This is a genomic window from Pseudolysinimonas yzui (assembly GCF_014653215.1).
In the GTDB taxonomy this organism is placed as follows: domain Bacteria; phylum Actinomycetota; class Actinomycetes; order Actinomycetales; family Microbacteriaceae; genus Pseudolysinimonas_A; species Pseudolysinimonas_A yzui.
Window position 1 is genome coordinate 1 of the sequence record NZ_BNAI01000008.1, and the last position, 91,367, is coordinate 91,367.

Here is a 91,367-nt window from a genome sequence, read left to right on the forward strand (position 1 = left end):
CCGCAGCCGCGATGTTGCCACCCCCACGATCCAACGCCTCGAAAAACCGAGCCTTCAACTCCTCAAAAACCACGATCCCCGCAACTCCCAAAAACTCAGGGTGTTGCGGGGATCGCTAGAACCCGCGAAGGACGAGGGGCTCTTTCGGGCAAATAGCCGTACTACGGGGTCGGGGTGGGCGTCGGGGTCGGGTCGGACTCGGAGAAGTCGGCGTTCTCGGCGACGAAGGCCGCGAACGCGGACGGGTCGTCGAGGGCGCCCGTGTAGCGCACGCCGTTGACGAGGATCGTCGGGGTTCCGAATCCGCCGGTCGACGGGTTCGCGAGGTCGGGGTCCGAGGTGGCGCGGTCGGTGGCAGCTTCGACCCAGCCGGCGTAGCGCTTCTCGCCGATGCAGGCGGAGATCTCGTCGTCGAGGGCGCCGGCCGAGTCGAGGATGTCGCGGATCTCGTCGTCGGTGAGACCCTCGGTCTGCTCGGCGGGCTGCGCGGCGAACAGGGCCGCGTTCGCGTCGAGGAAGGCGTTCGGCTTCGAGACGGCGACACAGGCCATCGCGTTGGCCGCGCGCGTCGGGTACTCGCTGTCGAGGAACGCCCGGTCGAGGATCGCGATCGGATGCACTTCGAGCGTCGCGTACCCGGCGGCCACGAGCTCCGCGATCTGCGAAGCGTTGGTCGTCTCGAACTGGTTGCAGTACGGGCAGCCGTAGTCGAGATAGATGACGATGCGCGCCGGAACGTCGTAGGCGTCCGGGTCGGTGGGCACCGGCGTTCCGTCCGCGGGGACCGAACCGGTCTGCACCGCTTCGATCTCGCCGTCGGCGTTGCCGGTGAAGAGGATGCCGTCGCTGGCCATGTTGGCGGGGCCGGGCCCGGAGGGGCGGGTGGCGAGCCAGATGCCGCCGCCGATCGCGGCGAGCAGCGCGACGACGCCGACCGTCGCCCCCACCCGGATCAGGATGCGGTTGCGCGCCTGAGCCTTCAGCCGGGCTTCACGCTCCAGCCGGGCGAGTTCGCGCGCCTGTTCCCGGCGCTGATCTTTGGTGAGACGTTCTTGAGCCACGGTTGGCACCCTATCGGCAGTGATCCTATGGAAATGCTCTACAGGTACCGCAGCACGTCGAGTCGCAGCTGGGCGATGAGCGCGACGACGGCGTAGCAGACGATCGTCACCGGGATCGCCCAGGAGCGCAGTGCCCGACCGAAGCCGGTCACGCGATCGCCGAACGCGCCCTCGGCGAGGTTGCGTGCGGTGACGATCCAGAACAGCGGGATGGTGACCGACCAGACGAGCATGCACCAGGGGCACAGCGTGCCGAGCACGAAGATGCTCTGCGAGATGAGCCAGATCACGAAGCCGAGGGCGCCGGCGAGCCCGACGTTGAACGCGATCCAGAACCAGTTCGCGAACCGGGCACCGGCGAGCAGGCCGACGCCGACGGCGATCGGCGCGACGAACCCGCCGAGGCCGAGGATCGGGTTCGGGAAGCCGAACACCGCACCCTGCCAGGAGTCGAGGTTCTTGCCGCATTGCACGAGCACGCTGAAATTGCAGTCGAGGTCGGCTTCGGGGTTGACGAGCAGCAGGAACTTGTCGACGGTGAGCGAGAAGGATGCCCACCAGCCGAGGGCTCCTGCGACGATGAGGAAGATCGCCAACGCGATCGGGCGGCGCGGGGCGAGAGTGTCGGTCACGTGGTGATTATCGCAACCCGCAGGGGCGACTTAACCGGGACCAAGGTCCCGGGCGTGCGATACTGGACCGTAAGCCGACCGGGCCGCGCCCGGTCGCACCGTACAAGCTTTCCGGGCATACCGGGCCACGAGTGCCGAACGCCGCTCCAGTCGAGCACGAATCGCGCACCGTGTCGGACGCCAGTTCCGAGTCGCCGTGAGAGGGCGAGCGTCGTGAGAGGACGCAAGCGACCAGAACACCGTTCAGGGGAACGGCGGTCGCATCCAGACTTTCATTCGCGGACCGCAGGAGGTCCGCTCGAGATGTACCGGCGGGTAGCGCGGCACCTCCGGCCGAGGAGTGCACCAGCGATGGTGAAAAGGGAAGCGCCGAAGAGCGCGAACAGTCACGTTTCCGCAGACGGTCCCACCGGGTTGAGTCCCGAGGATCTGACGCCGCCGGTCGAGAAGCCCAAGCGCGGGCGCAAGAAGGCGGAAGAAGCGGTGGATGCCGCTCCCGCGGTCGAGAGCCCCGCAGCCGAGAAGAGGCCGCGCGGTCGCAAGAAGGCCGCCGACGCCCCCACGGAGGCTCCGGAAACCGCGGCAGCCCCGGCATCCGCGTTCTCGCTGATGTTCCAGGCCCCGCCGCTGCCGACCCCGGTGATCGGCGCGAACGGCCCCGAAGACGACGACGAGGCCCCTGCGGGCGGCACCGCGTCGCGCCGCACGCGCAGCCGTCGCCGATCGGGCGAGGGCCCGCGCGAAGGCGACGACGCCCCCAACACGACGGTGCGGGTGCGCCAGCCGCGGCAGGCACCGGTCATCACCGAGCCGCAGCGGGTCAAGGGTTCGACCCGTCTCGAAGCGAAGAAGCAGCGCCGCCGCGACGGTCGGGATGCCGGACGCCGCCGCCCGGTGATCACCGAAGCCGAGTTCCTCGCCCGCCGCGAGAGCGTCGACCGGGTGATGATCGTGCGCAGCAAGTTCGGCCGCATCCAGATCGCCGTGCTCGAAGACGGGGTGCTCGTCGAGCACTACGTCGCCCGCGCGCAGGACGCCAGCCTCATCGGCAACGTCTACCTCGGGCGGGTGCAGAACGTGCTGCCGTCGATGGAGGCCGCCTTCGTCGACATCGGTCGGGGCCGCAACGCCGTGCTGTACTCCGGCGAGGTCGACTGGGATGCCGCCGCAGCTGCCGCCGAGGGCGACGGCAACAAGAACCAGGCCCGCCGCATCGAGCTGGCGCTGAAGCCCGGCGACAAGGTGCTGGTGCAGGTCACGAAGGATCCGGTCGGCCACAAGGGTGCGCGGCTCACGTCGCAGATCTCGCTGCCCGGCCGGTACCTGGTCTACGTGCCGAACGGCTCGATGAACGGCATCAGCCGCAAGCTTCCCGACACCGAGCGGGCGCGGCTGAAGAAGATCCTCAAGGAGGTGCTGCCCGACGAGAACGGCGTCATCGTGCGCACCGCCGCCGAGGGAGCCACCGAAGAGCAGCTCACCCTCGACGTGCAGCGTCTGATCAGCCAGTGGGCCGAGATCAGCCGCGCCGTCGAGACGCAGCCGGCTCCCGCGCTGCTGCACAGCGAGCCCGACCTGCTGCTGAAGATCGTGCGGGATGTCTTCAACGAGGACTTCCACAAGCTGGTCATCGAAGGCGAGGATGCGCTCGACACGATCTCGGGCTACCTCGGCGCGGTCGCTCCCGACCTCGTCGAGCGCGTGGAGAAGTTCGACGGCGATCGCGACTCGTTCGACGAGTACCGGGTCAGCGAGCAGATCGACAAGGCGCTCGAGCGCAAGGTGTGGCTGCCGTCGGGCGGGTCGCTCATCATCGACCGCACCGAGGCGATGACCGTCGTCGACGTCAACACGGGCAAGTTCGTCGGCTCGGGCGGCAACCTCGAAGAGACGGTCACCCGCAACAACCTCGAGGCCGCCGAAGAGCTCGTCCGGCAGCTGCGGCTGCGCGACATCGGCGGCATCATCGTCGTCGACTTCATCGACATGGTGCTCGAATCGAACCGTGACCTCGTGCTGCGGCGACTCGTCGAATGCCTGTCGCGCGACCGCACCAAGCACCAGGTCGCGGAGGTCACCTCGCTCGGCCTCGTGCAGATGACCCGCAAGAAGCTCGGACTCGGGCTCATCGAGTCGTTCAGCGAGAACTGCGAGACCTGTGCGGGTCGCGGCATCATCATCCATCACGATCCGGTCTTCAAGCATCGTTCGCCGGTCGGCGACAACCCCGGCGGGTCGAACTCGTCGGGCGGGTCGTCGCGCAGCCGTCGCGGTCGCGGTGGCGGCGGGGGTGCGGTCGCGAGTGCGGGCGTGAAGAACGGCGTCGGCGGAGTCGGCACCCACGCGATCACCGAAGACGTCAAGAACGCGCTCGCGCAGATCGCCAAGAGCACCGTGCCGACCTCGGGCGAGGGCCACCACACCGCCAGCCACGCGGCGCACACCCCCGACGAGGTCGCCGTCGCGGCGGCCGAGGCAGCCATCGAGATTCTCGACATTCCGCTGCAGAAGGCACCGCGCCAGGGTCGCAAGGTCAGCACGACGGATGCCGAGAGCATCCTCGGTTCCGTGCTGGAGGCGCTGCCCGAGCCGAAGCAACCCGGCCAGGGGCGCCGCGGTTCGCGCCGCGCGTCAACGGGCGGCACCGTCACCCCGTCGGCCGCGTCCGAATGAGCACCCCGGCGGACCCGGCGGGGGACGATCTCGTGATCGTTCCGCCGCCGCCACCCGCCGACGCCCCGGCACCGCCGGCGGAGACGCTCACGCCGATCGTGCTGCCCGCCGGGGCCCCGACCCGCAGCCCCGTGCTGCTGCTCGCCGTGGCGATCGCTGCGGCCGCCGGGTTCATCGTCAACCTCGCCGGCCTCGTCGGCTTTCCGCACAACGCCCCCGTCGAGCAGATCTACGCGCTCGGCATCTCGGTCGACCTTCTCGCGATCGTGGTCGTCTGCGGCCTCGGGGCGCTCATGTCGCGGCGCGGATATCCGCTGCGCGCCGAGACGCCGCTGACCGTCGTCGCGCTCGCGTTCGCGGTCGGTGCGGCCCTGCTCTGGATGGTGGCCGGCGGCATCGCCTCCGTCATCCAGCTGTTCACCGCGGAGGGCGGACGCTACATGTACGCCAGCGCGGGCCTCTTCTTCGGGGGCGCGATCTGGGTGCTCGCCGTCGTGTTCGGCGCGCACGGGTACCGCCGGGGCGGCACGCCGCGCAACAACGCGCTGGCGATCGCCGCCCTCGCCCTCGCCGGCGGGCTCGCCGGCTACGCGATCTTCTCGTCGCTGACCTACGGTCTCGGGTTCACGAACTGATCCGATTCCGGGTCTCGCCGTCGCGCCGGGGCCCCCACTAGGCTGCGGTCACCACGACCGAGGAGAGCCTTGTGACCGATCCCGCCGCGCCCGCTCCCGCCACGCCTCCCGCTGCGACGATGAGCGATCCCTCGAAGGTGCTGCATCGCGCGCCCGTTTCGCGCACGTTGCGTCCCGCCCTGATCGCGATCGCGATCGCGTGGGCCGTCACCATCGTGTTCCACCTCGTCTACCTGATCCGCGAGTTCCTCTGGATCATCAACGACGGCCCCGAATACCTGCCGAACGCCTTCGGCGATTTCGGGGAGGGCGCGATTCTCGAACCGCTCCTGTTCTTCGCGGGCGCGGGCGCCCTGCTCGTGGTGCTGCTCCCGATCCTGACCGAGACCCGCCTGCTGACCGTCATGATCCGGGCCGCGCTCGCCGGGCTCGGCGGTTTCGTCGTGCTGAGCGTGCTGGGACTGATCGAGGCGATCGGCGAGGCCGTGGCCTACGGTTTCGAGTTCGGCTACTTCGTCAACGACTGGTTCGGCTACCCGCTCGTCGTCGCCTTCGACCTGACGACTCTGCTCGTCATCGGGGCAGTCGTGTCGTGGCTGTTCGCGTCGAAGAAGGCCGGCGCGGCCGCTTAGTCGACCTGGGGGCGGTGGCGCGCACGCTTGTCGCGCTGCCGCACCCGCAGGCCCGACGCCTGAAGTCGCCGCAGCAGCTCCCGCCCGGTCACGGGTTCGGCACCGAGCGCGACGAGGTCGTCCCAGCGGCGCAACGGAACGTCGTAGTGATCGTTGTCGAAACCGCGCTCCGGGATGCCGGCCGCCGCCGCGAACGCGTGCAGTTCGGCGTAGGACTCGTCGCTCACCAGGTGCGCCCAGAAGGTGTCGTGTGCGGGCCAGATCGGCTCGTCGATCAGCACCGTCATGGGGCGATCCTACGAGCGTCGATAGGGTGGCGGCATGACGGACCGGGAACTCGCGAAGGCACTACAGCGCCCCGGGGCCCTGCCACCGTTTCTCACCGCGCTCGGTATCTTCCTGACCCTCGTTGTGCTGGGGTTCCTCGGCGCGACGTTCTCGGCGCTGTCGGTCACGACTCGGGTCGACTATCCGGGGGAGTTCTTCCTGCAGATTTGGGGGTCGCAGCTCGCCTCGGGACTCGCCGGCCCGTTGCCGATCGCCCTGGGGGCCTTCGTGTGCTTCTGGCAGATCGCGCCGATCGCGCCGAACCTCCGTCTCGCCCACGTCGTGACCCGAGCCGTCCTCGCAGGGCTGGCGGGCACGCTGCTGTTGTTCCTGGTCGGGATCGTCTGGTGGCTGCTGACCGGATTGTTCGCAGCGGGCAGCGAGTCCATCGGTCTCGGGTTGTACGAGCTGACTCCGGTCTGGCCTTCGCCGCTGTACGTGCTCTTCCAAGCGCTCGCGACATTCGTGCAGGTGCTCCCGGTACTGGTTCTCGGCGCGGTTCTCCTCTGGGGATGGCTTCAGCGGCACCCGCCGAAGGAGCGGCTCACCGGTACTCTCGACGAGGTTTGATACTTCGCCGGAAATGCGGCTAAACTCGACCTTTGGTGTGCGCCCCGGCAGGTGCCGGGCCTCCGTCTCAACGGGGTAGTCACCCAACTCTCTTCCAACAAAGGATTACTCGTGGTCTACGCAATCGTGCGCGCCGGTGGGCGGCAGGAGAAGGTCGAAGTCGGCACGGTGGTCGTTCTCGACCGCATCGCCGCCGACAAGGACGGCAACATCCAGCTCACTCCCGTGCTGCTGGTCGACGGCGACACGATCACCCACGACGCCAAGGCGCTCGCGAAGGTGACGGTCACCGCTGAGGTCGTCGGCGACGAGCGTGGCCCGAAGATCGTCATCCAGAAGTTCAAGAACAAGACCGGGTACAAGAAGCGCCAGGGTTTCCGCGCCGACCTCACCCGCGTCAAGATCACCGGCATCAAGTAGAGGATCGCAAGAGATGGCACACAAAAAGGGCGCTAGCTCCACCCGCAACGGTCGCGACTCGAACGCGCAGTACCTCGGCGTCAAGCGTTTCGGCGGCCAGGTCGTCAAGGCCGGCGAGATCATCGTCCGCCAGCGCGGCACCCACTTCCACCCCGGCGCCAACGTCGGCCGTGGCAGCGACGACACCCTGTTCGCCCTCGCGGCGGGTGCTGTGGAGTTCGGGGCGAAAGGCCGTCGCAAGGTCGTCAACATCGTTCCGGCGGGCTGACGCCCTCCACGATTCAGTTTTCGCGAAGGGCGGGCTACGGCTCGCCCTTTCGCTTTGTCCGCAGGATGACAGGTAAGGAGTGACCGGATGACGACGTTCGTCGACCAGGTGACCCTCCACCTGCGCGCAGGACACGGGGGCAACGGCTGCGTGTCGGTGCGCCGCGAGAAGTTCAAGCCGCTCGCCGGCCCCGACGGCGGCAACGGCGGCCACGGCGGCGACATCACGCTCGTCGCCGACCCGCAGGTGACGACCCTGCTGAGCTACCACCGCGGCCCGCACCGCTCGAGCGGTAACGGTGGCCCCGGAATGGGCGACCACCGGTCGGGCGCGAACGGCGAGGCCCTCGACCTGCCCGTCCCCGTCGGAACCGTCGTCTCGTCCGCCGACGGCGAGGTGCTCGCCGACCTCGACCAGCCCGGCATGCGCCTCGTCGTCGCACCCGGCGGCCAGGGCGGTCTGGGCAACGCGTCGCTCGCGACCACGAAGCGCAAGGCTCCCGGTTTCGCCCTGCTCGGCACCCTCGGGTGGGAGGGCGACGTCGTCCTCGAGCTGAAGACCGTGGCGGATGTCGCGCTCGTCGGGTTCCCGAGTGCGGGCAAGTCGAGCCTGATCGCCGCGATGTCGGCCGCCCGGCCGAAGATCGCCGACTACCCGTTCACGACGCTGCACCCCAACCTCGGTGTCGTCGAGGCCGGGTCGTCGCGCTACACGGTCGCCGACGTGCCGGGACTCATCGAGGGCGCGAGCGAGGGCAAGGGCCTCGGCCTGGAGTTCCTGCGTCACGTCGAACGCTGCGCCGCCCTGCTGCACGTCATCGACTGCGCCACCCTCGAACCCGGTCGCGATCCGCTGAGCGACCTCGACGTCATCCTCGGCGAACTCGCCGCCTACCCGGTGCCCGACGGGCAGGTGCCGCTCATCGAGCGTCCCCAGCTCGTCGCTCTCAACAAGGTCGACGTTCCCGACGCCCGGGATCTCGCCGAGATGGTGAAGCCGATGCTCGAGGAGCGCGGCTACCGGGTGTTCGAGATCTCCGCGGTGAGCCACGAAGGATTGCGCGAGCTGTCGTTCGCGCTCGCCGAGCTCGTGGATGCCGACCGGGCTGCGAAGATCGCGGCGGCCGCGATCAAGCCCCGCATCATCCTGCGTCCGAAGGCGATCGACGAGTCGGAGTTCACGATCCGGGTCGAAGGCGGCACCGAGACGCTGTACCGGGTGCTCGGCGCGAAGCCGGAGCGGTGGGTGCAGCAGACCGACTTCAACAACGAGGAGGCCGTCGGCTTCCTCGCCGACCGGCTCGCGAAGCTCGGCATCGAGGAGGCGCTGTTCGCCCACGGCGCCGTGCCCGGCTCGGCCGTGGTCATCGGCCCGGGCGACTCGCGGGTCTTCGACTGGGAGCCCACGCTCACCTCGGCCGCCGAACTCATCACCAGCCCGCGCGGCACCGACGCCCGGTTCGACGACAACCGTCGCCGCACCAGCGCGGGTCGGCGTGAGGAATACAAAGAGCGGATGGATGCCAAAGCCGCCGCCCGCGCCGAGCTCGAGGCCGAGCGCGACGCCGGCATCTGGGACACGGATTCGGAAGTACGGGAGGGCGAGTGACGCGGGACGCGGTACTCGGTGCACGGCGCATCGTCGTCAAGGTCGGTTCGTCGAGCGTCAGCGGAGCGAACGTCGGCCAGATCGATCCCCTCGTGGATGCGCTCGTCGCGACCTATCAGCGCGGCGTCGAGGTCGTGCTCGTGTCGTCGGGGGCGATCGCGAGCGCCATCGCCTCTCTGAACCTCGACGGCCGCCCTCAGGACCTCGCCACGCAGCAGGCCGCCGCGGCGGTGGGACAGAACGTGCTCATGTGGCGCTACCAGACCTCGCTCGACCGCTACGGCATCCTCGCCGGTCAGGTGCTGCTCACCGCAGGCGACCTCGAGAACCCCACCCACCGCAGCAACGCCCAGCGCGCGATGGAGCGGCTGCTCGACCTGCGCATCCTGCCGATCGTCAACGAGAACGACACGGTCGCGACGCAGGAGATCCGCTTCGGCGACAACGACCGCCTCGCCGCCCTGGTGGCGGAGCTGATCGGCGCCGACCTGCTCGTGCTGCTGTCGGACATCGACGCGCTCTACACCCGCCCGCCCGGCGAGCCGGGCGCCCGGCCCATCCCCTACGTGCCCTTCGACGACGACCTGTCGGGCGTGGAGCTCGGCGACATCGGAGCAGCCGGAGTCGGAACCGGGGGAGCGGGTACCAAGATCGCCGCGGCGAAGCACGCCGCGGCGACCGGTACCCCCGTGCTGCTCACCTCGACCGCGAATGTCGCTCTCGCCCTCGCGGGCGGCGAGACCGGCACCTGGTTCCAAGCGCAATCCCAGGCGATCGCGGAGTAGCCGAGGTCAGCGAGCGGCGGCCTTGACCGTGGCACCTCCGGCCATCGCCGGCGCGGTGAGCCACCCGGCGATGACATCGAGCGACCGGCGAGCGCCTTCGGTCCAGGGGAAGTTCAGGTGGGCGTGCTGCACCCCGCTCTCCTCGAGGTACGTGACGTCGACGCCGGCCTCTTCGAGCAGACGGGCGAAGTGCTCACCGTCGGGCGCGAGGTGGTCGTACTCGCTCGTGATGATGAGGGTGCGCGGCAGTCCGCTCAGGTCGGCGATCGCCGGCGTGAGGTAGGGGTCGTCGCTGTGCTCGAGGGGGGCGCCCGTGTAATTCATCCAGATGAACCCCACCATGGGAGCGTTGAAGGCGGTCGTGGGAGCAAGGGTCTGCCACTTCTCCTGCTGCTCCGGAGTTCCCTCCGGTACGACGTGGTGGAACAACGAGAACGGCACCACGAGGGCAGCGGGCAGCGCAAGGCCGGCATCCCGACGACGCAGCGTCGTGGCGACCGCCATGTTGGCGGCGCATCCGCCCCCGCCGAGGGCGAGGTGCTCCGGGTCAATGCCGAGCTCGACCGCGTGATCGTGCACCCAGCCGTACGCGGCGGCGTAGTCGTCGAGCGGTGCCGGGTAGCGCACCGTTTCGGAGACCAGGCGGTAGTCGATCGTGACGACGACTCCTCGCGTCCGGTGCACGATCTCTTGAGCGAACGCGTGCGATCCGGGGTCGTCGATGGTGCCCGACGCCCAGCCGCCGTCGTGCGCCCACACCAGTCCGACGCCCGAGGTGACCTTGCCTGCAGGGCGGTAGATGCGGATCGGCACTCCACCGTCGGGCGTGTCGACGGTGCGGTCCTCGATGTCGACGCCGGCGGGCGGGGAGTACCCGACGGGAGGCGCAAAGGCCCCCAAGAACGTCGCGATGGCGTCCGGATTCCCGATCAGGTCGGTGAACTGCACGTCGCGGATCTTGTCCTGGAGGGCCTGGAAGTAGGGCTCAAGAGGCATGGGTGTACTCCATTCGTCATTGAAGGGTTGAGGTGGGACGGGGAAAGGATGCGAGCGTCAGGTGGATCGGCCGGCGCGGACGGTGTCCGACGGCAGCACGCCGAACTTCCGCCGGTACTGCTCGGCGAAACGGCCGAAGTGATAGAACCCCCAGGTCGCGGCCACGTCTTGCACGAGCGCCCGACCGCCGGAGGCGAGCAGGTCGGCGTGCACGCGTTCGAGTCGTCGCGCCCGAACGTAGGCCATCGGTGAGAGCCCCACTTCCTCGTGGAATGCCGACTGCAAGGCCCGGATGCTGACGGCGGCGGCCCGGGCGATGTCCGGTCCGGTGAGTGGGTCGGCCAGGTGCTCGTGGATGTGGTCGAGTGCCACCTGCACGTAGCGGCGGGAGATCATCCTGTCGGTTTGGAACAGGCCGTCGAGGTGATCGTGGGGGACGGCCAGCAGGAGCTGGCTCAACACGTAGGACTCGAGCTGCGCCCGCACGAGCGGGGAGTCAGCGAGACCGCCGGCCCGGGAGACTTCGCTGCGCAGGTGGGCGATCGCCGCGAGCAGGCTCTGGCCGCGCGGCGACCCGGTGTCGAATCCCAGCTCGAAGTCGATCGGACGTTCGATCGGATGACCGAGCAGCGCCGAGAGCTGGCCTTCGAGACTGCCGCGCGGGATCTTGATCGCGTACTGCACGGCATCCGGACTCCAGCGCACGGTGCGCGACTCCTGCGGAACGAACATCGCCCCGTTGCCGCCGCGGACCGTCTCGGTGCGCCGCGACCCCTGAGCGACGTCGGTGCCGCCCGAGAGGGTGAGGTTGACGTGGTACGCGGACTGCATCGGCGGAACCAGCACGTCGGTGTCGGCCCCCATCCTCAGGTGCCCGAGGGTGAGTCGCGCGGATTGCACGTACCGCATCTTGAAGTTGAGGGCTGTCTCGCGGGACCGCAACCGGTGCGGCACGTACACGTCGGTGAGCAGGTGGTTGGCCTCATCGACGTCGCGCGTGGCGACGACACGTTCGATCGTGGTGCTGTCGAGGTTGTGTTCCATCACCACCGCTCCTTCGCGACTCGCTTTCGGGGATGCTATTCCCCGAACCGCAACGGCGCCTACCGATTCGGCAAGCGGGGCTCGAATGGGACACCGGCCCGCGCGTTCCGGACAGCGGCCGTCGCTCGCGGCGCTCACCGGATGCCAGAGCGCGTGGGGAGGATTGTCGCCCCGGCGTCGACGGCCTGGGATGGCTGCATGTCGCGAGAGTCCGGCGCCCGAACCCTGGCGCAGAAGGTGTGGGAAGCCCATCGGGTGAGCGAGGCCCGTAACCCGGGCGAACCCGACCTGATCTACGTCGATCTGCACCTCGTCAACGAGGTCACCAGCCCGCAGGCGTTCGACGGGCTGCGTCAGTCGGGCCGCCCGTTACGGCGCCCGGATCTGACGATCGCGACGGAAGACCACAACACGCCGACGCTCGAGATCGACAAGCCGATCGCCGATCCGATCAGTCGGCTCCAGATCGAGGCGCTTCGGGCGAATTGCCGGGAGTTCGGCATCCGTCTGCACTCCCTCGGAGATGCCGAGCAGGGGATCGTGCACGTGATCGGCCCGCAGCTCGGGTTGACGCAGCCGGGCATCACGGTCGTCTGCGGCGACAGCCACACGAGCACCCACGGCGCGTTCGGGGCGATGGCGTTCGGGATCGGCACGAGCGAGGTCGAGCATGTGCTCGCCACGCAGACACTGCCGTTGAAGCCGTTCAAGACGATGGCGATCACGGTCGAGGGCACGTTGCGTCCGGGGGTGACTGCGAAGGACATCATCCTGGCGGTGATCGCGAAGATCGGCACCAACGGTGGCCAGGGCTATGTGCTGGAGTACCGGGGTAGTGCGATCCGCGCGCTGAGCATGGATGGCCGGATGACGATCTGCAACATGTCGATCGAAGCCGGTGCCCGCGCGGGCATGGTCGCGCCGGATCAGACGACGTATGACTATCTGAAGGGGCGTCCGCACGCGCCGCAGGGTGCTGATTGGGATGCCGCGGTCGCCTACTGGCAGACCCTGGTCACGGATGACGATGCGGTGTTCGATGCGGAGGTGTTCCTCGACGCCAACGAACTGGAGCCGTTCGTCACCTGGGGCACCAACCCGGGTCAGGGCGTGTCGCTGAACGAGAGCGTGCCCGACCCGAAGTCGATGGTCGACCCGAACGAACGCGCCGCCGCCGAGCGGGCGTTGGAGTACATGGCGCTCGAAGCCGGTACGCCGATGAAAGACATCAAGGTCGACGCGGTGTTCATGGGCTCGTGCACCAACTCCCGGCTCGATGACCTGCGCACGTTCGCCTCCATCATCAAGGGTCAGAAGAAGGCCGACCACGTGCGGGTCATGGTCGTTCCCGGGTCCGCGCGGGTGCGACTCGAGGCCGAGGCGGAGGGCATCGACAAGATCGTCGAAGAGTTCGGTGGGGAGTGGCGGTTCGCCGGCTGCTCGATGTGCCTGGGCATGAACCCCGACCAGCTGGCTCCCGGGGAACGCTGCGCGTCGACATCCAACCGCAACTTCGAAGGCCGCCAAGGCAAGGGCGGACGCACCCACCTGGTCTCACCCGTCGTCGCCGCCGCGACCGCGATCCGCGGCACCCTCTCGGCGCCGTCGGATCTCGATGATCGAGTAGCCGACGAAGTCGGCGTGTCGAGATCAGGCTGAGGGCGGGAAGGACCCTGCCTGCGACAGCATCGACGGCACCGTCTTGCCGAGTTCGGCGCTCAAGAAGTCCGCGATGGGCAGCACCGCCAGCAGGTTCCATCCGGTGCTCATCCCCATCCGCTCGACGAGGTAGATGAGGTCTTCGGTCGCGATGTTGCCGGTAGCGCGCGGGGCGAACGGGCAGCCTCCGATGCCGCCCGCGCTCGCGTCGAGCGTCATCACGCCCGCGTCGATCGCGGCGGCCGCGTTCGCGTAGCCGGTGTTTCGGGTGTTGTGAAAGTGGAAGCGCAGGGCCGTCTCGTGGGTGGAGCGGAAGCCGTCGGCGAGCGAACGCACCTGCGTGGGCACCCCGACTCCGATCGTGTCGGCGAAGCAGATCTCGTCGGCACCCGCGTCGGCCGACCGGCGCGCGAGGTCGAGCACCCGCTCTGCCGCGACTTCGCCTTCGAACGGGCACCCGAAGGCGGTCGCGATCGACACCGTCGTGAAGAGCCCAGCAGCACGGGCGTCGCGCACGACGTCGATCGCGGCGGCGAGGCTCTCGTCGGTGCTCGCGTTCTGATTGCGCTGACTGAACGTGTCGCTCGCGCAGACCACGACGTTGACCTCGTCGACTCCCGTAGCGAGGGCGCGGTCGAGGCCGCGGCGGTTGAGTACGAGCCCCGCGTACGAGACCCCCGCCTGCCGCGGCACGCCGGCCATGACCTCCTCGGCATCCGCCATCGCCGGCACCAGCCGGGGGTGCGCGAACGACACCGCCTCGATCCGCGTCGCACCGGCCGCGACGAGGCGCGACACGAGGTCGACCTTCGCCGCCGTGCTCAGGATGACGGACTCGTTCTGCAGGCCGTCTCGCGGACTGACCTCGACGACCTCGACGTGCATGGTGCCTCCCGGGGTCACAGCACAGCAGACGCGGAGCCGACTGTCGAGAGCCGTCGACCGGATCGTGCGCGTGTCGGACGTCGGGACCGCGTCGCGCGGATAGCTAGCCGGTGAGCCTCGGTGGAGACTACTGAGGAACCTTCCCCACGAATCGAATGAGGACGACGATGTCACGGACGACGACGCTGAGGTCCTTCGCGGCGCACATCGATGGGCAGTCGGTGAGCGCGCAGAGCGGCCGCACCTATCGCTCGATCGACCCGTTCACCGGCGAGCCGTGGGCCGAGGTGCCGGACTGTGACGCGACCGACGTCGACCTCGCCGTCACGGCGGCCCGACGCGCGCTGCAGGGGGAGTGGGCGCGGTACACTGCGACGCGTCGCGGCAAATTGCTGCACCGGCTCGGCGAACTGATCGCCCGGGATGCGGCGGAGCTCGCCGAACTCGAGACGCGTGACAACGGCAAACTGCTGCGCGAGATGGTCGGCCAGATGGCCGTGCTTCCCGAATGGTTCACCTACTTCGGCGGGCTCGCCGACAAGGTCGGCGGCAGCGTCGTGCCGACCGACAAGCCCAACTTCCTCGTCTACACCCGTAGCGAGCCGGTCGGCGTGGTCGCCGCGATCACGCCGTGGAACTCCCCGCTGCTGCTGCTCAGTTGGAAGATCGCCCCCGCCCTCGCCGCCGGGTGCACGATCGTCGTCAAGCCGAGCGACCACACCCCGGCGTCGACCCTCGCGCTCGCCCGGCTCATCGACGAAGCCGGTTTCCCGCCCGGGGTCGTCAACGTCATCACCGGCTGGGGCCCGGAGACCGGTCAGGCCCTCACCAGCCACCCGGGCGTCGACCGCATCGCCTTCACCGGCTCCACCGAGGTCGGGCGCATCATCGCCCGCACCGCCGCCGATCGGCTCACCCGCACGAGTCTCGAGCTCGGCGGCAAGTCGGCGCACATCGTCTTCCCCGACGCCGACATCGACTCGGTCGTCAACGGAATCGTCGGTGGGGTGTTCGCGGCCACGGGTCAGACCTGCATGGCGGGGTCGCGGGTACTCGTGCACGAGGACGTCGCCGAGGCGATCACCGAGAAGCTGGTCGAGCGCACCTCGCGGATCAAGCTCGGCGACCCGATGCTGCCCGACACCGAGATGGGTCCCGTCGCCAACCAGCGGCAGTTCGACACCGTGACGAAGCACTTCGAGTACGCCGTCGAGGATGGCGCGACGATTGCCTACGGCGGTCGCGTCGACCCCGAGCTCGGTGGGCTGTTCGTGCAGCCCACGATCCTCACCGACGCGACGCTCGAGATGCGGGCCGTCTCGCAGGAGATCTTCGGGCCGGTGGTCGCGATCACCACCTTCAGCGACGAGGCCGACGCCATCGAGATGGCCAACGGCACGGAGTTCGGTCTCGCCGGCGCGGTGTGGACCAACGACATCCGTCGCGGGCATCGGGTCGCCGCGGCCATTCGTGCCGGCACCGTCTGGATCAATGCCTACCGCGTGGTCGCCCCGCAGGTGCCGTTCGGCGGGTTCGGGCTGAGCGGCTGGGGACGCGAGAACGGCGCCGCCGCGATCCTGGACTACACCGAGTCGAAGTCCGTCTGGGTCGAGCTGAGCGGCGCGACCCGCGATCCCTTCGTGCTCGGATGAGCGAGCCGTCGGGTCCGCCGACCGGGGGAGCCACCCCGGCCGGTCCGCTCGCCGGCATCCGGGTCATCGAACTCGGCCAGGTGATCGCGGGACCGTTCTGCGGCCAGCTGCTCGGTGACCTCGGGGCCGACGTCATCAAGGTCGAGCCGCCGGGCACCGGCGACGTGCTGCGGCAGTGGGGCGGCGGCGACGCACCCGGGGGAAGCGTCTGGTGGCAGGTCGCCGGACGCAACAAGCGCAGCGTCACGATCGACCTCCGTCAGAAGGAGGGCCAGAGCCTCGTGCGCGAGCTCGCGACGCAGGCCGACATCCTCATCGAGAACTTCCGCCCCGGAACGCTCGAACGCTGGGGCCTCGGCTGGGAGACGCTGCACGCCGCCAACCCGGGGCTCATCGTGGTGCGGGTGAGCGGCTACGGCCAGACCGGACCCTTCGCCCCGTTGCCGGGATACGCCGCCGTCGGCGAGGCGATGGGGGGACTGCGGTCGCTCGTCGGCTACCCCGACCGTCCGCCGGTGCGGGTCGGGGTGAGCCTCGGTGACTCGCTCGCCGGGATGTTCGCCGCGCTCGGCGCGCTCGCCGCCCTCGAGTCGCGACGCTCGACCGGGCAGGGGCAGGTCGTCGACTCGAGCATCTACGAGTCGGTGCTGGGGATCACCGAGTCGCTCGTCGCCGACTGGTCGGCCCTCGGCGTTCGTCGGGAACGCACGGGCCCCATCCTGCCGAAGATCGCTCCGAGTAACGTCTACCCGGCGGCCGACGGCGATGTCATCGTCGCGGCCAATCAAGACAGCGTCTTCGTGCGACTGTGTGCGGCGATGGGTCGGCCCGAGCTGGCCGACGACCCCCGGTTCCGCGACCATCGGGCCCGTGGCGAGCATCAGGCCGAACTCGACTCGCTCGTCGGCGAGTGGACGGCCGGACTTCCTGCCGACGAGCTGTTGAAGCTGCTTCGGGATGCCGCCGTGCCGTCGGGTCTGCTCTACGGACCCGACGACATGTTGGCCGACGAGCACTACCGTTCGCGCGAGTCGATCGTCGAGGTCGACACCGACGGATATGGGACGGTGGCGATGCAGGGGGTCTTCCCGCGGATGTCCTCCACCCCGGGCAGGGTGCGCTGGCCGGGTCGGTCCCTAGGCGCGGACACCGACGAGGTGCTGAGGGATGTGCTACACCTGCCTCCTGAGACGGTGTCACGTCTTCGCGACGCGGGTGTGATCTGAGGGCGGTGAGCAGGGTGACCGAGAGTGCGGCGATCAGTCGGTACGGCCGCTTCGAACGTGCCCAGGAGATCGCCGCCTACGAGGGCTTGCGCGACCTCATCCTGTCTCGAGCGATCGCGGCCGGTGAGCCGCTCGCGGTCGAGCGGCTCAGCGACGACCTCGACGTCGAACCGGAGCAGTTGCGCACCGCCATCACCCAACTGGCCAGCGAACTGCTGGTCGTGCGGGACGAGTCAGGCGAGTTCTGTGTCGCGCCGGTGACCGCCGAGATCGTCACCGAACTGTTCGACGCCCGCACCGTGATCGAGATCGGCGCGATCGACGCCCATGCCGCACGGATCGACGACCGCGAACTCGCTGTGCTCGACCGCCTGGCGCGCGAACTCGCGGGCATCGTCGCCGAACCGCTGCCCGATCTGGAACGCTTCCTCGAGGCGAGCCACGACTATCACGCCCACGTCGTCGGGCTGGCGCGATCGGCCCCGCTGAGCGCCGCCTATTTGCGCCTCGGGATCTCGCGGCTGTGGCGCGCGTCGATCGCCGACCTCGACTGGTGGAACCTCTTCGACGTGCGGCATCACGGCGAGCTCACCGAGGCGCTGCGCTCCCGGGATGTGGCGCGCGCGAAAGCCCTGGTCTATGAGCACCAGGAACAGGTGAAGCGCCTCGTGCACGACGTCATCGACCGCACCGGCGGCAGCCTGTAGCTCTAGCCTGCGTCCTTCGGCACGAGCGGGATTGCGGCCGCGGGAGCGAGGGCGAGTAGCGCGAACGCGGAGGAGAAGCCCGTCAGCGCGATGAGGGCGCCGACGGCGGGGGCGACGATCGCGGAGGCGATGTACTGGCCCGTGTTCTGCGTGCCCAGGGCGCGACCCGACCAGTGCGCCCCGGCGATCTCGGCGACGGCAGTGAACGCCAGCCCGTTGTCGGCGACGCTCACGCACGAGGCGAGGATGTAGAACACCGCCACGGCGGGTGCCCAGTGCAGTTCGCCGGCGGCCGCGGTGAGCAGCAGCAGCGGGATGCCGGCGAGCGCGACCCAGCGCAGCGGACGCAGGCGGCTGCCGAGCCGGTCGCTCAGCACTCCGATCCCGACGCGACCCCCGGCACCCAGCAGCTGGGCGCTCGCGACGACGATTCCGGCGGCGACCGGATCCCACCGCTGATCGACGATGAGCCACACCAGCCCGAAGGTGGCGAGTGCGTACTGCGGCACGACGAGAAGCGCCGACACCAGATGGATGCGCGCCAGCGTCGCATCGCCACGGTAGGGGTTCGCCGGGCGGCCCTCGGCATCCACCAGCCGCGCCGGCCACAGCGGGTTGACGATGAACATTGCGCTTGCGACCGCGGCCACCGCGACGACCGACGCCCCGACGATGAGGGGCGGCGCGATCTCGCCGCCCGCAGCCAGGGGCGGCACGATGAGCGCACCGGCCGCCGTGCCGAGGGGGAGTGCCGTCTGGCGCAGGCCCATCGCGAGCCCCCGACGCTCCGGAGGGAACCAGCCGATGACGACGCGTCCACTCGTCGCACTGGTCGCCGCCGCCCCCACGCCGCACAGCCCCAACGCGAACGCGAGCGCGACGTAGCCGTCGGCCGCGGCAGCGGCGATCGAGGCGCCGGCACCCGCGACGGCGACGACGAGCCCGGTGACCAGGATGACCCGCTCACCCCACCGGTCGGTCGCCGCGCCCCACAGGATGAGCGTCAGCAGCACCCCGACGTTCGGCGCCGTCGCCAGGAGCCCGGCTTCCGCGAGCGAGAGCCCGCGCTCGGTGTGCAGCAGCGGGATGAGGTACGCCGGCGTCGAGACCAGCAGCGCCGTCGCCGCCTGCGACCCACCCCCGACGGCGAGCATGAGCCACGGCCTCGGGGTGCGCAGGGAAGACATCCCTCCCATCCTGGACCCTCGGCAACTCCGAATCCTGCGGGTGGGGAACCGATGCGCCGGTGGCGGACACTACAGAGTGTGGGTCAGGGAACCGAGAGCATTGGGGATGCCGACGCGGCTGAGTGGGCGCGTGCGGTCGGCGGGGACGGGGAGGCCTTCGGGCGCATCTTCGACCGGCACCGCGATCGCGTTCTGCGGCATGGGCTGCGGCTCGCGCCGACCCCAAGCGACGCGGACGACCTCGTCGCGATCACCTTCTTCGAGGCGTGGCGCAACCGGGAACGTGTCCGCGTCGTCGAGGGGTCGGTGTTGCCCTGGCTTCTGGTGACGGCGACGAACGTCGGTCGCAACCTCCGTCGCAGCGCGGGTCGCTACGCAGCGCTGCTTGAGCGGCTGCCTCCCGGGGAGCATGCCGCCGATCCGGCCGACCACGTGGCTGCGCACGACGTCGCCGCGCGGCTCGCCCACCTGTCACTCGCCGATCGCCAGGTGCTCACGCTGTGCGTCCTAGAGGGCTACTCCGAACGCGACGCCGCTGTCGCGCTCGGTGTCGCACCAGGCACCGTCAAGTCCCGTCTCTCCCGTGCTCGGCGCCGCCTGGCGTCGGCTCTCGCCTCGCAAGGAGGTCACGATGAACCCTGAATCCAGCGATCGCGACGAAGTCCTCCGCCGACTGCTCGTCGCTACCGTCGATGCCGGCTCGGCACCACGTCGGCGTCGATGGCAACTGCCCGTGGCGTCAATCGGTGCCTTCGCCCTTGCCGGGGCTTTGACCGGTGGCGCGCTTGCGACGACTCGCGAGCTCAGCGACTACGGGGCCGTTGTCGAGGTTGACGTCCCGGCGTTTGTCTTCGACGACGCCGAGGTCCTGGGGAGTCCGGTCGTCTTCACGGGCCGGGACGACGCCATCATCGACATCGGAAGCAGACCGGACGGTGCGACTGCGCTGGGGATCGCTCTGTACTGCCTCGAGCCTGGCTCCTACGAAGTTCGGTTCGACGGGACGTTCACCATGGGCACCGAATGCACGTCGACATCATCCGGCCCCGACTCCGGCGGCGGCGGGTACCAGCCGTTCGAGGGTGACGGTCCCCATCAGGTCTCAGTCATCTCGAATTCCGGGCGTTACGTCGTCTGGGTCGGTTGGGTCGACCGACCCGCCGATCCGGAACCGTCTGCCGAGTATCGCGCAGCGATCGCGGACGGAGTCGTCACGCGCGAGGAGTATGTCGCCGGGTTTGAACGATACGTCGCATGTCTCTCGGACGTCGGCGTGGAGTTGATCAACGTGGACACCTCCACAGACATCTTCGACTTCTCCATTCCGGGTGCGGCGGTCGATTCAGGACTCGAGCACCGCTGCTACCGGTCCGAGTTCTATGAAATCGACATGCTGTGGCAGGTCTCGCGCGAACCGAATTGACGCGGGGAGCAAGCCGTCCAACATGTGCGCGGGTAAGCTCGCGCGCATGTCCGACACCCTGGTCGCCGCCTCACTCACCTCGAAGCTGGAGCGCGCCCGCGTCGCCGCACGCACGCTGGCGACCACGGCATCCGGGGCGAAGGATGCCGGTCTCGAGGCGATCGCGAGAGCTGTCGAGACGGGGGCTTCGCGCATCCTGCCGGCCAACGAACTCGATCTGGCGAACGGACGCGAGAACGGCCTCTCGGCGGGGTTGCAGGACCGCCTCAAGCTCGACGAGAACCGGCTGAGGAGTCTCGCAACCGCCGTTCGGGATGTCATCGCCCTTCCCGATCCGGTCGGCGAGGTATTGCGCGGGTCGACTCTTCCGAACGGGTTGCTGCTCAGCCAGGTTCGCGTGCCGTTCGGGGTGGTCGGTGCGATCTACGAGGCCCGGCCGAACGTCACGATCGACATCGCGGCCCTGGCGCTGAAGAGCGGCAACGCCGTCGTGCTGCGCGGGGGATCGGCGGCCGAGAACACCAACCGGGTGCTCGTCGAACTGCTGCAGGAGGCGCTGGAGAGCGCCGGGCTGCCGGGCGACGCGGTGCAGACGATCGACGAGTTCGGCCGTGACGGCGCGAAGCAGCTCATGCAGGCCCGCGGGTACGTCGATGTGCTCATCCCGCGCGGTAGCGCGCAGCTCATCGAGACCGTCGTCACCGAGTCGAAGGTGCCGGTGATCGAGACCGGTGCGGGCGTCGTGCACCTCTACCTCGACGAGAGCGCCGACGAGGCGATGGCCGTCGACATCGCCGTCAACGCCAAGGTGCAGCGCCCGAGCGTCTGCAACGCGCTCGAGACCTTGCTGGTCGACAGCCGCTCCGCCGAACGGCTGCTGCCACCCGTGCTCGCCGCGCTGCGTGAGAAGGGGGTCACGCTGCACGCCGACGAGCGCGCGCGGGCGATCTTCGCGGATGCCGTGGCCGCGACCGATGAGGACTGGGCGACCGAGCACATGAGCCTCGACCTCAACGTGGCCGTCGTCGACGACCTGGATGCCGCGCTCGCGCACATCCGCAGGTACTCCACCCACCACACCGAGTCGATCATCACGAACGACCTCGGCCGCGCGGAACGGTTCCTCGCCGAGGTCGACTCCGCCGTCGTCATGGTGAACGCCAGCACCCGGTTCACCGACGGGGGAGAGTTCGGGTTCGGCGCCGAGGTCGGCATCTCGACGCAGAAGCTGCACGCGCGCGGACCGATGGGGCTGCCGGAGCTGACCAGCACCAAGTGGCTCGTGCGCGGCGCGGGCCAGGTGCGCGGCTAAAGTGGGTCGCATGTCGCTGTTTACGCTGCTCCCCACCGAGGTCCATGAGGAGCTCGCCGAGCTGGTTCTGCCCACCTGGGCGTTCCCGGCGATCGCCGCCGGGATCTTCCTGCTGCTCGCCATCGTGACCTGGAGTTACCGCGACGTGCACCACCGGCACAACGACAAGACGTCTGCCGATGCTTCGTCCCCTCAGGACGCACACCACTAGGTCCTGACGGTGACCGAGGGCGCGGTGCGCCGACCGCGCGTCGGCGTCATGGGCGGCACCTTCGACCCCATCCACCACGGCCACCTCGTGGCCGCGAGCGAGGTTCAGCAGAGTTTCGACCTCGACGAGGTCATCTTCGTGCCCACCGGGCAGCCGTGGATGAAGGAGGCGGTCTCGTCGGCGGAGCGTCGCTACGAGATGACCGTCATCGCCACGGCATCCAATCCCCGGTTCTCGGTGAGCCGCGTCGACATCGAACGCGGCGGCCCGACGTTCACGATCGACACCCTGCGCGACATCCGTCGGGATCGGTCGGATGCCGAGCTGTTCTTCATCTCGGGGGCCGACGCGGTGGCCCAGATCCTCGATTGGAAGGACGTCACCGAGCTCTGGGAGCTCGCCCACTTCGTCGCCGTCTCACGTCCTGGGCATCCCCTGAGTATTCGCGGATTACCAGAGCAGCGCGTAAGCTCCCTTGAGGTACCCGCACTGTCAATCTCATCCACTGATTGCCGGCAGCGAGTCGGCCGGGGTTTCCCGGTGTGGTACCTGGTTCCGGATGGTGTCGTGCAGTACATCTCCAAGCATCACCTGTACCGGGGCCCCGCTATCGGAGATAGGGCATGACGACATATCAGGATCCGCCGCTGCAGTCGCGGCGCGCGGTCCGGCAGGGCGAGAGAGTCGATTCGTCGGCGCAGCCGTTCGCCCCGCCGCAGACGCCGCGCACCGCTGCGGGCGCTGGTGAGCCGCTGAGCTACGTCACCCAGAACCGCCCTCCGCTTCCCGGCTACGACACCGCCCCGCCCCGCGGGCGCCGGTCGTCGGTGCCCGAGCCTCAGACGCCCCTGCAGCACACGCCGCAGCAGCAGGCACCCGAGCAGCAGGCACCCGAACAGCAGTCGGCCCAGGTGCAGGTGCCCGAACCGCAGGCTCCGCAGTCGTTCCGCCCCCGGGATTTCAGCCCCGAGGCGCGCACCGCTCCGCCCGCGTGGGCACCCGAGTACGACCGCGACAACGGGGTGCTCGACCACCACACCCAGGTTCGCGCTTCCCTGCCGCCGCAGAACGCCGGCTCCCTCGCCGCGTCACTCGCGAGCGAGCCGACCGAGCAGACGCTGACCCGCCGCGAGCTGCGCGCGATTCGCGACACGCACGGCATCACCGCGGCGCCGACCGACGCCACGCCCGTCGTCGCCGAGCCGACCCCCTACCCGCAGCCTGCGGCGTATCAGCCTCCCGCCGCGCCGCCCCAGCCCGTCGCGCCGCCCGCTCCGGTGCCCTCGACGCAGCTCGACTCCGCGATCGCGGAGTTCGACGCGCTCGCCGGCCGTTCGCCGAGCGCCGAACCCTCGACATCCCGTCGCGGAGGGCGCCGCGCGGCCCCGCAATCCGACATCGCCCCCGAAGACGGCCTCGGTGTCTTCGACACGATGCGCGACGCACCCGCCGTCGTTCCCGCACCACAGCCGGCACCGGCTCCGACGGCCTACCCGCCCGTCGCGCAGCCCGTCGCCCCGCAGCCGGTCGCGCAACCCGCCGCGCCGCAACCCGTCGCCCCGCAGCCCGCTCCGGTGGCCCCGCAGCCCGCTCCGGTCGAGCAGTCCCCCGTCGCTCCCGAGCCCGCCCCGATGGCTCCCACGCAGGTCCAGCCGTCCGCATTCGCCGAGCCGGTGACGCCGACGACGGGCGAGCGACCCATCGGACACTGGACGACGCAGTCCGACATCGACGACCGCACCCAGATCAACGAGTCGACGATCTCCCGTCGCGTCGGATCGGGCGCGATCACGACGAGCGCCCTCGTGCTGCCGCAGATCCCCGGGCACAACATGTCGACCGGTGAGGTCATGCTCACCGACTCCATCAGCCTCCCGAGCGCGCTCGCGTCGACCGGGGCGCACACGCCGATCGACGAATCCGACATCGACCACCTGCTCGACCCCGGCGATCACCAGCTGGTCAACACCGACTCGGTGCCGATCCGCGCGATCAAGGCCGTCTCGAGCCACACCGGGTCGCGCGGTCAGCTCATCGCCAACGCCAAGCCCGCCCAGGCCAACCGAGCGCTCACCGCCCTGATCGTGTCGGCATCCGGCATGGTCGTCGTCGTCGTGACCCTGCTCGTCGTCGCCCTCGCCACGAAGGTCATCTGATTCTGCACACCGAAGGACACCGTGGCGGCCTCTGAACGCGCCCGCGAACTGCTGCGCGTCGCAGCTCACGCCGCCGACGCCAAACAGGCGGAAGATCTGGTCGCTCTCGACGTCTCGGGCCCGCTTCCGCTCACCGACATCTTCCTGCTCGCCACCGGGCGCAACGAGCGCAACGTGATGTCGATCGCCGGCGAGATCGAAGACAAGCTCATCGAGGCCGGGGCGAAACCGCTGCGCCGTGAGGGCCGGTCGGAGGGTCGCTGGGTGCTGCTCGACTTCGGCGACCTCGTCGTGCACGTCTTCCACGAGGAAGACCGCATGTACTACTCGCTGGAGCGGCTCTGGAAGGACTGCCCGGTCATCCCCCTCGACGTGCCTGCAGCCACGGACGCAGCGCGCGCGTGACGAACGGCATCGCCAGGTAGGTCATCACCGGCGTGACGAGCACGACCGCGACGAAGGCTCGCGCCCAGAGCGGCCATTCGGGGATGACAGCTCCGAGCAGCGCGTTCGCCCCGAGGCTCAGCGGGTAGAACACCAGGAAGATCGCCACCATCTGCTTCCAGCGCGGCGGTGCCGGGGGAGCGGAGGGGATGACCTCCACCGATGCGGGTGTGTCGAACCAGCCCTCGATGCCCGTGCGACGCACCTGCGTGCCGTCTTCGACGAGACCCCGGGCGGATGCCACCCACCAGGCGCGCTCGGGCGACCGTTCCCATGCGGCGAGACTCTCGGCATCCGCGAACCGGAAGAGCATGTGCCATTCGGGGCTGTCGGGGTCGGGACGGATCCAGCCGTTGCCGAGGAAGCCCGGACTCTGCCGCAGCAGGTCCTCGCCCGCGCGCGCCCACGCCGCGACCTCCTTCGCCCGTTCGGGGTCGACGTGTCGGGTGATCGCGACGGTGATGGGCTCGCTCATGCATCCATCCTGGGCCTCCCACGCGATTCGCGGGGCCACGCCGGTGTTGTAAGCTGATCCGGTTGTCCCGCTCGCGGGGCGGCGCTCATCACACGATGGGTCTGTGGCGCAGCTGGTAGCGCACCTGCATGGCATGCAGGGGGTCAGGGGTTCGAGTCCCCTCAGATCCACCAAAAGAGGTTCAGGTCACGGGGCCGTTCCGCTTCCCTCTCGGCGGCACCCGCTCGCCATCGCCACGGGCCGCCGAGCTGAAATTCGTCGGCGCCATCCGGACATGATCAGGGTGAGACCCGAGAATCGAAATGTGAGAGACGTGACCGACGCCGAGCGCGAGAAGCTCTTCCGAACACTCGCCGTGCTCGTCGTCGAGCCGGTGCGGCGGTACCTCGCGCGTCGCACCGATCCGGCCACCGCCGAAGACGTGCTGAATGAGACGCTGCTCGTCTGCTGGCGGCGGCTCGACGAGGTGCCGCGATCGCCCGAAGGCGCCGTGAGCCACGACGCGGTGCCGTGGGCGATCGTGGTGGCGCGCAATCTGCTCTCCAACGCCCAGCGAGCGGACCGGCGACGGACGCGGCTCGTGGGAAAGATCATCGCGCTCGACCCCCCCGCATCCGTCATCGAGGAGTCGCCGCACGACGACACGGCAGAGGCCGAGCTGGTGCGCGACGCACTCACCCGGTTGCGCTCGGCCGACGCCGAGCTGTTGCGCCTCTGGGCCTGGGACGGCCTGGAGAGCCCGCAGCTGGCGACCGTGCTCGGCATCAGCGCGAACGCCGCCGCGATTCGCCTGCACCGCGCAAAGACCCGTCTGCGGGCGGAACTCCTCAACTCGCGGCCGCTCGTGAAATCCGCCTCCCCTGCCGGACATGTCGAGGCAGAGAAAGGGGGCGAAAATGCACGACGATGACCACCAGCTGCGCGAGCAGCTCCGCGGCACTGACCCGGCGCGCGAACTCGCTCCCCTTCCGCCGACGTGGCTCGACCACAGGATGGAGCAGATCATGACCGACCCGACCGCTACCGCGGCTGCACCCGTTACCCCGCCGAAGGCGCGACGCGTGTGGCTGCCCGTTGCCGCCGCCGCGGCGCTCGTCCTTGCCGCCGCCGTTGCCGTGCCCCTCGTGCTCGGAGGAGCGCCCACCACCGAGGTGCTCGCCCACCCGAGCGACACCGGTACCGTGGCCGGCAGTTGCCTTCCGGTGACCCCTGAGGGCCTGATCGCGCAGGAGAAGGCTTTCGCCGCACACGTGATCGCCGTCGAGGGTGAGAAGGTGACGCTGGAAGTCACGGAGCGCTTCGTGGGGGAGGTCGCCGATCGCGTCGAGGTGACGCAACCGGACGCGATCGACAGCGACTTCTCGAGCGTTTCGTTCGAGTTGGGCGAGTCCTACCTGATCGCGGCCGGTGACGGGACGATCCGGGGATGCGGACTCAGCGGTACCGACAGCTCTGAACTGCGCGCCATCTATGAAGCTGCATTCGGTGGCTGACCGATCGTCTCCCGTCGGCTGATCGGAACGCGCTCCCGGCGGGCAGATCCATCGCCGAGTCCCGACGGGCCGTTACCCTAGGGCGCATGAGCCCGGGACGGCAGAGGCTCGATCCGGTGGACGAGGCGAATCTGGTGCTCGACCGTGCCGGGCAGGTGAACGTCTTCCTCGTCGCCGGCCTGCTCGGTACCGGCGGGTTCGTGGGCCGCGAGGGTGATCCCGACATGGCGGCCCTTCGTCGGGCCGTCGCCGAACGGATCGCCCTGCTGCCGGAGCTACGCACGACGGCCGTGCCGGCCGGGCGGCGGCACGTGTGGGTCGAGGCGGTTCCCGATCTCGAGCATCACGTGCGGCTCGTCGAGGCGGTCGACGGCCTCGCGGGCCTCGAGCGCCGATGCGGCGAGCTGATGAGCCGGCCGCTGGGGTTGGACCGCCCCCTCTGGGAGTTGCTGATCGTGCCGGGGGCCGCCGCGGGTCGCGTGGGGATGATCTTGCGCATCCATCACGCGATCGCCGACGGGATGGCGGCCGTCGAGATCGTGCGGCGCCTGTTCGACGGTGCCGAGCCCTCTCCGCCGAGCGCGGAGACCCACACGAACCGGGTCGAGGCACGGCCCGCGCTCGAGCGGCTCGCCTACGGGTTGCGCCGTATGAGGCTCACCGTCAGCGGGCGCGAGGTGGGGCGCACGGTGCTTCTCGGCCAGCGCACTCCCCATCGCGGTGTCGCGTTCGTCGACGGCGACCTGACGGCTCTGCACGAGCGGCTGCGCTCGCGCGGAGTCACGGTGAACGATGCCCTGCTGGCATCCGTCGCTTCCGGGTACCGCGCGGCGCTGCCGGTGGCCGGCGAGCCGATTCCGGCCCGACTGCCCGTCTCGGTTCCGGTCGCCCTTCGCCGCCGGGGGTCGTCGGCGAATCAGGTGGGCGTCATGCTCGTGCGGCTGCCGCTCGGCGAGCCCGACCCCGACGAGCGGTTGCGCCTCATCGCCGCCCAGACCCGGGCCGAGAAGGGCCCGGCGCGCGACCAGGGCACGCTGGAGTTCATGCGCGGGCCGCTGGGCGCGCGCTTCATGAACAGCATCGCCCGGCGGCAGCATCTCGTCGGCGGGTTCGTCACGAACGTTCCCGGGCTGGTGAATCCGGTCAGCCTGGCGGGAGCCCCGGTCGTCGCGATCTGGCCGGTCGCGGTGCTGGCCGCCAACGTTCGCCTCGGTGTCGCCGCAGTCTCCTATGCGGGGCGGTTGGGATGCGGCATCCATTTCGATGCCGAGAACGTGCCCGGCGTCGAGTTCGCGAAAGGAATGGCGGCTGAGCTGACGCGTTTGGGGGCGTGATGGAGGTCGTCAACGCCGGGGCCGCCCATCGGGTCGTGGCAGCACGGCGGCGGAGAAGAAGCAGAGCGCACGTTGGGTTCTTCCCGAGAATGTTGCGGCAAGCGTCTTCTCGAAAGGTAGGCTCCTTGTGCCCTGTTTGGGGGTAGACCGGGGGGTTTTCGTTGCCCGCTCGCAACTTCCAGCAGACAGGGTCGGGAAGTCCCGCCAACNGCGTCCCGAGAATGTTGCGGCAAGCGTCTTCTCGAAAGGTAGGCTCCTTGTGCCCTGTTTGGGGGTAGACCGGGGGGTTTTCGTTGCCCGCTCGCAACTTCCAGCAGACAGGGTCGGGAAGTCCCGCCAACTTCGAGCATTGGGAGATCCATGTCTACGAAACCTCGACGCCGCGTGCTCCTCGCCGCGGCGACAGCCACCCTCACGGTCGCCGCGTGCACCGTGCCGAGCCTCGCGATGGCAGTGCCGCCATCCGGGCCCAAAGCCGATTTCACCCTCACCGTGCTGCACGGCAACGACATGGAGTCGGCTCTCCTGCCGATCACGGGCACCGACGGCGGCAGCTACGGCGGAGCCGCGCGGTTCGCCGAGCTCTTCCAGCAGCTCGAGCAGTACGCGTGGGAAGCCGATCGGGCGCCCGGCCAAGCCGGCAAGCGTGGTGTGATCACGATCTCCGCGGGTGACAACTTCCTGCCCGGGCCGAACCTGTCGGCGAGCGAAGACTCCGGGGTCGCCAACTACGACGCCCAGGCCTTCTCGGCCGTGGGATTCGACGCGTCGGCGCTCGGAAACCACGACTTCGACCTCGGGCCCGACTACCTCGCCGACTGGCTCGGCGACGTGAGCAGCGACACGGCGTTCGTGTCGAACAACCTCGGCTTCGAGGCGGAGCCGCAGCTGCTGGCCCGAGTCGAAGACGGCACGATCGTCACGAGTCACGTCGAGAAGGTCAAGGGCGAGCGCATCGGCATCATCGGGCTCACGACACCCGATCTGCCGCAGCTGACGAGCCTCGGCGACGTGACCGTCGACCCGGCGCTCGCCGAGATCGCGAACGCGCAGGCGGCCGCGTACGCCGAGGCGGGCGTCGACAAGGTGATCCTCGTCTCGCACCTGCAAGACATCGACAACGAGCGAGCGCTCGCGGGAGAGCTGACCGGCATCGACATCATCATCGCCGGCGGTGGCGGCGAGGTGCTGGCGGATGCCGACGACCCGATCGTGCCCACGGGCGCGACCCGGTATGGCGACTACCCGGTGGTCGAGACGGATGCTGACGGCGAAGAGGTGCCGATCGTCACGACCACCGGGCTCTACCAGTACGTCGGTCGCCTCGTGGTGACCTTCGATCGGGAGGGCGAGATCATCTCGTTCGACGAGGAGCTGTCGCGAGCCATCCCGGTCGCCGCTCAGGGCCCCGACGCCGTCGACCCCGATCCGACGGTGCTGGCCAACGTCGAGCAGCCGGTGGCCGCCTACGTGGCCGGCCTCGCCGAGACGGTGATCGCGCAGACCGCGGTTCCGCTCGACGGGATCCGTAACAACGTGCGCAGCCGCGAGACGAACCTCGGTGACCTGGTCGCGGACTCGCTCGTCTACGCGGGGCAACTCGCCGCGCTCGACGTCGGCATCACGGCGCCGATCGTCGGCCTGCAGAACGGCGGCGGCATCCGCAATGCCTCCGTCATCCCGGCGGGCGACATCACGCTGCTCGACACCTACACGGTGTTGCCGTTCCCGAACTTCGTGGCCGTCGCCCCCGATCTGCCGATCGCGACGTTCGTCGCCGTAGTCGAGCACGGCGTCTCGGGCGCCGTGAGCGGTGACGTTCTGCAACCCGACGGCCGGTTCGGTCAGGCCGCGGGGTACAGCTTCACCTACGACGCCAGCCGGCCGGTCGGCGACCGCGTGGTCGACCTCGTGCTCGACGACGGCACCGTCATCGTCGCCGGGGGAGTGCTCGCCGCCACGGCGCCGGCCACGATCTCGTTCGCCACGAACGACTTCACGTTCCGCGGCGGCGACGGCTACCCGCTCGCCGGCGTGTCGTTCGTCGTGCTTCCGTACACCTACCAGGAGGCGTTCGAGACCCACCTCATCGACGGGCTCGGCGGCGTCGTCACGGCCGCCGACTACCCCGTCGGGGGCGAGGGCCGCATCGTCGAAGTCGACTGACGCATCGACGACGGGGAGGCGTTCCGCTGCGGCGGGGCGCCTCCCTTGCGCGGGCCGGCCACCCCTAGGGTGGTGACGGCAGACGCCGGGATCGGAGGCAGGGATGCGAGTCGCGGTCTACAGCGCGAAGCCCTACGACGTGCAGTTCCTCACCGCGGCGAACGCCGGCCACGGTCACGATCTGGCGTTCCTGGAGGCGAGGCTCTCGGTCGAGACGACGCCGCTGGCGGCCGACACGGATGCCGTGTGCGCGTTCGTGAACGACGACCTCGGCGCGGCGGTGCTAGAGCAGCTGGCCGACCTCGGGGTGCGGCACATCGCCCTGCGCTCGGCGGGGTTCAACCACATCGATCTGCGAACGGCGGAGCGCCTCGGCATCCCGGTGACCCGCGTACCCGGGTACTCGCCCTATGCGGTCGCGGAGCACGCCGTGGCGCTGCTGATGGCCCTGGTGCGCAAGACCCACCGGGCGTACAACCGGGTGCGGGAAGGCAACTTCTCGCTCGTCGGGCTCACCGGCTTCGACCTCCACGGCAAGACCGTCGGGGTCGTCGGCACCGGCCAGATCGGGGCCGTCTTCGCCCGTATCATGCTCGGTTTCGGGTGCCGGGTGCTCGCCTTCGACCCGTATCCGAGCGATGAGTGCCGGGCGCTCGGCGTGCAGTACGTCGAGCTGGAGGAGTTGCTGGCCGAGAGTCACATCGTGTCGCTGCATCTGCCCGTCACCCCGCAGACCCGGCACCTGATCGATGCCGACCGCATCGCGCTCATGCGCGACGGCGTCACCCTCATCAACACGAGTCGCGGTCTGCTGGTCGACACGCTCGCGGTGATCGAGGGGCTCAAGAGCGGCAAGATCGGGCTGCTGGGCCTCGACGTCTACGAGGAGGAAGCCGACCTGTTCTTCGAAGACCTCTCGGACCGCGTGCTGTTCGACGACGTCTTCACGCGCCTGCTCACCTTCCCGAACGTGCTGATCACCGGCCACCAGGCGTTCTTCACCGTGGAGGCGCTCGAGAACATCGCGTCGACGACGATCGGCAACCTCACCGCAGCGGAGCGCGGCGAGCCGCTGCCCAACCGCGTGGTCGTCGACTGAGCCGTCCGGGTTACAGCCCCTGCGCGAGGCGGTAGTAGGCGGCGTTCCAGCGCAGCTCGCGCGCGAACTCCTCCGTCGTGGTGTTCTCGTCGATGACGAGCAGTTCCACGCCCGACATCGCGGCGAAGTCGCGGAACACATCCACCCCGACCTGCGTCGACATGACGGTGTGGTGTGCTGCTCCGGCCTGCAACCACGCGGATGCCGAGGTGCGGAAGTCGGGACGCGGCTTCCACACGGCGTGGCCGACCGGCAACTTCGGCATCGGCGCGGGCAGCGGCACGTTGTCGACGACGTTCGCGACGAGCCGGAAGCGTTCCCGCACGTCGGACAGGGCGACGACGATCGCCGGGCCGGGGTCGGCGGTGAAGACCAGCCGCACCGGGTCGTCTTTGCCGCCGATGCCGAGCGGGTGGATCTCGAGGCGCGGCTTCGTCGTGGTGAGCGAGGGCGAGACCTCGAGCATGTGGGCGCCGAGGATGAGCTCGTTGCCGGGCTCGAGGTGGTACGTGTAGTCCTCCATGAGGGAGGCGCCGCCGGGCAGTCCGGCGCCCATGACGGCGGCGGTGCGCACGAGGACGGCGGTCTTCCAGTCGCCTTCGGCGCCGAAGCCGTAGCCGTCGGCCATCAGGCGCTGCACGGCGAGGCCCGGCAGTTGCCGCAGGGCGCCGAGGTCTTCGAACGAGTCGGTGAAGGCGTGGAAGCCGCCCGCCTCGAGGAACCCGCGCAGGCCCGCCTCGATGCGAGCGCCTTCGCGGAGCGCGTCGTGGCGCTCGCCACCGACGAGCAGCTCGGGCACGACCTCGTAGGCCGTGAGGTATTCGGCGACCAACTCGTCCACCGCGGCGTCCGAGACGGCGGCCACGGCATCCACCAGGTCGTTGACGCCCCAGGTGTTGACCTGCACGCCGAGGCGGATCTCGGCCTCGGTCTTGTCGCCCTCGGTCACCGCGACGTAGCGCATGTTGTCGCCGAAGCGGGCGACGCGCATGCCGCGGGTGGCGGCGCGACCGGCGGCGGCGCGCGACCAGACCCCGACGCGCGCCGTGACCGCCGGGTCGGAGACGTGACCGACGACCGTGGTGCGCGGGATGCCGAGGCGGGTCTCGATGTACCCGAACTCGCGGTCGCCGTGCGCGGCCTGGTTAAGGTTCATGAAGTCGAAGTCGATCTCGCCCCACGGCAGGTCGACGTTCGCCTGGGTGTGCAGGTGCAGCAGCGGCTTCTGCAGGGCGTCGAGCCCGGCGATCCACATCTTCGCGGGGCTGAAGGTGTGCATCCAGGCGATCACGCCGATCACGTCGTCGTCGGAGTTGACTTCGAGCATCGTGCGGCGGATCGCGTCGCTGTCGGTCAGCACGGGCTTCCAGACGACGGTGACCGGGATGTCGGCCGAGTCGGCGAGACCGGCCGCGACCGCCTGCGACTGGGTGGCGACCTGGCGCAGCGTCTCTTCGCCGTACAGGCCCTGGCTGCCGGTGAGGAACCAGACGGTCTTCGTCTTCAAGTCGGGAACGATGGAGCGGCTCATTTCGGTGTCCTTCGGTGCAGTGATCGTGGAAATCAGAGAGCGGTGACGGCGGCGCGTTCGACGGCGAGGCCCGCGCGGTAGCGGTCGAGGTAGGCGGCGTAGCCCGCGACGTCGTCGACGCCGGGTTCTACGGTGCGGGATTCGGTCGACGCGAAGACGCGGTCGCGCAGGTACGCGTCGAGGTCTCCGCCACCCGAGGCGGCGAAGGCGGCCAGCACGGCGACGCCCCACGCGCCCCCCTCGGCGGCGCTCTCGGCGACCTCGACGGGGGCGTCGAGCGCGGCCGCGAGGAAGCGCTGCGCGACCCCGGCGGTGCGGAACATGCCGCCGTGCGCCGACATCCGGTCGAGCTTCACGCCCTCTTCGGCGAGCACCTGCATGCCGAGGCTGAGGGTGCCGAACACGCCGTAGAGGTGGGCGCGCATTGTGTTGGCGAGGGTGAGCCGGCTGTCGGGGGTGCGCACGAACAGCGGACGCCCCTCGGTGAGCCCGGCGATCGGCTCGCCCGCGAGATGGTTGTAGGCGAGCAGCCCCCCGGCATCCGCCGCGCCGTCGAGAGCCTCCGTGAACAGCACCTCGTAGGTGGCGTCGATGTCGACGGCGAGCCCGGCGGCTTCGGCGAAGCGGTGGAACATCCCCGCCCAGGCGGCGAGTTCGCTCGCGCCGTTGTTGCAGTGCACCATCGCGACCGGGTCGCCGGAGGGCGTCGTCACGACGTCGAGTTCGTGGTGCACGTGCTGGAGGGGGCGTTCGAGCACGACCATCGCGAAGATGCTCGTGCCGGCGCTGACGTTGCCGGTGCGCGGGGCGACCGCGTTGGTCGCGACCATCCCGGTGCCGGCGTCGCCCTCGGGCGGGCAGAACAGGGCGCCCGGCTGGAGGGTCCCGGTGGGGTCGAGCAGCGCGGCGCCGGCGGCGGTGAGCTCGCCCGCGGGCTGCCCGGCGACGAGCACCTCGGGCAGCAGGTCGCGCAGCGGCACGTGAAGGGCGGCGAGGCGGTCGTAGCGCGCGAGGAAGTCGGCGTCGTAGTCGGGGGAGGCGGGGTCGATCGGGAACATCCCCGACGCGTCGCCGATGCCCAGCACCCGACGCCCGGTGAGCGCGAAGTGCACGTACCCGGCGAGGGTGTTCACCGACGCGATCTCGGGCACGTGCGGCTCGGCGTCGCGCACCGCCTGGTGCAGGTGGGCGATCGACCAGCGCAGCGGGATGTTGACGCCGAACAGGCCGGTCAGCTCGGTCGCCGCGTCGCCCGTCGAGGTGTTGCGCCAGGTGCGGAACGGCACCAGCAGCTCATCGTCGGCGTCGAAGGCGAGGTAGCCGTGCATCATCGCCGAGATCCCGATCGCGGCGAAGCCGGTCGGCGTGACGTCGAAGCGGCGCCGCACGTCGGCGACGAGATCCGCGTAGGCCGCCTGGAGCCCCGCCCAGACGTCGTCGAGGGCGTAGGTCCACACGCCGTCGACGAGCTGGTTCTCCCACTCGTGCGATCCGCTGGCGATGACGGTGGCGGGGTCATCGCCGATCAGGCACGCCTTGATGCGGGTGGAGCCGAGCTCGATGCCGAGCACCGCGCGGCCCGAAGTGATGGCGTCAGCGCTCATCGCCGTTCGTCCTCCTGCTGTCCGTAGACGTTCTGGTAGCGCGCGTAGAGCGCGTCGATCTTCTCCTGCGGAATCGGGATGACCTCGCCCGCCTGCCGGGCGAGGTGCACGCTGCGGGCGGCGTCCTCACACATGACGGCGGCCTTCACGGCATCCTTCGCCGTCACGCCGATCGTGAACGGCCCGTGGTTGCGCATGAGCACCGCGCGCGACCGGTGGCCGCGCAGGGTCTCGACGATGCCGCGGCCGATCGAGTCGTCGCCGATGACCGCGAACGGGCCGACCGGGATGGGTCCGCCGAACTCGTCGGCCATGCCGGTGATGACGCAGGGGATCTCTTCGCCGCGCGCCGCCCAGGCGACCGCGTAGCTCGAGTGGGTGTGCACGACGCCGCCCACCTCGGGCATCTCGCGGTAGACGTAGGCGTGCGCCGCGGTGTCGCTCGACGGGCTGCGCTCGCTGCCCGGAGTGCCGGGCACGACCTCGCCGTCGAGAGTGCAGAGGATCATGTTGTCCGGCGTCAGGTCGTCGTAGGCCACCCCGGAGGGCTTGATGACGAAGTAGTCGGTGCCCGGCACGCGACCCGAGACGTTGCCGCCGGTCCAGACGACGAGGCCGTAGCGCACGAGTTCGCCGTGCAGAAGCGCGACGTCGGCACGCACCGCCGCGATCGCGGCCTCGACGGCGTTGTCGTTCATCGCATCCTCCTCGACAGTAAGGCGATGTTATCGCTCACATGGTCGGATGCAAAGTCGCCGTCGATGACCGCACCACGAGGGTCGGGGCGATGGAGGTCGCCTCCGGGTCGGGCTCGCGGCCCTCGAGGCGCGCCACGAGGTCGCTCACCGCGCGGCGGCCGACCTCCTCGAAGTCCTGATGCACGGTCGTGAGCGGCGGCAGGCTGTGCGCCGACTCCGGGATGTCGTCGAAGCCGACGACGCTCACGTCGCCCGGCACGGCACGGCCGAGATCGGCGAGCGCGTGCATCAGGCCGAGCGCCATCTGGTCGTTGCCGCAGAGCACCGCGGTCGTCGCGGGATCGAGCGCGGCACCGGCCGCGTACCCTGAGTCGGCCGTCCAGTCGCCGCTGAGGCGGGGGAGCAGCGGCACCCCGGCCGCGGCGAGCTCGTCGTCGACGGCATCCCGCCGGGCGACCGCCTCGAGGTAGTCGGCCGGGCCGGTGAGCTGCTGGATGTTGCGGTGCCCGAGCTCGAGCAGGTGACGGGCCGCGAGCCGGGCGCCCGCCCGCTGGTCGACCGCGATCGCGCCGGCGGCGTCGACATCGCCGGTCTGCAGCAGAGCCGTCGGGATGCCCGGGGGGACGACATCCAGCTCGTCGGTCACCACGCGGTACGGCGCGATCACGACGAGCGCCTCGATCGACTGGTCGAGCAGGAACTGCAGGCTCGCCCGCACCGCGTCGGTCTCGACGAGGGTGCTCGTGATGAGGGCGTGGTAGCCCGCGGCCCGGGCGGCCCGCTCGATCGCGTGCAGGCTGCTCATCGGCCCGAAGTCCGCCGTCGCCGGAACCAGCACCCCGATCGCCCGACTGCGGCTCGTGACCAGGGCCCGTGCGGCGCGGTTGGGCCGGTAGCCGAGCTCCGCGATCGCGGCGAGCACGCGCTCCCGGGTCTCCGGGCGGATGCCGGCGAAGTCGTTGAGCACCCGCGACACGGTCTGGTGCGACACGCCGGCGCGCGTCGCGACGTCGTACATGCTCGGCGCACGCCGCGTCGTATCGGTCACGGCGGTCAGGCTACCCGTTCGGCCCCTGGCCGGTGTCGGAAGGTCGCCGTAGGGTCGAACCATGACGCAGCCGTCCTCGACCCCTGCCGCCAGCCATCCCGCTCCGCCGCCGAACGGCATGCGCACGTTCCTGGGCGTGCTCGTCAACACCGCCATCGCGAACGTCACCACGAGTTACCTCTGGTTCGGGCTCACCTTCTGGGTGTACATCGAGACGCGCTCGGTGCTCGCCACCGGCATCATCGGCGGCGCGTACATGCTCATGATCGCGCTGTTCGGCATGGTCTTCGGCTCGATCGTCGACCGGCACCGCAAGCACGTCGCCATGATCTTCGCGAGCGGCACCACCCTCGTGGCGTTCGCGATCGCGGGGGTGCTCTACCTGCTGTTCCCCGAGAGCGCGCTGCTCGACCTCGGCGGCCCGTGGTTCTGGTTGTTCGCCGGCATCATCCTGTTCGGCGGGGTCATCGAGAACATGCGCAACATCGCACTCTCGACGACCGTCACCCTGCTCGTGCCGGTCGAGCGGCACGCCAACGCGAACGGCCTCGTCGGCACCGTGCAGGGGCTCGCTTTCATGGTGACGAGCGTGTTCTCGGGGTTGTCGATCGGCATCCTCGGCATGGGCTGGACGCTGCTGCTGGCGATCGTCTTCACGACGCTCGCGTTCATCCACCTGCTGTTCCTGCGCATCCCCGAAGCGAAGCCCGAGGTCGCCGAGAGCCAGCCGATCATCGACGTGCGCGGTGCGCTGAGCGCGATCCGGCTGGTGCCGGGGCTGTTCGCGCTCATCATCTTCTCGACGTTCAACAACCTCATCGGCGGCGTCTACATGGCGCTGATGGACCCGTACGGGCTCGAGCTGTTCCCCGTCGAACTGTGGGGCGTCGTGTTCGCAGTCGCCTCGACCGGGTTCATCATCGGCGGGCTCTTCATCGCCAAGTTCGGCCTCGGCAAGAACCCGATCCGCACGATGCTGATCCTGGTCATCGTGATGGGGGCGCTCGGTGCGCTGTTCACGATCCGCGAGTCGTGGCTGCTCTATGCCGCCGGCATCTGGCTGTACATGACGATCATCCCCGCCGTCGAGGCGTCGGAACAGACGGTCATCCAGAAGGTCGTGCCCTTCGCCACCCAGGGGCGGGTCTTCGGGTTCGCGGCGGCGTTCGAGGCCGGGGCGGCGCCGATCACGGCGTTCCTCATCGCCCCGATCGCGGAGTTCGTCATCATCCCCTACATGAACGAGCAGGGCGGCGAGCAGACCTGGGCGTGGCTGCTCGGCGAAGGGGAGGCGCGGGGCATCGCGTTCGTGTTCCTGGTCGCGGGGCTCGTGATGATCGTGTTCGCGCTGCTCGCGTTCTTGACCCGGTCGTACCGCACGCTGTCGGCGACCTTCCAGGGTCAGACGGAGTCGGTGATGCCCGACGAGGTCGACGGCGCCGACCTCGACGCGGAGTCGTCGGCGACGCGCTGACCCGGTTCGGCCGCGCCGCCCTCGCTGCGCCACTCGTCGGCCGCGAGGTCGTCGGCCGCAGCGGTCGCCGCGACCTTGCGTGCCTGGAGTTCGTCGAGCAGTTCCCGCAGGCGTCCCATGGTGTCAGGCTCGGCTCGAGCGGCGGGTGATCGCGTCGCGGCCGCCGTAGCCGCCCTGGCGGCGGGCCGCGAGAAACGCCTCGTTCCAGCGCAGTGCGGCCTCTTCGCGGCGCTTCGTCTCGATCGCCGTGAGCAAGGTGCGGGTCGAGACGGGAGGCAGCATCTCTCCACGGTAGGCGCTGTGCATGTGCGGGCTCCCAGGTTCAGTGCAGCACGACGGGCTGCAGGGTGTCGTCGCGCGGCAGTTCGTCGGCGACGGCCAGCACCCGCAGATCCGCGACGCGCACCGGCAGGTCGCCGCGGGCCGAGAGGAAGGCGATGTCGGCGGCATCCCGGCCGGTCGCGATGCGCACCAGGCTCTGCCGTGGGGCGAGCGTCGTGGCGTCGACCACGTGCCAGACCCCGTCGATCGCGGCCTCGGCGACGGCGTGGAAGTCCATCGGCGACAGGCCCGGGGCGTAGACGCCGACCACGCGGGCCGGCACGTCGAGTGCGCGCAGGAAGGCGACGACGAGGTGGGCGAAGTCGCGGCACACCCCGCGGCGCGACAGCAGGGTGCGTACCGCGCCGTCGGTCGGCAGGCTCGAGCCGGGAACGTAGGCGATCCGCACGCCCACCCAGCTAGCGACGGCGGCGAGCAGTTCGGCACCGCGCAGCCCCGAGAACTCGGCGACGGCGATGGGGCGGAGGATGTCGGACTCGCAGTACCGGCTGGGCCGCAGGTAGCGGATCTCCTGCATCGCATCGAGGTCGGCGGCCGGGGCGGTGCCGGCCACGGCGGCGGAGTACTCGACGTGCACCCGGCCCGGCCCGACGTCGAGCACGTGGAGGCGACCGCCGTGGATGTCGTCGAGCACCGTCACGGGCAGCACCCGACCCGACTGGGTGGCCTCGAAGCGTTCGGTGGCGCCGTACCCGGTGGCGACGGCGACGGCGAGGGCGAGATGGGCCGGCCCGTCGGATTCCAGGTCGAGGGTCACGGTCACATCGCGTCGCATGGTGCATCGTCGCAGTCGCACCTGAACGACCGGCGCGGAATGGAAGAACCCCGCCCACTTCACGTGGACGGGGTTCGTTCGGTATGCGGGGCTATCAGCCCTGCTGGATGTTCGACGCCTGAGGACCCTTGGGGCCCTGCGCGACGTCGTACTGGACCTTCTCGCCCTCGTTGAGGTCGCGACGTCCGCTACCGGCGATCGCGCTGAAGTGCGCGAACACGTCGGGAGTGCCGTCGTCAGGGGCGATGAAGCCAAAGCCCTTGTCGGCGTTGAACCATTTGACGGTTCCAGTTGCCATGATGTTGTTCTTCTCTCTACTGCGGTAAATCCTGATCGAAGTGATCAGGGTCCGGTCTGCTGACCGGGTCAGGTGCGTCGGTATCGACCGACGACCGGACAGGTGAAGGGGTCGCGCGCGAAGCGCCCGACCCGGGTGAGGTACTCGATGACGTCCGCGTAGGCGCGGGGGATCGAGGTCTCGGTATAGGGGATGTCGAGGGTGCGGCAGTGCTCGCGGACGATGCGGCGGGTCTTGGCGAGGTGCACGCGGGCCATGTTGGGGAACAGGTGGTGCTCGACCTGGTAGTTGAGCCCGCCGTAGATCGCACTGGCGAAGAAGCCGCCGCGGATGTTGCGGGAGGTGAGCACCTGCTTGGTGAAGAAGTCGAGCTTCGCGTCGCGCGCGATGATCGGCATGCCGATGTGGTTGGGCGCGAACGCCGCCCCCATGTAGAGCCCGAAGACCGCGATCTGAACGCCGAGGAAGGCGAAGGCCATGCCGAGCGGCAGAAACCAGAAGGCGGCGCCGAACACGATGGCGAAGCGGATGGTGAGCAGAATGAGCTCGAAGACGCGGCCCTTGACGCCCCGGCGGGTGAGCAGCCACTGGTACGACTGCACGTACAGGTTGAGGCCTTCGAGCGTCAGCAGCGGGAAGAACAGCCAGCCCTGACGCTTGTTGATGATCGCCATCAGGCCGCGGGCGTTCGTCGCCTTGTCGTCGGTGAAGGCGATGATGTCGCCGGCGATGTCGGGATCCTTGCCGACCTGGTTGGGGTTGGCGTGGTGGCGGGTGTGCTTGTTCATCCACCACGAGTAGCTCATGCCGACGAGCAGGTTGCCGACGAGTCGGCCGATCCGATCGTTCGCCGGGCCCGAGGCGAGCACCTGGCGGTGTGCGGCCTCGTGCGAGAAGAACGCGAACTGGGTGAAGAGGATGCCGAGGGCGGCCGCGATGAGCAGCTGCAGCCAGCTGTCGCCGAGCAGCACGAAGCCGGCGCCGGCGGCGGCGAGCGCGAGTCCGAGGCCGGTCATCAGGGTGATGTAGAACCAGCGGGCCCGACGGAGCAGACCGGTTTCGCGGATGACCTGGGCGACGGCGGTGAACTGGCGTGCCGGATCGACCTTCGCGTCTGTGCGAGGGGTGGTGGATCGGATCGCCCCGAGCGATGCGGCGCCCAACGGGACGGCGGGGTTCGAGATCTGTGAATCCATCCGATCGGCGGCCCACCCGGAAGGGGTGAAGGCCGTGCATACGCCAAGGGCAAACGCCGATCGCTGTCCCCAGCCTAGGGGGTCGGGCTGGGAATCGGCCCTGCGTCATCCGAACCACCCGAAGAAGGTGTGGGCGCGGTCGCCGAAAATGCCGGAAGATCATCATGTGAACGATCACGCGCCCGACCGGGTCGACCCTGAGCTGGGTCGTGGCCGGGCTCCGAACATCCGCGATGTCGCCCGGCTGGCGGGGGTTTCGTACCAGACGGTCTCGCGGGTGCTCAACGATCACCCCAGCATCCGGCCCTCCACCCGGGAGCGCGTGCTCGAGGTGATCGCCGAGACCGGCTACCGCCCGAACCCCGCGGCCCGGGCGCTCGTGACGAGCCGCTCGCGCACGATCGGCGTGCTCACCTCGCAGAGTTTCCAGTACGGCCCGGCGACGAGCATCGCGGCGATCGAGATCGCGGCCCGGGATGCCGGCTACCGCTCGAGCGTCACGTCGATCGCGTCGACCGACGTCACGTCGATCCGCGCGGCGCTCGACTACCTGATGAGCCAGTCGGTCGAAGCGCTCGTGGTGATCGCCCCGCAGCAGCGGGTGCTCGAGGTCATCGCCGAGATCGCCCCCGACGTGCCCTACGTCACGCTGCAGACCGCCGATCTCGCCGACGGACACGGGATGTCGACCGACCAGACCCTCGGCGCGCGGCTCGCCACCCGGCACCTCATCGAGCTCGGGCACACCGAGATCCTGCACATCTCCGGCCCCCAGGACTGGATCGAGGCCGAGGCCAGGATGCAGGGCTACCTCGAGGAGATCGACGCCGCCGATCTGCGCACCCGGGCCCCGATCCTGGGTGACTGGAGCGCGCACTTCGGCTACTACGCGGGTCTCGAGCTGCTGCGCTTCCGCGACTTCTCCGCGGTGTTCGCCAGCAACGACCAGATGGCGCTGGGCTTCATGCACGCCTGCCGCGACATGGATCTGCGGATTCCCGAGGACATCAGCCTCGTCGGTTTCGACGACATCCCGGAGGCGGCGCACTTCGCCCCGCCCCTCACGACGGTGCGTCAGAACTTCTCGGAGATCGGGCGGCGTGCGGTCGCACTGCTCATGGCCGAGCTGCGCGGCGCGGTGCCGGATCACGACCTCGTCGTTCCCGAGCTCATCGTGCGGGAGTCGACGGCGGCTCCGCCACCCGGCATGCGGGGCTGACGCCTCGCAGGTCACGTTCCGGTCACGGGTGCTCTTTCGGGTTTGCGGATGTGACCGTTTCGTGTTTAGCATGGGCCGTCTCGTGTGACCGGTCACATGAACGATCACATCCCGAGGCGAGAACGGTTTCGAACAGACGATGGAGTCACACGTGAGTGAGCGGCAAGCGGTGCGTGCGGGAATCCCCGGCGCGTCGACCGACTTCACCCCGGAACTCCAGGTCACCATCGCCCGCGTGCGGGAAGACGTCGCCGCCCTGCACGCCGAACTCGTGCGCTACGGGCTCGTCGTCTGGACGGGCGGCAACGTGTCGGCGCGCGTGCCCGGTGCCGACCTGTTCGTCATCAAGCCGAGCGGCGTCTCCTACGACGAACTCGCCCCCGCGAACATGATCCTCTGCGACCTCGACGGCGCGATCATCCCCGACACCCCCGGCGCCGACCGCGCCCCGTCGAGCGACACCGCGGCCCACGCCCACGTCTACCGGAACATGCCGGAGGTCGGCGGGGTCGTGCACACCCACTCGCCGTACGCCACCGCCTGGGCGGCGCGCGGCGAAGCGATCCCCTGCGTGCTCACCGCGATCGCCGACGAGTTCGGCGGCGACATCCCGGTCGGCCCCTTCGCGGTCATCGGCGACGCCTCGATCGGTGAGGGCATCGTCAGCACGCTCACCGGGCACCGCTCGCGCGCCGTGCTGATGCAGGGCCACGGGCCGTTCACGATCGGCTCCGACGCGCGGGACGCCGTCAAGGCGGCCGTCATGGTCGAGGATGCGGCGCGCGCCGTGCACCTCGCCCGCCAGCTCGGCGACCCGCAACGGCTTCCGGCCGCGACGATCGACGCGCTGTTCGCGCGTTACCAGAACGTCTACGGACAGCACCCCGACGGGGCGCTGTCATGACCACAGGACTCCCCGGGCAGCAGCCCGGACGAGAGGCCCGGCTTTCATGGACGAAGCCGGCCATTGCACTAACGACAACGGCGTCCATTCAGAAAGGAATCACACAGTGAAGAAGCGAAGTGTGCTCGCGCTCGTCGCCTCCGCTGCCCTCGCGCTCGGCCTCGTGGCCTGCGCCCCGGCCGCAGATGGTGGCAGCGAAGGCGATGGCGGCCTGATCGGCATCGCCATGCCCACCCGTTCCTCGGAGCGCTGGATTCAGGACGGCGACGCCCTGAAGGCCCAGTTCGAGGAGGCCGGCTTCGAGGTCGACCTGCAGTACGCAGAAGACGACATCCCGACTCAGGTCAGCCAGATCGAGAACATGGTCACCAAGGGCGCTGTCGCGCTCGTCGTGGCCGCGATCGACGGCACCACCCTCACCACCGTGCTCGAAGAAGCCGCCAGCCAGGATGTCGTCGTCATCGCGTACGACCGCCTGCTGCGTGACACCGAAGCGGTGAGCTACTACGCCACGTTCGACAACTTCAAGGTCGGACAGCAGCAGGCGTGGTCGGTGCTCAACGGCCTCGGCCTGACCGAGCTCGACGGCACCCCGATCGCGGACGCCCCTGCCGGACCGTTCAACATCGAGCTGTTCGCCGGCTCGCTCGACGACAACAACGCGTTCTTCTTCTTCGATGGCGCGTGGAGCGTGCTCGAGCCGCTGATCGAAGACGGAACGCTCGTCGTGAAGTCGGGTCAGACCGACATCGAGCAGGTCGCCACGCTGCGCTGGGACGGTGAGACCGCTCAGAGCCGCATGGAGGACATCCTCGCGTCGCAGTACTCCGACGGCTCGACGGTCGACGCCGTGCTGTCGCCCTACGACGGCATCAGCCGTGGCATCATCTCCGCCCTGACCGACGCCGGCTACACCGTCGGCGCCGACTTCCCGATCATCTCGGGTCAGGACGCGGAGTTGGACAGCGTCAAGGCGATCATCGCCGGTGAGCAGTACGCGACCATCTTCAAGGACACGCGCCTTCTCGCCGCCAAGGCCGCCGAGATCACCATCGCCGCGCTGAGCGGCGAGGAGCCGGAGATCAACGACACCGAGACGTACAACAACGGCGTGAAGGTCGTGCCGTCGTACCTCCTCGAGCCGTTCATCGTCGTGGCGGACAACATCCAGGAGCAGCTGGTCGACAGCGGCTACTGGACCGACGAGGAGATCAACGGCTAAGTCCGTTTTCTCTTCACCACTCCTGGTGGGGGGAGCTACGCTCCCCCCACCAGGAGTTCCCGAATACAACGTCGTTTCTTAGAAAGCTGGTCGGATCGCGATGGCGAACATCCTTCTCGAGATGCGGGACATCACCAAGACGTTCCCGGGCGTCAAGGCCCTGCAGAACGTGTCTCTCGAGGTCGAGCCCGGCGAAGTGCACGCGATCTGCGGCGAGAACGGTGCCGGCAAGTCGACCCTCATGAAGGTGCTGTCGGGCGTCTACCCGCACGGCTCGTACGACGGCTCCATCCTCTTCGAGGGCCGCGAGATGAACTTCCGCACGCTGCGCGACAGCGAGGCCGAAGGCATCGTCATCATCCACCAGGAACTCGCGCTCAGCCCCTACCTCTCGATCGCCGAGAACATCTTCCTCAACAACGAGGTGAAGGGCCGCTTCGGTCTCATCGACTGGAACAAGGCCAACCAGGAGGCGAAGAAGCTTCTCGCCCGCGTCGGGCTCAACGAGAACCCGACCACCAAGATCCGCGACATCGGCGTCGGCAAGCAGCAGCTCGTCGAGATCGCGAAGGCGCTCAGCAAGCGCGTCAAACTGCTCATCCTCGACGAGCCCACGGCGGCGCTCAACGACGAGGACTCCGACCACCTGCTCGACCTGATCCTGCACCTCAAGGGTCAGGGCATCACGAGCATCATCATCAGCCACAAGCTCAACGAGATCAAGAAGGTCGCCGACCGCGTCACGGTCATCCGCGATGGCAAGGCGATCGAGACGATCGCCAAGACGGACGTCACCGAAGACCGCATCATCAAGGACATGGTCGGCCGCGACCTCGAGCACCGCTATCCCGACCACACCCCGCACATCGGTGAGGAGGTGCTGCGCGTCGAGGACTGGACGGTCCACCACCCGCAGGACCCCAGCCGCGTCGTCGTCGACAACGTCGACCTCACGGTGCGGGCCGGCGAGATCGTCGGCATCGCCGGGCTCATGGGTGCAGGGCGCACCGAGTTCGCGATGAGCGTCTTCGGACGCTCCTACGGCACGCGCATCTCGGGCAAGATCTTCAAGAACGGCAAAGAGATCCGCATCCGCAACGTCGCCGAGGCGATCGACAACGGCATCGCCTACGCGACCGAAGACCGTAAGTACTACGGGCTCAACCTCATCGAGGACATCAAGCGCAACATCTCGGTCGCGTCGCTCAAGAAGCTCTCCAGCGGCGGACTGGTCAACGACGGCGAAGAGTTCAAGGTCGCCAACCAGTACCGCAAAGAGATGAACATCAAGGCGCCGAACGTGCTCGTGCCGACCGGCAAGCTCTCCGGCGGCAACCAGCAGAAGGTCGTGCTGTCGAAGTGGATCTACTCCGCCCCCGACGTGCTCATCCTCGATGAGCCCACCCGCGGTATCGACGTCGGCGCCAAGTACGAGATCTACACGATCATCAACCGGCTCGCCGCCGAGGGGAAGGCGATCATCGTCATCTCGTCGGAGCTGCCCGAGCTCATCGGCATCTGCGACCGCATCTACGCCCTGTCCGAAGGCCGCATCACCGGGGAACTCCCGATCGAGAAGGCAACCCCCGAAGCACTCATCAAGCTCATGACCATGGAGGCTCCGCGCTGATGTCCGAACCGACCACTCGCCCGCCGTCGATCCCGACCGACGCGCCCCCGGTGAACCGCTTCACGTCGGCGCTGGCCCACGTCGTCACCGACCTCGGCCGCAACGGCATCTTCGTCGCCCTCATCGCGGTCGTCGTGCTGTTCTCGATCACGACGAGCGGCGTTCTGCTGAGGCCGCAGAACATCTCCAACCTCATCGTGCAGAACGGGTACATCCTCGTGCTCGCGATCGGGATGGTGTTCATCATCGTCGCCGGGCACATCGACCTCTCGGTGGGGTCGGTGGCCGCCTTCATCGGCGCCATCTCGGGCGTTCTGGTGTCGCCGTTGTATCTCGGCCTGCCGTGGTGGGCCGCGATCGTCATCTCTCTGCTCGTCGGGGCGGTGGTGGGGGCCTGGCAGGGCTTCTGGGTCGCCTTCGTCGGCATTCCAGCGTTCATCGTGACGCTGGCCGGGATGCTCATCTTCCGAGGTCTGGCGCTCGTCGCCCTCGGCAACCAGAACATCGGATCGTTCCCGGCCGAGTACCGAGCGCTCGGCAACGGCTTCCTCAGCTTCCTCGAGGTGCCGTACGGCGCTCGGGGACACATCGACCTCATCACCCTCGCGGCGGGTGCGCTCGCGATCATCGGCATCGTCGTGCAGTCGCTGCGCACCCGGCGCGGTCGCCAGAGCTACGCCCAGGAGGTCGAGCCGCTCGGCTGGTTCCTGCTCAAGATGGCCCTCGCCGTCTTCGGCATCGGCGCGTTCACCTTCGCGCTCGCCCAGGCGAAGGGTCTGCCGATCACGCTCATCGTGCTCGCCGCGCTCGTGCTCATCTACGGCATCATCCAGAACCGGTCGGTCTTCGGTCGCCACGTCTACGCGATCGGCGGCAACCGCCACGCCGCCGAACTGTCGGGCATCAAGACCCGCCAAGTGGACTTCTGGCTGTTCGTCAACATGGGCACCCTCGCGGCGCTCGCCGGCCTGATCTTCACGGCGCGCCTCAACCTGGCCGGTCCGAAGGCGGGTGACGGCTTCGAGCTCGAGGCCATCTCGGCCGCCTTCATCGGCGGTGCCGCGGTGCAGGGCGGCGTCGGCACGATCGGCGGCGCGATCATCGGCGGTCTCATCATCGGTGTGCTCAACAACGGCATGTCGCTGATGGGGATCGGCATCGAGTGGCAGCAGGCCGTGAAGGGCCTCGTACTGCTGCTCGCCGTCGCCTTCGACGTCTTCAACAAGCGGCGCTCCGGCGGTCGTTGACACATGGGGTGTTGACACCATGATCGAGCGCGACCCCGCCCTGTTGCCCGGCCCGACGGCCGGCCAGTGGCAGGGTCGCGCTCGACTGGTGTTCGCAGCTTCGGTCGGGTTGCTGCTGGTCACCCTCGGAGCGCTCGGGTTCGGCTGGCGGCCGCATCCCGTCGTGCTGATCGTCCCCGGCGTCGTCATTCTGGCGGGGTTCGTCGCCTGGATCGTCCTCGGCGAGTCCGCCCTGCGCCGGATGCGGGCGGAGCACGACAGCGGCTACTCGACGACCCTCGACGTGAGCGAGATCGATCTGCGCGATCCGCGCACCGGCGTGCTGGTCCGCGCCGCGGGGGAGCCCCCCGTCCAGCCGCGGCAGGAGGCGCTGGTCTGGCGGATGTTGCAGTTCCCGCGCGGCTCACTGCTGGACCGCTCGCCGCGGGACTGACCTCAGCGCCCGCGCAGGCGCTGCGTCAACCGGTGCGCGTGCTCGAGCAGCAGTCGCCCGAGCTCCGGCCGGCGGTCGGCCGAGAACCGGGCTTCGATTCCGGTGAGGCTGAGCGCCCACGCGGGCTGATCGGAACCGTCGAACACGGCGGCGCCCATTCCCCAGCTGCCTTCGACGAGGAGCCCGGGGTTGAGCGCGTACCCGGCGGCACGCGTCGCGGTCACCCGGTCTCGTATGCGCGCAGGTTCGTGCGCCGGCCCGAACGCCGAGAGGTCGGCCGCGGAGAGGTAACGATCGACGGCGGCATCGGGCAGGAACGCGAGGATCGCCAGCCCCGCCGACGCGACGCCGAGCGGAAAGCGGATGCCCTCGTGCAGCACGTGGGAGCGGATCGGGAAGGCGCCGTCTTCGCGCAGCAGGCAGACGGTCTCGTCGCCGCGGCGGGCGGAGAGGAACGCGCTCTCGCCCGTCGCCTCGGCGAGAGCCCGCACGATGGGTCGCGCGGGCGCTGTGATGTCGTAGCGCTCGGCGGCGGCGGCGCCGAGCAGGTAGAGCTCGGGGCCGGGAACCCACCGCCCCGACAGGGCGTCGTGGTCGACGAAGCCTTCGGCGGCAAGCGAGGCGAGGAGCCGGTGCGCGGTCGGTCGGGTGAGACCCGTCGCGGTGGCGACCGCTGAGGCGCTCACGCCGCGCGGCATCGCGGCGCCCACGGCGCGCAGCACCGCGGCGGCGCGACCGATCACCTGCGTACCCGGAACCGACGTCATGTCCACATTATGGACAGCAGAGGGGGCGAAAGGCCACATCTCGACCGACTTTCGACAGAACCGCAAGCGCCGCATACGCTGATTTCGACCACGATGTGGACACGCACACGAAGGAGTGGCATGGCGCAGAAGATCTGGCCGTCTGCGGCGGAGGCGCTCGCCGGCGTCGTCGAAGACGGCATGACGATCGCGGTCGGCGGGTTCGGCCTGAGCGGCAACCCGACGAACCTCATCCGCGCGTTGCGCGACACCGGGGCGAAGAACCTCACGATCGTCTCCAACAACATGGGGGTCGACGGCAAGGGCCTCGGGCTGCTGCTCGAGAACAAGCAGGTGAAGAAGGTCGTCGCCTCGTACGTCGGTGAGAACAAGCTGTTCGCCGAGCAGTACCTGTCGGGGGAGCTCGACGTCGAGTTCGCCCCCCAGGGCACGCTCGCCGAGCGGCTGCGCGCGGGCGGCGCCGGCATCCCGGGCTTCTACACGCCGACCGGTGTCGGCACCCCGATCGCCGAGGGCAAACCCGAAGCCGAGTTCGACGGACGCCGGGTCATTCTCGAGCGCGGGATCGTCGCCGACGTCGCGCTCGTGCGCGCGCGGTGGGCCGACCCGTACGGCAACCTGCGCTACCGGCTCACGGCGCGCAACTTCAACCCGCTCGTCGCGACGGCGGGGAAGCTCACGATCGCCGAGGCGGAGGAGATCGTGGATGCGATCGAGCCCGACGACGTCATGACCCCCGGGATCTTCGTGCAGCGCCTCGTGCTCGCGGAAGACCTGACGAAAGAGATCGAGCAGAGGACGGTGCGCACTCGTGTGGACGCGTGACGAGATGGCCGCGATCGCGGCCCGTGACCTGAAAGACGGCGACTACGTCAACCTCGGCATCGGCATCCCGACGCTCGTCGCCAACAACCTGCCCGCCGGCGTCTCGGTCACGCTGCAGAGCGAGAACGGCATCCTCGGCATGGGTCCGTTCCCGTTCGAAGGCGAAGAGGATGCCGACCTCATCAACGCGGGCAAGCAGACGGTGACGCTGCTGCCCGGTGCCGCGGTGTTCGACTCGGCGATGTCGTTCGGCATGATCCGCGGGGGTCACGTCGCGACCGCGATCCTCGGGGCACTGCAGGTCGCGGGCAACGGCGACCTCGCCAACTGGACCATTCCCGGCAAACTCGTGAAGGGCATGGGCGGCGCGATGGATCTCGTCGCCGGCACCCCCTACGTCATCGTCGTCACCGAGCACGTCGCGAAAGACGGCTCGCCGAAGATCGTCGAGAGGTGCGACCTGCCGCTCACCGGGGTCGGCGTCGTCGACCGCATCGTGAGCGACCGGGCCGTCTTCGACGTCGTCGACGGCGGACTCGTGTTGCGCGAGATCGCGCCGGGGGAAGATGTAGAAGAGCTGCGGACGCTGACCGGCGCTCCGTTCGCCGTCGAACTGGAGGCACGCTGATGTCTGTCGTCATCGCGGGCTACGCCCGCACCCCGTTCTCCCGCTTCACCGGTCGGTTCGCCGACATCCCGGCATCCGACCTCGCGGCGCACGCCATCCGCGCGGCGCTCGTGCGGGCATCCGTCGAGGCCGCCGAGGTCGAGCGCATCTGGGGCGGCCAGGTGCTGCCGGCGGCCGCGGGCCAGGGCCCCATCCGTCAGGCGGCGGTCGGCGCGGGCATCCCGCTGTCGTCGCCCGCGATGACGATCAACGCCGTGTGCCTGTCGGGCATGGAGGCCGTCATCGCGGCCGCCCGCAACATCGAGGCGGGCGAGCACGGCATCGTCGTCGCGGCCGGCATGGAGTCGATGTCGCGCGCGCCGCACGCCTTCCGTGGCCGGGCCGGCGTGAAGTACGGCGCGATCGAGATGATCGACACGCTCGAACACGACGCGTTGCTCGACTCGTTCGAGCACGTCTCGATGGGGGCGTCGACCGAAGCCGGCAACGCCGACAACAACGTCACGCGCGAGGCGCAGGACGCCTGGTCCGCCGGGTCGCACCAGCGAGCGCTCGCCTCCGCTGCCTTCCTCGCCGAGGAGATCGCGCCGTACACCCTCACCTCGCGTGCGGGCGAGACGGTCGTGACGGATGACGACGGCGTGCGCGCCGACACGACGCCCGAGTCGCTCGCGAAGTTGCGGGGCGCGTTCTCGGCGGGCGGGTCGATCACCGCGGGCAACTCGTCGCAGATCACCGACGGCGCCGCCGCCCTGGTGCTGATGTCGGAGGAGACGGCGGCCGCGCGCGGCATCACGCCGCTCGCCCGCATCGAGAGTCATGCGGCCGTCGCCGGCCCCGACACGCGCCTGCACGCCCAGCCGGCCAACGCCATCCTCGCCGCTCTCGCGCGGCTCGAGGGCGTCACGCCGGCCCAGCTCGCGGCGGTCGAGATCAACGAGGCGTTCGCGGCGGTCGCGGTGCGCTCGGTCGAACTGCTCGGCATCTCGGGCGACATCGTCAACGCCCACGGGGGCGCGATCGCCCTCGGTCACCCCGTCGGGGCGTCGGGGGCCCGCATCGTCGGCACCCTCGCTCGCCAGCTCGTCGCGGCCGGCTCGGGATCCTATGGCGCCGCCGGGATCTGCGGCGGCGGCGGCCAGGGTTCCGCGATCGTGCTGCGCGCGATCTGAATGACCCGGAGCGGGTCGCCTGGTGGCGGGCGGCCCACTCCGTACCCGCGGCCGCGAAGCTGACGGTGCGGGCCGGCACGCCACCGAGCCGACCCGCACCGAGTCTGAGAGCGGATCAGTCCGCGTAGGGCCAGCCGGTGTACGCCTCGGCGAGGTAGGTGCTGCCCGCCGTCGACGAGACGACCGACTCGAGCTCGCCGAGCTGACGGCGGCGGTCGAAGTCGCTCGCCTCGGGCGTCGAGTGCAGCATGCTCGTCATCCACCATGAGAAGTGCTGAGCGCGCCAGATGCGGTGCAGGGCGCGCTCCTCGTAGCTGTCGATTCCCGCCGTGCCTTTCCCGGCGAAGAGGTCGAGCAGACCCTCATGCAGGATGCGCACGTCGTTGACGGCGAGGTTCATGCCCTTCGCCCCGGTGGGCGGCACGGTGTGAGCAGCGTCGCCGACGAGGAAGACGCGGCCCTTCTGCAGCTTGTGCGCGACGAACGAGCGGAACCGCAGCACATCGCGCTGGAAGATGTTCCCCTCCTTCAGGTCGCGTCCGGCGACGCGCGACTGGAGGGAGTCCCAGATCTGGGCGTCGCTCCACTCGTTCGGGTCCTGCTCCGGGTCGCATTGCAGGTACATGCGCTGAACGGTGTCGGAACGCTGGCTGATGAGCGCGAAACCGTTCTCGGAGTTGGCGTAGATGAGTTCCTCCGACGACGGCGGGGCCTCGCAGAGGATGCCGAACCAGGCGAACGGGTACTCGCGGAAGTAGCCGCCGGTCATCGAGCCGACGACGGCGGTGCGCGCGACGCTGCGGGAGCCGTCGGCGCCGATCACCACGTCGGCGACGATCTCGAACGGCTGGCCTGCGGCATCCTTTCCGACGACGCGGGGAGCCTCGGTCTGCCCGTCGAGCACCTCGAGGGCCTCGTGCTCGAAGCGGATGTCGCCGCCGTCGGCGATCCGCCGGGCGAGCAGGTCGATGAGCACCTCGTGCTGGGGATAGAGGTAGACGGCGCGGCCGACGAGCTTCTGGAAGTCGATGCGGTGCGACTCGCCGTGGAACTGCAGCTCGATGCCTTCGTGGCGGTGACCGTCGGTCAGCACCCGATCGGAGGCCCCGGTCTCGACGAGCAGGTCGACGGCGACGTTCTCGATGATGCCGGCGCGCACCGTCTTCTCGATGTCTTCCCGGGAGCGGTTGTCGATGACGATCGACTCGATGCCGTCTCGGTGCAGCAGGTGCGACAGCAGAAGACCGGCGGGGCCGGCGCCGACGATGGCGACGCGGGTGCGAACGGCAGGCGACATGCGATCTCCTTCGATCGTTTCGAGGACTGTCGACAGTGTTGCTGGGGGTCACGGCGCGTGGGGGGCTTTGCCCGTTCAATGGGATGTTGGATCGAGTCCTTCACAGGGTGTTGTGATGCGACTTCTTGTACTTTCGAAAGTTTGTTCGGTCGGGAAGGATGGGTTTCGGAAGGATTTCAGTCATGACCTCGACCTCAGCTCTCGCCGCCGCCGTTGCGGTGTTGCGTGATGTGCCGCGGTCGGTCTCGTCGTGCCGGGCGGCGTCGGATGCGTCGGTGATGGAGTGGTTGCGGCTGGCGGGGGAGGCGAAGGCGCTGGCGGATGCGCATCTGGCGCTCGCGGCGGGGGAGTTGAGGCGACGGTCGTCGCCGGAGTTGGGTGGGGCGGGGTTGGCGCGGCGGGAAGGCGCTCGCACGCCCGAAGAGCTGCTCAAGGTCGTGAGCGGGGTGACGGGCCGGGATGCCGTGGTCGCTCTCCGCGTCGGGCGGCTCGCGCAGACCGAGGGTTCGGTGCTCGGGGATGCCGTCGTCGACGGGTCGGTGTCGGTGCCGGCGGCCGAGGCGATCCGGGCGGGGCTGGACGGGGCTGCGGCGGATCCGGTGCTGGTGGCTGAGGCGACCGAGTTGCTGTGTTCCGAGGCGTCGACTCTCGACCCGGACCGGCTGCTGAAGCGGGCGCGGGAGGTGCGGGATGAACTCGATGAGGCAGGGATCGCGTCCCGGGAGGCGGTGTTGCGGGGTCGGCGGTCGTTGCGGCGGCTGGATCTGCGCGACGGGATGAAACGCCTCATCTGGGATTACGACCCGCTCACCGCCGGAGTCGTCGACGAGATCTACGACCGGGCGACCTCACCGCGACGCGGCGGGCCGAGGTTCGTCGATGCGGAGTCTGTGCGTCGGGCGACCGAGCTGGAGCGGGATGAGCGCACGACGGAGCAGATCGCGTCGGATGCGTTCACTGAACTGCTCCGCCAAGCCGGTGGGCTCGACGGAAGTGTGTTGCTCGGGAAGGGGACTCCGGCCGTGCGGGTTCTGGTGCCGGCATCCGACCTCATCGCCGGAACCGGCCATGGGGTGATCGAAGGATCCAACGAGGCGATCTCGATCGGCACCGTGCGGGCCCTCGCGTGCGCCAACGGCACCCGAACCGCGTTGATCGACTCGCTCGGCAATGTGCTCGACCTCGGACGCGAACAACGCCTCTACTCACGCCATCAGCGTGTCGCCCTCGCGATCCGCGACGGCGGATGCCTCTGGGCCGGCTGCGAACGGCCGCCCTCCTGGTGCGAAGCACATCACATCGACCATTACGTCAGAGACAAGGGCCGAACGGACCTCGAGCGAGGTGTTCTGCTCTGCAAGCATCACCACCTGAAACTGCACAACGAAGGCTGGCAGATCCGCCGACGAGAGGGCCGGTACTGGCTGCACCCGCCCCCGGATCGACCTCGACCCCCGGAGCTGCTCGTCACCAAGTCCCGAGCGATCCGCGAACACCTCAACCGAAGGCGGAGCGTGACCGCGTGAGGGTTTCCTCGATCTCCCGGGCCGCGGCGCGAAGCACGGCGACCGCACGTTGCTCGTCGACGCCGTCGCGGGGCAGCACGACACCGAGGGCGGCGACGACGGCGCCGTGGTCCCGTACGGGTACCGCGATCCCGGTCGAGACGCTCTCGATCGAGCCCGGAGAGGCGGCGAAGCCCAGCCGCCGCACCTCCGCGAGTTTGCGGCGCAGCGCCTCGGGGTCGGTGAGGGTGCCGGGGGCGAGTTCCTGGAGCGGGGCAGCCAGCACCCGTTCGAGCACCTCGGGCGGGGCTGCCGCGAGCAGCACGAGTCCCGACGACGACGCGTGCAGCGGCAACCGGCCGGCGATGCGGGTGATGTTGGCACCGGCGTCGGGGTGTGACAGCCGTTCCAGAAACAGCACCTGGTCGTCATCGAAGACGCCGAGCTGGGTGTGCTGCCGTAGCGCCGCCTGCACCTTCTCCATCGCAGGGAGGGCGGCCTGCCGCAGACCGAGAGCGAGCGAGCCGCGGGTCGCCAACTCCCAGAGACGCATCCCGACTCGGGCCCGCCCGTCCTCGTCGCGTTCGAGCAGTCCCGACTCGACGAGGTCAGTGATCAGGCGATGCGCGGTCGAGGTGGGAAGGTCGGCGCGCCGGGCGATCTCGCTCGGCGACTGCGCCGTGTGCTCGGCATCGAAGGTGGCCAGCACCCGCACCAGACGCGCGATCACGCTGTCGCCCGAGCGTGAGTTCGCCATGCTCCGACCATATGCCGAAGGGGCACGCGACCGGGGTCGTCGAAATCGTCAACAATTTTGGCTACATTCAGACGGTGATCATCGACTGCCACGGCCACTACACGACGACGCCCCCCGGGGTGGGTGCCTGGCGCGACGCCCAGGTCGCGGCTCTCAGCGGCGGCCCCGCGCCTGCCCCGGGCCCCTTCCCGGTGAGCGACGACGAGATCCGCGAGAGCATCGAGGGTGGTCAGCTCCGGGTGCAGCGCGAGCGCGGCATCGACGTGACGCTGTTCTCGCCGCGGGCATCCTGGATGGGGCATCACGTCGGGGACGCGACCACGTCACTGGAGTGGACCATCCGGCAGAACGACCTCATCAAGCGGGTCTGCGATCTGTTCCCGCGCAACTTCGTGCCGGTCGCCCAGCTGCCGCAGTCGCCCGGGGCCACGATCGACAGCTCGGTGCGGGAGCTGCGGCGCACCGTCGGCGAACTCGGATTCGTCGCCGTCAACATCAACCCCGACCCCACGGGCGGCTACTGGACCGGACCCGACCTCGGCGACCGCTACTGGTGGCCGCTCTGGGAGGCGATGCAAGAGCTGGACGTTCCCGGCATGTTGCACGTCAGCCAGGCCGAGAATCCGTTCTTCCAGACCACCGGCTCCTACTACCTCTCCGCCGACACCACCTTCTTCGTGCAGGCGCTCAGCAGCGGCTTCATGAAGGATCAGCCGGCGTTGCGCCTCGTCATCCCGCACGGTGGCGGGGCGATCCCGTTCCACTGGGGGCGTTTCCAGGGCATGAGCGTGCGCGAGGGCTGGGACTTCGAGGGCTCCACCGAACGCCTCTACTTCGACACCTGCGTCTACCACCAGCCCGGCATCGACCTGCTGCTCGACGTCGTGCCGACCCAGCGCGTGCTGTTCGGCTCCGAGATGCTCGGGGCGGTGCGCGGTGACAACCCCACGACCGGCTCCGGCTGGGACGACACCGGCCGGTACCTCGAAGCGTCCGCGCTCTCCGCCGACGACCGGCAGCGCGTGTACTCCGGGAATGCGCTCGCGGTGTACCCGCGGCTGGCCGACTACCTCTCCTGAGGTGGCGCGTCCTCGAGCAGGTGCTCGAAGTACTCCATCGAGCGGTCCGACGAGCTGACCAGCTGGCGGTAGACCCCACCGGCGCGTGCGTGCGGGTGGCCCGGGGGGAGGTAACTGCGCAGCAGGGCCTCCGAGATGCCGTCGGCGGCGAGTCGCAGCAGCCGCACCAGATCGTCGACGGGGGAGTGGTCGTTGGGCACGACGACGCTCACGGTGCCGACGACGACCTCCTGGGAACCTCGGATCGGCACGGCGATGCCCCGCGACTCCTCGAAGATCCAGCCCTCCGAGACCGCGAAGCCGGAACGGCGGGCCGCGGCGACGGCCTCCCGCAGTTGCTCGGGGGTCGAGAGGCTCGACGCCGTGATCGGCGCGAGACCGCGCTCGAGCACCCGGTCGAGCAAGTCGTCGTCCGCGTGGGCGAGCAGCACGATGCCGCTCGACGAGTGCTGTAGCGGGATGCGGCCGCCGACGATCGACGCGTTGACGACGGCATCCCGCGACGAGAGTCGCTCGATGACGAGCACATCGAGCCCCGACCGCACCAGCAACTGGGTGTGCTGCCGCACCCGCGACTGGATCGCATGCAGGAAGGGCAGGGCAATCTCCCGCAACCCCAGAGCCCCGGGGGTGCGGCTGCCCATCTCCCAGAGCCGGTTGCCGACGCGGTAGCTGCGGTCCGGCATCCGCTCGAGCAGGCCGTGCTCGACCAGTTCGCTGACGATGCGGTGCGCCGACGACATCGGGATGCCGGCGCGTTCCGAGATCTCGCTGAGAGAGAGGAACGGGGCCTCGAACGAGAACGTGTCGAGCACCCGCACCACGCGGCTGATCGCCGAGACACCGTTCGACTGTCGCGCCATCGCCCAAGCTCCTTCGCTCGGCCACACCTTACTTCCTATGAAAGGCAGCAACGAGGCGAGTTCCATTGGGTGGCTCCTACACTCCGCAGCTATGACATCCGAGAGTTTGGCCCAGGCCATCGCCCGCACCGGCAACGCCGTCGAGCTGCTGCGCAACCAGGACTGGCCGTCGATCACCTTCCCGATCAAGCCGGAGTTCACCAACTGGCGCGACGAGCAGCGCGCCTGGTCGTCGACCGTCGCGATCATGGACCAGTCGCACCACATGACGCAGCTCTTCCTGTGGGGCGGCGACGTCATCCCGATGCTGTCGGCGATCTCGCCGAACACCTTCGCCACCTTCCGCGCCGGCATCGCCAAGCAGCTGATCGCCGTCAACCACGCCGGCTATCTGATCGGTGACGGCATCCTGTTCTACAACTCCGACGACGCCGAAGGGCTGGTGCTGATCGGCCACCACATCCTCATCGACTGGGTGCGGTTCAACGCCGAGAAGGCGCAGGCGGTCGGCAAAGACGTGCACCACCGGCTCGAAGCCAACTCGGCGATGCGCGGCGGCGTCGACCCCACCTTCTACCGCTACGAACTGCAGGGCCCCGAAGCCGACAAGGTGATGCAGAAGCTCTGGGGCACCATCCCCGAGGTGAAGTTCTTCCACATCGCCGATGTCGAGATCGCCGGCAAGAAGGTCAAGGCGCTCCGACACGGCATGGCCGGTCAGCCCGGATTCGAGTTCTACGGCCCGTACGCCGACGGCCCCGCGATCATCGCGGCGCTCCAGGCGGCGGGTGCCGAGTACGGCATCACGATGGTCGGCGCGAAGGCCTACTCGTCGTCGCCGCTGGAATCCGGATGGGTGCCCACCCCGTTCCCGGCGATCTGGGATGACGACTTCGCCGAGTACCGCGAGTGGTTGCCCGCCGCCCGTGCCGGGTCGATCGGCGGCTCGCTGTACTCGACCGACGTGCACGACTACCAGTTCACCCCGTTCGACCTCGGGCTCGGCCGCTCGGTCAAGTTCGACCACGACTTCCACGGCCGCGAAGCCCTCGAGAAGCACGCCGCGTCACCGTCGCGGCGCAAGGTCACCCTGCTGTGGAACGCCGACGATGTCGCGGCGATCGTGAGATCGCAGATCGAACCCGGCATTCCGGCGAAGTTCCTCGACTTCCCGAAAGCGCGGTACGGCTTCTACCAGATGGACCGGGTCGAGTTGGGGGGCGAGTTCGTGGGCATCTCGACCGACGCCGGCTACATCGCCTACGACCAGCTCTACATGTCGCTCGCCACCCTCGACACCGGGGTTCCCGAGGGTGCGGTCGTCGAGGTCCTCTGGGGCGAAGACCCGATCTCGCACAAGCCGCAGGTCGACCAGAAGCACCGGCAGGTGCGCATCCGTGCCACGGTCGCGCCCGCGCCGTACCACGAGTACGCGCGGAGCGTCTATCGCGCCGACGACTGAGCGGCGGGGTCGCCGGCGGCGGTCTGTGCCGCCGCCCGGGCGGCGTCGCGATCGGCGCGCAGCTCGGTGATGATCTCCAGCTGCACGCGGGTCAGCTCCATCAGTTCCTCGATCTCGCGCTTCGCGGCGACATCGGTCTCGAAGTCGTGCCGGGCGAGCGCCGCAGCCACGGCATCCTGTCGTTTCGCCGCGATCAGCAGGATCGAACCCTGCAGCCCGGCGATCATGCTGAGGAACAGGTTGAGCAGGATGAACGGGTAGGGGTCCCAGCCGTCGGTGACGACGTTGACGATCGCCCAGACCGCCATCACCGCGATGAAGGCCACGACGAAGCGCCACGACCCCATGCCGTTGCGCATCACGTCGGCGGCGAGTTCGCCGCGGCTGAGCGAGCGGCGGTGTTCGTCGTGCCAGGTCATGCCGGGCTCCTGACCGGAACGCCGGCGACGAGCACGGGGGAGTTGGCGTTGAGCAGCACCTCGTGGATGACGCTGCCGATCGGCGAGCGTTCGATGCCCGTCGAACCCGGACCGATCACCAGCAGGGCCTTCGTGCGGGCCACGTCGAGCAGTGCGGCAGAGGCGGCCCGGGTCGAGCGTCGCGCCTGCACGACGAGCGCCGGCTGGATCGCGTGAACGTGGGCGAGGGCGGCCTGGAGCGGCCGGTCGTCGACGATCGTGCCCTCGGCGGGGCGGACGGCGTGCAGCAGGGTCAGCTCCTCGCCTCGGTCGGCGGCCTCGCGGGCGGCGATCTCGACGATGTGCTGAGCAGTCTCCTCGCGGTCGATCCCCGCGACGACGCCGCGGCGGAACCGCACGTCGGTGCTCGGGATGACCGCGACCGTGCACGTGCACGCCGCGGCGATCTGCACGCTGAGTGAGCCGAGCACCCGTCCGCTGCTGAAGCCGGTCTTGTGGGTGCCGACGACGAGCACGTCGTCGGGATTCGCGAAACGCGTCAGCTCCCAGGGCACCGAGCCTTCGAGCAACTCCGCCCGTACGTCGAGCAGCGGCAGCTCGGCGCCGAGTCGGGTGCGCGTGTGCTCAAGCAGCCGCCGCCCGATCTCGATCGCCTCGGCGCGGAAGTCGGGGCCCATCCGTCCACCTTCGGTGTCGACGACGTGCACGAGCACGAGCGGCGCCGCGATGCGGCCCGCGCGGGTGACCGCCCACGCGAGTGCCGCGTCAGACGGGGCCGAGCCGTCGATGCCGACGATGTAGCGCATGTGTTCCTCCCGGTTCGTCCATCGCGATCATCGCCCGAGCCCGCACGAAAGCCCAGGGACATTGGTCCCATCGGGTGGCTACACTCGGACAATGGGTGAGGGTCTGGGAGCCTCCGATACTCCTCAGTCAGAACTCGAGCGCTCGACTGAGGAACTGATCACCCACGCGCGGCGGGTGCTGGCCGCGCAGGGCCGTGTACGCGAACTGCTGCGGGTGACGCGGGTCGTGGTCGAGCAGATCGAACTCGACCGGGTGTTGCGCACCATCGTCGAGGCCGCGGTCTCGCTCTCCGGCGCCCGGTACGGAGCGCTCGGCGTCATCGCTCCGACCGGAGGCCTCGAGCAGTTCATCCACGTCGGCATGCCCGGCGATGTCGCCGAGCTGATCGGTCACCTGCCGGAGGGACGCGGCATCCTCGGTGCCGTGATCGACACCGGAGCCGCGATCCGCCTCGAACACCTGGGAAGCGACGAGCGCTCGTCGGGGTTCCCCGCCCACCACCCGCCGATGGACTCGTTCCTGGGCGTTCCCGTCGTCGTGCGCGGCGAGGTCTTCGGCAACCTCTACCTCACCGACAAGACCGACGGGCCGTTCTCGGCCGAAGACGAAGAGCTGGTCGCCGCGCTCGCGGCCACGGCGGGCATCGCGATCGACAACGCCCGGCTGTTCGCCGAGAGCCGACGGCGGGAACGCTGGAGCGCGGCTCTGGCCGAGATCAGCGCGACCCTGCTCTCGGGCGAGGTCGACGACCCGCTCGCCGTGGTCGTCGAGACCGTCGCGACGGCGGTCGGTGCCGAGCTGGCCTGCCTGGTGCGGCCGGTCGGCGACGAGGAGCTGCTGATCGAACTCGCGCGTGGCGAGGGTGCCGAATTGCTCGAGGGAACCCGGGTCGCGTCGGCGGGTTCGCTCGTGCGGCAGGCGCTCGACAGCGACGCCCCCGTCGTCGTCGAGGCGCTCGCGGCTCGCGAGGGTATCCCGGGAACGGGGGCCTACGGACCGACCGTGGCGATCCCGCTCATCGTCGAGGGCCGGGCGCTCGGCGCCCTCACCATCTCGCGTCCCGTCGGCAGCGAGCGGTTCACGACGGCGGATCTGGAGATGGCCGCCGACTTCGCCCGCCAGACGAGCGTCGCGATCGCCTTCGCGCAGGCCCGGCTCGATCGCGAGCAGCTCGAGCTGGTCGAGGAGCGCACCCGCATCGCGCGCGACCTGCACGACCACGTCATCCAGCGGTTGTTCGGGGCGGGGCTCGCCCTGCAGTCGGCGGCGTCGCTCGCCGACCCGGTGCTGGCGTCCCGCATCACGCAGCAGATCGATGCGATCGACTCCGCGATCTCCGAGATCCGCACCGCGATCTTCACGCTCCAGACCCGGCCCGAGGCGGCGCGACCCGGGTTGCGGCACCGGGTGCTGGATGTCGCGAGCGAGGCCGGCTCGACGCTCGGCTGGAGTCCGCGGATCGCGTTCGGCGGCGCCGTCGACCTGTTCGTCGACGAAGAGCTCGCCGACGACATCGTCGCCGTCGTGCGGGAGGGTCTCGCCAATGTCGCGCGTCACGCCCGGGCGGCGCGCGGCGAGGTGCGCGTCGAGATCGTCGGCGATCAGCTCATCGTGATCGTCGAGGACGACGGCGACGGGCTTCCGGCGCGGCCGACCCGGTCGAGCGGTACGAGCAATCTGGCGGAGCGCGCGACCGCCCGGGGAGGCACGTTTGCGCTCGCCCCCGGCGACCCGCGCGGCACCCGGCTGGAGTGGTCGGTACCATTCGCCCAGGAGGACCTATGACGCGCGTGTTCCTGGTCGACGATCACGAGATCGTGCGGCGCGGCATCGCCGAACTCGTCGACGCCGAACGTGATCTCGAGGTGGTCGGCGAGGCCGGCGACATGCGGCAGGCGCTCGCCCGCATCGCGGCGGTGCAGCCCGATGTCGCGGTGCTCGACGTGCGGCTGCCCGACGGCAACGGCATCGACCTGTGCCGGGAGATCCGGTCACGTCATCCGCAGATCGCCTGCCTGATCCTCACCGCGTACGACGACGACGAGGCGGTGCGTTCCGCGGTGCTCGCCGGTGCGGCCGGCTACGTCGTGAAGGATGTGCGCGGCCAGGCGCTGCTCGAGGACATCCGCAAGGTGGCCGCCGGGAAGCAGTTGCTCCCGGCCTCGGCGGGGCGCCGGGTCGTCGAGTCGCTCGTCGCGACGCCCGCTGATCCTGCCGACCCCGGCCTCAGCCTGCGCGAGCGGCAGGTGCTCGAGTTCATCGCCGACGGGCTCACCAATCGCCAGATCGCCGAACGACTCGACCTCGCCGAGAAGACGGTGAAGAACTACGTGTCGGGCCTGCTCGCGAAACTGGGCCTCGAGTCCCGCACGCAGGCGGCGGTCTACCGCGTCACCACGCGCACCACCCCCGGTCAGTAGCAGACCCGGTCAGTAGCGGTCCGGCTCAGTAGCGGTCCGGCTCGGGCCCGCGGCGGAACAGGCGTCCCGTCACCGAGGTGGGGTGGATGCGCACCCACCGGTACTTCAACGTCGGCACCCACGGGGTGAGCGGAAGCTGATCGGCCGCGTCGATGTCGGCCTGCCGCTCCAGGCGTTCCGCGGTGCCCTTCACCACGACGCTGAAGGCGGTGTCGTCGTCGTAGCCGTCGACCTCGAACGCGACGTGCGGATTGGCGGTGAGTTCGGCGAGTTTCGACCCCGGCGCCGTGCGGAACTAGAGGTCGCCGCGCGACAGCACCGCGTTGACCGGAACGATGTCGATGTCGTCGAAGACGCTCAGGGCGAGCCGGCCGAAGGGCGCGGCGGCGACCCGGTCCCAGCACTCCTGCTCGTCGAGTTCACGTACGGGTTCGTCGGCTTCCATGCCCCGAGGATGCCGCCGGGCGACGACGCTGACCCGGGCCGAAGGTCCCGTCGGTCAGGCGGCGAGCCGCAGCAGGCGGTCGCGGCTGCGAGCGGTGGCAGGATGCCGGACCGTTCGCGGTGCGCCGTCGGGCTCGACCCGGGCGACGGCGGCGATCGCGTGCGCGAGGGCGCGATCCGACACGACCCGGCGCGCGCTGTCGTCGGCGAGCAGTTCGACGAGCACGTCGACCTCTTCGGCGGCACGGGCGGCGATGGGGAACCACGGCAACGCGCTGTGCCAGGCCCGGAAGGCGACGAGCAGGATGTCGTGACGCTGGTCGAGGTGGGCGCGTTCGTGCGCGATGACGGCGGAGAGTTCTTCGGAGCTGAGCCGGTCGAGCAGGCCGCGGGAGAGCACGGTGAGCGAATGCCAGCCGCGCGGCACGCAGTAGGCGAGCGGCACGCTGTCTTCGAGCACGAGGGTCTCGGCGCGCGTCGGGTGAGGCGAGGTGAGCAGCCAGAGCAGTTCCTGGTGCCGCTGCCGCGATCGCACGACGACGGTGACCGTGGCGGCGAGGTGACCCAGGAGGTAGCCGGTCAGGGCGATGGCGGCTCCGACCACGATGCCGCCGGGCACCACGGCGATCGGCATCAGGGCGAGACCGGCGGCGAGGAGGGCACCGATCATCGAGAACCCTCCGGCGAGCGCGATGACCTGCCAGAGCAGGAGGGCTCGCGCGGGCGCCCGCGTCGGCCAGGTGGCGCGGGCGAGCGCGATCGGCACGGGCACGGCAAGGGTGACGGCGATGAGGCCGAGTGCCGCGGCGACGACGAACCCGGGTCCGCTCATGCGGTGTCGGCGCGATTCGAGAGGAGGTCGCGCAGCACGGCGGCATCGGCGGCCGACACCCCGCCGACGAACCGTTCGAGTACGGCGCGCCGGTCGGCGGATTCGCCGAGGGCTTCGTGCAGCAGCTCGGCGACGTGGTCGGCACGGGATGCCGTGGCGGTGTAGCGATGCGGGCGCGCGCTGCGGTCGGCGCTCACGAAGCCCTTCTTCTCGAGCCGGCTGAGAACGGTGAGCACGGTGGTGACGGCGAGCTGCTTGCCCGAGGCGGCGTCGGCGACGCGGGGCAGGACGTCGTAGGCCGACAGCGACGTGCCGGACTCCCAGAGCGCGTGCATGACGGCCCGTTCGAGGTGACCGAGGTTGGCCACATCCACCTCCTGTTCTCTCGCGATTCTACTCCCTGTCGAACTAATTCGATTGGGTGTAGAAATAGTTCTACAGGACGTAGAAGTGCCTCGGGACCTTCGGCCCTACGACCGTGACCCGGGATGCACCAACCTGACCGAGGCGCACCGATTCGTGCGTCGTGAAAGGAGCACCCGCCGTGGACCCCCTCGATATCGCCCGCTGGCAGTTCGGCATCACCACCGTCTACCACTTCCTGTTGGTGCCGCTCACGCTCGGGCTGGGTCCCGTCGTCGCGTTCTTCCACTTCCGCTATGTCTCGACCGGCGACGAGAAGTGGCTGCGCCTGACGAAGTTCTGGGGCAAGTTGTACCTCGTCAACTTCATCCTCGGCGTCGCGACGGGCATCGTGCAGGAGTTCCAGTTCGGCATGGCCTGGAGCGAGTACTCGCGATTCGTCGGAGACGTCTTCGGCGCTCCGCTCGCGATGGAGGGGCTGCTGGCATTCTTCGTCGAGTCCACCTTCCTCGGCCTGTGGATCTTCGGCTGGGGGCGGCTGCCGAAGAAGGTGCACCTGGCGACGATCATCCTCGCCGTCGTCGGGTCGTGGATCTCGGCGTTCTTCATCATCGCCGCCAACTCCTGGATGCAGCATCCGGTCGGCGTCGAACTCGTCGACGGTCGCCCCGTGCTCGTCGACATCGGCGCCGTGCTCACCAACAACACCGCGATCGCCGCCTACACCCACACCCTGCTCGGCTCGGTCTCGGTGGCCGGCGGATTCCTGCTCGGCATCGCCTGGTACCAGTTGTGGCGCCGGCGCAAGGACGGGATCGACACCGTCGACGCGGGTGGCCGGGTCGTCGTCGGGGAGGCCCCCGAGATCGCCGGCCGTGACCGGGCCGACCACCGGGTGTGGCTCACCTCGTTGCGCGTCGGTGCGATCATCGCGATCGTCGGCTTCGCGGGCGTCGCGCTCACCGGCGACATCCAGGCGAAGCTGATGTTCGAGCAGCAGCCGATGAAGATGGCGGCCGCCGAGGCGGCATGCGAGACCGGCGCCGACTTCTCGGTCATCGCGATCGGCGACCTCGCCTCGCGCGACTGCTCCGAGGTGACGACCCTCATCGAAGTGCCCGGCCTGCTCGGCTTCCTCGCCAACGGCGACTTCGGTCAGACCGTGCTCGGCGTGAACGACCTCGTCGACCAGTACCGCGACAGCTATGGCGCCACCCTCCCCGAGGGCGAGCTGTACGGCGAACGTTCCGGGGCCGACGTGCAGTACGTGCCGATCATGTGGATCACCTACTGGGGCTTCCGCATGATGATCGGCTTCGGCGCCATCGCCGCCTTCGCGGCTGCCGTCGCGCTCTGGCTGACCCGCAAGGGCACCGTGCCGCGCTCGCCGTGGATCATGCGGCTCGCGATTCTCGGCATCCTCGCCCCGTTCGCCGCGAGCGCCGCGGGCTGGATCTTCACCGAGATGGGCCGGCAGCCGTTCGTCGTAGCGCCGAACCCCGACGTCAGCGGCATCGACGGGGTGTTCATGTTCACCGCCGCAGCCGTCTCTCCGGGGGTCACCGCGGGCGAGCTGTTGTTCTCGCTCATCACGCTCACCCTGGTCTACGCGGCGCTGCTCGTCGTCGAACTCACGCTGCTGGTGCGCTACGTGCGGGCCGGTGTCGCGGGGGCGATGCCGGAGCTCTCCCGCACCGACCGACCCGATGACCGCGCCGACGACGACGTGCTGTCGTTCGCCTACTGACGTCACGTTCCCAAGAAAGGACGACACCCGTGGATCTCTCCACCGTCTGGTTCATCGCGATCGCCGTGCTGTGGATCGCCTTCCTCCTGCTCGAGGGCTTCGACTTCGGAGTCGGGATGCACCTCCTGGTGCGTGCCCGCACCGAGGAGGAGCGCCGCGTCATGCTCAACACGATCGGCCCGGTCTGGGACGGCAACGAGGTGTGGCTGCTCACCGCGGGCGCCGCGACCTTCGCCGCCTTCCCGCTCTGGTACGCCTCGCTGTTCTCGGTGCTCTACATCCCGCTCACGCTCGTGCTGCTCGGCCTGATCTTCCGCGCCGTCGCGATCGAGTACCGGGGTAAGGGGAAGGGGCGGCGCTGGACCCGGGCCTGGGACCTGTCGATCGGGCTCGGTTCGTTCCTTGCCGCATTCGGACTGGGTGCGGGGCTCGCCCTCACGACCACCGGTCTGCCGATCGACGCGAACGGCGACCGCGTCGGCGGTCCGTTCGTCTGGCTCACCCCGGTCGCCGTGCTCGGCGGCCTCGCCCTCGTCGGCTTCGCCTTCGTGCACGGCGCGAACTTCCTCGCGCTCAAGTCCGACGGGGTCGTGCGGGAACGCGCGGGCCGGGATGTCGTGCGCTTCGCGCCGTTCGCCCTGCTGCCGCTCGTCGGCTGGGTGCTGCTCGTGCAGGTGCAGAGCGGTGACGTGGCCTCCTGGGTGCTCGTCGTCGTGGCGGTCGCCGCCGTCGTGCTCGGCTACATCGCGGCGCTCCGCAAGCTCGAGGGGCGGGCGTTCCTCGGCTTCGCGACCTTCCTCATCGCCGGTGCCGCGTCGATCTTCGCCGCCGTCTACCCGGTCGTGCTGCCCTCCACCGTCGATCCGGCGTTCGACCTCACGGTGCAGAACGCGGCGAGCGGCGACTATACGCTCGGGGTGATGACCGTGATCACGGCGATCGCGCTTCCGGTCGTGATCGGTTACCAGGTGTGGAGCTACTGGGTGTTCCGTCGGCGCATCTCGGCGGCCCACATCCCGCCGGTGCACGACGTCGTTCCCGCCGTTCGGCCGTGAGCGACCGAACCGCTCCCGAGGTGCCGCGGGCGGCGCTCGTGGCCCTCACGGTGCTCGCGGTCGCGCGAGCCGGCGGCCTGTTGCTGATCGCGGAGGGCTTCGCGCGGCTCATCGTCGACACCGGCACCGGGCAGCCGGCTGTCGGTGCGGCGCTCGCGGCGGCGGGGCTCGTGGTGCGCGCCCTGGCCGGATGGGGCAGCGCGTTCGCGGGACGACGTGCGGCGGCGGCGGCGAAGCTGGCCCACCGCGGCACCCTGGCGCGCGGCGTCGTCGATCGCGACCTCGACGCCGGGTCGGTGGCCGTCGTCGCCACCCGGGGTCTCGACGCGCTCGACGCGTACTACACGTCGGTCGTCCCCGCGGCGATCGCGGCGATCGTGCTGCCGCTCGGCATCACGGCGCGGGTGCTGCTCGCCGACCCGTTGAGTGCGCTCATCCTCGCCCTCACCCTACCGCTCGTGCCGGTCTTCATGGTGCTCATCGGCATGCACAGCCGCGATCGGGTCGAGGCCGCCCACGACGCGCTGACCCGGCTCGCCGACCACATCGCGGAACTCGCCCGCGGCCTCCCCGTGCTCGTCGGTCTCGGGCGGGATCGCGAGCAGGCCGAGCGGCTCGCGGTCATCCAGCAGAATCACTCCGCCCGCACCCACCGCGTTCTCGGCACGGCGTTCCTCTCGGCGCTCGCCCTCGAGCTGGTGGCGACTCTGTCGGTCGCGGTCGTCGCCGTCGTGCTCGGCCTGCGCCTGCTGTCGGGCGACGTCGGGCTGTTCGAGGCGCTCGTCGTGCTGCTGCTCGCGCCGGAGTGCTTCACCGCGGTGCGCGAGCTCGGCTCGGCGCATCACGCGGCGGAGGACGGCCGGGTCGCGCTCACCCGGGTGCGCGAGCTGCTCGCCGCCCCCTCCCGCGTCGACCGCCGCCGCGCGGCAGAGACTCTCACCGTCGATCGGTTCGGGGTGCGCCACCCCGGCCGGCGCGGCTCGGCGGTCGACGACGTGACCTTCACGGCCCGGCGGGGTGAGATCGTCGCGCTTACCGGGGCGAGCGGTGCCGGCAAGTCGACAGTGCTGGCGGCCCTCGCCGGAACGCTGCCGGCCGACGCCACGGTCACCGGCATCCTGACGGCGCCGCGGCAGGTCGCCTGGGTGCCGCAGGATCCGCGCTGCGCGGCCGAGACGGTGCGCGCCGAACTCGAACGGTACGCGGGGGATGCCGACGTCGACGGGGTGCTCGGCGAACTGGGGCTGCGCGGCGTGGCCGAACTGCCGCCCGAGGTGCTGAGCCCGGGGGAGCTGCGCCGGGTCGCGGTCGCCCGGGCGCTGCTGCGGGTCGACAGCGGGGCCCGGCTGCTGCTGCTCGACGAACCGACCGCTCATCTCGACCCGGTCGCCGCCGGGGCCGTGCGAGCCGCCATCGCGGCCCGCGCCCCGCGGGTCATCACGGTGCTGGTGAGTCACGACCCCGCGACGCTGGCGCTCGCCGACCGCGCCGTCGCCCTCGACGCGACCGCGCCCGAGTCGCGGTCGGTTCCCGCGCCCGGGACCCTGCCCGACGCGATCGTGCGGCGTCCCGCATCCGTGCCGCCGGGGGGCGTGCGGCTCGCCCTCGCCGCGGTGCTGCGACCGGCCCCGTGGCTCTGGGTCGGTGCCGTGCTGCTGGGCCTCCTCGCCACCGGGATGGGGCTCGCCCTCACCGCGGTCTCGGCCTGGCTCATCGTGCGGGCGAGCGAACAGCCCGCCGTCATGTACCTGCTCGTCGCGATCGTCGGCGTGCGGTTCTTCGGCATCGGCCGAGCGGTCGCCCGCTACGCTGAGCGGCTCGTCACCCATCGTGCGGCATTCCGCGCCGTCGACGACCTGCGCCTGCGGTTGTGGCAGGGGATGGCCGCGCGCGGCGCCGGATCCCGCGAACTCCTCGAGGGCGGGCGCGCGGTCGACCACCTGGTCGGCACCGCCGCCGAGGTGCGCGACCTGCTGCCGCGCACCGTCCCCCCGGTCGCGATCGGCATCCTCGCCGCGGGCGGGGTGGTGCTCACCGTGTCCCTCGTCGCCCCGGAGGCGGCGGGGCTCGTCGGCGCCGGGTTGCTGCTCGCGCTCGTGCTGCCCGCCGGGGTCGCCTTCCTGGCGGGGCGGCGGGCGGAAGCCGACCGGGTGCGCGCCTCGTCGGCACTCCTGCGCAGTTTCGCGGCGGTGGGCCGGGCGGCGTCCGACCTGCGGGCCAACGGGGTCGCCGACGCGACGGTCGCGGAACTCGACCGCCGCAGCCGGAGCGCCGCCGCAGCGGAACGGCGCTCGGGAACGACAGCCGAAGCCGGCATGCAGCTCGCCCCGCTCCTCGCCGGGGCGACAGCGGTCGCGGCCACCGCGCTGCTCGTCGTCGGCGGCGCGCCCGCGGCGACGGTCGCCGTCGTCGCGCTCATCGTCTACGCCTCGGGAGACGCCCTCGCCGCCGCGGTGGCGGGCGGACATCGCATCCCCGGTCTGATCGCCGCGCTGGCGCCGCTGGGCCGGCTGCTCGCGCCGTCGTCCCGCGCGGCGCGGGGCAGCGGTCGGCCCGGTCGCCGCATCGAGGATCTCGTGTTCGACGAGGTCAGCGTCGGCTGGAGCCCCGACACGTCGGTCGCCACCGGCATCGCCGGGCGGGTGCGGCGAGGCGAGGTACTCGTCATCGAAGGGCCCTCCGGGTCGGGCAAGTCGACGCTGCTGACGACGCTGCTCGGCGACCTCGACGTGCGCGCCGGACGCATCGAAGTCGACGGGGTCGAACTCGCCGAACTCGATCCCGCGGCCTGGCGGGCCCGAGTGGTGTGGTGCCCGCAGGAGGCCCACGTCTTCGACTCGACGCTGCGCGGCAACCTGCTGATCGGGCGGCCCCGCGACAACGCCGCCGACGAGGCCGAACTCGACGCGGTGCTGCACCGGGTCGGTCTGGGGGCGATGGTCGCCGCGCTCGAGTCCGGGATCGACGGTCGGGTCGGCCCGGGAGGCCGGTGGCTGTCGGGAGGGGAACGGCAACGCCTCGCGGTGGCCCGCGCGCTGCTGTCGGATGCCGACGTGGTGCTGCTCGACGAACCCACCGCGCATCTCGACGGTCCCACCGCCGACGCCCTCATGGGCGACCTGCGGGCGGCCCTCTCCGACCGCATCGTCGTTCTCGTCACCCACCGCATGCAGGATCGCCGCGACGGCGACCCCGTCGTGCGGCTCGGCGACACGTCGCCGCGGGTTCTCGAGGCGGTCGCGTGACGGACGCCCCCGCTGCCGGCTTCGCGCGGCGCTGGATCGTGCGGGTCACGATCGCCGAGGCCGCGGGCTTCGCGGTCGCCGCCGGGGTCGGCGCGTCGCTCGCCGTGACCGCCGCGCCGACCGCCATCGCCTACCCGGCGGCGGTGCTCGCGGGCGCGGTGGAAGGGCTCGCGCTGGGCACCGGCCAGTACTCGGCCATGCGGGGTGGCCGGCCGGGGCGTGCGGCATGGCTCGGCGCAACCGCCGGGGCCGCGGCGGTCGCCTGGGCGCTCGGGATGCTGCCGAGCACGATCGGGGTCGACCTCGAATCGCCGACGACCTGGGTGCTGCTCGCGTTCGGCGCCGTGCTGCTGCTGGCATCGATCCCGGTGGCGCAGTGGCTGGTCCTGCGGGCGGCCGGTCGGCGCGACGCCGGGGCGTGGGTTCCCGTGACGATGGGGGCGTGGGCGCTCGCGATCCTGTGGACCGCTGCCCCGTCGCCGTTCATCGACGAGCGATCCCCGTTCGCCCTCGTGATCGTGCTCTACGTGATCGCGGGAGTGCTCATGGCCGTGACGGTCGCGGCTCTCACCGCTCCGCTGGCGAGACGGCTGTTTGCGGGATCGCCGTCTCGATCTGGTCGATGACGAAGTGCACGCCGCTCGTCGTGCGCGCGAGGTGGTGCGCGATCCGGCGCTGCTCGGGGTCGGTGACGACACCGGTGAGGTGAACGACGTGGAAGTCGCAGTGCGGGGAGACGCCGGCGAGCTCAGGGTGCGTCGCGAGCCGTTCGGCGACGAGGGCGACGATCTCCTCGTCGCTCAGCCGCCAGTCACCCGGCAGCGGGGCGACGCGCAGCTCGTCGACGAGATCCTGCGTCGCGGGGTCGCTCAGCATGATCGATCGCACGGCGAGGCGTTCCGCGGCCGAGCCGACCTCCCCGGTCACGGTGACGATCCCGGCATGCACGGCGACGTGCACGTCGAGGGCGTCGACTTCGCGACTCCCCTCGAGGGCATGCACCAACCGCCTGCAGTGGCTCTCGTCGGTCGTCATGCGACGCCCTCCCAGCGGAACCGGCGACCGGAGATCACCCGCGGGGTGATGCGCACGTAGTTGAACTTCGGAGTCGACGTCAGCGTCGCGAGGGCCAGCACGCCCGAGCCTTCGATCTCGTCGTCGGCGTCGAGTCGCCGAGCGACTCCGCGGATGACGACGCTCCAGCGGTGGTGATCGTCGGCGCCGTCCACCTCGAAGGCGACGGTCGGGGCATCGGCGAGATCCACGAGCATGGTGCCGGGTGCCGAGCGGAAGACGATCGTGCCGCGGTCGACCAGGTAGTTCACCGGAAAGACGTCGACGCCGTCAGCGGCGACGACGGCGAGCCGACCGAGACTCTCGCCGCGCACCAGCTCCCAGCAGGCGTCGTCGGTGAGGGTGCGGACCCCGGGTGAGGTGAGGGATGCGGTCACGGTTCTCCTTCGTCGACACCACTCCAGCGGCGACGGCCGTCGACCGGGAGGGCCGAAAGTCCTGCGGGGGTGGCGAACACGTGGGACCTTCGCCCTGGTCGGCGCCGCCCGCGGGTGGGACCCTGGGGGGCGGAAGGGAGCACCCCCATGTACCGGATCACCGTCGGAGTCGACGACTCACCCGCTGCCTCGGTCGCCGTCGAGTGGGTCATCGACTGGCACCGGGCGCGGCACGCGCAGATCACCCTGGTCACGGCGTTCGACTACCTCGTCGAAGAGGTCGACGAAGACGTCGCCGTGCTGGAACGCGCCGCGTGGCGCATCCGGGAGGCTCTGCCCGACGCCGTCGTCGAGACCGCGATGGCCGACGGCAGTGTTCCCGGGGTGCTGGAGCGCAGCAGTCGCGTGGCCGATCTGCTCGTCGTCGGGTCGCACCGCACCCGCCACGTGCGTTCCGTGCTCACCGGGCGACTGCCGTTGCGGATCGCCGAGCATGCGGCATGCCCGGTGGTCGTCGTTCCTGACGATTGGCAGAAGCGCACCGGTTCGGTCGTCGTCGGACTGGGGGACGACGACACGTCGGATGCCGCCATCGCCTTCGCGGCGGCTGAGGCGGCAGACCTCGGAGTCGAGTTGCGGATCCTGCACGCCTGGTCGCCCCCGGCGTCGACCGCCGACGTACCGCTGGACCCCGTCGTTCCGGTCGAGCTACGCGCCGAGCACGGGGAGCGCCTCGCCGAGGTCGCCCGCCAGGCCCGGGGGCGGTGCCCGGAGGTGCGCGAGCACCTTCACGAGGGTGCCGCGGGTGGCGCGCTCGTGGCGCTCGCCGCGGACGCCGCGCTGGCCGTCGTCGGAACGCACCGCACCGGCCCGATCGGGGAGCTTCTTGTCGGGTCGACGGCCGCGAGTCTCATCCGCGACAGCCGCACGCCCGTGTGCGTCGTGCCCTCGAACTGGGCTTAGGCCCCGGCGGAGGCGGGAGCGGGCAGGTCGTCGAGCATCGGCACCTGGCCCGCGACGAGTCGTCGCCGGGCGAGTTCGATGCCGTTCCATTCCGCGCGATCGACCTCGGGAAAGGACTGCCGCAGCCCCGACCGCGGTGGCCATTCGACCTCGAACAGGTTGCTGTGGATCTCGGCGAGGTCGAAGGATCCGCCGTCGGCGGCGAACACCGTCACCGTCTTGCCGGAGGAGTAGCGGTATTCACCCAGTTCGACGTACTCGAGGGCGGGTGCCGGCACTCCCATCTCCTCCGCGAACTCGCGGCGCGCCGCCTCCAACGGATCGTCGTCGGGGTCGAGTTCGCCTTTCGGGATCGACCAGGCCCGGTCCTCCTTCCGGGCCCAGAACGGGCCTCCCATGTGGGCGATCCAGACCTCGCGCTCGCTGCCCCGGTCGCGCCAGAGCAGGATGCCCGCGCTGCGAACGCTCACGGGGCTCCGCTGACGTGCAGTTCGGCGCGATCGCCTCGACGCCCGGCGAACACCGCGACGCCGGACTGCTGCACGGCCACGACGTTGGTGATGGTCGCATAGCCCGCTTCGAGCAGGGCGGCGTCGCTCCCCGGCAGCGGAACGTCGGGCAGTTCGCGCACCGTGAGCCGCACGTCGCCTTCGACCGGCTCGGTCATCGTCGTCTGCACGATGCCGAACGGGGCGAGGGTCGCCTCGCGCACCTCGATGACGCCGCCCGGCGGAACGTTCGGCACATTGAGGTTGAAGACCGTGCCGGCCGGATGCTCGAGCAGGACCGCCAGGATGTCGCCCACGACTCCGGCCGCGGTCTCCCAGTGGTGCGCCTCGGGGTTGAGTCCGACGTCGAGCGAGACGGCGAGGCCGCGGGCGTCGTTGACCCCACCGGTGAGCGCCGCCCCGACGGTGCCGGAGTGGAGGATGACGCGGCCGAGGTTCGCGCCGCGGTTGATGCCCGACAGCACGAGGTCGGGGGGATCGCCGAACGCGCCGTGCGCGGCGAGCAGCGCGATGAGTCCGGGTGCGGCGCGCACGCTGTAGGCGGCGACTCCCGGCACTTCGACCAGCTCGCGCTTCTCGACCTTGATCGTCGAGGCGTCGGTGTGGCCGGTGACGGCGATCGTGTTGGTTCCGGTGATCGCGGCGCTCGACCCGCTCGCCTCCTCGGCCGGGGCGGCGATCACGACGTCGAGTCCGGCGTCGATCGCGGCGTGCGCGAGGGCGTAGAGGCCGGGGCTGGCGATCCCGTCGTCGTTGGTGATGAGCGCGCGGGTCACGGCGTCGCCTCGCCCGTGTGGGTGGCCTCTTCCACCAGGTGCGCGAGGTCGTCCGGGCTGATCTCGCGGGCCGGGGGCGCAGGGGCCTCCGGCGCGCCTCCGCCGGGAAGGGGACGCAGCACGACGAGCTCGCGCAGCCGTTCGATCGTCGCCGCCTCGCCCGTTCCGAGACCGTGGCGGGTGACGTTCTGCGCGCCGGCGGCGGCGCCGAGCAGCACGGCATCGGAGACGGAGCCCCCGACGGCGAGCACCGAACAGAACGCCCCGACGAACGAGTCGCCGGCACCCGCGGAGTCGACGACCTCCATGCGTGGGGCGACGACCTCGTGGATGGCGCCGTCCTGAAGCAGGAAGGCGGATTCCTCGGCGCGGGTCACGACGACGACCTCGGCGCCCGCGTCGTGCAGCGCCCGCATCGCGGCGACGATCTGGTCGATGTTCGACTTCTTCGCGATCCGGCCGTCGGCGAGAAGCTCTTCGTCGCTCACTTTCGCGACGGTCACGCGGCCGGCGAGGGCGGCATCCAGTCGTTCTCCGGCGAGATCGACCACGACGCGTACCCCGCCGGTGCGCAGGTCGGCGGCCAGCCGCCGATAGAAGTCGGCGGGCACGATGCCTTCTCCGTGCGGGCCGGAGAGGATCACCAGTTTCGCGTCGAGGCCGGTGCGCAGGGTGAGGCCGTAGAGCTCGTCCTGTTCGTGCCGGGTGAGGGCGTCGCCGCCGGACTCGATGATCGGCTTGCGCTCGCCGTCGCGACGATCGTGCACGTAGACCCCGCCGCGAGCGACGCGCCGGATGCCGGCGACGCGGATCCCCTCTTCCTGCAGCAGGTGGGCGAGCACCCGTCCGGTCTCGCCGGAGAGCGCGGAGCACAGCACGACGTCGCGGCCGAGGGAGAGCAGCATCCGTGCCTGCCAGACCCCTTGTCCGCCGGCGTGCACGTGCACGTCGCCGTCGGCCTGGTGCTCCTCCACGGTGATCTCGAGCACCGGGGAGGGGGCGAAGATGACGACGTCGCTCATGCCCCCAGGCTAGGCACCCGCCCCACTCGGGTCAGGGGCTTCTCAGTGTTCGTTCAGGATGCCGATCGTCCAGGATGGGAGGACGGCGTGGAATGCCCGTCGCCCCCGACTGGTTGAAGGTTGACATGACGACTGGTTCGAACCATGTTCCGCTCGACGGTCTCGAGCTGGGCCTCGACACCTTCGGCGATGTGAACGTCGCCGAAGACGGCACGCGCCTCAGCTACGCGCAGGTCATCCGCAACGTCGTCGAACAGGGGGTGCTCGCCGACTCGCTCGGCGTCGACTTCTTCGGCGTGGGCGAACACCACCGCGACGACTTCGCGATCTCGGCCCCGGAGATCGTGCTCGCCGCGATCGCCGCGCGGACCGAGCGCATCCACCTCGGCACCGCCGTCACCGTGCTGTCGTCCGACGAGCCGGTGCGCGTCTTCGAACGGTTCGCGACCCTCGACGCGATCTCGCGGGGACGGGCCGAGATCATCCTCGGGCGGGGCTCGTTCACCGAGTCGTTCCCGCTGTTCGGCTTCGACCTCGCCGACTACGAGCGACTCTTCGAAGAGAAGATCGACCTGTTGCACGCGCTCCTCGCCGAGGGGCCGGTCACCTGGCAGGGCTCGACCCGCGCGCCCCTGACCGAGCAGCACGTGTACCCGAAGACCGAGTCGGGCTCGATCCGCACCTGGGTCGGGGTCGGCGGGTCGCCCGAGTCGGTCGTGCGTGCCGCCCGCTACGGCTTCCCGCTCACGCTCGCGATCATCGGTGGAGCCCCCGCGCGATTCGCCCCCTACGTCGACCTGTTCCACCGTGCCCTCGCCCAGCTCGAACAGCCCGACCTGCCCGTCGCCGTGCACTCGCCGGGGTTCATCGCCGACACCGACGAGGAGGCGGCCGACATCCTCTGGCCCCACCAGAAGGCGATGTTCGACCGCATCGGGGCCGAACGCGGCTGGGGTCCGATGACCCGCGACCAGTTCGAGGAGGAGATCCGCAGCGGCGCACAGCACACCGGGTCACCCGAGACGGTGGCGCGCAAGATCGCCGACACCGTGCGCACCCTCGGCATCCAGCGTTTCGACCTCAAGTACGCGGCCGGAACCATCCCGCACGAGCAGCTCATGCACGCGATCGAGCTCTACGGCACCGTGGTGATCCCGCGGGTGCGCGAGCTGCTCGCCCAGGACCCGATCGAGGCCCTCAGCTCAGGCTCGGAGTCGGACCGCTCTTAAGCTCGGGACATGCCGACCGGCCCGTTCTCCCACCGCCGCGGCCGGCGGGGACCCGCGGGCGAAGACCAGTACCGCATCCGGCGGGTTCGGGGGATGCAGTACTTCACCAGCCGGCAGCAGCACGACGACCTGACGATCGTCGTCGAACGGTTCCCCGGGCCGGAGCAGGTGCTCGCCCGCACCTATGTGCTCGTGCACGGCATCGGCGTCTCGTCCCGCTACTTCCACCCGCTCGCCGCGGAACTCTCGCGCACGGGCCGGGTCTTCCTCGTCGACCTGCCCGGCTACGGGGCCGCCCCCAATCCGCGCCGTGACGTCACGCTCGCCGATCACGCCGCCGTTCTCGCCGGGTTCCTGCGTGAAGCCGATCTGCGTGCCCCCGTGATCGTCGGGCACTCGATGGGCACCCAGGTGGTCTCGCTGCTCGCGCAGCGGCATCCCGATGTCACCGACACCGTCGTCATGATGGCGCCCACGATGGTGCCGTCGGCGCGCAGGCCCTGGGTCGCGATCGGTCACCTGCTGCACGACGGCACGCGCGAACCCCTCGCCGTCTGGGGGATCTCGATCGTCGACTACGTCGTGCGCTGCGGGTTGCCCTACCTCGTGCGCCAGATGCCGCACATGCTCCGCGACCGGATGGAGGATCGGGTCGCCTCCCACGCGGCCCGCACGCTGGTGATCAACGGCGACCGCGATCCGATCGTTCCGAGTGTGTGGGCGGCCGAGCTGAGCCGCGCACATCCCCAGGCCGAGTTCCGGGAGGTGCGGGGACCGCACGTCATCATGCACACCGACCCCGTGATGATCGCCCGCCACATCACCGACTTCGTCGCGGCGGGCGAGCGATCGGCGGCGGGGGAGCCGTCGTGAGGCGGCGCGACCACGTGCGGCACCTGCTCGGCGACTATCCGAACGCGATCCGGATGCGCGGGCTCGGGCTCGCGGCACCGGTGCCGGCGTCGTACGCGGCTGGGCAGGGCCGCCCCGTGGTGATCGTGCCCGGGGTCTTCGAACGCTGGAACTTCCTGCGGCCGATCGCCGACCGGCTGGCCGCGGCCGGGCATCCAGTGCATGTGATCCCGGAACTCGGAGTCAACGCCGGCCCGATCCCGAGCGCCGCCCGCCGGGTGAACGCCTTTCTCGCCGCCCGCGACCTGCGCGGGGTGGCGCTCGTCGCCCACAGCAAGGGCGGGCTCGTCGGCAAGGCCGCGATGCTCGAGGATGCCGACGGCCGCATCGACCGCCTGGTCGCCGTGGCGACGCCGTTCGGCGGGTCGCGGATGGCGCACCTCACGCTCGTGCCCGCACTCCGCGCGTTCCGGCCCACGCATCCGGTCATCCGCCGTCTCGTCGCGGAGCGGGAGGTGAATGCGCGGATCACCTCGATCTTCCCGGCGTTCGACCCGCACATCCCGGAGGGCAGCGCCCTCGACGGCGGCACCAACGTGCGGCTCGACGTCGTCGGGCATTTCCGGGTGCTGGAGGATCCCGCGGCGATCGACGCGGTGCTCGCGGCGGTCGAACGCTAGAGCGGCACGACCATCCGGTCGCCGGCGAGCACGAGCAGCACGACGTCGATGAGCGCGGCGACGATGACGAACCGGAACCCCCACCGACTGCCGCGCAGCGCGAAGACGACGGCCGCGACCGACGCCGCGAGCGAGAGCGCGAGCCCGGTGAGTGCCACGGGGGAGTCGGCTCCGATCCCGACGGTGAGGGCGACCGCGGCCGCCGCCAACGCGAGCCCGCCCAGCAGCGTCGAGGCGGCCCGGCCCAGGCGGTGCGGCAGCCCGTGCACCCCGGTGGCGGCGTCGTCGTCGAGGTCGGGCAGCACGTTCGCGACGTGGGCGGCGATGCCCAGGAGCGAACCGGCGAGCACCGCCCACCACGCCGCGAGCGCGGGAGCGGGAAGGGCCAGGGTGGCGAGCATCGGCAACAGGCCGAAGCTCACGACGTAGGGCAGCGGCGACAACGGCCCGTGCTTGAACCAGGCGTTGTACGCCCAGCCGCCGCCGAGCGCGACGAGGTGGGCGATCGCGAACGGGATGCCGAGCGTGAACGCCACCAGGATCGCCGCGGTCGCGGCGGCGATGGCCGCGAACCGCACCGTCGCCACCCCGACCTCGTCGCGCGCGACCGGCTTGTCGCGTCGGCCGGCGTCGCGGTCCCGTGCGGCGTCGAGCCAGTCGTTGGAGAGGCCGATCGAGAGCTGGTTGAACGCGATCGTCACCCCGAGCAGCGCCACCCGCGCCGGGTCGAGGCCGACGGCCACCCCGAGCAGCACCGTGATGAGGGTCACCCCGGCCGACGGGCCCGGGTGGGACGACCGAAGCAGGGCGCCCGTCATCCGCATCGCCCCAGCGTAGGGCCGACGGCTAGAGTCCCGTCATGGCACGACGGCGCGCGGCACCGATCGCCGTGGCGCTCGCGATCGCCCTCAGCGGGTGCTCGTCCGGGGCGCTGACGCCGGATCAGCCGCCCGAGCCGTGGGCCGCCGTCGACACCGTGACGATCGACCCGCTGACGGCCTACGTCGACGCGCGACTGGCGGCGATGACCCTCGAGCAGAAGATCGCCAGTCTGCTCATGGTGCACGTCGGGGGCGTGAGCCCGGGACCGATCCGCGGCGTCATCGACGCGACCGGAGTCGCGGGCGTCATCTACATGGGCGACAACGTCGCGTCGGCGCAACAGCTGGCCGCGACGACCGCGGCGCTGAGCGCCGATCCGGGGTTGCCGGTGCTGACGGCGATCGACCAGGAGGGCGGGATCGTCGCCCGGCTGCCCGACGGCGGGCCGGGCGCCGCGACGCTGCGCACCCAGGACCCCGCCGCCACGCTCGCGGCTTTCCAGGCGCGCGCCGCCCTCGTCGCCTCGGCCGGGGTGACCATCAACTTCGGCATCGTCGCCGACGTCACGAGCGATCGGCGCTCGTTCATCTACTCACGCACCCTCGGCGGGGATGCCGCGTCGGCATCCCCTCGCGTGGCCGCCGCGGTCGAAGGCGAGCACGGCGTCGTGTTCTCGACGCTCAAGCACTTCCCCGGTCACGGGTCGGTCGCGGGGGACTCCCACTCCAGCGTGCCGACGACGGCGATGAGTGCCGACGAGTGGCGTGCGACGCAGGCGGGCCCGTTCGCGGCGGGCATCGACGCCGGAGCCGAGGTCGTGATGCTCGGGCACCTGCGCTACAGCGCCGTCGACAGCGCCCCCGCGACGCTCTCCGTCGTGTGGAACCAGATCCTGCGTGACGAGATGGGCTTCGAGGGCATCATCGTCACCGACGACATGTCGATGCTCGAGAACTCGGGCGAAGCGGTCTACTCCGACCAGGCGGCGAACGCGGTCGCGGCGATCGCGGCCGGCACGACCCTGCTGCTCTACGTCGGGCCGGTCGATGTCGGCCGCGTCGTCGCGGCGGTCGCGGCGGCGGTGCGCGACGGCCGCATCCCGATGGCGACGATCGACGATGCCGCCGGGCGGTTGCTGGAGGTGCGGCGCGACCTGTCGGACCGCACCGGGCCCTACGTGCACTGCGGCGAGGAGTGCCGCTCGCTCGTCGGCTAACCCACCGCCAGCAGCGGGAGCCCGAGGTACTCGGCATAGCGGGCAGCTGCCCGCTCGACGCCGCGGCGGGTGGTCGCCGACAGCTCGCGCCACGGCTGCGTGACCACCTCGACCCCCTTCGCGCGCACCGTGCGCCGCCAGGTGCCGACGATCTCGCCGCCCGCGACGATCGTCGAGAGGAACATCCCGTTGTTGCCCGGAACGATGTCGGTCTGCGCGCGCCCGGCGAGGGGCGCGCTGCGGTCGCCGTAGCCGAGCAGGTATTCGTCGAAGCCGGGCAACAGCTGGATGCCGCTCGCAGCTTCGTCGAGGCCGGGGCGCATCCGGTAGGTGGCGCCGTCGACCTCGAGCCGGTCGAACTCGTCATCGACGCTCGCGATCGCGACGCGCGCATCCGTCAGGGTCAGCCCCGTCCACCAGGCGAGGTCGCGGTCGGTCGCCGGGCCGCGCGCGCTCAGGTAGCGCCGGGCGAGTTCGCGGAGCGCCTCGTCCCGGTCGAGGTGCCGGGGGTTGCGCACGTGATCGTCGAGCAGCGTCCAGGTGTTCTGCCCGCACAAGACCGCGACCCCGCTCTGCGCGAGCCGCCCGAGCAGGTGCGCGCCCCGCTGACCCTCGACGCCGAGACCCTCCTCGGCGAAGGCGGCGAGCAGGTCGCGGCGCTCGAGCCGACCCCCGCCCCGCAACCGGTCGCGCGCGATGCGTTCGGCGCGGTCGAAGTCGGCGGCCCCGAGCTCGAGCTCGCGATGCCGACCGGCCGCCTTGGCGAGCTCCCGGTCGGCGGTGAGCGCCAGCATCCAGCCGAGGTCTTCCGCCGCGACGAAGTGCAGCGTCGACCGGAACGGCCAGGAGCGCACGATGTCGCCGGCGTGATGCGCGGCCTCGACGGAGGACGCGGTGGCGCCGGGCGTGCGCAGCCCGATCGACCAGAGGGCACCCGTGTAGTCCTGGGCCTGGAGGGCGAGGAGGTGCCGCACTGCGGCGACCGGCGACTCGGCGGCGGGAGCGGCGATGCCCAGCGCGCTGAGGCGAAGCGCGGTCAGCCGACGGCGGTCGGGCGGGAACGAACGGGACGGCACCCGTTCAGTATCCAGCGAACCGCTGACCCCGGAGGGGGCTCAGTCGAGCGGAAGCGTGGGGAGCTGCGAGTCGCCCGCGTCGGACGAGACGACGTACGTCGGACCGGCCTGGTCGGGCGCCGCCTGGGCGGCGTTCGGCGACACCGCGAGCACCCCGCCGACGGCGATCGAGACGACCCCGAGCGCGAGCCCCGCCGTGGCCAGGCCGCGCAGGGCGGTGAGGCGCGAGCTGCGGTGCATGCCGAAGAGCATCATGCCGAGGGCGACCAGGGCGGTCACGCCGGCGGCGACGATGACGGCCGCGAACAGGCCGGAGTCGGGGGTGGGCACTGCTGTTCCTCTCGGGGGATAGGAACCACTTCGGTCGGGGGGACCGGGTCGGCCGGGGGAGCCGAGTGGGGGAAGCGGGTGTTTCCGGTGGGGCCGGAGGTCGCGTGTCCGCACAAAGGGGGACATCGACCTCATCGAAGCTACCGCGCGCCGTCGGCGGGGGTCAAGGCCGGGTTTCCCCCGTGTTCGGGGGTGTCAGCAGTCCGAGTTCGTCGAGTTGCGCGCTCAACCCGGCGCCGTCGGGGGCGTACACCCACGGCACCGTCTCCCGGCCGCGCTCGCTCGCCGGCGCGCGTCCCCCGGCGAGGACCGCCTCCCCGGGGGTGAGCCGTCGGATGGCGACCGCCCGCACGTGCTCGGGGTGGCGCCGCGCGAAGTCGCCGTAGATGCGCTCGTCGTGTTGGCCGTCGTCGCCGATCAGCAGCCAGCGGATGCCGGGGAACTCGTTCGCGAGCCGCTCCAGGCTGATGCGCTTGTGCTCGGGTCCGCTGCGGAACCACCGCTCGTGATTCGGCCCCCAGTCGGTCAGCAGCAGCGGACCGCGGGGGTAGAGGTTGCGGGAGAGGAAGCGGGTGAGCGTCGGCACGACGTTCCACGCCCCGGTGGAGAGGTAGACGACGGGAGCGTCGGGGTGGGCGCGCACGAGCCGTTCGTACAGCACCGCCATTCCGGCGACCGGGGTGCGGGCGTGCTCGTCGAGCACGAACGAGTTCCACGCGGCGAGGAAGGGTCGGGGCAGGGCGGTGACCATGACGGTGTCGTCGACGTCGGAGACGACCCCGAAGGCGGCGGCGGGATCCACCACGAAGACGGGGAAGTCGACCCCGTCGTGACCGTCGACCGAGAGCCGCACCGTCGACCACCCCGGCGACAGATCGACCTCGAACCGGGCGTCGATCACTCCGCCGCGGTCGGCGCGCACCACGCCGGTCGCATCGCCTGCCGTCACGGTCACCGCGGCATCCCGTGCCGGGATCGAGGTGAAGCTGCGCCAGCCCCGCACGCTCGTGAAGCGGTCGGCGGGCGCGCGGCCGGGTTTGCGCAACACGACGCGGCCGAGCACCCGGATCCAGCCTTCGCCGCCGTAGCCGATGAACGGCACGACGGTGGGCACCCGCCCCGCCCGACGGCCCCACGACGCCCGCATCCCGTAGAGGGCGTCCTGGATGCGGATGGCGAGTCGTAGCCCTGGTCCCGCCATGTCTCCAGTGTGTCACGGCGTGATATCAGGATTCCTCGACTGCGGAGGTCTACAATCCGAAGCAGATCAGACTGAGGAGAATCCGATTGGCACAAACACACCTGGAGGCTCCGCGGGTCGAGAGCACCGCGATCATCCGTAACGAGCCCGTGCAGGCGCGCAGCGCCGCACGGTTGACCGCGCTCCTCGACGCCGCCGCGAACGTCGTCCACGAGATCGGCTACGAGCGACTCACCACTGCGATGGTCGCCGAGCGAGCCGGTGCATCGATCGGAACGGTCTACCGCTACTTCCCCGACCGCATCGCCGTCCTGCAGAGCCTCGCGGCCCGCAACGTCGAACGCACCAGCGACTCGACCTTCGCCGCCCTCATGGATCCCGCGCATCCGGACTGGTTCACCGCCCTCGGCGCCGTGTTCGACAACATCAAGGCCGCCTACCGCGACGAGCCCGGCTTCGCCTCGCTGCGCTACGGCGACGTGCTCGACCTGCGCCCCGCCACGGGGCGTCCCGCGATGCAGGGCTTCGCCGATCGCCTCTTCGATGCGCTGGTCAGCCGGTTCGGCCTCGACGGCTCCGACGCCGCGCGCCTGGCGTTCTCGGCGATGGTCGTGGCGACGGATGCTCTCACCGCCCGGGCGTTCACCAACGACCCGCAGGGCGACGAGGACTACCTGCTCGCCGGGGTCGCGACCGCGGCCGCGCTGATGGCACCGTTCTGGCCGACGCCCGCGAGCGCTGCTTAGTCGTCGTCCATCGTCATCGCGTCGCCGTCGCCGGGACGCTCCCAGTGACGCGACTCTGACCGTTCGATCAGCTTCTTGACCACGAAGACGCCGATCACGAACAGCACGACCGCGCCCACGAACAGGTACCCGGCGAAGTGCAGGGAGTTCGCGAGCTCTCGGTACGACACGGCGGCGACCGATCCGAAGGTCACGTAGGCGAAGGCCCAGAGGACGCACGCCGGCGTGGTCCAGGCGATGAACCGGCGGTACGGCATGTTGCTCATGCCGACGGTGACCGGTACGAGCGAATGCAGCACCGGCAGGAAGCGTGACACGAAGACGGCGATGCCGCCGCGCCGGTCGACGTAGTTGGCGGCGCGCTGCCAGTTGCGCACGCCGATGCGCGCCCCGAGGCGGGAGTCCCGGATCTTGGGCCCGAAGAACCGGCCGAGGGCGAAGCCGATGCTCTCGCCGCCGAGCGCTCCGACGATGACGGCGACCAGCAGCCCCGCGTACTGGATCGGGGTCTCGACGGCGGTCGCGGCGACGAGCACGATCGTGTCTCCCGGCACGATGAGTCCGACGAGCAGCGACGTCTCGAGGAAGATCCCGAGCCCGGCGAGCAGGGTGCGCGCCAGCGGGTCGACGCTGCGCACGAGGTCGAGGACCCACAGCAGCACCTCGTTCATGCCGAGACCTCGACCCCCGGCAACGGGCGGCGGAGCGCGTCGAGGCGGCGTCGCCAGGCGTCGAGCCGCCCGGGCTCTTCCGCCACCGCGGGGCCGTCGATCCAGCGGGTGACGATCCGGATGCCGTGCAGTGCGTTGAGCGCCCACACCTCGCACCCCTCGAGATCTTCCGGCCGGGCCGACTCCCGCAGGACGTCGACTCCGGTCGCCGTCGCCAGGGCGAGCACGCTGCGCAGCGTCACGCTGTCGATGCGCTCGATCGCGTCGTCGGGGATCGCGAGCGCGTCGCCCCGCCACCAGGCGAGGCAGGTCGTCGAGCCGTCGGCGATGAATCCGTCGGAGGTGAGGATGACGGCATCCCCGGCGCCCTTCTTCTGCACCGACGTGCGCAGCCGCACCATCGCCTCGAGGTCGGGACCCTTGAAGCGCGGGGCGCTGCGCGGATCGCGGCCGTGATGCGTGGCGAGCACGATCGAGCGTGAGCGTTCCGGCGCCTCCCGCAGCCGGAACAGCAACTGCGGGCGCAACAGCTGCGTGCGCAGCTCGACGCGGGGGAACCAGTCGCCGGTGCGCGGGATCGCGGCGATCGCGGCATCCCAGAACGCTCCCGGGTCGAGTTGCAGGTACCGCCCGCGGGGGATGGAGGTCATGAACCGGGTGCGGTGCAGGTCGAGGGCGAGCACCGTGCCGTCGGTCGCCAGCCACGAGTCGGCGGCCTCGATCGACGCCGGCAGGATGTCGCAGTCGGTGCGAGGTTCCAGGATGCCGTCGTCCCACCGGAACGTGATGGCCGCGCTCATAGGATCAGGCTATGCGTCGCCGACTGCTGCGCCACAACCTCGCCGGCCGGATCGACCCCGAGGCGGCGTTTCGTGCCCTCGCGACGGCGGGGGGCGACGTGTTCTGGCTCGACAGCGGCAGACACGGCGTGCACGTGCTCGGCTCGGGGGCGCGCGTTCTGCCCGAGCGTGGCGCGGTGTTCGACACCCTGCGCGCCGAGCTCGAGCGGGAGCCGATCGAGCTGTACCGGGCCTACCCGGGCTTCGACGGATTCCGCCTCGGCGTCGTCGGCTGGGTCGGCTACGAGGTGCGCGAGGAGACCACGGGCGTTGCGGTGACCCGGCACGACCGGCATCCCGAGGCGGCGTTCCTGCGGGTCGACCGGGCGCTGGCGATCGACGTCGAGGCCGGCACCGCCGACCTCCTCGCGCTCGGCGACGAGTGGTCGGGCGAGCTCGCGGCATGGCGCGACGACCTCGTCGCCCGGCTCGCCGACCCGCCGGCCCCGTCTTCCCGTCCGCCGAGCGAGGCAGAGGTGCGGTGGCGCGACGACGAGGCGACGTACCTGGCGAATGTGCGGGCCTGCCTCGACGCGATCCGAGAGGGCGAGACCTACCAGATCTGCCTCACGACGATGGCGGAGGTCGACGGCTCGTTCGACGACATCGCCTCCTACCTGGCGTTGCGGGCGGCATCCTCGTCTCACCACGGCGGCTTCCTGCGCATCGCCGGAACCTCGCTGCTCTCCGCGTCGCCGGAGCGCTTTCTCGAAGTCGACGCCGAAGGACTCGTGCGCACCCGCCCGATCAAAGGCACCCGGCCCCGTGCCAGCGTGCAGGTCGCCGACGAGGAACTCGCCGCCGAACTGGAAGACAGCGAGAAGGAGCGCGCCGAGAACGTCATGATCGTCGACCTCATGCGCAACGACCTCTCGAAGGTCTGCGAGCTCGGATCGGTCGCAGTCACCAGCCTGCTCGCGGTGGAGAGCTACCCCGCGGTGCACCAGCTGGTCTCCGAGGTCGAGGGGCGGCTGCGCCCCGGGCTCACCGCCGTGGATGCCCTCGCCGCCTGCTTCCCGGCAGGGTCGATGACGGGGGCGCCGAAGATCCGGGCGACGCAGATCCTCGACGCGCTCGAAGCCGGCCCCCGAGGTCTGTACGCGGGCTGCTTCGGGTTCTTCGGCTACGACGGGCAGGCCGACCTCGCGATGGTCATCCGCTCGATCGTGATGGAGGCCGCGGGCGCCTCCGTCGGAGCGGGCGGCGGTATCACGACCCTGTCGATCCCCGACGAGGAGTACGCCGAAATGCGCCTCAAGGCCCGCGCCCCCCTCGCCGCCCTCCGCTCGCGGGCGTAGGGATCGTCGCGGGGATCACGGGATCGGGAACGCCAACCCTCGCCGAACGGTTGGCTACGCTGGACGGGGCCGCAGGGCCCGATACGGAACGAAGAGGCAACGCGTGCAGCACGACGACCACGACCCCGAGAACGACTACGACATCCATCGGATTCAGGCCAAGTGGCTTCCCCGGTGGGAGGAGTCGAAGCTGTTCGAGGTCGCCGGCGTGCCCGACAGCAAGCCGCGCAAGTACATCCTCGACATGTTCCCGTACCCGTCGGGCGACCTGCACATGGGTCACGCCGAGGCGTTCGCCTACGGCGACATCGTCGCCCGCTACTGGCGCCAGCAGGGGTTCAACGTGCTGCACCCGATCGGCTGGGACTCGTTCGGGCTGCCCGCCGAGAACGCCGCGATCAAACGCGGTGTCGACCCGAGTAAGTGGACCTACGAGAACATCGCGCAGCAGAAGGCGTCGTTCATCCGCTACGGCGTGAGCTTCGACTGGAGCCGCGAACTGCACACCTCCGACCCCGAGTACTACCACTGGAACCAGTGGCTGTTCCTGACCCTGTACGAGAAGGGTCTTGCCTACCGCAAGGCGTCGTACGTCAACTGGGACCCGGTCGACCAGACCGTGCTCGCCAACGAGCAGGTGCTGCCCGACGGCACGTCGGAGCGTTCCGGCGCGGTCGTCGTGAAGAAGAAGCTCACCCAGTGGTACTTCAAGATCACCGACTACGCCGACCGGCTGCTCGACGACCTCAAGCAGCTCGAGGGCTCCTGGCCGAGCAAGGTCATCGCGATGCAGCGCAACTGGATCGGCCGGTCGACCGGTGCCGAAGTCGAGTTCGAGGTCGAAGGACGCGAGGCGAAGCTTCCCGTGTTCACGACCCGCCCCGACACGCTGTTCGGCGCGACCTTCATGGTCGTCGCCCCCGACTCCGACCTGGCCGCGGAGCTCGTCGCCGACACGTCACCCGAGGTGCAGAAGGCGTTCGCCGCCTATCTCGAGCAGGTGCAGCGCTCCACCGAGATCGAACGGCAGGATGCCTCCCGCGAGAAGACCGGCGTCTTCCTCGACCGCTGGGCGATCAACCCGGTCAACGGGGAGCGGCTGCCGATCTGGGCCGCCGACTACGTGCTCGCCGACTACGGGCACGGCGGGATCATGGCCGTGCCGGCGCACGACCAGCGCGACCTCGACTTCGCCATCAGATTCGACCTGCCGGTGCGGGTCGTCATCGACACCAACGCCCCCGTCACCGGCGCGATCCCGGTGATCACGCCCGAGATGCTCGAAGCCGGCGAGATCCCCGCGCTCGACCCGAAGGGCACCGGCGAGGCGCTGCACGGCGACGGCCGGCTGATCAACTCGGGCCCGCTCGACGGGTTGAGCAAGACGAACGGTCAGCTCAGGATGATCGAGCTGCTCGAACAGAAGGGGGTCGGCCGAGCCGCGAAGACCTACCGGCTGCGCGACTGGCTCATCTCCCGGCAGCGCTTCTGGGGAACCCCGATCCCGATCCTGCACGCCGAAGACGGCTCGCTGCATCCCGTGCCGGAGTCGGAACTGCCGCTGCGGTTGCCGTCCACGGAAGGCCTCGACCTCAAGCCGAAGGGCACGTCGCCGCTCGGCGCCGCCACCGAGTGGATGCAGGCGACGCTGCCCGACGGGCGTCCGGCGCGCCGCGACCCCGACACGATGGACACCTTCGTCGACTCGTCGTGGTACTTCCTGCGCTTCCTCAACCCGAACGACCCGACGAAGGCCTTCGACCCCGCCGAGGCGGCCAAGTGGGCGCCGATCGACCAGTACGTCGGCGGAGTCGAGCACGCCATCCTGCACCTGCTCTATGCGCGCTTCATCACCAAGGTGCTGTTCGACCTCGGCTACATCGATTTCACCGAGCCGTTCACGGCCGTGCTCAACCAGGGCATGGTGCTGATGGACGGCTCGAAGATGTCGAAGTCGAAGGGCAACCTGGTCGAGTTCGCCGACGAGCTGGATGCGCACGGCGCCGACGCGCTGCGGCTCACGATGGCGTTCGCCGGCCCGCCGGAGGATGACATCGACTGGGGGGATGTCTCGCCCACCGGTGCCTCGAAGTTCCTGGCGCGTGCCTGGCGCATCTCCGGCGAGGTGACGTCGAAGCCCACCGTGGCGTGGAAGGGCGGCGACCGTGCCCTGCGCCGTGCGACGCACCAGCTGCTCGCCGACGCCCCCGGCCTGCTCGAAGCGTTCAAGTTCAACGTCGTCGTCGCGCGGCTCATGGAATTGGTCAACCTGATCCGCAAGACGATCGATTCGGGTCCTGGCGCCGGCGATCCCGCCGTGCGCGAGGCGATCGAAGTCGTCGCCGTCGTCGTGTCGCTGTTCGCGCCGTTCACCGCCGAAGACATGTGGGAGCGCCTCGGCTACACCGACAGCGTCGCATTCGCCGGATTCCGCAAGGCCGACCCGACGCTGCTCGTCGAAGACCAGGTCACCGCGATCATCCAGGTCGACGGCAAGGTGCGCGACCGGCTCGAGGTGTCACCACTCATCGACTCGGGTGAGCTCGAGAAACTCGCTCGTGCCTCCGAGAACGTGGCGCGGGCGATCGGTGACAAGGAGATCGCGAACGTCATTGTGCGCGCTCCGCGGGTCGTGAACATCGCGACGAAGTAGGACCTCAGAGCACCAGCACCACGACCGCTGCCGCAGCTGCCGCAGCCCCGAGCGCGCGACCGCGATCCAGCGCGACCGACGCGAGTCCGAATCCGAAGCTCGCGAGTGCGACCACGACGTGCAGCACCCACAGACCGTCCGCCTGGAGCTCTTCGTTGCTTGCCCACAACGGGTACGGGTCCTCGGGGTGGGGCGGCGGGACGGCAGCTCGCGCAGCCTGCTCCGCCACGTCAACGCCGACGGCCGCAACCGCCAAGGCCACGCTCGTCAACGCCATCCACCGCGAGCGGAACCAGCCCCGATCCATGGCGTGAGATTACGCGTCCTCCACCGTCTGTTCCTGGGAGTCTCATCCCGCCCCGGGCTCGCACCGAACCGCTCGACGGGTGCTTCGGCCTAGCGTCGCGGGGTGAGCGCGACTCCCGGACCCGACCCGCGCCGCGCCCGCGTGAGACGGCTGGCGGGCGTCGCGCTCACCCTCGTGCTGGCGGGGCTGGGTATCGCGGTGTTCGTGACCGCCGTCACCCCGCGCGGGTCGAGCACCGTGATCGCACCCGATGACGGCGCCACCGGGGTGCCGACCGCCGCGGTGATCTACGTGCACATTCTCGGGCAGGTGGCGCGGCCGGGACTGTACGAGCTGCCCGACGGGGCGCGGGCGGTGGATGCGGTGGCGGCCGCGGGCGGGTTCACCGAGCAGGCGGATGCGGCGGGGCTCAATCTCGCCCGCTTCGTGAGCGACGGGGAGCAGATCGTGGTGCCCGCGATCGGGGAGGCGACGACAGCGGCCCCGGGCATCGCGGGCGACGGACGGGTCAACCTCAACACGGCGGATGCCGCGGCCCTCGACACGCTGCCCGGGGTGGGGCCGGCGACGGCGGCGAAGATCCTCGCCTGGCGGGAGGAGCACGGCCGCTTCGAGTCGGTCGAAGATCTGCTCGACGTCGGCGGCATCGGGGAAGCGAAGCTGGACGCCATCCGGGACCTGGTGACGGTGTGAGGCGGATGCCGCCCCGCCTGCGGTTGCTGCCCGCGGTGGTCGCGTGCTGGCTCGCTGCGGGAATCGTGATCGGGATGCCGGATGCCGCTCCGGCAGCGACCGTGGTCGCTGCGGTGGTCGCGGCCGGGCTCGCGATCGCGGCGCTCCCGGCGCGCATCCTCGTGCTGCCGGCGCTCGCGGCCGGGGCCGCGACGCTCGTGCTCGGAGCGGTCGCCCTCGCCGCACCGGCCCGCACCCCGACGGATCTCGCCGAGGCGGCGGACTCGGGGCGGTCGCTCGAGCTCGAGGTGACGGTCGGCGGGCGCGCCGACGAGGGGCGCTTCGCGGGCGTCGTCGCGGGAACCTCGGCACCCGTGCTCGTCTTCGCCGATCCCGGAACGGCCCCGCCGATCGGGGCGACGGTGGCCCTGCGTGCCGACCTCGCACTCACCGTCCCGGGGGAGGATGTCGCGTTCCTGCTGTTCCCACGCGGCGACGTCGAGCTGGTGCACGGGCCGCCGCCGCTGCTGGCGTGGGCGCACGACATCCGCACAGGCTTCCTCGACGCGAGCAGCGGGCTGCCCGAACCGGGCGGCGGGCTGCTGCCGGGGCTCGCGATCGGCGACACCACGCGGGTGGCCGAGCCGCTCGACGCGGCGATGAAGGCGTCGAGCCTGAGCCACCTCACGGCGGTGTCGGGGGCGAACTGCGCGATCGTCGTCGGAGCCGTTCTCGCGGTCACCGCCCTCCTCGGCGCCGCACTGCCGGTCCGCCTCGGCGTCGCCGCGGTCGCGCTGCTCGGATTCGTCGTGCTCGTCACCCCCGAGCCGAGCGTGCTGCGCGCCGCCGTGATGGCGGGCCTCGCGCTCGCGGCCGTCGCCCTGGGGCGTCCGACGCTGGGGGTTCCGGTGCTGTGCGCCGCCGTCATCCTGCTGCTCATCGCCGACCCCTGGCTGTCGCGTTCCTACGGCTTCGCGCTTTCCGCCCTCGCGACGGCCGGGTTGCTGACGCTCGCGGGGCCGCTCGCGGTCGCACTGACGCGCGTGTTGCCCGGATGGCTCGCGACGGTGCTGAGCGTGCCCCTCGCCGCACAGCTCGCGTGCCAGCCCGTCATCCTGCTGCTCGACCCGTCGCTGCCGCTCTACGGGGTGCCGGCGAATCTGCTCGCCGCCCCGGCCGCACCGCTCGCGACGGTGCTCGGCCTCGTCGCGTGTCTGCTCGCCGGCGTGGCGCCGCCGCTCGGGGCGGCGGTCGCCTGGCTCGGCTGGCTGCCGGCATCCTGGGTCGCCGCGGTCGCGACGCTCTTCGCGGGCCTGCCGGGCGCCCGCGGGGTGTGGCCGGGCGGCCCGGGCGGGGTCGCGCTGCTCGTCGCTGTCGAGGTGGCTGCGCTGGTCGCCGTTCTGGGTGTCGGACGGCCGCGCCGTCTTGCCCGTGCGGTGAGCCTCGTCGCCCTCGTCGCCTACCTCGCGGCCGCGATCGGGGGAGCCGTCGTCACCCAGGTGAGCCGCCCGGTCGACTGGCAGTACGCGATGTGCGACGTCGGGCAGGGTGATGCGACGCTCGTGCGCAGCGGGCAGGCGGTCGCCTTGATCGACCTCGGTCGCGATCCCGAGCTGCTGCGCGCCTGCCTCGCCGACCTCGGAATCGGTCGCCTCGACCTGGTCGTGCTCACCCATTTCGATCTCGACCACGTCGGCGGCGCGGCCGCCGTGCTGGATCGTGCCGATGTGGTGCTCACCGGGCGCCCGGCGGAGTCGGCCGACGACCGGCTTCTGGCGGAGTTCGCCGCCGCGGGGGCCCAGGTCAGCCCCGTCGACCGAGGCGACCGCGGCACGCTCGGCTCTCTCGCCTGGGAGGCGCTCTGGCCCGCGCCCCGCGACGAGACCACGGGCAACCCGGCGAGTGTCGCATTGCACTGGACCTGCCCGAACGGGGGTGCCTGCCTCACCGCGGTGATGCTCGCCGACCTCGGCGAGGAAGCCCAGGCACGGATGGCGGGGGCCGTCGAGATCCCACAGGTGGATGTCGTGAAGGTCTCCCACCATGGCTCGGCCGACCAGTCGGCGGGACTCTACGAACGGCTCGACGGCACTGTCGGGCTGATCGGCGTCGGTGCCGACAACGACTACGGTCACCCCACAGAGGCGTTGCTCGGCATCCTCGCAGCGACGGGCACGACGGCGCTGCGCACCGACCTCGACGGCCTCATCCTCGTCGCCCCGGGAGACCGGCCGGGGGAGGTCGACGTCTGGACCTCCCGGTAACCTGAACCCGATGGCAACGACATCCCGCGGACGCCCGGCCTCCTCCCGGGCGTCGATCCCGCAGCTCCCGTGGGATCAGGTGCGCCCCGCGCCCGTCGTGCTGGTGAGCGGCACCGAGACCGTGCTGGCCGACCGCGCGATCCGCCTGCTGCGCGACATCCTGCGGGCCGAAGACCCGAGTCTCGAAGTGTCCGACATCGACGCGGGTGCCTACGCGCCGGGCGAGCTGCTCACCCTCGCGAGCCCCAGCCTGTTCGCGGAGCCCCGCCTCATCCGGGTCGAGAACGTCGACAAGATGACGGATGCCTTCCTCGACGAGACCCTCGCCTACATCACCGCGCCCGCCGACGAGACCTACCTCGTGCTGCGCTACCCGAGCGGCACCCGCGGCAAGAAACTGCTCGACGCGATCCGGGCGGGCACCGGTGGCGGCATCGAGGTGGTCTGCGCCGAGCTGAAGCGCGACAGCGACAAGCAGGACTTCGTCGCCGCCGAGTTCGCCGCCGCACGACGCAAGATCACCGGCCCGGGGCTGCGGGCACTGGTGAGCGCGTTCTCCGACGACCTCGCCGAGCTCGCCGCCGCCTGCCAGCAGCTGCTCGCCGACACGGTCGACGACGTCACCGAAGAGACCGTCGCGCGGTACTACGGCGGCCGGGTCGAGACGAGCGCGTTCGCCGTGGCGGATGCCGCCATCGCCGGCCACCACGGCGAGGCCCTCGGCCTGCTGCGCCACGCCCTCGCCTCCGGTGCCGACCCGGTTCCGATGGTCGCCGCGTTCGCGAGCAAGATCCGCACGATGGCCAAGCTCGCCGGCCAACGCGGGTCATCGAACGAGCTCGCGCAACGGTTCGGCCTCGCGCCGTGGCAGGTCGACCGCGCGAAGCGCGACCTGCAGGGCTGGACGGATGCCGGCCTCGGTCGCGCGATCCAAGCACTCGCCGAAGCCGACGCCCAGGTGAAGGGCGGCGGACGCGATCCCGTCTACGCGCTCGAGGTCATGATCGAGCGACTCAGCGACCGTTCCCGTCGCTGATGGTCGTCGACATCCGGCCCTTCGATGCGGCCGACGAGGATGCTGTCGTCGCGCTCTGGGAGGCGTGCGGGCTGCTCGTTGCGGCGACCTCCCGACCAAATCACGGAGATTCGCGCGCCGGCCGCCTCGGTTGGCGTCAGGACGCCGCCCGCGCCCCGGATCTCCTTGATTTGGTCGGTGCGGGGGGCCAGCGCTCCTGGTCGCGCCCACCACCCGGGAACGACGAAGGCCCCCACCCGTCGGCGGTTTCTAAGGGTCCTCGCAACACGTGATGGCCTATGTGGTTGTCAGTAGATCACGCAGACGCTCGGCTGGGGTATTCCAGCCGAGCGTTTTGCGTGGTCGGCCGTTGAGTTCCTGGGCGAC

92 protein-coding genes, 1 tRNA gene and 1 pseudogene are annotated in these 91,367 nt (G+C 70.4%); 55 read left to right on the top strand and 39 right to left on the bottom strand.

The genetic code is table 11. The features are described 5' to 3' along the window. Positions 1 to 161 precede the first annotated feature (161 nt). Positions 162 to 1,061 carry a DsbA family protein gene (locus IE173_RS13305; RefSeq protein WP_191284010.1) on the bottom strand — a complete coding sequence of 300 codons (900 nt, stop codon included), beginning with the start codon at positions 1,059 to 1,061 and terminating at the stop codon, positions 162 to 164. Between the two features lie 38 nt (positions 1,062 to 1,099). After that, the gene (locus IE173_RS13310; protein WP_191284011.1) at positions 1,100 to 1,693 is read right to left on the bottom strand and encodes a vitamin K epoxide reductase family protein; all 594 of its coding nucleotides are present in this window, start codon (positions 1,691 to 1,693) and stop codon (positions 1,100 to 1,102) included. 303 nt (positions 1,694 to 1,996) lie between these two features. On the opposite strand from IE173_RS13310, the gene IE173_RS13315 reads away from it, so the two are divergent. The 3 genes from IE173_RS13315 to IE173_RS13325 all read left to right on the top strand — a co-directional run bounded on the left by IE173_RS13315 (position 1,997) and on the right by IE173_RS13325 (position 5,633). Continuing rightward, positions 1,997 to 4,366 carry an Rne/Rng family ribonuclease gene (locus tag IE173_RS13315; protein ID WP_191284012.1) on the top strand — a complete coding sequence of 790 codons (2,370 nt, stop codon included), beginning with the start codon at positions 1,997 to 1,999 and terminating at the stop codon, positions 4,364 to 4,366. Beyond that, a complete protein-coding gene (locus tag IE173_RS13320; RefSeq protein WP_191284013.1) occupies positions 4,363 to 5,001 on the top strand; it encodes a hypothetical protein in 639 nt (212 codons plus the stop codon). The genes IE173_RS13315 and IE173_RS13320 overlap by 4 nt, the downstream gene beginning before the upstream one ends. 71 nt (positions 5,002 to 5,072) lie before the next feature. Next, a complete protein-coding gene (locus IE173_RS13325) occupies positions 5,073 to 5,633 on the top strand; it encodes a hypothetical protein (RefSeq protein ID WP_191284014.1) in 561 nt (186 codons plus the stop codon). On the opposite strand, the gene IE173_RS13330 is transcribed toward IE173_RS13325, so the two are convergent. Further along, positions 5,630 to 5,920, bottom strand: a complete 291-nt coding sequence (locus IE173_RS13330; protein WP_191284015.1) for a DUF4031 domain-containing protein — start codon at positions 5,918 to 5,920, stop codon at positions 5,630 to 5,632. The genes IE173_RS13325 and IE173_RS13330 overlap by 4 nt on opposite strands. 34 nt (positions 5,921 to 5,954) lie before the next feature. Between IE173_RS13330 and IE173_RS13335 the strand changes: the two genes are divergently transcribed. From IE173_RS13335 to proB, 5 genes are all read left to right on the top strand, one after another. Next, the gene (locus IE173_RS13335; protein WP_191284016.1) at positions 5,955 to 6,530 is read left to right on the top strand and encodes a hypothetical protein; all 576 of its coding nucleotides are present in this window, start codon (positions 5,955 to 5,957) and stop codon (positions 6,528 to 6,530) included. A gap of 111 nt (positions 6,531 to 6,641) precedes the next feature. Beyond that, positions 6,642 to 6,950: a 50S ribosomal protein L21 gene (gene rplU / locus IE173_RS13340; protein WP_191284017.1), complete on the top strand. Its 309-nt coding sequence runs from the start codon at positions 6,642 to 6,644 to the stop codon at positions 6,948 to 6,950. Between the two features lie 13 nt (positions 6,951 to 6,963). Further along, complete coding sequence (gene rpmA / locus IE173_RS13345) at positions 6,964 to 7,218, top strand: 50S ribosomal protein L27 (protein ID WP_191284018.1); 255 nt, start codon at positions 6,964 to 6,966, stop codon at positions 7,216 to 7,218. Positions 7,219 to 7,305: 87 nt separating this feature from the next. Further along, positions 7,306 to 8,826: a GTPase ObgE gene (gene obgE / locus IE173_RS13350; RefSeq protein WP_191284019.1), complete on the top strand. Its 1,521-nt coding sequence runs from the start codon at positions 7,306 to 7,308 to the stop codon at positions 8,824 to 8,826. Then, entirely contained in the window at positions 8,823 to 9,611 is a 789-nt protein-coding gene (proB, locus tag IE173_RS13355) for a glutamate 5-kinase (protein WP_191284020.1), read from the top strand. The genes obgE and proB overlap by 4 nt, the downstream gene beginning before the upstream one ends. 6 nt (positions 9,612 to 9,617) lie before the next feature. Here proB and IE173_RS13360 read toward each other — a convergent pair whose 3' ends face one another. Further along, positions 9,618 to 10,607 (bottom strand): alpha/beta hydrolase, encoded by a 990-nt coding sequence (locus IE173_RS13360; protein WP_191284021.1) that lies wholly within the window; start codon positions 10,605 to 10,607, stop codon positions 9,618 to 9,620. A gap of 57 nt (positions 10,608 to 10,664) precedes the next feature. Beyond that, positions 10,665 to 11,651: an AraC family transcriptional regulator gene (locus IE173_RS13365; protein ID WP_191284022.1), complete on the bottom strand. Its 987-nt coding sequence runs from the start codon at positions 11,649 to 11,651 to the stop codon at positions 10,665 to 10,667. Between the two features lie 198 nt (positions 11,652 to 11,849). Between IE173_RS13365 and leuC the strand changes: the two genes are divergently transcribed. Further along, the gene (gene leuC / locus IE173_RS13370; RefSeq protein WP_191284023.1) at positions 11,850 to 13,310 is read left to right on the top strand and encodes a 3-isopropylmalate dehydratase large subunit; all 1,461 of its coding nucleotides are present in this window, start codon (positions 11,850 to 11,852) and stop codon (positions 13,308 to 13,310) included. Here leuC and IE173_RS13375 read toward each other — a convergent pair. Beyond that, entirely contained in the window at positions 13,302 to 14,195 is an 894-nt protein-coding gene (locus IE173_RS13375; RefSeq protein ID WP_191284024.1) for a hydroxymethylglutaryl-CoA lyase, read from the bottom strand. The genes leuC and IE173_RS13375 overlap by 9 nt on opposite strands. Positions 14,196 to 14,362: 167 nt before the next feature. Here IE173_RS13375 and IE173_RS13380 point away from each other — a divergent pair, with 167 nt between their 5' ends. From IE173_RS13380 to IE173_RS13390, 3 genes are read left to right on the top strand one after another with little or no spacing between them, the layout of a single operon-like run. Continuing rightward, positions 14,363 to 15,847 carry an aldehyde dehydrogenase gene (locus IE173_RS13380; protein ID WP_191284025.1) on the top strand — a complete coding sequence of 495 codons (1,485 nt, stop codon included), beginning with the start codon at positions 14,363 to 14,365 and terminating at the stop codon, positions 15,845 to 15,847. Then, entirely contained in the window at positions 15,844 to 17,073 is a 1,230-nt protein-coding gene (locus IE173_RS13385) for a CaiB/BaiF CoA transferase family protein (RefSeq protein WP_191284026.1), read from the top strand. Before IE173_RS13380 ends, IE173_RS13385 begins: the two co-directional genes overlap by 4 nt. Before the next feature lie 14 nt (positions 17,074 to 17,087). Further along, positions 17,088 to 17,780, top strand: a complete 693-nt coding sequence (locus tag IE173_RS13390; protein WP_191284027.1) for a GntR family transcriptional regulator — start codon at positions 17,088 to 17,090, stop codon at positions 17,778 to 17,780. Positions 17,781 to 17,782: 2 nt separating this feature from the next. Here IE173_RS13390 and IE173_RS13395 read toward each other — a convergent pair whose 3' ends face one another. Then, the gene (locus IE173_RS13395) at positions 17,783 to 18,967 is read right to left on the bottom strand and encodes an MFS transporter (protein WP_191284028.1); all 1,185 of its coding nucleotides are present in this window, start codon (positions 18,965 to 18,967) and stop codon (positions 17,783 to 17,785) included. Between the two features lie 78 nt (positions 18,968 to 19,045). Between IE173_RS13395 and IE173_RS13400 the strand changes: the two genes are divergently transcribed. The 7 genes from IE173_RS13400 to rsfS are packed head-to-tail and all read left to right on the top strand — an operon-like array spanning position 19,046 to position 24,474. After that, a complete protein-coding gene (locus IE173_RS13400) occupies positions 19,046 to 19,609 on the top strand; it encodes an RNA polymerase sigma factor (RefSeq protein WP_229842111.1) in 564 nt (187 codons plus the stop codon). Continuing rightward, positions 19,599 to 20,390 carry a hypothetical protein gene (locus tag IE173_RS13405; RefSeq protein ID WP_191284030.1) on the top strand — a complete coding sequence of 264 codons (792 nt, stop codon included), beginning with the start codon at positions 19,599 to 19,601 and terminating at the stop codon, positions 20,388 to 20,390. The genes IE173_RS13400 and IE173_RS13405 overlap by 11 nt, the downstream gene beginning before the upstream one ends. Positions 20,391 to 20,436: 46 nt before the next feature. Continuing rightward, the gene (locus IE173_RS13410; protein ID WP_191284031.1) at positions 20,437 to 21,702 is read left to right on the top strand and encodes a glutamate-5-semialdehyde dehydrogenase; all 1,266 of its coding nucleotides are present in this window, start codon (positions 20,437 to 20,439) and stop codon (positions 21,700 to 21,702) included. Between the two features lie 10 nt (positions 21,703 to 21,712). Next, complete coding sequence (locus tag IE173_RS13415) at positions 21,713 to 21,913, top strand: hypothetical protein (protein WP_191284032.1); 201 nt, start codon at positions 21,713 to 21,715, stop codon at positions 21,911 to 21,913. A gap of 9 nt (positions 21,914 to 21,922) precedes the next feature. Beyond that, complete coding sequence (gene nadD / locus IE173_RS13420; RefSeq protein WP_373298475.1) at positions 21,923 to 22,540, top strand: nicotinate-nucleotide adenylyltransferase; 618 nt, start codon at positions 21,923 to 21,925, stop codon at positions 22,538 to 22,540. Then, positions 22,537 to 24,069 (top strand): hypothetical protein, encoded by a 1,533-nt coding sequence (locus IE173_RS13425; RefSeq protein WP_191284033.1) that lies wholly within the window; start codon positions 22,537 to 22,539, stop codon positions 24,067 to 24,069. Before nadD ends, IE173_RS13425 begins: the two co-directional genes overlap by 4 nt. Before the next feature lie 21 nt (positions 24,070 to 24,090). Further along, positions 24,091 to 24,474, top strand: a complete 384-nt coding sequence (rsfS, locus tag IE173_RS13430) for a ribosome silencing factor (RefSeq protein ID WP_191284034.1) — start codon at positions 24,091 to 24,093, stop codon at positions 24,472 to 24,474. Here the strand turns inward: rsfS and IE173_RS13435 are convergent. Continuing rightward, positions 24,428 to 24,988: an antibiotic biosynthesis monooxygenase gene (locus tag IE173_RS13435; RefSeq protein WP_191284035.1), complete on the bottom strand. Its 561-nt coding sequence runs from the start codon at positions 24,986 to 24,988 to the stop codon at positions 24,428 to 24,430. The genes rsfS and IE173_RS13435 overlap by 47 nt on opposite strands. 97 nt (positions 24,989 to 25,085) lie before the next feature. Between IE173_RS13435 and IE173_RS13440 the strand changes: the two genes are divergently transcribed. From IE173_RS13440 to IE173_RS13465, 6 genes are all read left to right on the top strand, one after another. Next, a tRNA-Ala gene (locus IE173_RS13440) sits at positions 25,086 to 25,161 on the top strand. Positions 25,162 to 25,292: 131 nt separating this feature from the next. Further along, positions 25,293 to 25,898, top strand: a complete 606-nt coding sequence (locus tag IE173_RS13445) for an RNA polymerase sigma factor (protein WP_191284036.1) — start codon at positions 25,293 to 25,295, stop codon at positions 25,896 to 25,898. Then, positions 25,885 to 26,481 (top strand): hypothetical protein, encoded by a 597-nt coding sequence (locus IE173_RS13450; RefSeq protein ID WP_191284037.1) that lies wholly within the window; start codon positions 25,885 to 25,887, stop codon positions 26,479 to 26,481. Before IE173_RS13445 ends, IE173_RS13450 begins: the two co-directional genes overlap by 14 nt. Positions 26,482 to 26,567: 86 nt before the next feature. Continuing rightward, on the top strand, positions 26,568 to 27,815 hold the full coding sequence (locus IE173_RS13455; RefSeq protein WP_229842112.1) for a wax ester/triacylglycerol synthase domain-containing protein: 1,248 nt from the start codon (positions 26,568 to 26,570) through the stop codon (positions 27,813 to 27,815). A gap of 360 nt (positions 27,816 to 28,175) precedes the next feature. Beyond that, on the top strand, positions 28,176 to 29,981 hold the full coding sequence (locus tag IE173_RS13460; RefSeq protein ID WP_191284038.1) for a bifunctional metallophosphatase/5'-nucleotidase: 1,806 nt from the start codon (positions 28,176 to 28,178) through the stop codon (positions 29,979 to 29,981). 103 nt (positions 29,982 to 30,084) lie between these two features. Beyond that, positions 30,085 to 31,080 carry a 2-hydroxyacid dehydrogenase gene (locus IE173_RS13465; protein ID WP_191284039.1) on the top strand — a complete coding sequence of 332 codons (996 nt, stop codon included), beginning with the start codon at positions 30,085 to 30,087 and terminating at the stop codon, positions 31,078 to 31,080. 10 nt (positions 31,081 to 31,090) lie between these two features. Here IE173_RS13465 and araA read toward each other — a convergent pair whose 3' ends face one another. Genes araA through IE173_RS13485 form a run of 4 tightly spaced genes read right to left on the bottom strand, consistent with a single transcriptional unit; the run spans position 31,091 to position 35,961 of the window. Then, complete coding sequence (araA, locus tag IE173_RS13470) at positions 31,091 to 32,611, bottom strand: L-arabinose isomerase (RefSeq protein ID WP_191284040.1); 1,521 nt, start codon at positions 32,609 to 32,611, stop codon at positions 31,091 to 31,093. 32 nt (positions 32,612 to 32,643) lie between these two features. Next, positions 32,644 to 34,215 (bottom strand): xylulokinase, encoded by a 1,572-nt coding sequence (locus IE173_RS13475; protein ID WP_191284041.1) that lies wholly within the window; start codon positions 34,213 to 34,215, stop codon positions 32,644 to 32,646. Next, on the bottom strand, positions 34,212 to 34,913 hold the full coding sequence (locus tag IE173_RS13480; protein WP_191284042.1) for an L-ribulose-5-phosphate 4-epimerase: 702 nt from the start codon (positions 34,911 to 34,913) through the stop codon (positions 34,212 to 34,214). Before IE173_RS13480 ends, IE173_RS13475 begins: the two co-directional genes overlap by 4 nt. Positions 34,914 to 34,947: 34 nt before the next feature. Beyond that, positions 34,948 to 35,961 carry a LacI family DNA-binding transcriptional regulator gene (locus tag IE173_RS13485; protein ID WP_229842113.1) on the bottom strand — a complete coding sequence of 338 codons (1,014 nt, stop codon included), beginning with the start codon at positions 35,959 to 35,961 and terminating at the stop codon, positions 34,948 to 34,950. A gap of 61 nt (positions 35,962 to 36,022) precedes the next feature. On the opposite strand from IE173_RS13485, the gene IE173_RS13490 reads away from it, so the two are divergent. Further along, complete coding sequence (locus IE173_RS13490; RefSeq protein ID WP_308433101.1) at positions 36,023 to 37,435, top strand: MFS transporter; 1,413 nt, start codon at positions 36,023 to 36,025, stop codon at positions 37,433 to 37,435. Here IE173_RS13490 and IE173_RS13495 read toward each other — a convergent pair. From IE173_RS13495 to IE173_RS13515, 5 genes are all read right to left on the bottom strand, one after another. Beyond that, positions 37,363 to 37,554: a hypothetical protein gene (locus IE173_RS13495; RefSeq protein WP_191284044.1), complete on the bottom strand. Its 192-nt coding sequence runs from the start codon at positions 37,552 to 37,554 to the stop codon at positions 37,363 to 37,365. The genes IE173_RS13490 and IE173_RS13495 overlap by 73 nt on opposite strands. Before the next feature lie 4 nt (positions 37,555 to 37,558). After that, a complete protein-coding gene (locus IE173_RS13500) occupies positions 37,559 to 37,717 on the bottom strand; it encodes a hypothetical protein (RefSeq protein ID WP_191284045.1) in 159 nt (52 codons plus the stop codon). A gap of 40 nt (positions 37,718 to 37,757) precedes the next feature. Next, positions 37,758 to 38,552 (bottom strand): transglutaminase-like domain-containing protein, encoded by a 795-nt coding sequence (locus IE173_RS13505; RefSeq protein ID WP_191284046.1) that lies wholly within the window; start codon positions 38,550 to 38,552, stop codon positions 37,758 to 37,760. Between the two features lie 94 nt (positions 38,553 to 38,646). Next, on the bottom strand, positions 38,647 to 38,850 hold the full coding sequence (locus IE173_RS13510; protein ID WP_191284047.1) for a cold-shock protein: 204 nt from the start codon (positions 38,848 to 38,850) through the stop codon (positions 38,647 to 38,649). 68 nt (positions 38,851 to 38,918) lie between these two features. Then, positions 38,919 to 40,046: a fatty acid desaturase family protein gene (locus tag IE173_RS13515; RefSeq protein ID WP_191284048.1), complete on the bottom strand. Its 1,128-nt coding sequence runs from the start codon at positions 40,044 to 40,046 to the stop codon at positions 38,919 to 38,921. A 166-nt stretch (positions 40,047 to 40,212) separates the two neighbouring features. Here IE173_RS13515 and IE173_RS13520 point away from each other — a divergent pair, with 166 nt between their 5' ends. The 6 genes from IE173_RS13520 to IE173_RS13545 all read left to right on the top strand — a co-directional run bounded on the left by IE173_RS13520 (position 40,213) and on the right by IE173_RS13545 (position 46,701). After that, the gene (locus IE173_RS13520; protein ID WP_229842114.1) at positions 40,213 to 41,265 is read left to right on the top strand and encodes a LacI family DNA-binding transcriptional regulator; all 1,053 of its coding nucleotides are present in this window, start codon (positions 40,213 to 40,215) and stop codon (positions 41,263 to 41,265) included. A 181-nt stretch (positions 41,266 to 41,446) separates the two neighbouring features. After that, positions 41,447 to 42,169 carry an L-ribulose-5-phosphate 4-epimerase gene (locus tag IE173_RS13525; protein WP_229842118.1) on the top strand — a complete coding sequence of 241 codons (723 nt, stop codon included), beginning with the start codon at positions 41,447 to 41,449 and terminating at the stop codon, positions 42,167 to 42,169. Between the two features lie 106 nt (positions 42,170 to 42,275). Further along, the gene (chvE, locus tag IE173_RS13530; protein ID WP_229842115.1) at positions 42,276 to 43,391 is read left to right on the top strand and encodes a multiple monosaccharide ABC transporter substrate-binding protein; all 1,116 of its coding nucleotides are present in this window, start codon (positions 42,276 to 42,278) and stop codon (positions 43,389 to 43,391) included. Positions 43,392 to 43,491: 100 nt separating this feature from the next. Continuing rightward, entirely contained in the window at positions 43,492 to 45,021 is a 1,530-nt protein-coding gene (gene mmsA, locus IE173_RS13535) for a multiple monosaccharide ABC transporter ATP-binding protein (RefSeq protein WP_191284052.1), read from the top strand. Next, positions 45,021 to 46,268 (top strand): multiple monosaccharide ABC transporter permease, encoded by a 1,248-nt coding sequence (gene mmsB / locus IE173_RS13540; protein WP_191284053.1) that lies wholly within the window; start codon positions 45,021 to 45,023, stop codon positions 46,266 to 46,268. Before mmsA ends, mmsB begins: the two co-directional genes overlap by 1 nt. Before the next feature lie 19 nt (positions 46,269 to 46,287). Further along, complete coding sequence (locus IE173_RS13545; protein WP_191284054.1) at positions 46,288 to 46,701, top strand: hypothetical protein; 414 nt, start codon at positions 46,288 to 46,290, stop codon at positions 46,699 to 46,701. 2 nt (positions 46,702 to 46,703) lie between these two features. On the opposite strand, the gene IE173_RS13550 is transcribed toward IE173_RS13545, so the two are convergent. Further along, positions 46,704 to 47,468, bottom strand: coding sequence for an IclR family transcriptional regulator (locus IE173_RS13550; protein ID WP_191284055.1), 765 nt, complete (start codon positions 47,466 to 47,468; stop codon positions 46,704 to 46,706). A 120-nt stretch (positions 47,469 to 47,588) separates the two neighbouring features. On the opposite strand from IE173_RS13550, the gene IE173_RS13555 reads away from it, so the two are divergent. The 3 genes from IE173_RS13555 to IE173_RS13565 are packed head-to-tail and all read left to right on the top strand — an operon-like array spanning position 47,589 to position 50,093. Further along, positions 47,589 to 48,293 carry a CoA transferase subunit A gene (locus tag IE173_RS13555; RefSeq protein WP_191284056.1) on the top strand — a complete coding sequence of 235 codons (705 nt, stop codon included), beginning with the start codon at positions 47,589 to 47,591 and terminating at the stop codon, positions 48,291 to 48,293. A 4-nt stretch (positions 48,294 to 48,297) separates the two neighbouring features. Continuing rightward, complete coding sequence (locus tag IE173_RS13560) at positions 48,298 to 48,921, top strand: 3-oxoacid CoA-transferase subunit B (protein WP_191284057.1); 624 nt, start codon at positions 48,298 to 48,300, stop codon at positions 48,919 to 48,921. Beyond that, positions 48,921 to 50,093, top strand: coding sequence for an acetyl-CoA C-acyltransferase (locus IE173_RS13565; protein ID WP_191284058.1), 1,173 nt, complete (start codon positions 48,921 to 48,923; stop codon positions 50,091 to 50,093). The genes IE173_RS13560 and IE173_RS13565 overlap by 1 nt, the downstream gene beginning before the upstream one ends. 115 nt (positions 50,094 to 50,208) lie before the next feature. Here IE173_RS13565 and IE173_RS13570 read toward each other — a convergent pair whose 3' ends face one another. After that, the gene (locus tag IE173_RS13570) at positions 50,209 to 51,390 is read right to left on the bottom strand and encodes a 4-hydroxybenzoate 3-monooxygenase (RefSeq protein ID WP_191284059.1); all 1,182 of its coding nucleotides are present in this window, start codon (positions 51,388 to 51,390) and stop codon (positions 50,209 to 50,211) included. Between the two features lie 182 nt (positions 51,391 to 51,572). Between IE173_RS13570 and IE173_RS13575 the strand changes: the two genes are divergently transcribed. Continuing rightward, the gene (locus IE173_RS13575) at positions 51,573 to 52,916 is read left to right on the top strand and encodes an HNH endonuclease signature motif containing protein (RefSeq protein WP_191284060.1); all 1,344 of its coding nucleotides are present in this window, start codon (positions 51,573 to 51,575) and stop codon (positions 52,914 to 52,916) included. Here the strand turns inward: IE173_RS13575 and IE173_RS13580 are convergent. After that, positions 52,888 to 53,652 (bottom strand): IclR family transcriptional regulator, encoded by a 765-nt coding sequence (locus IE173_RS13580; protein WP_191284061.1) that lies wholly within the window; start codon positions 53,650 to 53,652, stop codon positions 52,888 to 52,890. The genes IE173_RS13575 and IE173_RS13580 overlap by 29 nt on opposite strands. Before the next feature lie 11 nt (positions 53,653 to 53,663). Between IE173_RS13580 and IE173_RS13585 the strand changes: the two genes are divergently transcribed. Further along, positions 53,664 to 54,731 carry an amidohydrolase family protein gene (locus IE173_RS13585; protein ID WP_229842116.1) on the top strand — a complete coding sequence of 356 codons (1,068 nt, stop codon included), beginning with the start codon at positions 53,664 to 53,666 and terminating at the stop codon, positions 54,729 to 54,731. On the opposite strand, the gene IE173_RS13590 is transcribed toward IE173_RS13585, so the two are convergent. Further along, entirely contained in the window at positions 54,719 to 55,594 is an 876-nt protein-coding gene (locus IE173_RS13590) for an IclR family transcriptional regulator (protein WP_191284062.1), read from the bottom strand. The two genes, IE173_RS13585 and IE173_RS13590, sit on opposite strands and share 13 nt — an antisense overlap. Positions 55,595 to 55,685: 91 nt before the next feature. On the opposite strand from IE173_RS13590, the gene IE173_RS13595 reads away from it, so the two are divergent. Next, a complete protein-coding gene (locus IE173_RS13595) occupies positions 55,686 to 57,056 on the top strand; it encodes an aminomethyl transferase family protein (protein ID WP_191284063.1) in 1,371 nt (456 codons plus the stop codon). Here IE173_RS13595 and IE173_RS13600 read toward each other — a convergent pair. After that, positions 57,038 to 57,475 (bottom strand): DUF1003 domain-containing protein, encoded by a 438-nt coding sequence (locus IE173_RS13600; RefSeq protein ID WP_229842117.1) that lies wholly within the window; start codon positions 57,473 to 57,475, stop codon positions 57,038 to 57,040. The two genes, IE173_RS13595 and IE173_RS13600, sit on opposite strands and share 19 nt — an antisense overlap. Next, the gene (locus IE173_RS13605; RefSeq protein ID WP_191284064.1) at positions 57,472 to 58,281 is read right to left on the bottom strand and encodes a universal stress protein; all 810 of its coding nucleotides are present in this window, start codon (positions 58,279 to 58,281) and stop codon (positions 57,472 to 57,474) included. The genes IE173_RS13600 and IE173_RS13605 overlap by 4 nt, the downstream gene beginning before the upstream one ends. Before the next feature lie 91 nt (positions 58,282 to 58,372). On the opposite strand from IE173_RS13605, the gene IE173_RS13610 reads away from it, so the two are divergent. Further along, positions 58,373 to 60,067 carry a GAF domain-containing sensor histidine kinase gene (locus IE173_RS13610; RefSeq protein ID WP_191284065.1) on the top strand — a complete coding sequence of 565 codons (1,695 nt, stop codon included), beginning with the start codon at positions 58,373 to 58,375 and terminating at the stop codon, positions 60,065 to 60,067. Then, the gene (locus IE173_RS13615) at positions 60,064 to 60,702 is read left to right on the top strand and encodes a response regulator (protein WP_191284066.1); all 639 of its coding nucleotides are present in this window, start codon (positions 60,064 to 60,066) and stop codon (positions 60,700 to 60,702) included. Before IE173_RS13610 ends, IE173_RS13615 begins: the two co-directional genes overlap by 4 nt. A 25-nt stretch (positions 60,703 to 60,727) precedes the next feature. Here IE173_RS13615 and IE173_RS15635 read toward each other — a convergent pair. The 4 genes and pseudogenes from IE173_RS15635 to IE173_RS13630 form a co-directional block, all read right to left on the bottom strand. After that, positions 60,728 to 60,985, bottom strand: a pseudogene (locus IE173_RS15635) (pyridoxamine 5'-phosphate oxidase family protein); the annotation flags it as partial. A gap of 12 nt (positions 60,986 to 60,997) precedes the next feature. Continuing rightward, complete coding sequence (locus IE173_RS15640; RefSeq protein WP_308433105.1) at positions 60,998 to 61,147, bottom strand: hypothetical protein; 150 nt, start codon at positions 61,145 to 61,147, stop codon at positions 60,998 to 61,000. A gap of 54 nt (positions 61,148 to 61,201) precedes the next feature. Beyond that, positions 61,202 to 61,978: a M56 family metallopeptidase gene (locus IE173_RS13625; protein ID WP_191284067.1), complete on the bottom strand. Its 777-nt coding sequence runs from the start codon at positions 61,976 to 61,978 to the stop codon at positions 61,202 to 61,204. Beyond that, positions 61,975 to 62,346, bottom strand: coding sequence for a BlaI/MecI/CopY family transcriptional regulator (locus IE173_RS13630; RefSeq protein WP_191284068.1), 372 nt, complete (start codon positions 62,344 to 62,346; stop codon positions 61,975 to 61,977). The genes IE173_RS13625 and IE173_RS13630 overlap by 4 nt, the downstream gene beginning before the upstream one ends. A gap of 176 nt (positions 62,347 to 62,522) precedes the next feature. Here IE173_RS13630 and IE173_RS13635 point away from each other — a divergent pair, with 176 nt between their 5' ends. Genes IE173_RS13635 through IE173_RS13650 form a run of 4 tightly spaced genes read left to right on the top strand, consistent with a single transcriptional unit; the run spans position 62,523 to position 69,014 of the window. Next, on the top strand, positions 62,523 to 64,088 hold the full coding sequence (locus IE173_RS13635; RefSeq protein WP_191284069.1) for a cytochrome ubiquinol oxidase subunit I: 1,566 nt from the start codon (positions 62,523 to 62,525) through the stop codon (positions 64,086 to 64,088). A gap of 29 nt (positions 64,089 to 64,117) precedes the next feature. After that, complete coding sequence (gene cydB / locus IE173_RS13640) at positions 64,118 to 65,143, top strand: cytochrome d ubiquinol oxidase subunit II (protein ID WP_191284070.1); 1,026 nt, start codon at positions 64,118 to 64,120, stop codon at positions 65,141 to 65,143. Continuing rightward, positions 65,140 to 68,388, top strand: coding sequence for a thiol reductant ABC exporter subunit CydC (gene cydC, locus IE173_RS13645; protein WP_191284071.1), 3,249 nt, complete (start codon positions 65,140 to 65,142; stop codon positions 68,386 to 68,388). Before cydB ends, cydC begins: the two co-directional genes overlap by 4 nt. Continuing rightward, positions 68,385 to 69,014, top strand: coding sequence for a hypothetical protein (locus tag IE173_RS13650; protein WP_191284072.1), 630 nt, complete (start codon positions 68,385 to 68,387; stop codon positions 69,012 to 69,014). The genes cydC and IE173_RS13650 overlap by 4 nt, the downstream gene beginning before the upstream one ends. Here the strand turns inward: IE173_RS13650 and IE173_RS13655 are convergent. Further along, the gene (locus IE173_RS13655; protein ID WP_191284073.1) at positions 68,956 to 69,423 is read right to left on the bottom strand and encodes a BON domain-containing protein; all 468 of its coding nucleotides are present in this window, start codon (positions 69,421 to 69,423) and stop codon (positions 68,956 to 68,958) included. The two genes, IE173_RS13650 and IE173_RS13655, sit on opposite strands and share 59 nt — an antisense overlap. Continuing rightward, the gene (locus IE173_RS13660) at positions 69,420 to 69,839 is read right to left on the bottom strand and encodes a pyridoxamine 5'-phosphate oxidase family protein (protein WP_191284074.1); all 420 of its coding nucleotides are present in this window, start codon (positions 69,837 to 69,839) and stop codon (positions 69,420 to 69,422) included. Before IE173_RS13660 ends, IE173_RS13655 begins: the two co-directional genes overlap by 4 nt. Positions 69,840 to 69,986: 147 nt before the next feature. Here IE173_RS13660 and IE173_RS13665 point away from each other — a divergent pair, with 147 nt between their 5' ends. Then, complete coding sequence (locus tag IE173_RS13665) at positions 69,987 to 70,802, top strand: universal stress protein (protein ID WP_191284075.1); 816 nt, start codon at positions 69,987 to 69,989, stop codon at positions 70,800 to 70,802. On the opposite strand, the gene IE173_RS13670 is transcribed toward IE173_RS13665, so the two are convergent. The 3 genes from IE173_RS13670 to IE173_RS13680 are packed head-to-tail and all read right to left on the bottom strand — an operon-like array spanning position 70,799 to position 73,109. Continuing rightward, a complete protein-coding gene (locus IE173_RS13670; RefSeq protein ID WP_191284076.1) occupies positions 70,799 to 71,272 on the bottom strand; it encodes an NUDIX domain-containing protein in 474 nt (157 codons plus the stop codon). The genes IE173_RS13665 and IE173_RS13670 overlap by 4 nt on opposite strands. Further along, complete coding sequence (gene surE, locus IE173_RS13675) at positions 71,269 to 72,087, bottom strand: 5'/3'-nucleotidase SurE (protein WP_191284077.1); 819 nt, start codon at positions 72,085 to 72,087, stop codon at positions 71,269 to 71,271. Before surE ends, IE173_RS13670 begins: the two co-directional genes overlap by 4 nt. Continuing rightward, positions 72,084 to 73,109 (bottom strand): 1-phosphofructokinase family hexose kinase, encoded by a 1,026-nt coding sequence (locus IE173_RS13680; protein WP_191284078.1) that lies wholly within the window; start codon positions 73,107 to 73,109, stop codon positions 72,084 to 72,086. The genes surE and IE173_RS13680 overlap by 4 nt, the downstream gene beginning before the upstream one ends. Before the next feature lie 125 nt (positions 73,110 to 73,234). Between IE173_RS13680 and IE173_RS13685 the strand changes: the two genes are divergently transcribed. From IE173_RS13685 to IE173_RS13695, 3 genes are read left to right on the top strand one after another with little or no spacing between them, the layout of a single operon-like run. After that, positions 73,235 to 74,338: an LLM class flavin-dependent oxidoreductase gene (locus tag IE173_RS13685; RefSeq protein ID WP_191284079.1), complete on the top strand. Its 1,104-nt coding sequence runs from the start codon at positions 73,235 to 73,237 to the stop codon at positions 74,336 to 74,338. Between the two features lie 9 nt (positions 74,339 to 74,347). Then, positions 74,348 to 75,211: an alpha/beta fold hydrolase gene (locus IE173_RS13690; RefSeq protein WP_191284080.1), complete on the top strand. Its 864-nt coding sequence runs from the start codon at positions 74,348 to 74,350 to the stop codon at positions 75,209 to 75,211. Further along, positions 75,208 to 75,870, top strand: coding sequence for an esterase/lipase family protein (locus tag IE173_RS13695; RefSeq protein WP_191284081.1), 663 nt, complete (start codon positions 75,208 to 75,210; stop codon positions 75,868 to 75,870). The genes IE173_RS13690 and IE173_RS13695 overlap by 4 nt, the downstream gene beginning before the upstream one ends. On the opposite strand, the gene IE173_RS13700 is transcribed toward IE173_RS13695, so the two are convergent. Continuing rightward, a complete protein-coding gene (locus IE173_RS13700; RefSeq protein ID WP_191284082.1) occupies positions 75,867 to 76,694 on the bottom strand; it encodes a UbiA family prenyltransferase in 828 nt (275 codons plus the stop codon). The two genes, IE173_RS13695 and IE173_RS13700, sit on opposite strands and share 4 nt — an antisense overlap. Before the next feature lie 35 nt (positions 76,695 to 76,729). On the opposite strand from IE173_RS13700, the gene IE173_RS13705 reads away from it, so the two are divergent. Further along, positions 76,730 to 77,908 (top strand): glycoside hydrolase family 3 N-terminal domain-containing protein, encoded by a 1,179-nt coding sequence (locus IE173_RS13705; RefSeq protein ID WP_191284083.1) that lies wholly within the window; start codon positions 76,730 to 76,732, stop codon positions 77,906 to 77,908. Here IE173_RS13705 and IE173_RS13710 read toward each other — a convergent pair. From IE173_RS13710 to IE173_RS13720, 3 genes are all read right to left on the bottom strand, one after another. Next, complete coding sequence (locus tag IE173_RS13710) at positions 77,905 to 78,984, bottom strand: winged helix DNA-binding domain-containing protein (RefSeq protein ID WP_191284084.1); 1,080 nt, start codon at positions 78,982 to 78,984, stop codon at positions 77,905 to 77,907. The genes IE173_RS13705 and IE173_RS13710 overlap by 4 nt on opposite strands. 39 nt (positions 78,985 to 79,023) lie before the next feature. After that, positions 79,024 to 79,314, bottom strand: a complete 291-nt coding sequence (locus IE173_RS13715) for a hypothetical protein (protein ID WP_191284085.1) — start codon at positions 79,312 to 79,314, stop codon at positions 79,024 to 79,026. Positions 79,315 to 79,477: 163 nt separating this feature from the next. After that, positions 79,478 to 80,515, bottom strand: a complete 1,038-nt coding sequence (locus tag IE173_RS13720) for an App1 family protein (RefSeq protein WP_191284086.1) — start codon at positions 80,513 to 80,515, stop codon at positions 79,478 to 79,480. A gap of 86 nt (positions 80,516 to 80,601) precedes the next feature. Here IE173_RS13720 and IE173_RS13725 point away from each other — a divergent pair, with 86 nt between their 5' ends. Next, on the top strand, positions 80,602 to 81,261 hold the full coding sequence (locus IE173_RS13725) for a TetR/AcrR family transcriptional regulator (protein WP_191284087.1): 660 nt from the start codon (positions 80,602 to 80,604) through the stop codon (positions 81,259 to 81,261). Here the strand turns inward: IE173_RS13725 and IE173_RS13730 are convergent. Beyond that, a complete protein-coding gene (locus IE173_RS13730) occupies positions 81,258 to 81,932 on the bottom strand; it encodes a DedA family protein (protein ID WP_191284088.1) in 675 nt (224 codons plus the stop codon). The genes IE173_RS13725 and IE173_RS13730 overlap by 4 nt on opposite strands. Further along, positions 81,929 to 82,732, bottom strand: a complete 804-nt coding sequence (locus IE173_RS13735; RefSeq protein WP_191284089.1) for an aminotransferase class IV — start codon at positions 82,730 to 82,732, stop codon at positions 81,929 to 81,931. Before IE173_RS13735 ends, IE173_RS13730 begins: the two co-directional genes overlap by 4 nt. Positions 82,733 to 82,743: 11 nt before the next feature. Between IE173_RS13735 and IE173_RS13740 the strand changes: the two genes are divergently transcribed. Then, positions 82,744 to 84,069 (top strand): anthranilate synthase component I family protein, encoded by a 1,326-nt coding sequence (locus tag IE173_RS13740; protein WP_191284090.1) that lies wholly within the window; start codon positions 82,744 to 82,746, stop codon positions 84,067 to 84,069. 103 nt (positions 84,070 to 84,172) lie between these two features. Then, a complete protein-coding gene (gene leuS, locus IE173_RS13745) occupies positions 84,173 to 86,722 on the top strand; it encodes a leucine--tRNA ligase (RefSeq protein WP_191284091.1) in 2,550 nt (849 codons plus the stop codon). A 4-nt stretch (positions 86,723 to 86,726) separates the two neighbouring features. Here leuS and IE173_RS13750 read toward each other — a convergent pair whose 3' ends face one another. Then, positions 86,727 to 87,029, bottom strand: coding sequence for a hypothetical protein (locus IE173_RS13750; protein WP_191284092.1), 303 nt, complete (start codon positions 87,027 to 87,029; stop codon positions 86,727 to 86,729). Positions 87,030 to 87,131: 102 nt separating this feature from the next. On the opposite strand from IE173_RS13750, the gene IE173_RS13755 reads away from it, so the two are divergent. The 3 genes from IE173_RS13755 to holA are packed head-to-tail and all read left to right on the top strand — an operon-like array spanning position 87,132 to position 91,001. Then, on the top strand, positions 87,132 to 87,722 hold the full coding sequence (locus tag IE173_RS13755; protein ID WP_191284093.1) for a helix-hairpin-helix domain-containing protein: 591 nt from the start codon (positions 87,132 to 87,134) through the stop codon (positions 87,720 to 87,722). 5 nt (positions 87,723 to 87,727) lie between these two features. Further along, a complete protein-coding gene (locus IE173_RS13760; protein WP_191284094.1) occupies positions 87,728 to 89,965 on the top strand; it encodes a ComEC/Rec2 family competence protein in 2,238 nt (745 codons plus the stop codon). A 10-nt stretch (positions 89,966 to 89,975) separates the two neighbouring features. After that, positions 89,976 to 91,001 carry a DNA polymerase III subunit delta gene (gene holA, locus IE173_RS13765; protein ID WP_191284095.1) on the top strand — a complete coding sequence of 342 codons (1,026 nt, stop codon included), beginning with the start codon at positions 89,976 to 89,978 and terminating at the stop codon, positions 90,999 to 91,001. Positions 91,002 to 91,367: the final 366 nt, after the last annotated feature.

Bases quoted from the DNA above. Each gene is read 5' to 3' on its own strand.
- IE173_RS13315 (WP_191284012.1), top strand. From the start codon at position 1,997: ATGTACCGGCGGGTAGCGCGGCACCTCCGGCCGAGGAGTGCACCAGCG.
- IE173_RS13320 (WP_191284013.1), top strand. From the start codon at position 4,363: ATGAGCACCCCGGCGGACCCGGCGGGGGACGATCTCGTGATCGTTCCG.
- IE173_RS13330 (WP_191284015.1), bottom strand. From the start codon at position 5,920: ATGACGGTGCTGATCGACGAGCCGATCTGGCCCGCACACGACACCTTC.
- IE173_RS13335 (WP_191284016.1), top strand. From the start codon at position 5,955: ATGACGGACCGGGAACTCGCGAAGGCACTACAGCGCCCCGGGGCCCTG.
- rpmA (WP_191284018.1), top strand. From the start codon at position 6,964: ATGGCACACAAAAAGGGCGCTAGCTCCACCCGCAACGGTCGCGACTCG.
- obgE (WP_191284019.1), top strand. From the start codon at position 7,306: ATGACGACGTTCGTCGACCAGGTGACCCTCCACCTGCGCGCAGGACAC.
- IE173_RS13360 (WP_191284021.1), bottom strand. From the start codon at position 10,607: ATGCCTCTTGAGCCCTACTTCCAGGCCCTCCAGGACAAGATCCGCGAC.
- IE173_RS13365 (WP_191284022.1), bottom strand. From the start codon at position 11,651: ATGGAACACAACCTCGACAGCACCACGATCGAACGTGTCGTCGCCACG.
- leuC (WP_191284023.1), top strand. From the start codon at position 11,850: ATGTCGCGAGAGTCCGGCGCCCGAACCCTGGCGCAGAAGGTGTGGGAA.
- IE173_RS13375 (WP_191284024.1), bottom strand. From the start codon at position 14,195: ATGCACGTCGAGGTCGTCGAGGTCAGTCCGCGAGACGGCCTGCAGAAC.
- IE173_RS13380 (WP_191284025.1), top strand. From the start codon at position 14,363: ATGTCACGGACGACGACGCTGAGGTCCTTCGCGGCGCACATCGATGGG.
- IE173_RS13385 (WP_191284026.1), top strand. From the start codon at position 15,844: ATGAGCGAGCCGTCGGGTCCGCCGACCGGGGGAGCCACCCCGGCCGGT.
- IE173_RS13395 (WP_191284028.1), bottom strand. From the start codon at position 18,967: ATGTCTTCCCTGCGCACCCCGAGGCCGTGGCTCATGCTCGCCGTCGGG.
- IE173_RS13405 (WP_191284030.1), top strand. From the start codon at position 19,599: ATGAACCCTGAATCCAGCGATCGCGACGAAGTCCTCCGCCGACTGCTC.
- IE173_RS13410 (WP_191284031.1), top strand. From the start codon at position 20,437: ATGTCCGACACCCTGGTCGCCGCCTCACTCACCTCGAAGCTGGAGCGC.
- IE173_RS13415 (WP_191284032.1), top strand. From the start codon at position 21,713: ATGTCGCTGTTTACGCTGCTCCCCACCGAGGTCCATGAGGAGCTCGCC.
- IE173_RS13425 (WP_191284033.1), top strand. From the start codon at position 22,537: ATGACGACATATCAGGATCCGCCGCTGCAGTCGCGGCGCGCGGTCCGG.
- IE173_RS13435 (WP_191284035.1), bottom strand. From the start codon at position 24,988: ATGAGCGAGCCCATCACCGTCGCGATCACCCGACACGTCGACCCCGAA.
- IE173_RS13450 (WP_191284037.1), top strand. From the start codon at position 25,885: ATGCACGACGATGACCACCAGCTGCGCGAGCAGCTCCGCGGCACTGAC.
- IE173_RS13455 (WP_229842112.1), top strand. From the start codon at position 26,568: ATGAGCCCGGGACGGCAGAGGCTCGATCCGGTGGACGAGGCGAATCTG.
- IE173_RS13460 (WP_191284038.1), top strand. From the start codon at position 28,176: ATGTCTACGAAACCTCGACGCCGCGTGCTCCTCGCCGCGGCGACAGCC.
- IE173_RS13465 (WP_191284039.1), top strand. From the start codon at position 30,085: ATGCGAGTCGCGGTCTACAGCGCGAAGCCCTACGACGTGCAGTTCCTC.
- araA (WP_191284040.1), bottom strand. From the start codon at position 32,611: ATGAGCCGCTCCATCGTTCCCGACTTGAAGACGAAGACCGTCTGGTTC.
- IE173_RS13475 (WP_191284041.1), bottom strand. From the start codon at position 34,215: ATGAGCGCTGACGCCATCACTTCGGGCCGCGCGGTGCTCGGCATCGAG.
- IE173_RS13480 (WP_191284042.1), bottom strand. From the start codon at position 34,913: ATGAACGACAACGCCGTCGAGGCCGCGATCGCGGCGGTGCGTGCCGAC.
- IE173_RS13490 (WP_308433101.1), top strand. From the start codon at position 36,023: ATGACGCAGCCGTCCTCGACCCCTGCCGCCAGCCATCCCGCTCCGCCG.
- IE173_RS13495 (WP_191284044.1), bottom strand. From the start codon at position 37,554: ATGGGACGCCTGCGGGAACTGCTCGACGAACTCCAGGCACGCAAGGTC.
- IE173_RS13500 (WP_191284045.1), bottom strand. From the start codon at position 37,717: ATGCTGCCTCCCGTCTCGACCCGCACCTTGCTCACGGCGATCGAGACG.
- IE173_RS13505 (WP_191284046.1), bottom strand. From the start codon at position 38,552: ATGCGACGCGATGTGACCGTGACCCTCGACCTGGAATCCGACGGGCCG.
- IE173_RS13510 (WP_191284047.1), bottom strand. From the start codon at position 38,850: ATGGCAACTGGAACCGTCAAATGGTTCAACGCCGACAAGGGCTTTGGC.
- IE173_RS13515 (WP_191284048.1), bottom strand. From the start codon at position 40,046: ATGGATTCACAGATCTCGAACCCCGCCGTCCCGTTGGGCGCCGCATCG.
- mmsA (WP_191284052.1), top strand. From the start codon at position 43,492: ATGGCGAACATCCTTCTCGAGATGCGGGACATCACCAAGACGTTCCCG.
- mmsB (WP_191284053.1), top strand. From the start codon at position 45,021: ATGTCCGAACCGACCACTCGCCCGCCGTCGATCCCGACCGACGCGCCC.
- IE173_RS13545 (WP_191284054.1), top strand. From the start codon at position 46,288: ATGATCGAGCGCGACCCCGCCCTGTTGCCCGGCCCGACGGCCGGCCAG.
- IE173_RS13550 (WP_191284055.1), bottom strand. From the start codon at position 47,468: ATGACGTCGGTTCCGGGTACGCAGGTGATCGGTCGCGCCGCCGCGGTG.
- IE173_RS13555 (WP_191284056.1), top strand. From the start codon at position 47,589: ATGGCGCAGAAGATCTGGCCGTCTGCGGCGGAGGCGCTCGCCGGCGTC.
- IE173_RS13560 (WP_191284057.1), top strand. From the start codon at position 48,298: ATGGCCGCGATCGCGGCCCGTGACCTGAAAGACGGCGACTACGTCAAC.
- IE173_RS13565 (WP_191284058.1), top strand. From the start codon at position 48,921: ATGTCTGTCGTCATCGCGGGCTACGCCCGCACCCCGTTCTCCCGCTTC.
- IE173_RS13570 (WP_191284059.1), bottom strand. From the start codon at position 51,390: ATGTCGCCTGCCGTTCGCACCCGCGTCGCCATCGTCGGCGCCGGCCCC.
- IE173_RS13575 (WP_191284060.1), top strand. From the start codon at position 51,573: ATGACCTCGACCTCAGCTCTCGCCGCCGCCGTTGCGGTGTTGCGTGAT.
- IE173_RS13580 (WP_191284061.1), bottom strand. From the start codon at position 53,652: ATGGCGAACTCACGCTCGGGCGACAGCGTGATCGCGCGTCTGGTGCGG.
- IE173_RS13585 (WP_229842116.1), top strand. From the start codon at position 53,664: ATGCCGAAGGGGCACGCGACCGGGGTCGTCGAAATCGTCAACAATTTT.
- IE173_RS13590 (WP_191284062.1), bottom strand. From the start codon at position 55,594: ATGGCGCGACAGTCGAACGGTGTCTCGGCGATCAGCCGCGTGGTGCGG.
- IE173_RS13595 (WP_191284063.1), top strand. From the start codon at position 55,686: ATGACATCCGAGAGTTTGGCCCAGGCCATCGCCCGCACCGGCAACGCC.
- IE173_RS13600 (WP_229842117.1), bottom strand. From the start codon at position 57,475: ATGACCTGGCACGACGAACACCGCCGCTCGCTCAGCCGCGGCGAACTC.
- IE173_RS13605 (WP_191284064.1), bottom strand. From the start codon at position 58,281: ATGCGCTACATCGTCGGCATCGACGGCTCGGCCCCGTCTGACGCGGCA.
- IE173_RS13610 (WP_191284065.1), top strand. From the start codon at position 58,373: ATGGGTGAGGGTCTGGGAGCCTCCGATACTCCTCAGTCAGAACTCGAG.
- IE173_RS13615 (WP_191284066.1), top strand. From the start codon at position 60,064: ATGACGCGCGTGTTCCTGGTCGACGATCACGAGATCGTGCGGCGCGGC.
- IE173_RS15640 (WP_308433105.1), bottom strand. From the start codon at position 61,147: ATGGAAGCCGACGAACCCGTACGTGAACTCGACGAGCAGGAGTGCTGG.
- IE173_RS13625 (WP_191284067.1), bottom strand. From the start codon at position 61,978: ATGAGCGGACCCGGGTTCGTCGTCGCCGCGGCACTCGGCCTCATCGCC.
- IE173_RS13655 (WP_191284073.1), bottom strand. From the start codon at position 69,423: ATGACGACCGACGAGAGCCACTGCAGGCGGTTGGTGCATGCCCTCGAG.
- IE173_RS13665 (WP_191284075.1), top strand. From the start codon at position 69,987: ATGTACCGGATCACCGTCGGAGTCGACGACTCACCCGCTGCCTCGGTC.
- IE173_RS13680 (WP_191284078.1), bottom strand. From the start codon at position 73,109: ATGAGCGACGTCGTCATCTTCGCCCCCTCCCCGGTGCTCGAGATCACC.
- IE173_RS13685 (WP_191284079.1), top strand. From the start codon at position 73,235: ATGACGACTGGTTCGAACCATGTTCCGCTCGACGGTCTCGAGCTGGGC.
- IE173_RS13690 (WP_191284080.1), top strand. From the start codon at position 74,348: ATGCCGACCGGCCCGTTCTCCCACCGCCGCGGCCGGCGGGGACCCGCG.
- IE173_RS13700 (WP_191284082.1), bottom strand. From the start codon at position 76,694: ATGCGGATGACGGGCGCCCTGCTTCGGTCGTCCCACCCGGGCCCGTCG.
- IE173_RS13705 (WP_191284083.1), top strand. From the start codon at position 76,730: ATGGCACGACGGCGCGCGGCACCGATCGCCGTGGCGCTCGCGATCGCC.
- IE173_RS13720 (WP_191284086.1), bottom strand. From the start codon at position 80,515: ATGGCGGGACCAGGGCTACGACTCGCCATCCGCATCCAGGACGCCCTC.
- IE173_RS13730 (WP_191284088.1), bottom strand. From the start codon at position 81,932: ATGAACGAGGTGCTGCTGTGGGTCCTCGACCTCGTGCGCAGCGTCGAC.
- IE173_RS13735 (WP_191284089.1), bottom strand. From the start codon at position 82,732: ATGAGCGCGGCCATCACGTTCCGGTGGGACGACGGCATCCTGGAACCT.
- IE173_RS13740 (WP_191284090.1), top strand. From the start codon at position 82,744: ATGCGTCGCCGACTGCTGCGCCACAACCTCGCCGGCCGGATCGACCCC.
- IE173_RS13750 (WP_191284092.1), bottom strand. From the start codon at position 87,029: ATGGATCGGGGCTGGTTCCGCTCGCGGTGGATGGCGTTGACGAGCGTG.
- IE173_RS13760 (WP_191284094.1), top strand. From the start codon at position 87,728: ATGCCGCCCCGCCTGCGGTTGCTGCCCGCGGTGGTCGCGTGCTGGCTC.
- holA (WP_191284095.1), top strand. From the start codon at position 89,976: ATGGCAACGACATCCCGCGGACGCCCGGCCTCCTCCCGGGCGTCGATC.